Below are 115,343 nucleotides of genomic sequence, written 5' to 3'. Positions count from 1 at the left end.
TCGACAATGGTCCGGGCGGGTTCGCGGCTCGTTGAGCCTCTACCAATCCCAAGACGGCGACGCGATCGCTTACGCCATCCGTCAGGCAAGCCAGAATCCCGTCTCGAGGCCGGTCGACCCCAAGCAACTCGAGCGATCGGCAAATCTCTATAAGATCAAGCCGAAAGGGGAAGGCGATGAGACCGAGAGAGTCGTCAGAATCCCTCCCAAGGAGGAGGAGTCGGAGGAACTTGAAGCGAGCGAGACACTCATCAAAGAGGAATCGACCCACACCGAGATTCAATGGCGACTGCTGGATCTTGGCTCACAGATGGGACTGAGCGTCTGGGCCCCCCGCGCCGACCGAGGGCGAGTCTGGCGGTCGAATGTGATCGGCACTTCGAAGAAAATATTGGAGAAACTCCCCACCCAATTTAACGAGGCCACGACCAAGACCATCGAAAACATCGACGTCCTATGGCTGAGCGGACAAACCATCGTGGCGGCCTTCGAGGTCGAGCACACGACGACGGTCTACTCCGGCCTGCTGCGTATGTCGGACCTGCTGACGATGCAGCCGAACTTGGATCTCAAGCTCTTTCTGGTCGGACCGGACGACCGCTATGCAAAGTTCACCCGCGAAATCGCCCGTCCCACCTTCGCCTCTCGACCCAAGCCATTACACGCGGTCTGCGGCTTCCTGCCCTACTCGAAACTGTGCGCGCGATTGAACGAGGCGAAGAACGTGATTCGCTTTCTCAAGCCCGAATTCATCGATGAGATCGCCGAATTCTACGATCCGGCCGAAGACATCGTCTGAAATCCACCGCACCGATCAACGGAACCGTCACCAAACCGTAGCGATCCAGACTACCGCGGCCATGCGGCCTTGGGGTCGAAGTTGATGACTCCCGTCTCGGGCCTGGCAGGGATTTGCGGCCGGAGATACGGTTTGTCGGACGCCTTGTGGCACGAGTAGCACACCGTGAGGCTGTCTCGATAGATCGTCTCGAAGGCCGCCTTGTCCTTGCGGTCCACGGCCTGCTTCAATTGCGTCAACTGGCTGTTCTCGAACGCTTCGAGGATGCCCGACAGGTTGACGTCGCGGCCCGCGTCGTCTTTGCGGACGGGCTTGGACCGGACCGCCCAGCGGAGGTGGGATTTCGTCTCGCCGAGGTAAAAGTCGGCGAGCGGCCAGTTCTCGGCCTCGCCCGCGAACCAGAGGTTCGTGAAGTGACCGCCGACGTCGGCCATGATGTGCGCCTGGTCGGGAATCAGTTCCTTCAGCGCCTTGATCTCGGCCGCCAGATCGTCCCCCTCCTTCGCGGCTCCAGCCAAGGCGGCCGGCGCCGCGCCGTCGCAGCCGGCGGCGGCGAATGCGGCGGCGACCGCGAAGAGGCTCGCGAACACAAGGGCGTGTTGATTCATCGATCGACGCTCCTCACTGGTCGGGACCGATCGGACGTGAGACGATTCCGAGGTCGATTCTACGTCCCAGGGAAGACGCTGTCTGCCCAGCCGGCGATTGGCCGAAGGATGTCGCAATGACCGACCTCGCCGCTTCGTCCGCCGAGATTGACATCGAGGCGACGCAAACCGCCACGGCCGACGCGCGCCGACGACGGCGGATGCTGGTCTTGTTGATGGCGATGATCGCGCTTTGCCACTTCAACCGGATCAGCATCTCGGTGGCGGGCGCCGAGCATCTCATGGAGGAGTATGGGATCGGCGAGGCGCGGATGGGGATGGTCTACTCGTCCTACCTGCTCGTCTACACGCTTTGCATGCTGCCGGGCGGCTGGCTGATCGACCGCTTCGGGCCGTGGCGGGCGTTCCTGACGTTGGGGATCGGGTCGTCGATCCTGGTCCCGATGACCGGGCTGGCGAGCTTCGCGACGACGTCGAGCGTCGTCCTCGTCCTCTGCCTGATCCGGGGCCTGCTGGGAGTCGTGAGCGCCCCGCTGCACCCGGCGGCGGCGCGGGCGGTGTCGTTCTGGTATCCCCCGAGCGGCCGGGGAGCGGCCAACGGCCTGGTGACGGGCGCGGCGCTCCTCGGCATCGCGGTCACGTACACCGTCTTCGGCTTCCTCATGGACCTTGTGGGATGGCCGTCGGCCTTCGTCGCGGCGGGCGTGGCGACGCTGCTGCTGACGCTCGCCTGGTGGGCGTGGGCCGGCGACCGATCCTTGATCGACGACGAAGAACCCACCCCGATCCCGGCCGGCGGGTCCGAGGGACGCGCCGCGTTCGTCGCGTTGCTGCGGAATCGCAGCCTGGTCTTTCTGACGATCAGCTACGCGACGGTCAGCTACTTCCAGTACCTGTTCTTCTACTGGATGCAGTACTATTTCGACGTGATCTTGAAGCTGGGCAAGGCCGACGGCCGGCTCTTCACGATGATCCCAACGCTGGCGATGGCGTTCGGCATGATGGCGGGCGGCTGGCTCGCCGACCGCGTCCAGGCGCGGTTCCCCGGCCGAATCGGCCGGATCGCCGCCCCGGCCTTCGCGATGCTCGCCAGCGCGATCTTGCTGGCCATGGGCGTCCTCGGCGACCGACCGGTCTGGGTCGTCGCCTGCTTCACTCTGGCCATGGGCGCGCTGGGCGCGAGTGAATCGCCGTTCTGGGTGACGAGCGTCGAACTCGGCGGGAGACGCGGCGGCCTTTCCGCCGCCATCCTGAACACCGGCGGCAACCTCGGCGGCATGCTCGCGCCCGTCGTCACACCGCTGTTCAGCGGCTACTTCGGCTGGAAAGCCGGCCTCGGCCTGGCGAGCGCCCTGTGCGTCGTCGGCGCCGGCCTTTGGCTCTGGATCGATCCGGAGGAAGAGACGATAGTAAAGTCGGTTGCGCTCGCTATGCCGGATTTGCCATGACGACCGGTCCCAACCTCTTCGGGGCGGCCCATGTCGAAGGTCAGCATGTCGGACTTCTCACCATCCGGTGAAAAAGTAGAAAAGGAATCGACTCGCGACGGCTTCCTGCTTCACGTCCTGGGATGCGCACTTCTGCTCTCCCTCCTGGGCTTCGTGGGGCCGAGGCTCTATGCGATCTACCGCGACTTCGGAGTTCCTCTGCCCCGCGCGACGGTCAATGTGTTTCGAGCGTCGCACCTGGGAGCCTACGTCGTACCGATTTTCGTGGCGCTGCTCGCTGCGGATCGGCTTGTGCTGAAAAGCCTGAAGCGAAGGGGCGACGCCGATTGGCTTCGCTTCTACTCGAAGTCCGTATGGATGGGCCTGGCGATGCTCATCCTATGGACGCTCTTCGCGTTGTGCGTTCCTCTCACCACGACCATGACGCGTCTCAGCGGCTGAGATTTCCAACCTCCGATGCCGCCACGCAGGGGCCGAAGGGGTGGTCATCGCATCCGGGACACCTTACGATCGGGGCGTTGGGCCGAGCAGCTACGAGGCCGCTCGCCAGATCAAGTTCACAGCAAGACCGAGACCGAAATGACGCACAACCGACGCCACATGCTTCTGTCCGCGATCTCCCCAACCACATCGTTATCACTAATATATATCAAAAACCAGTACTATATCCTATTCGTATTATCGTTAAATACTTTTCTCCTCACCATGTTCGTATCAATAATGTGGTCCATATGCTTTGACCCGACAAAGCCACCGAAGCTACGGTTTGGGCTGCGGACGATCATGGTCGCTATCGCGCTGATAGCGCTGCAGATGGCGGCATTGATGAAATGGCAAGAACGCTTCTCGCGAGACTCCTATTCGAAAACAGCATCCTATCATAAGTCCATGGCCCAACTGAGTCGAGATCATAGCTTGTCTCTCGCCTCCTCGGAATACCTCGTTGACGATCCGAGTGACACCGCACCACAAAGGGAATCCAGGAAGTATGCACGAGCCTTGGCGAAAGCGGCCTCGGAAGAGGCCGCATACCACGATTCTCTCCGTCAGAAATACGAACAAGCAGCCCGATTCCCGTTGCACCCTGTCGAGCCGGACCCACCTCCGCCAAAAAGCCCCAAGCCTCGACCCAGTTTGAAGAAGACAGAGCCAGATCGGCCGATCGAGTGAGCGCGTCAGATGCGTCGTTGGCGCCGCCCGCTGGTTGTGGATCCCCCCCCAGGAAGGGGCCGAAGCCAAGCCGGCGATCGAAGCCCTGTCGTGAGACGGGAAATCCTGGCCGAACCGCCCCCGAGGCCTACCAGAACACCTGGACCCGCTTCGACGACTTGCCGACGCCCGCTCAGCACGAGGAATGCGGCCTGAAATACGCGTACGATTTCAAAGCCGGCACGCTCCGGCTCGGCGGAGGGTAATTTTCGGTTGCCATACATTGCGGTGCAATGTATAGTACCGCAAGGCATCGGCAAGGAGTCCATCGCATGATCGACAAAGACCTCGTCGCCGCGTCTTCGCGGCCGTTGATACTGTCCATCCTGGCTCAGGGTGAGAGTTATGGGTATGCGCTGATCCAACGCGTGCGGGAGTTGTCCGGGGGACAGCTCCAATGGTCGGACGGGATGCTCTATCCGGTATTGCACCGACTGGAGAAGGAGGGGCTGATCAAGGCGTCGTGGCGTGTGTCCGAGACGGGTCGTCGCAGGAAGTACTACCGGGTCTGCTCGACGGGGCAGAAGGAACTGGCTCGCCAGCGCCAGCAGTGGATGGCGATCCACCACGCACTCGAACAACTCTGGGAGACAGGGTTATGTCCGACCTGAATATTAAGATCAAGGCGTGGCGCAACGCCCTCGCCTCGGAAATGTCGGCCGCCGATCTTGACGAATTGGAGGATCACCTGCGGCAGACGCTCGCCGCCCTGCCCGAAGATTCTCTAAGCTTTGACGAACGGTTTCTTGTCGCCACACGTCGACTGGGCGAGCCGCAGTCGCTCGTCGCGGAATTCACCATGGCCCGCGAGGCACGTGCCTGGCCGGAACACGCCGTGTGGATGGCGATCCTAGGCATCGTTTGCCTGGGAATTGGATCGTGGGTCGCATTGACCACGCTCTACAATCTCGACGAGCGTTTCGCCGACCACTTGAACGAATGGCTTCCCCAGCCCGTAATGATCCGCCTTTGCTTCGCTCTGCTGATGACGGGCTTGGGGTCGTGGAGCTTATGGCGAGGCAGCCACATGGCCGTGAGCGACGCAGGCTCGGCCGAGACCCAAGGCCAGTAGCTCTGTAGGATTCGCGCAGTGGACTTTCCGGGGGCCATTTCCAGTTCGCACAGCGGCCCCGGATGTCCCACGTCACTCGCAGGTCGAGAGGGGCGATCTCATATCGTGGGGCGGTGCCGCGGGTTCGATCCGCAAAGCCGTGAGACCGGCGACGGCCAGCGCACACGAATTCGGCGGAGCGAATCCGTGGCCCCCATGCTTCTTCTTGCATGGTTCTCATCACGAAGGACCGATCGGCCCAGGCGACGCGGCCGTCTGGCCTTCGCCTTTGGGACGGATTACGATCGGGGGCGTTGGACCGAACAGCTCACCACAGTCATGACGCGCCTCAGCGAAAGACGCTCGTTCCACAAGGGTGCATACAAATGGCTGGCTTACCGCTATATCTTTTTTTTATCATCATCTTTAATACTTTTCATATGACGGTATTGGCGTCGAGATTGTGGTCCAAACGCTCTGATCCGACAAAGCCAACGCCACGAGGGATCGGGTTGCGGACGATGCTGATCGCTATCGCGCTGATAGCGACGGAGATGGCGGCATTGAACAAATGGAACGAATGGAACCAGACCGCCTCACTTCGATCTCAATATCTAAGCAAATCCTCACATCATGGTTTTTGGGCCCACGGAAGTCGGGGCGACGCTCGCATGTATTTGGAAGGCTCCGACGTCTATTCGAGTGACACCGCACGACAAAGGGAATATAAGGACTACTTACGAGCCGAGGCGAAAGTGGCCTTGGAAGAAGCCGAGTACCACGATTCTCTCCGTCAAAAGTACGAACTGGCAGCCCAATCCCCATTGCGTCCTGTCGCGCCAGACCCGCCTCCTCCAAAAAAACCCAGGCGTCCACACGGCTTGGAGAAGTCAGAGCCAGATCGGCCGATCGAGTGAGCGCGTCAGGATGACCGAGAGATAGAGTAGCCCCCGCTTCTGGGACCAATCGGCAAGTTATCCTTGAGACATTGCGACTCACGGTCCAAGCGGGGCGGACCGAGCCCGTGGCACCCATGATTCTGCTTGCCTTATTTTCATCACGAAATACCGATCGGCCCGGGCGACGCGGCCGTCTGGCCTTCGTCCTCGAAGCGGATTACGATCTTGGCGGCCCGCCGAACCGTCCGTCGCGAGGCCGTTCCACGAAAATCCGATCCTGATCCGGGCCGAGGTCGCCATGACGCACATCCGTTTGCACGGGCTTTTAGTCGCCGTCCTACTGTCCGGAGCCGCCTGGGCGAAAGCCGACGAGAAACCGATCGACTGGCGCGACGTCCGCTCGCTGGCCTTCGAGGGGCAGGGGTGGAAGGACGTGAAGGCCCCGTTCGACCGCCTTCCGGGCAAGGCGGAAGGGGTCGTGCGCCCGCCCGTCTGGTCGAACTCGCGGAACTCGGCCGGCCTCTGCGCCCGGTTCGTCACCGACGCGACCGAGATCCACGCGCGATGGACGCTCACCTCGGATCGCCTCGACATGCCCCACATGCCGGCCACCGGAGTCAGCGGCCTCGATCTCTATGCCCGCGATGATCAGGGCCACTGGCGCTGGGTGGCCGTCGGCCAGCCGGAAGCGGCGAAGAACACGAAGGTGCTGGCGCAGGGCCTCAAGGCCGGATCGCGGGAATACCTGGTCTATCTCCCCCTCTACAACGGCGTCTCGACCGTCGAGATCGGCGTCCCGCGCGGGTCCAAGCTCGATCCGGCCGGGCCGCGGGAGGAAGGACGACGCCGGCCGATCGTCTTCTACGGCACCTCGATCACGCACGGCGGATGCGCCTCGCGGCCGGGCATGGTTCACACCGCGATCGTCGGCCGCCGGCTCGACGTCCCGGTGATCAACCTCGGCTTCTCCGGCAGCGGCACGATGGACCCGTCGATGACCGACCTGCTCGCCGAACTCGACGCCGCCGTGTACGTCATCGACTGCCTGCCGAACATGGCCGCCGACGACGTCGCCTCCCGGACCGAACCGCTCGTCAAAACGCTCCGAAAGGCCCGCCCCGACACACCGATCCTGCTCGTCGAAGACCGTTCGTACACCGACTCCACCTTCCTGGACGCACACCGACAGCGCAACGAAACCAGCCGCGCCGCCCTCAAGGCCGCCTACGAGCGGCTTCGCGCCGAGGGGATCGCGAACCTGCACTATCTCGAAGGCGAGTCCCAGGTCGGCGATGACGGCGAGGGGACCGTCGACGGCTCGCACCCGACCGACCTCGGCTTCATGCGCATGGCCGACGTCTTCACTCCGGCGCTCGCCCCGCTCGTGAAGGTCGCCGATGCGGCGGCCCCGGCCGAGAAGGGCGCGTGGCTTATCGGGTTCGCCGACCTGGAGAAACGCCTCGGCGAGCCCGATCTCCGCGTGCTCGACGCGCGTCCCAGGGCGGCTTACGACAAGGGCCACATCCCCGGCGCGGTCTGGGTCGACGCCAAGGCCGTGGCGGCGACGTCCACGAAGCCCGGCGCGCTTTCGGACCGCGCCGCCTGGGAGCGCTGGATCGCGCCGCTGGGGATCGGCCCGAAGACGAAAGTCTTGATCTACGACGCCAATCGGCAACTCGACGCGGCGCGGTTCTGGTGGCTGCTCCGCTACCTGGGCGTCGAGCGCGTCGGGCTGATCGACGGCAATTTCCCGGTCTGGGCCAAGGACGGCCGCCCGGTGACGACCGCGATCCCGAAAGTCGAGCCCGTCCCGTTCCCGGTCGTCCTCCGTCCCGACGTCCTGGCGACCCGCGACCAGGTGCTCGCGGCCCTCGGCTCGAAGTCGTCGACGATCATCGACGCCCGCAGCGAAGGCGAATACAACGGGACGGTCAAGTTTTCCCAGCGGTCAGGCCACGTCCCGACCGCTTGCAGCCTCGAATGGGAGAAGTTCGTCGACGAGAACGGCCGCTTCCTCGATGAACCGTCCCTCCGCGCCAAGCTCGCCACCGCCGGCGTCAAGCCGGACGACCCCGTCATCACCCACTGCCAGGGGGCGGCCGCGCGTCGGTCGACGCCTTCGTCTTCGAGCGCCTCGGCTTCAAAACCCGCAACTACTACCTCGGCTGGTCCGACTGGGGCAACGCCGCCGACACTCCCGTCACAACCGAACCCAAGAAATGACGGCCGACGGATCCGCGTGGTATCCAACCATCATGACGCCGTCGGGACGCCCGGCCTCATGAAAATGAGCTGACGAGAAGTCACGCGGGCTTCCATGAAAATTCCGATCCGTGCTTTGCCGTAGGGGCGCCCCTTGTGGGTGCCCGATCGCCGAGCGTGAGCGGTCGGCCTGAAACGAACCGGGTGCCCCTACCGGCCCCGGTCGACCGCAAGCCCTCATTTTCATGAGGCCGGGCGTCCCGACGGAGACATGATGGTTTGTAGATCGCGGGTCGAGAGCACGGCCGGGGATCGAGTCAGTCCCGCTTCAAGGGCTGGACGGATTACACCGGACAAACTCAGCCTGACGGTCGCAAGGGCCAGATGTCGGCCGTGTCGTAAACTAGCCCATAAGGGAAGGTGCGCCTTCCTCGCTCCTTGCCAATCCGGTGGTCGGTAAGTCGTCGAGCCGGTACAGCCCGGCAGGCGTCGAGGCAAGGTTGAAAAGTGGACGAGCGAACCCAATTCACATGGGGCCGGCGGGCGGTGACAGAGGTGTCGGCGAGGGTGAAAAGTGGACGAGCGAACCCAATCCGCAGAGGGATGGCTCGATGGCCGCTGGGGCGCGGAGAGACGTTATCGGCGCGATCGAAGCCAATCGAACAGCCGCAATCAAAGCCTTGTCGAAATGAGAGTTACGGCGACGGAACAGCCGATTGGGTTCGCGCGAACGAAGCCAATTTCGGGATGAGGTGGAAGGAGCGGGGGGGGTCGCGCCGGTCGTCCCCGGTTGGGTTCGTTCGCGAGGGGAGGTTAGTGAGGGGCGGCCTGGTTTCGGCGCGAACGAAGCCAATTTCCCGGGCCGGCTCGTCGGGCGTCAGAGCAGATCGTCGAACGACTCCTTCTTCTTGGGGACCCAGCCGAACAGGGCGAGTTTGGCGGGACGCTTCAGCTCGGCCCAGTTCCCGGCGTCCTTGATCGCCTGGTCCCAGGTGACGCCCCGCAGCTCCCGGTAGCGCCGGACGGCCTTGCCGATACTTCCGTTCCGGACCAGGGCGTCGATCTCCGCGACCTTCAGGCCGATCTCCTGGCTCAGTTCGGTGCTGGGCAGGTCGCGGTAGGGCCCACGATCGATCTCATCAAGGGGCTGCCGCCCGGGCTCTTTCGTCTGGGTCTTGATGAAGCGTCGCAATTCCGAAGGGTCCAGATACATCCAGACGTGGCCGCACGACAAGCAAGCTCCGTGCTTGAGCTCGACTCCCATGAGGCTGCGGGACAGCCGCGCATGCTCGGGGATGAAGGCGATGACGGCCCCCGGGGTCCCGACATGACCGTTCACGATGGTCGCCACGTTGCAGCGGGGACAGCATTCCGATTCCGTCATGGGCGTATCCTCAACTCAGCTCAAAGTGACTCGCGTGGGCTTCGTCTCCACGGCGTTCGGGAGGGGGACGGCGGCGGGGAGGGTCGAACCGGGTTCGTGAGGCAGGGCCTGCCGGGGTTCGGCGCGGAGGGCGCCGAGGCCGAGGTCGAGGACGCCGCCGACCTTGTCCTCGATCTGGGACAGGTCGCGCTCGATGGCCGAAAGGGCGACGGCGTGAGCCCGAATCGCGGCGCAGGCGTCGGCGGCGTCGCGGCAGAGCGCGTCCAAAATCGGGGCGCGGGAGAGCCGATCGACGACGGCCTTCAACTCGACGTCCAGCCCCCGGTTCAGCCAGTGCAGCAGCAATCCGCCGACGGCGGCGCCCCAGGCCAGGCACCAGAAGGCCGACTGGAAGAAGAAGTCCAGGCCGAGCAGCGGCCGGTCGTTCCAGAGGTGGTCGATGAAGAAGTTGCGGCCCAGGCGGAGCACGAGGAAGGCCGGCAGCAGGCTGAAGAGGATCTCGAAAAACAGGTGGACCGACCTCCCCGCGCGGCGCGCGATCCGCCGCTCGACGACCTCGTTGACCTCGGCGTCGAGCCGCTGATAGACCTCGACGGCCACCTCGGCGAGCTGCTGGTTCGAGAAGTCGCCGCCGGCCTCGGGGGTCGCCGCGGGTTGGATCTCGGCGTCGGCCAGGTAGCCCTGCAACACGGCCCGGGCGGCGGCGAGGTCGCCTTCGGTCAGGCCCAGATCGGCCTCGGCCACCAGAGCCGACGCCGCCCGGCGCTCGCGCCACTTCTCGGCCACGAGCTGGCTGGCGGCCAACCCTCCGGCGAGCACCGCCTGGGTCGGAGTCCGGGCGCGGAGCAAGATCAACGACCGCACGAGGCTGCCGGCGGCCGACCAGAGGCCGATCAAGGCGGCGAGCGGGCCGGCGCCCCACGCCTGGTTCAACTGACGGAGGACCCGGGACCGCCAGAGCCGGTGGTTGGAGTCGATCCGCTCGTTCATCCGGGCGCCGATCTTCGACGCCATCCGGGTCCGCTCGCGGCCCATCGACGCTTCGAGCTTGGCGACGTCCTCCAGCCGCGCGACGATCGGCGTCTTGATCGCCGACAGCAGCCAGCTATACAGCCCCAGCAAGTTCGCCCTTCGGATGCGGTGTCGCGCCCGACTGGCCAGCTCGTGCTCCAGGAGGTCGCGAAACCGCCCGAACTCGTCGTCGACCGGCTCGCCGCTCTCCTGTCGGGCGAGGGCGTCGGCGGCGTCGAACCGGTAGATCTCGGGGACCCGCAGGCCCAGCGAATCGAGGTACTTCCGCAGGTCGGCGCGGTTGTCGTGGTCGATCGCGGCGTGGGTCTGGACGAACAGGATCTGACGCCCCGGCGCGTTCTTCCGAAGCTCCTGGCCGACGACGTGCGACTTGTACTTCTGGGAGGTGACGGTGTGGACCATCACGTCGCAATGAGGAAGCACGGCGCGGAGGATGTCGAGGTGCCGCCGGCCCCCCTCGCCGTCCTCGGGGTCCTGGGTGTCGGGGTCGGGGCAGTCGATCAGGATCATCTGTTCGAGAAAGGGGATATGGATTTGATGAACTTCGATCGAATCGGCGTCGAGGCCGAGGAACGACGGGTCGACGTCGGGGTGGCAGGCGACGACCGCGCGGCGGGTCATCGGCCGGTACTCCTTGCCCGCCCGGCTGACCCGGCGGCCGAGCAGGGCGTTGTACAGCGTGCTCTTGCCCGTCCCCGAGCCCCCCAGGAAGCCGACGACGAGCGCGCGGTCGAGGTCGATCTCGGGCACGCGGAGCCGGGGTTCAAGGCGGGCGACGAGCCCCTTGGCCTCGTCGAACGGGGGCCAGGCGGGCGCCTGCCGCGCCCACTCGACCAGCTTGGCGTGGAGCCGGTCGAAGCCCGCCAGCAGGTGCTCGCGTTCCCAGTCGGCCTTGGTGAATCGCTCGGCCAAGTGCGTCTCCTCCTCGTTCGGCGAGGGCTGAAGTCCGGGTCAGGTTCCGGCGGAGACCGGCGTCCCAGCGGCTGCATCCATATCTGTATTCACGTCATCCCAGGCCGCCAGCTCGCGCGAGAGGTCGCCGGCGATCCGGTAGACGGCCTTGAAATCGTCGCTCTCGCTGATGGCCGCCAGTCGCTCGATGCGGTCGAGGCGACGGCCGATGACGCAGTCGTCGATGACGCCGGCCAGCAGCTTGGCGCGCTCGCGGTAGAACTCGGCGAAGAGGTCGGCGATCAGCTTCTGGGCGGGGCCGCCGAGCTTGGCGAACGCCCCCTCGCCGCCGGCCGTCATGGCCGACCCCGCGGCGACGTCGAAGAAGATCTGGCCGATGGAATGGGTGCCGAGCTGGAGCACGCCGTGGGCCGCGATGTCGGCCGCGCCGAACATCCCGATCGTGATCGCCGGCCGGATCACGGCGGTGGCGACCAGCCCCCACTCGATCGCCCGCATCATGTTGGGGTGCTCGGCCTCGAACCGTTCGAGCCGCTCGGCGATGGCCCGGCTGTAGGCGTCGGTCGCCAGCGGGGTGGCTTCGAGACGCTCGCGAAGTTGGTCGAAAGCCCGACGGCGCTGGTCGCCGGCGATCAGCGGCTGAAGCTCCTGGCGGAGCGCGGGAGTCCCCACCTGATGGACCATCTCCAGCTCGTGGTAGACGTTTTCGAGGGCCCGGGCGAGCTGGGTCTTCTCGGCCTCGATGAACGCGGCCTCCTCCTCGGCCGGCTCGCGACGGCCGGGCAAGATCCGGACGACGGCCTTGCCGAGCTTGCTGTAGACGTTGTGGACCTTGCGGTCGAACCAGGTGCGCCGGGGTTCGAGCCATCGCCAGATGGCGTCGCCGACGATGTGGCCGGGCAGCTCGGGGGCCTCGATCTTGACCTGCACCTTCTGGTGGATGACCGTCCGCGCCTCGCGGTTCTCGTCGGCCCGGGCCTGGAGGAGACGGAGGAAGGCGGGGAGACCGTCGGCCGGGTCGAGCATCCGGCGGAGCGCGCCGCGGAGCGACCGGATCTTGATCTCGGCGAACTGCAAGTCGGCCAGGTCGGGCCGAGGATCGGTCGAGCCCTCGGTCAAGGGATGGAAGACGAGCCGGTTGTCGCGGACCGCGGCGCGGTCGCGGGGGACGGCGTAGACGTGCGACGGAATCGCGCCGACCCCCTTGCGGAAGGTCTCCAGCCAGCGGTCGCAGTGCTCGCGGTCCTCGGGCCATTCAACCATGTTGAAAACGGCCAGAATCGTTTTGTCGGCGGCGGCGGCCTCGCGGAAGAACCGGCGGACGGCCGCGTCGTTGAACTTCTGCTGGGTCAAGACGGCGACCAGAACGTCGGCCGCGTGGGCGATCAGCCGGGCGCGGTCCCAGTTGACCGGCATCGCGCCGTCGACGTCCGGCGTGTCGAGCAAGACCAGGTTCGCCGGCTGGGCGCCGGTCGGGTCCTCGCGGTAGATCAAGAGGTTCGACGGGCCGTCGCCCAGGGCGTCGTCCTCCGACCTCCAGGGCTCGAGCGCGAACCCCGGGAAGACCCGCCGCAAGTCGTGACGCGCGCCGAACCCCTGAGGGACCATGCAGACCGGATGCTTGGTCTGGGTCGCGTCGGGATGGACCCGGCTGGCCGGGAAGCCGACCAGGTGGTTGAACACCGTGCTCTTGCCGATGTTCGTCCCCCCCGCGACGGCCACGATCAGATAAGGAGCGTCGGTCGCCTGCGGCGCCAGCTTCTGGTGCAGGTTCACACGCCACGAGGCCGAGCCGGGAGGCGCCACGCCCGCCGCCTCGGCTTCCGCCTCCAGGCGCGACGACGCCCCGGCCAGCTCGGCGATCCGACGCGACCAGGTCGAGTATTCCATCAAGCGGCCACTCCCCGAAACAGCCGAGATCACGCAGACGTCACCCTCGGACGCCATTATACAAGGACGCCCCCTCCGAGGCATCGAGGCCCGTCCCGCTTTCCCTCACCCGATCGCGCACGGATCGGAGATGATCGCTTTCTCAGGTCTTCCTCAGCCACCTCCAACTAAACATCCCATACGTTACAAAGGCTCCTTTTTCCCTATAGAGACTTCCTTTTTCATTTTACCCATGCTATTCTCTCGCATTCTGGGGGGAATTCGCCCCGGTGGATTTCCTCCGAACCGCTGCGGAATCGAAACAGGGGTCGTCGCGAGCGAGACCCGGTTCCGCAACAGCGCCGCATCGCATCGCATCCACAAGCAAATGGATGCTGGAATTTCACCTTCCGTGGAGCTGCACCCATGAAGAAACATTCGTTCGTTCCCTCGATGGACGGTCGTCTTGAAGAGCGCGTCGTCATGAGCAACGCCCACGCGGCGGGGATCGTGGTGAACCTGCCGGACGGCACGCACAACTTCGTCCCGAACTCGGCCATCCTGACCACTCGGGCGTACAACAGCATCCTGAACAACATCCACAAGTCGATCGTGACCTTCGGCAAGTCGCAGGGCACCGACGCCGACTACGCCCGCGTCAGCCAGTCGGTCGCCAGCCAGCTTTACAAGCTGCCGCACGCGAAGCAGGAAGGGCTGGTCGACTACGTCGCCGGCTCGCTCAACAATTACGCCCCGTCCGAAGCGAAGATCGCCTATTCGGATACGCGCTCGACGGTCGTCAGCTACCTGAGCTACAAAGTGCTGAACGGCGAGGCGGCCATCCGGAAGTCGCCGGGCCACTACTACTCCGACGCCGACATCTTCGGCAAGGACGCCGCGATCTTCAACCAGCAGCCGACCCCGGTCGACTGACGTCCGCCCGCCTCGATTTCTCAGCAAAGGATGAACGCGTAACTTGCGCGTTCATCCCCTTGGTTTTTGCACATCAAGACCTGAAGCCAGCTCAAGGTCATTGGGGCAGGAAGGTCAATTCGACGAGCGAGAGGTCGTCGTCGAAGTCGTCACGGCCCATGAGCTGGCGGTCGTGGGCGATGAGGGCGTCCATCTTGGGGTTCTCGGGGTCGTCGAACGGGCCCTGGCCCACGAACGCGAGGAACTCGCTGAACGGCCACATGGTGCCATCAGCCTTCTCGATCTCGTAGGAGCCGTCGCTCACGATGTAGAGCTTCGAGAACTCCTGGAGCTGGCAACTGGCCGACTTGTATTCCATGTCAGTCATGGCGCCGATCATCGGCCCCTGGGATTCGAGGACATGCAGCGTCGCCTGGTCGACCGAGGGGCCGGCGATCAACAGACCCGGGGGATGGCCGCCGCCGGAGTAGTCGATCCGCCGGCTGGGCTTGTGGAGCACGCCGTACCAGATCGTGAAATACAGGCCGTTCTGCTGGTCCATCTGGAAGGCGTTGTTGAGGGCGAAGAGGACCTGGCTGGGCTTGCGGAAGTCGGTGTTCGGAAGCGCCTGCGAACGCAGGGCGTTCATGGCCGAGACCGAGAGCAAGGCCGCGCCGACGCCATGGCCGCTGACGTCGAGCAGGTAGAAAGCGAAGTGGTCGTCGTCGAGCCAGTGGTAGCCGAACGAGTCGCCGCCCAGTTCGGCCGAGGGGACGAACCGCCAGTCGGTCCGGATCTCCCCCTTCTTGAGCTTTTCGGGCAGCAGCGACTGGACGTACCGCGCGGCCTGCTTGACCTCGGCGGCGAGCCGCTCCTGGCTCTCTTGCAAGGCCTTGTACGCCTCGTTGCGCTGGAGCCGGGCGATGTAGCCCTTGGAGTGGTACCGGATCCGGGCCAGGAGTTCGAGCCGGTCGGGGAGCTTCACCACGTAGTCGTTGGCCCCCAGCGCGAAGGCCTCGGCCTTGACGGCCGGCTCTTCCTTGGTGGAGAGGACGATCATGGGGATCTCCCGGGTCTCGTCGTTGGCCCGGAAGTTCTTGACCAGGGTCAGGCCGTCGATGTCAGGCATGACCAGGTCTTGAAGGATCACGGTCGGCTTGATGCGGACCGCCTCGTCGAGGGCCTTGGTCGCGTCGCGACAGGCGTGGAATTCCACGTCCGCCTCGCCGGCCAGCATCCGCCGCACGGCCTCGCCGATCATCGGCTGATCGTCGATCAAGAGGACGGTGACCTTGTGCTCCGTAAGGTGCGGATCGGTGCTCATGCCGGGGCTCCAGACCAAGACGCGGCGAGGCTCAGGGCTGCCGGTCCTTCAAGGATTGTTGAACGAGACAGTATTGTTCCAGCGCGGGGGGGCCGGCGTCTGCGCCTTAGCGGGGCTGAGATCCGGGAATGCTCTGGACGATCGCCGAGGCGATCCGGTCGAGCGGCGCGACCAGCTCGGCCGCGCCGATTTCGACGGCCGCGCGGGGCATCCCCCAGACCACCGACGACGCCTCGTCCTGGGCGATCGTCCGCCAGCCTCGCCGCCGCAACGCCAGCAACCCCTCGGCCCCGTCGCGGCCCATGCCGGTCAGAAGGACCGCCGCCCCCTCGCCGGGCCAGCACCGCGCGACGCTCTGGAAGAAGACGTCGACCGACGGCCGGTACGAAACCTCCCTCGGCTCCTCGGAATAGACGAGCCTGTGCTCGTCGGTCATCAGCACGTGGTCGCCGGTCGCCGCCAGCAGGAACCGGCCCGGCGACGGCCGCGTGCCGGCGGCGATCAGCTCGACGCGTTTGCCCGTGTTCTCGGTGAGCCAGCTCCCCAGGCCCGGCGCGAAGTCGGCGTCGACGTGCTGGACGATGATCGTGCAGACGCTCCACGACGGCGGCAGACCGGTCAGGATTTCGGCCACCGCGAACGGCCCCCCGGTCGAGGCGCCGAGCAACAGCAAGGGCTCGCGGGTCGAGGCCGAAGTCCGGGCCTGCCAGGCGGTCGTCGCGGCCGGCGGCGCCTGATACTTGCCGATCAGCTTGCCGATGACCTCGATCTTCCGCAGCAGCGGCCCGCCGCCGGCCATGTCGCCGGTCGTCCCGATCACCGGCGTGTCGACCGCGTCGAGCGCCCCGTGCCCCATCGCCCTGTAGACCTTGTCGATGTGGCCGCTGACCGTGGCGGTCACGATCAGGATCGGGCAGGGGGTCTCGGTCATGATCCGCCGGGTCGACTCGACGCCGTCCATCCGGGGCATGAACAGATCCATGAGGACCAGGTCGGGCAAATCGGCGCGGACCTTGGCGACCCCATCGGCCCCGTCGACGGCCATCCAGACCACGTCCAGTCCGGGCGCCGACGCCACGACGCGCCGGAGCGCCTCGCGAGCCATCGCCGAATCGTTGACGATTCCGACTCTCATCCTGTGACCTCGGGAATCGGGAGACGTGTGCCATCGTGGCGAGCGAACGGTATTCTAACGCCAACCCGACCGGCTGGGAACCAAAGCTGGAATCGGGCGTCCCCCGACGAGAGCCGTCACTCCCGCGCCTCGCCGATCAGGTCGACGACGGTGGCGAGGAACGTCTGGTCGTGGAAGCTGCTCTTGGTCAGGTAGAAGTTAGCGCCGGCGTCGAGGCCGCGAATGCGGTCTTCCTCGCGGTCCTTGTAGGAGACGACGACCACCGGGATCGACCGCAGCAGAGGGTCTTTCTTGATGTGGGAGACCAGCTCGATGCCATCCATGCGGGGCATGTCGATGTCGCTGACCACCAGGTCGTAACGGCCGCTCCGCACCGTGTTCCAGCCGTCGACGCCGTCCACGGCGACGTCGACCACGTAGCCCTGGTTTTCGAGCAGTTGCCGCTCCAGCTCGCGGACGGTGATCGAATCGTCGACGACGAGCACCCGTTTGGGAGGGCGGACCGACGCGCCCCCCGCGGCGACGTCGGCGGTCAGCTTGCGGACCCGACGGCCCCCCAGCAGGTTGTCGATCGACCGGATCAGGTCCTCGACGTCGATGATCAGGACCGGCCAGCCGTTCTCCAGGACCGACGAACTGTTGAGGTTGGGGACCCTCCCCAGTCGCGGGTCGAGCGGCGCGACGCGCAGGTCGCGCTCGCCGAGGAACCGGTCGACCACAACGCCGAACCGGTGGCTGCGGTCGCTGGCGACGACCACCGGCCGCCGCCCGCTCTCGCGAACCAACGGCGTCAGCTCGAAAATCTGGGTCGCCTCGACCAGGCCCAGCGGCTGGTCGTCGAGCATCATGTGGGGCTTGCCCTCGATCTCCCGCACCTGGTCCGGCTCGACCATCACGATCCGGTCGATCCGGTTTAATGGGAAAGCGAACGGTTCACCGGAGATCTCGACCAAGAGCGCGCGGATGACCGAGACGGTGAGCGGAAGCTGGAGGACGAACTTCGTCCCCCAGCCCAGCCGGCTGGCGACCCGGACCGATCCCCGGACCGCCTGCACCATGCTCTGAACCACGTCCAGGCCGACCCCGCGCCCGGAAAGTTCGGAGACCTTCTCCTTGGTCGAGAAGCCGGGCAGAAAGAGGAAGTCGAGCATTTCGGCTTCATTAAGCCGAGAGGCCATCGCCTCGGTCGTCAGCCCCTTCTCGACGACCTTCTTGCGGAGCTGCTCGACGTCGATGCCTCGGCCGTCGTCCTTGAGGACGATCTGGAGCATCCCCGCGCGGTGTCGGGCTTCGAGCTGGATCAAACCGGTCGGGTTCTTGCCCCGGGCGCGGCGGTCGGCGGGCGTCTCCAGGCCGTGGTCCAGCGCGTTGCGGATCAGGTGGTTGAGCGGCGCTTCGAGGCCGTCGAGGATGTCGCGGTCGACGCCCGTGGTCTCGCCGACGACCTCGAATTTCGCCTGCTTGCCAAGCTCCTTCGCAACGTCGCGTACCAGCCGTGGAAAGCCGCGGACCCCGTCGGCGAGCGGCCGCATCCGGCTGGCCAGAACCTCGTGATGCAGGCGGCTCGACAGGTCCTCACCGCCTCGCGCGAACTCCTCGATCGTCTCCAGGGTCTCGCTCAACCCTTGCTGGCAACGCGCCGCCTGGTCCCTGGCCTTGGCCAGCATCTCCCGCTCAACCGCGCGGAGGCCGTCGGAAGAGTCGGTGAGCCGGTCCTCCAGTTGCTGGAGCGTCTCCAGGAGCCCCGTCTGCCTTCCCTTGAGCAACAGCAACGAATCCAGGAACGGGCGGAACCGGCGCGTCTGCACCAGCGATTCGCCGGCCAGCCCCATCAACCGCGAAAGGCTCTCGGCCGTCACCCGGACCACCCGATCGGCGGCCTCGCCGCTCGCCGCGACCGGCGGCTTCGCGATCTTCACCGCCGCGACCGGCGCCGACTCGTCGTCGATCGGAACAGGGGCAGGGGCAGGGGATGGAGCCTGAACCGGAACAGGCGGCGCAGCCTCGGTCAGCTTGCCGGCCTCGGCTTCGGCCAGGGCGGCGGTGAGCGCGTCCATCTCGCCGGCGTGCGACGCCTGCCAGCTCTCCATGTCGGCTTCGCTGAGCTGCGCGATCGCCGTCAAGAAGTCGACGCCGCGCAGCAGGACGTCGATCGCCGCCGAACCCAACGCCACTTTCCCTTTCTGCGCCGCGACCAGGCAGTCTTCCATCGCGTGCGCCACGTGGACCGCCGCGTCCAGTCCCACCACCCGAGCCGCTCCCTTCAGCGAGTGCGCCGCGCGCATCAGGGGCTCGATCGCCTGCGACGAGGCTTCCCCTTCGAGACCGACGAGACCTTGCGAAAGCACCGCCAGGCGCTCGTCCGCTTCCATGCGGAACAGGTCCATCATCGAAAATCCGCTCAGGTCGCCGGTCATCGCCCGCGGCTCCGGAGCGCGCGGCGGAGCAAGGGGCGGCGGGGGCGCCGTCTCGGTGAGCTTGCCGGCCTCGGCTTCGGCCAGGGCGGCGGTGAGCGCGTCCATCTCGCCGGCGTGCGACGCCTGCCAGCTCTCCATGTCAGCTTCGCTGAGCTGCGCGATCGCCGTCAAGAAGTCGACGCCGCGCAGCAGGACGTCGATCGCCGTCGAGGACAGCACGATCTTCCCTTTCTGCGCCGCGACCAGGCAGTCTTCCATCGCGTGCGCCACCCGCACCGCACCGTCCAGCCCCACCACCCGAGCCGCGCCCTTCAGCGAGTGCGCCGCGCGCATCAGGGGCTCGATCGCCTGCGACGAGGCTTCCCCTTCGAGACCGACGAGACCTTGCGAAAGCACCGCCAGGCGCTCGTCTGCTTCCATGCGGAACAGGTCCATCATCGAAAATCCGCTCAGGTCTTCACTCATTGACCGATGCTCCGCAACGCGGCGAACACGCGCTGCTCGTCGAGGAAGCCGACGCTGCGGCCGTTCCAGGGAAGGATCGCCTGGCTGAAGCTGACCGCCGGGTTGGCGAGCGTCGAGGGGACGCTTTGCATGTCGCCCCGCGCGACGTGCTCGACGCCGTGGACCTCGTCGGTCGAGAACGCCCACACCTCGGAGCGCTCGCGGTCGCGGAGGACGATCAGCCGCTCGGGAGTCGTCGCGTGGCGAGGGCCGTCGACCAGCTCACCGGAGCCATCGGCGGAAGGGGCGTGAGGTTTCGCGATCGAGTCGTGCACGCCGAGCAGGCTGTGCAGCGAGAAGCAGAGCTGAAGCTGCCCCCGCAAGTTGACCAGGCCGTTGAGAATGGCGTTGGTGCGGTGAGGAATGCGGTGGACGGGCCGAGGCAGCGTGACCTCGACCACGGTCTGGGTCCGAAATGCAAGCCATTCCTGGTCGAGCCGAAAGATCAAAACGCCCGCCCCCTTGTGAACCCCGGGCGCGCCGGCCTCGGCTTCGGCCTGATTGGCCCGCTCGTCGATCCGGGCGAGCCAGGTGGTCCACTCTTCGAGGTAGCCCGAGGGGGCCGAACGATCGAAGAAGGCTTTCGCCGCCGAGGCGAACACGGGACAGTTCCGGCAGTGGACGTGGAGCTTCAGCTCGGGACAGCTCCGGTCGCCGCCGATGCCGATCCGGTTCCAGCAGTCGTAACCCGGCGTCCCGGGCGCGGGCGCGTCGCCGTTCGCGGCCTGGACGAGGACGGGGGGCTCACTCATGAGACGAGGCTCCCTTGTTCTTCAACGCGCGGTCCGCGCGGCGGCGGAAGCCCGAGGCGGCCGACCGATCGCCGCGACGCTCGGCGATCAGCGCCAGCGCCAGAAGCGCCTCGTCGTGGTGGGGATCGAGATAAATCGCCTTGTGGAAACAACTTTCCGCCTGCGCCCGCCGACCCGCCGCCTGATGGATGACCCCCATCAAGGCGAGGGCCGCCGCCGACGGCCCCTTGCGGCGGATCTCGGCCTCGCAACAGGCCAGGGCCTGGCCGTGCCGCCCCTGGTTGGCGTGCTCGGCGGCCTCTTCGAGCATCGGCCGCGCATCGGCCTCGTCCGGGTGATGAACGGGAGCCGCCGCCGGCGCGCTCTCCGGTTCCTCGACCAGATGCACATCTTGATGGCCGAAAGGGGTGAACACGAAAGGCTTCGCCGGCGCGATCGGAATGGGCGAGGGGATCGCGGTTTCCGTTCGACGACGATACGCGAAAGCGCCCGGCTCGGCGGCGAGGACGAACTTCGGCGCGACGGTCGACGGGCCGAGCGGATCGGCGTGGCCGACGATCAGGACGCCGTCGGCGGCGAGCAGCCGATCGAGGGTCGCCGCCGCCTCCGCGCGGGAGCCGGCGTTCAGGTAGATCAGCAGGTTCCGGCAGAAGATCACGTCGTAAGGCGTTTCATCGGCGAGCAGCCTGGAATCGAGGATGTTACCTTGCTGGAAGTGGACGCGGCGGCGGATCGCATCAACGATCTGGAGCCCCTGGGGATGCTCTCGAAACCATCGGGCGACGACGTCGGGGCTCATCCCCCGCAGCGCGTTCCGCGAGAAAACCCCCTGGCGGGCCAACGCGAGACGGTGGGCGCTGACGTCGACCGCGTCGATCCGGCAACGGTCCGGCGGCAGCCCGGCCTCGTCCAGCGCGACGGCGATCGAGTACGGCTCCTCCCCCCCCGCGCAGGGGATGCTCAAAACCCGGATCGCAGCCCGCTTCGGCCGCACGGTCCAGCAGCTCCGGGCGTGCTGGAGGAGGAACCGAAACGGCAGGACGTCGCGAAAGAACCAGCTCTCCGGGACGACGACCTCCTCGATCAGCTCCTGGACCTCGGCCTCCGACCCCCGCACCAGCGCCGCGTACGCCTCCAGATCATGCAGCCCGACCGCCTTCATCCGGCTTCTCACCGCGCGCGGAATCAGCCCCGAACCGATCGCCGAGGGGTCGAGCCCCAGCCGGCCGGTCAAGATCGCATCAATGGCGGCCAATCCACCGGACATCACGCTTCATCCAAGTCTCGTAAATCCCGAATGGCGGGCGACGCCCATTCTACAAATTCCAATATAACGACATCACCCGGCCAGCGACTCTTCCAGCACCTTCTCCACGGTGATCAACTGGGCCATGCCGTGCTCGGTCTCGGCCAGGCGGCCGAGATAGGGGGCGCGGGGGAGCTGGACGGGCGAGGCGATCAGGGTTTCGGGGTCGACGGACGAGAGGTCGCTGACCTGCTCGGCGATCAGGCCCAGGAGCGATCGCCGGCGCGGCTTCGACGCGCGCGAAGACGGCCCTGACGAGGCTTCGGCGTCGCACTCTTCGGCGACGTCCGTGGAGGCGGGGGCCGCTCGATCGACCAGGATGATACGGGTGTTGAGCCGATCGGACGACGGGTCGGCGCCGAGCAGGACGCCAAGATCGACGACCGAGACGACGTCGCCGCGGTACTCGAACACGCCAGCCAGAAACGCCGGCGCGTGGGGCAAGGGACGCAGGTTCACCCGGGGGACGACCTCGACGATCCGCGCCGCGTCGACCGCGTAAAGCTGTCCGGCGGCCTGGAACGTCAAGAGAAGCATGGCCTCGCCCTTCGGTCGGTTCGATTCGCCTCGGATCAAACGTCCATATCCGGCAGGGCGCTCACCACGGCCTCGGCGGCTCCCAGTTGGAACCGGGATACTTCTTCCTTGAGGCCTCCCACGGCCTCGCGGAGGTGGTCCGTGGCGCTGTTGAACTCGCGGATCGAGATCGAGGTCTGGCCGGCGACCTCGCTGAGCCGGAGCATGGCCTCGCGGATCTGGTCGGCCCCCTGGGACTGGACTCGCATCCCCTCGGTGACCTGCTCGAACCGCTCGTCGAGGCCCTGGACGCCGGTGATGATCTGGCCGAGCTGGCCGCCGATCTGCTGGACTTCGACGACGACCTTGCGGACCTGCTCGCTGAACTTGTCCATCTCCATGACGCCGGCCGAGACGCTGTACTGCATCTCCTTGACCATCCGTTCGATGTCGAGGGTGGCGACGGCCGTCTGGTCGGCCAGGCGGCGGATCTCGCGGGCGACGACCAGGAAGCCGAGGCCGTATTCGCCGGCCTTCTCGGCCTCGATGGCCGCGTTGATCGACAGCAGGTTGGTCTGATCGGCGACCTTGGTGATCGTGGTCACGACCATGTTGATGTTCGCCGCCCGCTCGCTGATCACCGACAGTTTGGAGCTGATCGAGCCGGTCGACTCGGCGAGCTGCCGCATGGTTCGGTCCATGCCCGACAGGTTGTTTCTGCCGGTCGCGGCCTGCTGCGCGGTCTGGCGGACCACCGCGTTGACCTCGGTCATGGTCTTGAGCAGCTCCTGGCTGGTGGCCGAGATCTCGTTGACGGCCGCGGCGGCCTCGTTGGTCGAGGTCCCGTACTCGTAGACCGCCTGCTCCTGCTGCCTGGAGGTCGCGGCGATCTCGGTCGCCGTCGACAGAAGCGCGATGCTCGACTTCTGAATCCGGCCGATCAGCCCACGAAGGTCGCCGGTCATCTTGCGAATCGCCGTGAGCAAGAGCCCCATCTCGCCCGGCGCCTGGCCTTCGTACGACGTCGTGAGATCGCCGCCGGCCACCCGCTCGGCGATCAGGGCCGCCTGGCGGATCGGCTGGGTGATCGTCCGGGCCACCCGGTAGGCCGTGATCGCCACCGCCGCCACCGTCGCCGCGAGCAAGAGGCCGATCGCCCAGCGCTGCTGATTGATCATGGCGAACGCCTCGTCGCTGTTCTGCTTGACGTTCAGGGCCCACCGAAGCGACGGCACGTACGACCACGCCGCGGTCACGGGGACGCCTCGGTAGTCGATGCACTCGCCGTAGCCACGCGCGCCCTGGGCCGCGAGCTGCAACGACGTGGAGCGCGGGTCGCCCATCTTCACCCGCCGTTTGAAGGCGGCGTCGGGGTCGTGGCGCAGCGGAGTCAGGAGCGTGATCTCGTCCCCCTTGAGCATGCCGACAAGGGCTTCACCGCTCTCGCCCAGGCCGTTGAAGTCCTGGAAAACCCGGTAAATCTCCTTGTTGCCGACCTGAAGCGCCACCACGGCGACGAGCTTCCCGTCGTTGAACACCGGCTGGGCGATGAACAGGGCCGGCTCGGTCAAGCCGGGATAAACCTGGAAGTCGGAGGTCTCGGCCTGGAGCAGCATCTTCGCGCGCTGAAAAACCTCGGCCAATTCGCTGCCCCTGAGCGGCCCGGTCAGCAGCCCGTCGCCCAGATCGAGGTTCGACTTCAGGCGGTAGAGCAACCGCCCCCGAACATCGAACACGTACACGTTCTCGTAGCCGTACGTCTCGCAGAAGAGAGGAAACCCAGGATACTCGCGACGGACGCCGGCGGGCGGGCCGCCCGCTTCGAGGTCCTTCGTCAGCTCCAGGACGGCGGTCCGGGTCGAGGGGATCTGGCTCAAGATCGCGAGGTTGGCGGCGCGCTCCTTGGCGAAATTGTTCAGCTCCGCCCCCTTGAAGCCCGCGACCGCGACAAGCCGGTCGCGCAGAGTCTTCTCGAGCGACCGCATCGACAGGTTGTTGGTGACGATGGTCAGCAGGATGCAGGGGATCAGCGCGATCGCGAGAAACCACAGCATGAGCCGGGTCGCGACGCCGAGCTTCGAGGACGAAAATCGGTTCGTGTTCATGGCGGCGCCCTAGCGGGTCGTGGGTCGGGCTCGATGGACGCTGGAGGTGGAGCTGGAACTGGGAACTGCGGCTGATCGGGTCGGCTCGGGCGCCGCCGGCCGGACGACGCTCCGAGGCCCCCACACCGGCGAGGCCTGCGAGGTCCTCGGCGGCGAGGAGGGGGGCGAAGGTGAAGGCGCGGGCGGATCGTCGCCGTCGGCCCTGCCCGTCTTGTTCCATTTCTCCACGGCGGCTTCCCAGTACGCCTTGGTCCGGAACATCGGGAAGGGGACCGGGCGGATCGGCTTCTCAAGGCTCCAGACGATGTCGAACAAGCCGTCTCGGCGGATCTTGCCCAGGTAGAACGGCCGCCAGGCGTGCATCGTGTCGTAGTCGATCGACACGATCCCCTCGGGCGCGTTGCGGCTCTGACGTCGCAGGTGCTTGCGGACCTCCGTCGTGTCGGCGGTCCCCGCTTCCTCGACCGCCTGCGCCCAGAGTTTGACGCCGCCGTAAGCCGCCTCGATCGAATCGCTCGTCGGCCTGTCGGCCCCGTGAAGCTTCTGGAACGCCTTGACGAAGTCGAGGTTCTCTTTCCGGTCGATCGTCTGGAAGTACCCCCAGGCCGCGTAGTCGCCGACCATCTCGGCCACGGGAAGCTGGCGCAGGTCGTCCTCGGTGATGGTGACGCTGAGCACCGGCAGCTTGTCGGGCGTCAGGCCCGCCTGCGTCATCTGGTGATAGAACGCCTTGTTGGCGTCGCCGACCACCGAGCTGATCACGACGTCCGCCCCCGACGCCTTGATCGCGGCGATCATACCCGGCACCCCGTCGCCGTTGATCTCCAGGAACCCCTCGCCGACGAACGAAGCCCCGAGCGCCGTGAGCTGGTCTCGGACGATCGTATGGATCGCGTACGACATCACGTCGGACGAGCCGGCCAGGAAGAACTTTCGCGCCTTGAGGGTCTCGAAACACCAGTTGACCGCCGGGATCACCTGCTGGTTGGGGAGCGACCCCGTGCAGACCACGTTTTGCGAGAAATCGAGCCCCTCGTAGTTCGACGGGAAGATGAGCAGGTGGTTGGACAGCCCCACGACCTCGTCGATCGCCTCGCGACACGCCGAGGTCATGCCCCCGAAGATCACGCTCACGTGCTCCTCGTCGATCAACCGCCGCGCCTGCCGGCCGAACGTCTTGGGGTCGGACTCGCCGTTGGCGATCACCCACTCGACGTCGCGTCCCAGCAGCCCGCCGGCCTGCTTGATCTCATTGAGCGCCATCACCTCGGAATCGACCATCGCGGCTTCGCTGATCGCCAGCGGGCCGGTCCTCGAATGGAGGATGCCGACCCGGATCGGCGGCTCCACCCGGCGCAGCAGCCCCGGACCGAACCAGGCCGCCAGCAGGCCCAACACCAAGACGCCGATCAGCCCCAGCAACCCACGTCTCATCAGGGAAGTCCCCGTAGCCGTCGCTCTCAGGAAACCGGTCGACACATGCGCCCAAGAAGTATAGCCCACAAACACCCGACGCCGGGAAGTTCGCCCGAATCGCCGCGCGCATTTCACCGATTCCCCGAAATATACCAGGACGACCAGAAGCCGCCCGCCGCCGCAATCGCTACCAACGCCCTCGGTGCGTGGGCGGCTTCAGACGAGCCAGTTCTGGGGGATCATCTCGTCTCGGGTTTGAAGACGGACGGAGAGACCATCGCCCGTGAGGATGTCGCGGAAACCCAGAAACGCCGACTGGGCGGCGACGACGTCAGGGTAGCTCACCCAGCCGACGAACTGGCCGTCCTCGATCCGCGTCCGGACCGCGAGCGCAGCCCCCCGGTCCAGGTGTTCGAAGGCGTCGATCACCTGACGAAGCGTCTCGCCCGCGCCGGCGAACTCGGCCGTCCGGGCGACGAGCGACTTGATCGGCCACGAGACCACCATGCACACGCTCAACGTCGCGCGGTCCGAGCCGTCCGAAGCGTCGAGGTCGACCTTCTCCGCCATCTCGAACCGGATCCAGATCAGCTCGACGTCGACGGTCTGAAACGCGCTCGGCGGCATGGTCTGGGTCGGGGCGGCCTCGGCCGTGGGCGCGTCGGCCGCCGGTTCCGAGCCGAACGGGAACCACCCCTGGGCGAATGGGTTCCCCATCGGTCCGGGCCAGGTCCACGACGTCGGGGCGGCCGGCGCGACCACGTCGACATCGACGTCAACGCCGCTGCTGTCGAGGCCGTTCGCCGTCGACTTCAGCACCTCATAGGCGCGCACGACCATGCGGAACGCCCATTCGTCGCCCCCCAGGTCGGGGTGGTGCTTCTTGGACTTCTCGCGGAACGCATCGCGAATCTGATCCGCCGAAGCCTCCGGGCCGACGCCCAGGATCGTCCGGGGATTGAGCTGGAAATGATGGTACATGGAGCCTTCGTTGAGAAATGCAGGTCATCGAAACGTCGCCGCTTGAACTTCGTCAGCAAACCCGACGCCAGGCGACCATCGAAATCCAGAGCCGTTCGCCCCCAGGCCTAAACTTGTCGGATCTCGGTATTCTGCTACCATCCGCCTTCGAGCGGCGCTCTGCCGACGAAGGAGGAGCCTCGCGCACGGATGGGTGGTTCGATTCGGTTCGTGGGTTGGTGGATGGGGGTTGTCGGACTGAGTCTGGCACTGATGCCGCGCGCCTCGGCCCAAGGACCGACGGCGCCAAGACCGAGCCCGAGCCCGGCCCTCGCCTCTTCCCAGATTCTACCGACTCCGCAAACCCCGACGCTGCCGGTCCCGCCGGGGCTGCCGCGGTACGACCTCTCGGTCCGGATCGACCCCCAGGCGCGGAAGGTCCGGGCGCGGGAGCGACTGGTTTTCACCAACCGTTCCAAGATCCCCGTCCGCGAGCTGGTCATGCACGTCTATCCGCGCTTCAAGGTGCCGGAGGGCGACAAGATCAAGCTGGCCAAGACGATGGAGGTCTTGCGACTGAGCCCGGAGGAGGCGCTCGACCCCGCCGGCCGACGTCTCGAAGTGACCCAGGTCTCGATCGCCGGCGCGCCGGCCGGTTTTGAATTCGATCCCAAGATCGACACGATCATGGTGGTCCCGTTGAAGCAGGCCGTCGCCCCCGGCGGCCGGGTCGAGGCCGTGATCGACTTCACGGTCGACCTGCCCGAGCAGTGGGGAAGGTGGGGGTCGTACGAGGGGATCACGTATCTTCTGAACTGGTATCCGGTTCTGGCGTTCCACGACGACCAGGGCTGGCGGCGGGAGCCGTTCGTGCCGTGGCATCAGCCCTGGCACCAGGAAGCCGGTCATTACCGGGTGATCGTCGACCTGCCGGCCGATCAGGTGGTCGCCTCGACGGGTCGGATCATCAACCGTAAGGCGACGGCCCAAGGCTGGCAGCGGCTGACGATCGAGACTCCGCCGGTCCGCGATTTCGCCCTGGTCTGCTCGAACCGGTTCCAGACCTGGGAACGCCAGGTCGGCGCGACCCGCGTCAAGGTTCACGGCTGCCCCGAGCACGCCGCCAACGCGCAGCGGGCGCTCGACTACGCCTGCGAGGTGATTCCCCAGTACGAGAAGTGGTTCGGCCCGTACGCCGACACCGAGTTCGAGATCGCGCCGTCGTTCTTCGGCTGGAACGGCAACGAGTGCTCGGGCCTGGTGCTGCTCGACGACCGCGTGATGCGGCTGCCGACGGCCGGCCAGCGGTACATCGAGCACCTGGTGACCCACGAGACCTGCCACCAGTGGTGGTGGAACACGGTCGGGGCCGACGGCTACGCCGAGACGTTCATGGACGAGGGCCTGGTCAACTGCTTCACCGCGCTCCGGCTCGACGCCAAGTACGGCCGCAACGGCCCGCTGATCGTCTGGCCCAAGGGGATCGACTGGCTCCCCACGATCGGCCGCGAAGACATGCGGATGGCCGGCTACTACGGCTGGAGGCGCAAGGGGGGCGGCGGCTCGATCCTCCAGAACCTCGACCAGATGGGCAACCTCGGAACCCTGTTCAGCCTGGCCTACGACCGCGGCGGCAAGGTCGTCGAGATGATCCACAACCGGCTCGGCGAGGAGCGGTTCTTCGCCTTCTTCCGCAAGCTCTATCACGACCACGCCTTCGAAAACCTCTCCTACGCCGAGTTCAAGCACGATCTCGCCGCCTTCGACCCCCAGGGCGACTGGCCGGCGTTCCTCGAAGGCTGGGTCGAAAACCACCACGAAACCGACTGGGCGATCGACGAGGTGAAGGTCGCCGAGGCCACCGGCTCGAAAGTCGACGCCGACGTCCGCCAGGTCACCATCGATCTCGAACAGCGCGGCAAGATGGAAGAGCCCACCGAGCTGCTCGTCAAGGGCCGAACCCAGGACGTCCGGGTGCCGATCGTGCCGGGGAAGGGGAGCTACGACGTCCCCGGCGGCCGGGTCACGCGCGACGGTCGCCGCTGGCGGGTCACGGTCGAGACCGAAGGGCCGCCGAGGCAGGTTGAAGTCGATCCCGGGCACGCCTTGCTCGACGCCCAGCCCGACGACAACCGATGGAAGCCCGAGGTCGCCTGGAAGGTCACTCCGATGGTGACGCCCCTGGACCTCTCGTCCCAGTTCCAGGCCCACGACCGGATCTCGGTCGTCGCCGGGCCGTTCATCGACCAGTACGCCCGGGGCGGCGTCAAGGCGGGCGTCCAGCGGATCAACAAGTGGCAGGTCGTCGGCTGGGCCGGCACCGAGCCGGCGCTCCGCGAGGCGATCTTCGGCGGCGAGGCGACGCTGTTCCACCTGCCCAAACCGAACTGGGCCACCGGCTTCTTCTACGAGCAGGGCCTGTACAACTTCTACAACGACAAGCGCCATTCAGGGGGCCGCGCCTACCTCCGCAAGCGGCTCCTGGAATCGTCGAGCTTCATCGTCGACGATCCGGTCTTCTACGAATTTTACTACGGCCTGGGCAACGAGTTCTGGCAAGGCGACGACGGCCGGCCGGTCGAGCAGTACCTCGGCGCGGTGGGCGCGCGGTACCGCCAGAACACCCAGTTCCCGTACTGGGACCCGGTGCAGGGCCAGCTCATCGACGTGGCCGCCGAGTACGGCAATGCGCTCTGGGGTTCGAGCCTCGATTACGTCCGGGTCGTCGGCCAGTACGGCTTCGTCAAGAAGGTCCCGGAGTCGTGGGGAATCCTGCCGCACAGCCGGTTCGCGTTCCGGGGCTACGGCGGCTGGTCGTCGCCCGGCAACGCCTCGATGTTCCGCCTCGGCGGCGGTCAGCGGCTGCGGGCGCTCGACCTGACCTCGCTCCAGGGATCGTCCGTCTGGATCATCACCGGCGAATGGCGATTCCCGATCTGGCGGAACCTCAACACCGACGTCGTCGACCACATGGTCTCGTTCCGCAACCTCTATGGCGCGGCGTTCGTCGACATCGGCCAGTCGTACCTCAACGGACACTTCGGTCCGATCGTCTACGGCCCCGGCGTCGGCCTGCGGTGGGACGCCGTCCTCTTCTCATTCCTCGAACGCGCCACCCTCCGCGTCGATGTCGCCCAGCCCCTCGGCGTCCCCGGCGGCCCGGTGATCTGGTTCGGCATCAACCAGGTGTTTTAGAGTGTGTTTACGAAGCGTAAGCTTGAATGGCAGGGAGTTTTCGTGGAGCGAGGCCAAGACGATGACTTCGACCGCTGAACTCACCAAGCAACTGGTATTTCGAGTCTGTAGCTCAAAACATGCTCTAGTTGTCTTTCATTTTGTGGAGATTTTTAGCTTCGGGAGATAGAGATGCACGGGATTGTCTTCTCCCGGCTCGCTGTGATCTGAACTCATTATATGCTTAAGGTGTTGGCTCAATTCTCGCTGTGCGGAAGCCAACCGGTCTGTAATAGAATACCTGTCCGTCGTATCGACCATGATTGTTCTGCCTTGAGCAACGTCGAACGGGATTCTATCTTCCTTTCGAATTAACTGCACAGACGGAAGCTTGCATGTATGCCTCACGCCTAGCTCATAAAAAACGTTAGCGTTGGCAAACGACAGGTCGGCAACACACACTCGAGCACAAACGAGATGCTCGAAGATCTGCTGTGTTATGAGTCCTGATCGCTCGATCTTATCTGCCCTGATCACCTGAAGCCCGTACTCCTTGGCCGCAGGCTCGACCACGTGTTTGAGAATCATGTCTGTGTGCTGACGCTGCTCGGTTCCCTCGTCTCCAATGGGAGTAATAAAAAAGCAAACCGTTTCCCAACCTTCGTGTAGATCATCTTGAACGTCGTATGCGTGGCTTGGCTCCCGAAGATCGCTTGCAGAAGAAATAGGAGGCTTCCCCGGAGTTATCGGTATCGCAGACTGCTCCAAACGCACAAGGTATGTCCCAGCACCTTGCTCTTGAAGCACTCCCGCGTAAAGGCCATTGTCGATGATCAGCTTGATTGCTTCGGCTGTACGGTCTCGGGGGATTTGATAACGGTTTTCCAACACATTGGGAAAATGAAGTTGCTCCGGCAGGGAATGCCCATTGAAGTCCGTATAGAATTTACTGAGAACCCTGGGCGTTAACAGAGCTTTGACCTTGCCTTCGGTATCATCTCCAGGATATTCAGGTGCTACAATCTTTCTGCCGGTTTCTGTGATTTCATAAGTATCATTTTCGGTCTTACTGAGCATCCCATAAGCGACCGCAGCCCAAAGCGGATACCGGTTTACGTTTGTGGTCGCCTTGACTTGCAGGAGCCCTGCAATCTCTTCCCAACCGACGGGATTGGTTGCATAGTTGCGATAAATGGCCTCGATTACCTTCTTGGCCTCCTCGATCGACCGACGAGGCAGATCCTCTGCCGCAACTTTGATGATTTCCTTTTTGGCAACCTGAGCTGAAGTCTTTGCTTTCTTGGGATCGGTCTTCTTCGCCATGATCGTTTCCTCAAGACACGCCCGTCTTGCTGCATAGATAGAATCGGAACGACTTCTAACATGCACAAGCTCGCCTTTGCATCCACCCAAGTCCAAAAGCACTGCGCGCTTCATAATCTGATATCCTGCGCCCATGCACAAGACGAACCAAGATCTTTCGCTCGCATAGCCCCAATGCTTGGCGGGGGAAGCAGCGGAATTATGAGTTCACCATTCATCGCCTAATCGACATGCATCGGCATCACTCGAATTGCGCGATCAGTCGCGTCAGGACCTCGTCCAGCCCCGGCGCGTCGGGCAAGGTCAGGCCGATCGCGGCCTGGAGCGTCTCGCGGATCTCGGCGGCGGTTGCGAGCGTGCGCTTGTCGGTGCCGCCGTTCAGGTGATGCACCGCCAGTTGGTTGTTCCGGAGGGCGTAGCGGCGATCGGGCGTCGTCCTCGCCGCGAGCAGGCCGTTGACGAAAATCGAGGCCGGGTGGGTCGAGACGTACCAGTTGGCGACCTCGTAATCGGGCGGGAATTGTTCCTGGAGATCGAACCGGTAGAGCGAAACCCACGCGTCCCGGATCTTCGATTGCATCACAAACTGCTCACCCGCCCTGACCAGGCGGAACGGCTCGTGGGGCGTGATTTGCTCGACGTCCGCTTCGAGGCGCAGGGGCCCCGTCAGGACCTGGCCGCCGAAGCCGACGTCCGCGACGTACGGTTCGCCGTCGATCTCGACGCGTAGCAGCATGTGCGTCCGAGGCGTGACCGCCCCTTCAGGCGCGTTCCAGAGGACCCGGGCCGCAAGGCCCGTCACGGCGAAGCCGAGCGCCTTCAGGACGTCGCGAAACAGCAGGTTGTGCTCAAAGCAATAGCCCCCGCGCCCCTCGCGCACCAGCTTTCGTTCGAGTGACGAGACGTCGAGGAGGACCGGCCGCCCCAGCAACGGATCGAGGTTCTCGAACGGGATCGCCTCCGGGTGCAGTCGATGGAGGGCGCGAAGGGTTTCAAGCGTCGGCGCGCGACCGCCCTCGTAGCCGATCCGATGGAAGTAAGCGTCTACGTCGATCGCCTCAGTCATCGTGGTGCCTCCAGCGGGGATCAACGCGATTCGGGCGCGAGGCCCAGGAGGCGCTCGACGGCCAGGCCGACGTCGGGCTTGCGCAGGAGCGATTCGCCGACGAGGATCGCGGAGACGCCGGCGGCTTCGAGGCGCTCGACCTGCGCGCGGTCGTGGATGCCGCTCTCGCTGACCAGGAGAATCTCGGGCGGGATCTGGTCGCGAAGCCGCAAGGTTCGGTCGATGTCGGTCGTGAAGCTGTGGAGGTCGCGGTTGTTGACGCCCACCAGATCGGCGCCCGCGGCCAGCACCCGGGGCAAATTGGCCGGATCGTGGAACTCGACCAGGGCCGCCATCCCCAGCTCGCGCGCCCGCTCCAGAAGCCGGGCCATCGTCGCGTCGTCGAGGATCTCGGCGATCAGCAGGATCGCGTCGGCGCCGGCCACGCGGGCCTCGACCACCTGGTACTCGTCGATCAGGAAGTCCTTGCGCAGCAAGGGGATCACCACCGCCGCCCGGATTCGAGCGAGGTACGAGAGGTGGCCCTGGAAATAGGGGACGTCGGTCAAGACGCTGATGCAGGCCGCGCCGTGCTGCTGGTAGGCGCGGGCGATCGCGACGGGCTCGAAGTCCTCGCGGATCACCTTGACCGACGGGCTGGCCTTCTTGACCTCGGCGATGAGCTGGATCGCCCCCCGGCCGTCGAGGGCCGCCCGGAAGTCGCGGACCGGCGGCGCCTCGGCCGCCTGGGCCTCCAGCTCCTCGATCGGCATCCGCTTCCGCCCGGCGGCCACTTCGCGCCGCTTCGAGGCGACGATCTCATCGAGAATGCTCGCACTCATTGATCGCTCTTATGGTGTTTTGATTGAAATCGACCCGCCCCGAACTCGCATCATTTAAAAACAACTCGCCCTTAAACCCAATCACGGTCGTGGCGATCGTACGGACGAGGCAAGACAAGCGGGGCAGGTTTTGCCGAACATGCCGAATATCCGTCCTAATTACGCCCATCGACTGCGTTTCCTACTTGCGGAGAGATCGGGCGAGAACATAAAGTCGCCTTGATTCCACGTTGCGAAAAAGCATCACCGCGGCCGGACGGCATTCGTTCCGGGTCGTCGACAGCCAGCTTATCGCATCTCGAGATTTCCGGCAAACGGCCGACGGAGCGTCGAGGACGTCGCCCGTTCGCAACCCGCCTTCAGGAGCGAAGGCGGGGCTTGAGAAGAGTGGAGAGGAGGTCGCGATGACAATCGCCGTGCAATGTCCGAACCCTTCGTGCGGCCGAATCTCCCAGCTCGGAGAAGATCCACTCGGGAGGATATTCCGATGCCCCCGATGCCTGACGAAGCTGCCAGCCGGCGGGGCTTCGAACACGGATTCCGGGTGGGCGCACGTTCTGGGCCCGCTGCCGAGGCAGGCACCGCGGCTCGGGCCTGAGACGGCCGGGCGGGAGTTCGCGTTCTCGACGATCCGCGACGGCCACGCCCACGCTCACGCCCACTCTTTCGACAGCGGCGAGTTCCTGGCGGCGCCGTTCGACGACGACCCCGACGATGTCGATGTCGACGTCGACGACAGCCGGTTCCTGCTGGCCGCCGCCTCCGCGCCGATGCCCGGCGGCGTGCTCGCGAGCCTTCCGGCGCCCGGCCTGACGGCCGTCGCGACGGCGGCGCCGCCCCGATCGGCCCCGACGCGGCGGGAGACCCGAGAGCTTCAGCGAGCGACCGCGGCCGACACGCGCGGCCTGGGGCGGTTCCGGATCGTGGGACTGCTCGGCGAGGGCCGGCACGCCACGGTCTATCGGGCCTTCGACCCGACTCTGGAACGCGAGGTGGCCCTCAAGTTGCTGCGAGCGGGCGCTCCCCGGTCGGCCCGCGCCTTCGAGCGGTTCCTCGGCGAGGCGCGCGCTTTGGCCCGGCTGCGGCATCCCCGGGTGGTCTCGGTGTACGAGGCGGGCCGCGACGGCGATCAGCTTTACATCGCCCTGGCCCTGATCGAGGGAAAGAGCCTGGCCGAGGTGCTCGCCGAGACGCGGCTCTCATACCGTCGCGGCGCGGAGATCGCCGCCGAACTGGCCGAAGCCCTGGCGTGCGCGCACGGGTTCGGCATCGTCCACCGCGACGTCAAGCCGGCCAACGTCCGCCTCGACGCCCAGGGCGAGATCTACCTGATGGATTTCGGGATCGCCTACCGGCCCGATTCCGGTGACGCCCCCACGCCGCCGGGGACCATCCTCGGCACCCCCGCCTACATCGCCCCCGAGCAGGCCGTCGGCGCGTGCAGCGCGGTCGTGCCGGCCAGCGATCAGTACAGCCTGGGTGCGGTCTTCTACGAGCTGCTCTGCGGTCGCCCCCCGTTCTGCGGACCGCCGTCGTACGTCCTGTTCCACGCGATCCATCACGATCCCCCCGACCCCCGCGACATCGACCGACACATCCCGCGCCCGCTGGCGGACATCTGTCGCAAGGCGATGGCGAAGCGTCCCGAGCGCCGCTACGCCTCGTGCCAGGCGTTCGCCGCCGACCTCCGGCGCTGGCTCCAGGGCGCGAAACCTCAGGCCTGCCGCCGCCGCTGGTTCGGCTGACCTGAAAATCGATGGTTCCGCGACGAATCCTCCGCGCCGGCTTGCTTTCACCTGATTGATTGCACCATATTTAGGAAGTTCCAATGGACTGATCCGAAGATGTAGGGAGGAGGACGGCATGTCAGCCGGGTGCAAGGACGACGTTCGAACTCCTGGGTCGTCCCAGACGACGGGTCGGCTGATGAAGCTGCTCGTCGTCGACGACTCCGAATTCGAGCACCAGGTCATCGCCAGGCTCTTGCAAGGCATGGAAGGCGTGCGCGTCGCCTTCGCCTCGGGAGGCGTCGCCGGCCTGGAAGCGGTCGAGAGCGAGACGCCCGACGTCATCCTGACCGACTTGTTCATGCCCGACATGGACGGTCTGGAGCTGGTGCAACGGGTCCGCAAGCGGCGGCCGGGCGTCCCGCTGATCCTGATGACGGCCTTCGGCAGCGAAGACGTGGCCATCCAGGCGCTTCGAGCCGGCGCGGCGAACTACCTCCCCAAGAAAGACCTGGCGCGCGACCTGGTCGGCATGGTGCGCCAGGTCCTGGACGTCTTCAACGCCGACCGCCGCCGCCAGCAGCTCTTCCAGTGCGTCGAGCGCCGCGAGTCGACCTTCGACATCGGCAACGACCCCAACCTCGTCGGGTCGCTGGTCCAGTTGCTCCAGGAAGAGCTTGACGGCCTGGGCGTCCTCGACCGCCCGGCGCAGATCCGCATCCGCGTCGCCTTGCAAGAGGCGCTCGTCAACGCGCTCTACCACGGCAACCTGGAGGTCAGCTCCGAACTCCGCCAGGAAGACGAGCGGATCTTCTTCGATCTGGCGGAAGCCCGGCGCGACCGCGAGCCCTACAAATCGCGCCGGATTCGCGTTTTGACCCGCCTCGACCGCCGGTCGGCGACGTTCGTGGTCAGCGATCAAGGCCCCGGGTTCGACACCTCGCGAATCGACCAGCCGATCGACCCCGAAGACCTCCTCCGCATCGGCGGCCGGGGGCTGCTTTTGATCCGCACCTTCATGGACGAGGTGACGTTCAACTCGACCGGCAACACCATCACGATGGTCAAACGGCTCTCACCTGACGCCGACGCTTGACGGCGCCGAGAACCGACCGTCTCACGCACCGACGCCGACTTCCGCGGGGATCTCGCTGACGATGACCTTGTCGACGGGCTCGTCGATCGACTCGTGGAGCGTCCGGCGGGTCGGGTCGCCCATCGCCTCGGGCCAGATGTAGAAGCCGCCCCGCCAGCTCGGGGGAATGTCCCAGTTCCCCCAGATCCCCTTGCCTTCGTTGTAACCCTGATAGGTGACGTCGTGCTTGCCGATGAACCGCTTGGTCCACCAGCATTTGCCGTCCTCGACCTGGTAGCGGCCTCGGATCAGGAATTCGCCGACGAAGTCGCGGCCCTCGCCGGTGACGACGCCGTGGCGAAAAGTCAGGTGCAGTTCCATCGGGTGCCGGCCCGGCGGGATCTCGGACTGGAGGAAGTAGCCGACCCACGGTCCGGACGGAAAGCGTGAATCGGTTTCGAGATCGGGCAGGGGGTCGGACTCGTTCGGAATCGGGAGGTCGGGTTCAGTCGTCATCACGGCCCTCGGCGCGGCTCATCGGCCGTCGATCGGTGGAATCTCAGGAAGCGAAATCTAAAGAACGACGAATCACGTTTCGATGCGAATACGCAAAGACGTCCAACTTCATGTATCACGCCGGCAAGGTCTTTTGCGGCGGGCGTCTCCGGCCGACGGTTGCCTTGTCGGCCTCCGTCCTCCTATCATTCCATTCTAGACGCGAGACCGCCGACCAAAAGGCGAAAAATCCGGTTTCACCGGGACGGAATTTCTTCGGGAAGGAAGCCGACGACGACGGCTTTCTCAAGGCACCGATGAGCGACCAGCGCAGCACCAAGCCGGCCGGCGTCCTTCGGATCGCCTCGGCGGCCGTACCCTCCGAAGTCGCGCGGGTCGAGGTCCTGGCCGAGGGGCCCGAGGGGCGTCGCGCGCGGACCGACTGGGTCGTCGTCGAGGAGCCGCTGGAGATCCGCGCCGGCGGGCTCGGCCAGAAGCCGGAGAGCGTGGCCGTGACGATGCGGACGCCCGGCCACGACTTCGAGCTGGCCGTCGGCTTTCTGCGCACCGAGGGCCTGATCGGCGTCGGCGACGAGGTCGTCGCGCCGGTCGAGCGAGCGTCGCAAACGGACCTGCTGGGCGATCGGGCCTGCAACATCGTCCACGTCGTCCTCTCGCGGCCGTTCGACGGCTCGGCGCTGAAGCGCAACTTCTTCGCGACGTCGAGTTGCGGCCTCTGCGGCAAAGCCGCGCTCGATCAGGTGGCCGTCCGCTGTGAAGCCGTCGCCCCGGGCCCCGTCGTCGGCCGTTCGATCCTGATTGGTCTGCCCGAGAGCCTGCGAGGGGCTCAAAAAGCGTTCGACCGCACCGGCGGCCTGCACGCCGCCGGCCTGTTCGACGCCGAGGGCCGCCTGATCGCCGTCCGCGAGGACGTGGGACGGCACAACGCCGTCGACAAGCTGGTCGGCCGCGCCTTCCTCGACGGCGAGCTGCCGCTGAGCGGCCGGATCTTGCTCGTCTCGGGCCGGACCAGCTTCGAGATTCTCCAGAAAGCGGCCGTCGCGGGGGTGCCGATCGTCGCCGCCGTCTCGGCCCCGTCGAGCCTGGCCGTCTCAGTCGCCGACCGCCTGGGGATCACCCTGATCGGCTTCCTCCGCGGGCCGAGCTTCAACGTCTACACCCACCCGGAACGCATCGATCCCCTGGTGTGAGGGCTTCGGGTCGCCAGCCGCCCCCTGGTTCAAATCCATCGTCGTCCGCGTCGTGGTGGGACTCGTCTTCCAGCGGTTTCCCCCGCGGACGCGAGGTCCACGACTTCATGGGGTTTCGATGCCCTGCGGGCCTTGTAGGCCTCGACTTCCTTCTTGTTCGCCTCTTGCGCTTGCTTGAAGCCGTAGACGAGGAACCATAAAGCCACAAAGGGCACCGGAAGGAAGAGGACCTCTTGCAGGGTCGAGGCCAGCTCGGCGACCCTCGGGATTCTTCCCAGCCGATTCTTGGCCGCCTCGAAGGGCGAACCACTCGTCAGCAAGACGAGGACCAAGAGCCTTTCTCAAAGGCTCTCGGCGTGAATGGTTTTCCAGATGCAGACGACCCAGAAGGCGACGGCGGCGATCGTGAGGACCAGCGTCAGGACGAAGAGGCCTCGATCGAGTGGCTGCGCCCACGGATGGGATGCGACATAGTCTTCAGGGTGGTATCCAACCGCAGCGACGTAGATCGAGTGTACGACCATGCCCACCATGAGGATGGCGAAGTAGAACATCCACCATCGACGACGCTCGTCCTCGAAGGCGGATTTCACGGCGGCGATGAACGGCGACTTCGATCCCATGCGCGAACCCCCTCGGGGCGCAACGTGCCCTTGATGAAAGGACGGGCGAACGGCCACTGTATTGTAACGACGACGCGACTCGGATCCGACGCTTGAGTGGATGGGGTTCATGGATCGGTTTCAGGGCGGATTGTTGCGGCGGAGTCTGCGGGTCGAGCTGGGGCCGATGCTGCGCCTGGCCGGGCCGGTGATCTCGGCGGAGCTGGGATGGATGGCGATGGGGGTGGTCGACACGATCTTCGTCGGCCGGCTCGGGGCCGAGGCGATCGGCGCGGTCAGTCTGGGCAATGCGCTCTATTTCGCGGTCGCCATCTTCGGCATGGGGTTGCTGCTGGGCCTCGACACCCTGGTCTCGCAGGCATACGGGGCGGGGCGGACTGAGGAATGCCACGACTGGCTGGTCCAGGGGCTTTACCTCGTCGCGGTCATCGCCCCGCTGGCGATGCTTGGACTCTGGGCGGCCATTCCACTGTCGGACCAACTCGGATTGCACCCCGTCGTGCTCGCGCAGGCCAAGCCGTTCTTGAAGGCGCTCACATGGGGCACGCCGGCGCTCTTCCTGTACGCGGCCCTACGGCGCTATCTCCAGGGGATGGGGGTCGTCCAGCCGATCATGTTCGCCCTCGTCAGCGCCAACCTCGTCAACGCGGCGGCCGACTGGGTGTTGATCTACGGTCGACTCGGCTTTCCCGCGATGGGCGTGACGGGCTCGGGCTGGGCGACGGCGTTCTCCCGCTGCTACATGGCCGGCTTCCTGCTGGTTTACGTGATCTATCGCGACGTCTGGAATCAGTCGGGCTTCCTCCGCGCGCGGTTCGCGCCCCGGTTCGGGTCGATCGTCCGGCTGCTGGTGATCGGCCTGCCGGCGGCGGTGCATGTGACGCTCGAAGTCGGCGTGTTCGCGGCGGCGACGACCCTGGCGGGGAGGCTCGATCCGGTCTCACTGGCCGCCCATCACGTCGTTCTCGACGTCGCCAGCGTGACGTTCATGATCCCCCTGGGCCTGTCGTCGGCGGGGGCGGTGCGCGTGGGCCAGGCGCTCGGCCGGGGCGAGCCGGCGGCGGCGGGGCGGGCGGGCTGGATCGCCGTGATCCTCGGCGCGGCGTTCATGACCGCCGCGGGCCTGGTCATGGCGGCGTTCCCCCGGGCGCTGGCATCGCTGTTCACGACCGACGCCGAGGTGATCGCCCAGGCGGCGACGTTGATGATCGTCGCATCGGCCTTCCAGCTTTTCGACGGCCTTCAAGGGGTCTCGACCGGGACGATGCGTGGGGCCGGCGACACCCGCACGCCGGTCGTCTGCAATCTGGCGGCCTACTGGGGCGTCGGCCTGCCGCTCGGCTACCTGCTGACGTTCACCGCCGGACATGGCGTCATCGGCCTCTGGATCGGCCTGGCGACGGGCCTGGGCGCATCCGGGATCGCCCTCCTGTTCGCCTGGAACCGCAAGGCCGACGCGCTGGCTCGCGGCGAGTTCGCCCTGGCAGGGGCCGGGGCTGGGGCTGGGCATTGACGTCGAAACCCGGTTGAATTCCCGCGCCGGGCTTCGGACAATGAAGGACCTCTGTCAACCGACCCTCGACGCAAACTCACCGGGCGCCTCCACAAACGTCCCAAGGGAAGCATCATCATGGAATTACACCGTCAAAGCGAGACGCGACGGCGCGCGGGAACGGCTCGGTTCGCGTCGAGACGCGCGGTCTCGATGGTCTTGTGCGGGCTCCTGGCGGTCTCGGCGCCGACGTTGTTCGCCAAGGACGGAAAAGTTCCCGACCCCAGGTTGACCGTCCCCAAGGGGGCCCATATCAGCGTGGTCGGCAACACTCTGGCCGACCGCATGCAGCACGACGGCTGGCTCGAAACCTACATCCACAGCCGCTTGCCCGAACACCGGCTGACGATCCGCGACCTCGGATTCTCGGGCGACGAGCTGACCACCCGCCTGCGATCGAAAGACTTCGGCTCGCCCGACGAATGGCTCCGCCGCAATCGGACCGACGTCGTCTGCGCGTTCTTCGGGTACAACGAGTCGTTCGGCGGCCTCGCCCAGTTCCGCACCGACCTCGACGCCTTCATCAAGCACACGCTCTCCCAGAAATACAACGGCGAATCGCCGCCGCGCCTGGTCCTGTTCTCGCCGATCGCGCACGAAGACCTGCACGATCCGTCGCTCCCCGACGGCAAGGAGAACAACGTCCGGCTCGAACGGCTGACGGCCGTCATGGCCGACGCGGCCGAGGCCCACAAGGTCCGGTTCATCGACCTGTTCCACCCGACCCAGAAGCTCTACGCCGCGGCCAAAACGCCGCTGACCATCAACGGCATCCACCTCACGCCCGAGGGGAACCGCCAGCTCGCCGAGGTCGTCGACCGCGCGTTGTTCCCCAACGACGAGCCCCTGCGCGACGCCGCCCAGCTTGAGCGACTCCGGCAGGCGGTCGTCGACAAGAGCTTCATCTGGTTCAACCGCTACCGGACGGTCGACGGCTACTCGATCTTCGGCGGCCGGGCCGACCTGGCGTTCACCGACGGCCAGACCAACCGCGTGGTCGCCCAGCGCGAGATGGAAGTCCTCGACGTCATGACCGCCAACCGCGATCAGCGGATCTGGGCGATCGCCCAGGGAGGCGACCTGAAGGTCGACGACTCCAACACGCCCCCGTTCATCCCGGTGATCACCAACAAGCCGGGCCAAGGCCCCAACGGCGAGCACATCTTCCTGAGCGGCGAAGAAGCCATCGCCAAGATGACGCTCGGCAAGGGGCTCAAGGTCAACCTGTTCGCTTCAGAGAAAGAGTTCCCCGACCTCGCTAAGCCGATGCAGATGACGTTCGACGCCAAGGGGCGGCTTTGGGTGGCCTGCTGGCCTACTTATCCGCACTGGAAGCCCAAGGAGGCGATGAACGACAAGATCCTGATCCTTGAGGACACCGACGGCGACGGCAAGGCCGACAAGCAGACCACCTTCGCCGACGGCCTGCACTGCCCGACAGGCTTCGAGATCGTCCCGCAGGGCGTCCTTGTGGCCCAGGCGCCCGACGTCGTGCTGTTGAAAGACACCGACGGCGACGGCAAGGCCGACGTCAAGACGCGCGTCCTCAGCGGCATCGACTCGGCCGACACCCACCACGCCTCGAACAGCTTCCGGGTCGATCCGGGCGGCGCCGTCTACTTCCAGGAAGGGACGTTCCACCACTCGCAGATCGAGACCCCCTTCGGCCCGCCGGTGCGGCTGGCCAACGCGGGCGTCTTCCGGTACGAGCCCCGGTCGCAGAAGATCGAGGTCTACGTGACCTACGGCTTCGCCAACCCCCACGGTCACGTCTTCGACCGCTGGGGCCAGGACTTCGTCACTGACGGCACGGGCAACGACAACTACTTCGGCACCGCGTTCTCGGGGCATCTTGAATACCCGCACAAGCACGGCGCGATGAATCGGTACTTCAAGCAGCACACCCGGCCGTGCGGCGGGACCGAGATCCTCTCCAGCCCGCACTTCCCCGACGACTGGCAGGGCGACCTGCTGTCGGCCAACGTGATCGGCTTCCAGGGGATTCAACGCTACCGGTATCAGGACGCCGGGTCGGGCTTCACGGCCGTCGAGCAAGAGCCGGTCGTCTCCTCGTCCGATCCCAGCTTCCGGCCCGTCGACATCGAGGTCGGCCCCGACGGCGCGATCTACTTCCTCGACTGGATCAACCCGATCATCGGCCACATGCAGCACAACCTCCGCGACCCCAGCCGCGACCGCGCCCACGGCCGCGTCTACCGCGTGACCCACGAAGGTCGGGCGCTGGCGACCCCCGCGAAGATCGCCGGCCAGCCGATCGAGGCGCTGCTCGACCTCCTCAAGTCGTCCGAAGACCGCGTCCGCTACCGGGCCAAGGCCGAACTCGGCGGCCGTGACACCGCGGCGGTGCTCGCGGCGGCCAAGACATGGGTCGCCGGGCTCGACAAGAACGACCCGAATTTCGACCACCACCTCCTGGAAGCCCTCTGGGTCCACCAGTTCCACGACAAGACGAACCTTGAGCTGCTCAAGCAAAACCTGACGTCCGCCGACCCCCGGGCGCGGGCCGCGGCCGTCCGGGTCCTCTGCTACTGGCACGACCGCGTCCCCGACGCGCTCGACCTGCTCAAGAAGCTGGCGGCCGACGAGCATCCCCGGGTCCGCCTTGAAGCCGTTCGCGCGGCGAGCTTCTTCACGGTCCCCGAGGCCGTCGACGTGGCCCTGATCTCCACCGAGAGCGCCTCCGACTACTACCTCGACTACACCCGAGCCGAGACGCTCCGGGCGCTCGAACCGTACGTCAAGAAGGCGCTCGCCGAGGGCCGTTCGATCGAGTTTTCGAGCGACGCCGGGGCGCGGTACTTCCTCCACAACGTGAGCGTCGACGACCTGCTCAAGATGAAGCGAAGCCGGGGCGTGCTCCAGGAAGTCCTCTTCCGCAAGGGAGTTCGCGAGGAGGACCGCCGGCAGGCGCTCGGCGACCTGGCCAAGCTCGCCAAGACGTCGGAAGCGAAGGTCCTGGCCGACGCCCTCGCCGGCCGCGACGGCCGAGGGGACGACCTCGACGAAGGCGTCGTGATCGAGCTGCTCCGGCTGCTCGGCGACCGCGACCCGGCCGCGCTCGCGGCGTCGCGGGCCGACTTCGAGAAGCTGGCGGCCACCGCCAAGCTGCCGATCGTCCGCCAGTTCGGCTACTCCGCCCTGATCGCGTCCGAGGGCTCGATCGACCACGCCTGGAGCCTCGCCGTCCGGTCGGTCGGCTCGCTCCGCGACCTCCTGGCGACGGCCCCGCTGATCCGCGACCCGATCGTCCGGGCCAGCCTCTACCCCAAGGTCGAGCCGTTGCTCCACGCCTTGCCCGCCGGCCTGGCGACGTCGAAATCGGGCCGGGGGGTGTTCGGCCGGTTCGTCCGCATCGCGCTGCCCCGCAAGGGAACGCTCACGCTGGCGGAGGTGGAAGTCCGCAGCGAGGGCCGCAACGTCTCTCGCCAGGGGAAAGCCTCGCAGAAGAACACGTCCAACGGCGGCGACGCCTCACGCGCCACCGACGGCAACCCGGACGGCGAATACGGCCACGGCAGCCAGACCCACACCGAGGAGGACACCGACGAACCGTGGTGGGAGATCGACATGGGGACCGAGATCCCCATCGAGGCCGTCGTCGTCCACAACCGGACCGAAGGCGAGCTGGGCAAGCGACTCCGGGGCTTCGACCTGACGGTCCTGGACGCCAACCACAAGGTGGTCTATCAGAAGCGCGAGAACCCCGCGCCCACGCCCAAATCGGCCTTCGACCTCGCCGCCGAAGACCCTCAGGGGACAGTCCGGCGCGCCGCGATGGACGCCCTGACCACCATCCGGGGCCAGGAAGTCCCGACCTTCAAGGCGCTCGCGAAGTTCGTCCGTGAGGGGATCGACCGGCATGCGGCGATCCTGGCCCTCAAGAAGATCCCCTCGGCCTACTGGCCCGACGACGAGCTGAAGCCGCTGGTCGAGAACGTCATCGCCTCGGTCCGCGCCCTCCCGCCCGCCGACCGCGGCTCGACCTCGGCCGTCGACGCGCTTCAACTGGGCGACCTGCTCGCCTCGCGACTGCCGGCCGACCAGGCGAAGGCCGTCCGCAAGGAGCTGCGGAGCCTGGGCGTCCGCGTGATCCGGATCGCCTCCGTGCTCGAACAGATGCGGTACGACGTCGACCGGATCGTCGTCCAGGCCGGCAAGCCGGTCGAGATCGTGTTCGAGAACGTCGACATGATGCCTCACAACCTCGTTGTGACCCAGCCCGGCGCGCTCGAAGAGATCGGCCTCCTGGCCGAGAGCACGGCCCTGCAACCTGACGCCGTCAAGCGGCAGTACGTGCCGGCCTCGAACAAGATCCTCCTGGCCAGCCGCCTGCTGCCGTCGCGCGAGGTCGAGAAGCTGACCTTCAACGCCCCGTCGCAGGCCGGCGTCTATCCCTACGTCTGCACCTATCCGGGCCACTGGCGGCGGATGTACGGCGCGCTCTACGTCGTCGACGATCTCGACGAGTACCTCGCCGCCCCCGAATCGTACCTGGCCGCCCACCCCGTGCCGATCGCCGACGAACTCCTGAAGTCGACCCGTCCCCGCACGGAATGGAAGTTCGACGACCTGGCGGCCTCGGTCGCCCAGCTTGAGAACGGCCGATCGTTCAGCAACGGCAAGCAGCTCTTCCAGCTCGCCACCTGCGTCACCTGCCACCGCGTCGACGGCGTCGGCGCCGAGTTCGGCCCCGACCTCGCCAAGCTCGAACCGAAACAGAACCCGGCCGACCTGCTCCGCAACATCCTCGACCCGTCGGCGAAGATCAACGAGAAGTTTTACGGTTACGCCCTGGAGCTGGACTCGGGCCAGGTCGTCAATGGCCTGATCGTCGAGGAGACGCCCGACGTCGTGAAGGTCGTCGAGAACCCGCTCTTGAGCACCGTGCCGAAGGTGATCAAGAAGTCGGAGATCACCGCCCGCGCCAAGTCGCCGGTCTCGACCATGCCCAAGGGCCTGCTCGACAAGCTGACCCGCGAGGAGATCCTCGACCTCGTCGCCTACATCGCCGCCGGCGGCGACTCCAAGCACGCCGTCTTCCAGGGCGGCCACGCCTCGGCCCACGGCCACGGCGGAGGAACCGGCCACGGGCCAGGCTCCGGCGGCGGCCACTAAGCCCGCCCGCAACCGACTCGCAAACCCCAATCCCCTCGGCGGACGCCTTCCATCCGTCGAGGGGATTTTGCATGGATTCACCCCAAGGGCTTCCAGCATTCGCCAGCGGGGATTCGGAATTCGGCGTCGCGAGTTCGTCACGGACGGCGTCTCCGCGACAAGGTTCTCGCGAGGCCAAGCAAGAAATCGCGTACACGCAGGGATCGCTTATGTCTCGAGCCCTACCCGCCGCCCCGTCGCGGGGTAGACCATCCACGATGCAACCGCCGGGAAACGAGACCTACAAGATCGAGGCGTTCCGCGGCGCCGAGCCGCGGATGGATCGTCTGTCCGCGGCGAAGACGCAGATGAATGAAGCGACGACGGCCGACGGGCGGGCGGGCGTTCTGGAAAAGCTGGTTCGGGACCAGCAGGCCGGAATCCGGGCCTTCATCCGCATGCTGGGGGTGCAAGAAGCCTCAGTGGACGACCTCGCCCAGGAGACCTTCCTCGTCGCCTACCAGAAGCTCGGCCTGTGGGACTCCACCCGTGACGCGGGAAGCTGGCTGCGCGGCATCGCGCGGAATCTCGCCGCCAACGAACGGCGGAAGTCGGGACGCAGAACTCGGCTGCTCCAAGGGGGGTTGGGCGACTTCCTCGTCGATCAGGCGGACGGTGAACAGCTTCCCGCCGCGACCGAATGGATTGAAGCGCTGCGATCGTGCCTGCAAGACCTGCCGCCGCCGGGCAGAGAGCTGCTCGTGCGGCGGTACGCCGACGGCGAACTCGCCGAGGCGATGGCCGCGCGCATGCGGGTGAGGGGAGACGCGCTTCGTCAGAAACTCCTTCGGCTTCGGCAGATCGTGAAGGCGTGCATCGAACGCAAGACGGGAGAAGCGGGGCGATGACCGAGACGCGTTATCATGAATTGCTCGGTCGATTGCTCGACGACTCGCTTTCCGATCCGGACGCCGAGGCCCTCCGCGACGAACTCGCGTGCAATCCGGACCGCCTGCGCGACGTGCGCGAGCACTTGATGCTCTCGGAATTCTTGTCCCAGGAACAGGCTCCTCATCGCACCGCCGACGCGTTCTGGGAGGGAGTCCGCGCCCGCCTCGGCGACGACTCCGACGCCCCCGCAAGGACGTCGAGCCATCGCAGCCTCGTCCTCCGCGCCGCGGCGGTCGCCGCGATGCTTCTGGCCGCGGTCGGAATCGCCTGGCGTGTGTCGAGTACGCCTTGGGGTCGAACAACCGCCCCGGCGACGGGATACGTCGCCTTCGGTTCGGGCTCTGGAAAAGCGATGCGGATCTCGCTGCGCGGAGAGGTCGTGTGCGAACACTGCATCCTCCACGAATCCGACGAGTGCCGTCCCGCCGTCCGAGCCCATGAGGTGGGTCTCGATGGAACGATACACCTGACCGACAACGCGGTCTGCCGCGACTTCTACCGCAGGGAAGGATGCGGCCGCACCCCCTTGCCGGTCCTCGCCGAAGGGATCGTCCACTCCGAGAACGGTCGCCCGCTGCTCGCGGTCACCCGCCTGGAAATTCGCCATTAGAGCACCCCGTCGGGGCCTCGCCCCGCCTGTTCGTCGTCCCTTTTCGTCTCGATGTTCTCAACCCAAGGAGAGACCTGATGCGACACGCCATCGCGCTGACCATCGCCCTGTTCGCCGGAGCCGGAATCGTCCGGGCCGAAGACGCGACCTACCCCAACATCACCCATGACGAGCTGGTGAAGGCCATCGAGGCCAAGAAGGTCACGCTGCTCGACGCCAATGGCACCGAGACCTACAAGGACGGGCACATCCCCAAGGCGATCGACTTCGAGAAGCAGGAGAAGGATCTCGCCTCGAAGCTGCCGGCCGACAAGTCCGCCCTGATCGTCGCCTACTGCGCGAACGAGCGCTGCACCGCCTACCGCTCCGCCGCCAAGGCCGCCAAGGAGCTGGGGTACACCAACATCAAGCATTACCCCAAGGGCATCCTCGGATGGAAGTCCGCGGGAGGTGAGATCGAGAAGGCCGAGTGACGGCTGCCTCCCACTAGCCGTCGCGACAGGGGCGATCGACCTCGGTCGGTCGCCCCCGACCTTCGAGACGTAATGGAAACGGAAAGGAAGAGGGAGAGGCATGCCCAGTCTGAAGACCGCCCACGTTCGATGGATACGATCCTCCGTGCTCGCCTGCGGTCTAATCGGGTTGCCAGCTCCCACCACCCCCGCAGTCGCCGGGGAGCCGACCGGCGTCCACGACCCAATCCATCGATACAACGATCAACCGACGCTCGACCCGTTCGCTCGATTCAAGGCGGATCTTGAGGCGGGCCGTGCGACCCTCGACGTCGACGACGAGCTCTCGCTGCTGACGAGCCTGCTCCGCGCCCTGGACGTCCCCGTCTCCTCGCAGATGATCGTCACGTCCGCGTCCAGTTTTCAGAAGACGATCATCTCGCCCCGACGGCCGCGGGCGCTCTATTTCAACGACGACACGTACGTCGGGTTCGTGCCGGGGGGGCAGATCGAGGTGATCTCGATCGACCCCGAGCGGGGAGGCGTCTTCTACATCTTCAATCGGCTCGACCCCGGAAAGACGCCGCGCATCCGGAGGAGCGAGAACTGCCTGAGCTGCCACGCGACGCCGGAGATGAACGAGATCCCACAACTGGTCATCGAATCGATCGTTCCGGGAATGTCGGGCGGGGGCGAGAAGGCGTTCCGACGCGGCCTGAGCGGGCACGGCGTCCCGCTCGACCAACGCTTCGGTGGCTGGCTGGTCACCAACGCCTCCGACTTCTCGCGTCATTGGGGCAACATCCTCATCGAATACACCAAGGACGGCGTCCAGGAAAAAACGATGAAGGCCGGCGAGCTGTTCGACCTCCGCCGCTACCCGGCGTCGACCAGCGATCTTCTCCCCCAGCTCCTCCACGAGCATCAGGTGGGATTCGTCAATCGCGCGGTCGACGCGACCTATCGCACCCGATCGCTCCTCCATCAGAATCCGGAGGGGGGCGAGGTCGTTGATCGGGAACTGGAAACGACGGCCCGCGGACTCGTCCGCTACCTGCTCTTCGCCGACGAGGCGCCGCTCCCGCCGGGCGGAGTGAAGGGGTCGGAGACGTTCAAAGCCGACTTCCTGGCGCGCCGCAAGGTCGCATCCGGCGGCCGCTCCCTGCGCGATCTGGAGTTGAATGGTCGGCTGATGCGTTATCGATGTTCCTACATGATCGAATCGAACGCATTCACCGGCCTCCCGCCGCAACTCAGGCGAGCCGTCGACCGTGAGCTGGAGAAAGCCCTCGACCCAACGTCGCCCTCGCCGGACTACGCCTACCTGCCGATCGACGAGAAGCAGGCCGTCCGGACGATCCTCCGCGAAACGTTCCCTCCGTTGAACGACGCCGCCCACTGAAGGCGGCGGTGGTCGTCCCTTGCGACGCGCCGGCCGATCGATTCGAATACGACGGTCGGACGAGCGCCGACGAGGCCGTCCCGCGTGTTGGGCGGACCCCGTCCGGGCCGTGCCGGCCGGAGAACACGCGATGACGAGCATTCCGAGACGAACCTTCCTGGGCGCGGCCGCCGGCGCCATCACCTCGGCGCCCCTGCTGGCGGCCGGGTCGCGCGGCGCGAACGATACGCTGAACGTCGGCCTCATCGGCGTGGGGAGCCGGGGCTCGGCCCTGCTCCAGAACCTCTTGCAGATCCCCGGCGTGGCCGTCCGCGCCATCTGCGACGTCGACGCCGAGCACCTGGAACGCGGGCTCAAGACCGTCGAGAACGCCGGCCAGAAGCGGCCCGAAGGAACCACCGACGGGACGTGGAAGGAAATCCTCGCAAAGCCCGGCCTCGACGCGATCGTCAGCGCCATCCCGGTCGACCTGCACGCGCGCTGCTATCTCGACGTGATCGCGGCCGGAAAGGACCTCTACGGCGAGAAGCCGATGTGCCTGACCCGGGCCGACCTCGACGCCGTGGTGAAGGCGACGCATGAGAGCAAGCAGATCGTCCAGATCGGCCACCAGCGCCGGGCCGATCCTCACTTCATCGAGCCGATCGCCGCCGTGCACCACGGCGAGATCGGCGACCTCGTCGAGGGCCGCATCCTCTGGTCCAATTCCTGGGGGCCGTTGTTCGGCTGGTTCGGCCAGCGGAAGCGGTCGGGCGACTGGATCGTCGAGCAGGCCGTGCACAACTGGGACGTGCTCAACTGGGCCGTCAACGCCCAGCCCGTGCGCGCCATGGCGATGGGCCGCGACGACCTGTTCCGCGACCGCCAGCCGGATCGCGACGTCCACGACTACTACTCGGGCGTCGTCGAGTATCCCGGCAACGTGTTCGTGAACATCATTCATAGCTGGGTCGCGCCGAACAAGTTCAACGAAGAGTACACCCGGCTGATCGGCCTCAAGGGGGGCGTCGACTTCAACTCGGGCACCTTCTCCTACCGGCCCGACTCGAAGAAGCCCGACCAGAAGCTGGGGGGCCCCGAAACGAACAACACGCTGCTCTCGCTCCGGTCCTTCGTCAACTCGGTGCGCACCCGCAGCGAGCCGGTCTGCACGGTCGAGCACGGCCGTGCGGCGGTGCTCGCCTGCCTCCTGGTCCGCGCGTCGGTCGACGCCAAGGCGGCCGTGACCATGGACCAGGTCTCCTAGCCGTAGTCCCTGGGTGGCACGGGTTCGTACGCGACCCCGTGGACGATTACCGCGGCCTATCCCCCGGGTTCGGACGAGCCGAACCCGGGCCACCCATCAGCCAGCCCTTTGGGATCGGACTTCCGGAGGCGTTCGGGATGGGACCGGCGAAGTGACGCTGCTCCTCGACCCCCACGCCTTCCTCTGGTGGCTCGACGACCCGAGTCTGCTCTCGAAGCCCGCGAGGAAAGCCATCGGCGACGGCAAGAACACCGTCTACGTCAGCGCCGCCGTCGTCTGGGAAATCTCCATCAAGAAGGCGTTGGGCAAGCTCGACGCCCCCGACGACATCGAAGCGGCGATGACGGCCAACCGCTTCCTGCCGCTCGCCGTGACGATTCCCCACGCCCTGGCCGTGCAATCCCTGCCCGACGTCCACCGCGACCCGTTCGACCGCCTCATCATCGCCCAGGCGAGGCACGAGGGATTCAAGCTCGTCAGCCGCGACCCGAACGTGCCCCTCTACGGCGTGCCCCACATCGTCGCCTGACCGGGCGTTCGGCCCGCCCACTTTATGACCCCGAAACAAAGGCTGAGGGACGACCGATCGAACGCCCTCCGACGGCCGAAACGCCGGGGGTTTGGGGCCATAAGACACATTATGTCGCCAAACATCGTGGTGCCCGACATTCAGTGCCGCGACTCTGTATCATGCATGGCATTGCCTTGCTGTTCAAAGAAATCGCTGAGCTGAAACGCAACCGTCCGATGAAGGTTGCGGTGGTGAAGCTCATCGAGCGGTATGTGAGCGGCCTGGGCCTCGATCCCAACATGCTCAGGGTCACGGCTCTGGACACCGCTCGTGAGCGAGGATCGGATATCATTGACCTGAAGGACTTTGCCGGCCGCTCGCGTGATTGGCTCAGCAAGAGCCCAGCCTACTTGCTTAAATATTGACGCCTCGATTCCGGGGTAGGGCCGCATGTCTCGCCATCCGTACTACATCCTCGAAGATATCTTGAAGCATGCCCGTCACTTCCTTGGAAGCGAAACGATGCTCGTTGAACGCCTGCCAGGACCCTACCCCTTCTTTCAACCGCTCTGCCAAATCGAGGGGGGGCTGGCTTCGAATGGTCATTGGCTCAATCATTTCTATCTCGAATACAAAGACCGACTCTCTCAACTTCCAGCCCATCCTTTCTCTATAGGCCTTCGCCGAGAGATCGACCGGCTGCCCGATATGGTTGGGAGGCGATTTCAAAACTGGGGTTGGACCTACGCTCTGACCACCGATGGTCTGCAAGAGATTCGCGACCGCCTGAAGGCCCACAGAGAAGCCACCTATTTTCCGCTACTCGATGCGGCCTTTTCTTGGCGACTGGGAATAAACGTGGCAAAGCACGACGGGGCCGACAAGCTGGCGGACGAGGCAGAAATGCTCGGCATCAAGCCAACGATGACTGCCGAGGAAGGCGAGAAAGTGATCTGGGATCGGCACCGGATTTGGTTCGTGACTCCGGCCTTGGCGGAGAAGGCCCCAATTCTGTCTCTCGAAGAGCATGCTCAACTCGTCGAGGTGGTCGATGAGTTGGTGAGACAATTTCGTCTTTTGGAATCGCCGGAGAGTCACGGCAACGGCGACGCTCAGCCGGTCGCGACGGCACAAGTCGTTCCTCACTACCAGCGACCGGAGGGCCCGGCCGATGAAACCTACGCCCCCGACACAATCCCGTCCTCGTCCGGCGTGGACGGAAATCATGTAGTTCTTTTGATTCACGGGATTAGGACTCAGGCCGACTGGGGACCGATGGTGCGGTCGAAGCTCGAAATTGCCGGCCGTATTGAGGTCATCCCTATCAAGTACGGCTACTTTGACGTCCTACGATTCTGGTTCCCCATTTGGACACGCCGCAGACCAGTTGAACATGTTAAAACGCAGATGCGAGTGGCCCTCCAGAGGTCTCGAAAGACCCACCCCGAGGCCAAACTGTCGATCATTGCCCACAGCTTTGGGACGTACGTCATCGGCGAGATCCTCCAGCAAGGCTTCGACCTCAAGGTCCACCGACTAATCCTTTGCGGATGCGTCCTGCCGGAGGTTTATCCCTGGCACCAGCTACAGGGGCGTGTCAACGGCGAGGTGGTCAACGAATGCGGGAAGGCTGACATCTGGCCTGTGCTGGCGAAGTCCTTGAGTTGGGGCTACGGAGCCTCGGGGACGCACGGTTTCGGGGCAGTCCTGGTCAACGACCGCTTCCATGCGGGGGGGCACGGACAGTATTTCGAGCCTGAGTTCGTGGAGAAGTATTGGGAACCGCTCATCAAGAGAGGTGAATATCAGGGGACCGACTTTGAGAAGAAGATGCCGCCAACGCCGTGGTGGGTGTCGGTGTTGGGAAACTTGCCACTAAGATGGGTCATGATTGGACTTCTGTTCTTGGCTATTGCCCTGACGGTATTTGTTGCTGCCAAGGCATTCTTGATCAATTAGTTCGATTCTTCAGTTGCAGTAGTCGGGGTTCCTAAGGTTGTCCAACCTTCGTTTGAGACGATGGATCAGGACTTATGCGACGGCCTCTTGGGCAGGCATGCGCAACACGCAGATTCGTTCAATTTCCACACCTGCGCACATAAATCGCATTATCAGTCGCGTCCACCGTCGGCCGTGGTGTTCTTCCGCCGGAGGCGGCGGCGGGATCTTCTGATTCGGATTGCGAAGTGAGGCGCGCAAGGCTCCTCGCCCGGCCGTCTTTTCCCGAGGCTGATTCCTTCGCGTCTCGCCTCAGACCAATTCGGCGATCGGCTCGGATTCGGGGGTGAGGATGGTGACGGGGCGGTTGGCCTTGTCGCGGAGGAAGGCGCGGGGGTCGATGCCGAGGTTGTGGTAGACGGTGGCGAGGACGTCGCGGAAGTGGATGGGGCGGGTCACGGCCGAGCCGCCGAGTTTGTCGGTCGAGCCGATCACCTGGCCGACCTTCATGCCGCCGCCGGAGAGGATCGCCGAATTGACGCGCGCCCAGTGGTCGCGGCCGGCGTCCTTGTTGATCTTCGGGGTCCGGCCGAACTCGCCCCAGACGACGACGGTGACGTCCTGGTCCAGGCCCTTCGCGTAGATGTCCTCGACGAGCGCCGAGACCCCTTGATCGAAAAGGGGCATCACTTGGCGGAGGTGGCCGAAATTGTTGCCGTGGGTGTCCCAGAAGCCGTAGCCGAGCGTCACGCACCGCGCGCCGGCTTCGACCAGGCGGCGGGCGATCAGGAGCTGGTCGTTCCACATCGGGGCGCCGTCGCCCAGGTGCTTCGACGAGCCGATCCCGTAGCGGTCGCGGAGCCGGGGGTCCTCGCGCTCGATGTCCAGGGCCCGGGCCAGCTTGTCGGAGGTCAACAGGTCGAAGGCCTGCTGGTAGAAGCCGTTCATTCCCTCGACCGAAGCGTTGTCGACGGACCGGCGAAAGCCGTCGAACTGGCCGAGCAGGTCGTGACGTCCCGAGAACCGCTCGGGGGCCACGCCCGACGGGGGCCGCAAGAGCGCCAGGTCGTCGCCTTCCATCCGCGCGCCTTTGAACGTCTGGCCCAGGATGCCCGGCCCCGGCGTGTTGTACGGCCGGTGCTGCATGACCGGCGAGAGGTCGATGAACGGCGGGACCACCGGGTCGACGGGGCCTTGCACCCGCGAGACGACCGAGCCGAAATGCGGCTTGCCCTCGCGCTGGGAAATCCCCATCGGGAAGCCGGTCATGCTCTGGAAGCTCGAATGCTCGTCGATCTGGCCGATCAGCGACCGAATGATCGCCAGCTTGTCCATGACGGCGGCCGTCCGGGGGAGCAGCTCGCCGACGTGGACGCCCGGCAGCTTGGTCGCGATCGGCTTGAACTCGCCGCGAATCCCGTCGGGCGCGTCGGGCTTCAGGTCCACCGTGTCCTGGTGGGCCAGGCCTCCGGTGAGATAGACCATGATGACCGACTTGTGCCGCTTCGTCGTCGCGCCGGCGCCGCCGCTCCGGCTGTTCGACCCGGCGAACGCCTGAGCTTCCAGCAGGCCGGGCAGATTCAGGCCCCCCATGGCCAGGCCGCCGACCCGGATGAACGACCGGCGCGACATGCCGTCGCAATACCGCTTCGCGCCGCCCGGTCCCCAGAGAGTCAACATCGTCCGCGCACTCCATCCACGGTCTTTTGGATTCTATTCAACAATAATCTAACACCCGACGCCGGGCCTGGCAAGGTTGGGTGTTCGTTCACGGCTTTTCGGCGGCCAGGTCGGCGAGGATCTTCTGGAAGTCGTCGCGCGAGCGGAGCGGGTCGAGGGCGGGGTCGGTCCGGTAGACGTCGAGTTGGTTGAAGCCCTTGGCGACGGCCTGGCGGAGCGCGACGACGGCCCGGTCGGCGTACAGCCGACGGCGGAGCTTGTCGGCCGCGCTTAGCTTCTCGTCGTCGTCGGGGGGCGGCGAGCCGTCCTTGGCCCCGACCAGCGAGAGGGCCAGCGACAGCGTGGAAGCGAGGTTGTACTGGCTCGTCGCATCCAGGTCGGGCCGGCCTTCCAGCAGGTCCACGGCGCGCTGGAACGACTGGATCGCGTCGGCGTACTTGCCCGACTGGGCCAGCACGCGGCCGATCAACTGATGGACCGTGGACAGCTCGATCGGGTAGGAGGGGTTTTTAGGCTGTTCGATCAGCAGACGGTCGAGCGCGCCCCGGGCCTTCCGCGCGGCCTCCAGGGCCGGGGTGAATGCGCCCTGGTTGCGGAGCAGTTCGCCGACGACGTTGTAGGCCGCCGCCAGCTCTTCCTGATACACGAGGTCGGTCGGGTGGCGCGCGGTCAGGGATTCGAGAATCGCGGTCGCCCGGGTGGCGTGGCCGGCCGCCTCCCGCGTTGCGTCGACCGACCGCTCCACGTTGGCCAGATCGATGAGCCGCTGGGCCGTCTCGAACGCGAGCCGCGGCGGCGCATCGGCGGCGCCCGCCTCGGGCGCTTCGTTCAGAACCTCGATCGCGCGCTCGAGAGCCGCCCGAGCGCCGCTCCGGCCGGATTCTCGCCGGGCGTCGACGCGGGCCATGAACCCATAAGCCGACGCAAGCGCCAGGCGGGCGTCGAGATCGTGGGGGTTCTCCCAGACCAGCTCCTCTTGCAGGCGGATCGACCGGCGCAGGAGGTCGTTCGCGGGCCCCGGGCGATCGCGGCGGTCGTGGATGTCGGCTTCGTCGCGGAGCAGCCGCGCCAGCTCGCGGCGCAGCGGCCGGGCGTCGGGGTGGGCGTCGACGACCGGGGTCAACAGGCTCCGGGCCGACTCGAAGGCCGCCAGCGCCTCGTCGGGCTGGGAGTCGGTTTTGCCTCCCGCGTCGAGCGACCGCCCCAGCTCGGCTTGAACCTTCGCCAGCCGCTCGCGATAGGCGTCCTCGGCGGGACTCGCGGCGATCAGGCGACGCCACAGGTCGCTCGCCTCGCGCAACCGCGCCTCGGCCTCCTTCTTCAGACCCATCGCGCGGGCGATCATCGCCGATCGGGTGCGCGCCTCGGCGACGTCGGCGGCCGCGTCGGGCTCGGCGCTGTTCGCCGTGTTGAAATCCTCGTAGTAGCGCGCGACGCCGTCGAGCAAGTCGCGGCGCAGGCCCGCGACGTCCTCCGAATCCCTCGGACGATCCTCGGCGAGTCGCATGTAAACGTCGTGCACCGACGCGCGCGCCGACAGATACAGCCGCTCGGCCCGATCGCGCTCGCGCCGAGCCGTCGAGACCGCCCGAACGCCCAGCGCGCCGGCGACGACGATGGCCGCGATCAGCGACGCCCCCACGACTCCCACCCATCGGCGCCGCTGGAGAAACTTGCCGACGCGGTAAAGCTCGGAAGGGGCGTGCGCCCGCGCCGGCAGCCCCTGAAAGTAGCAATCGAGGTCGTCGGCCAGCGCGTCGGCCGACGCGTACCGCCGCTCGGGCTCTTTGTGCAGGGCCTTGAGCGCGATCAGGTCGAGGTCGCCCGCCAGCGCGGCGCGGAGCTTCTGACGCGTCGTCGAGCGCGCCCCTGCGGCGGCGTCGCCGGTCTCGTCGGGTCGCCCGCTCGTCCGCGCGACGGCCGCGCTCGGCCGCTCGGCCGACTCTTCGCTGATCGCCTTGGCCAGCGCGTCGGGATCGCCGACGTCGACCTGATACGGATAGCGCCCTGTCAGTAACTCGTAGAACACGACCCCCAGCGCGTAGACGTCGGAGGCGGTCGTCGCCGGCTCGCCGAGCACCTGCTCGGGGCTCGTGCACGGCTCGATCGAAACGGCTTCGCCCGGATCATCGGCCGACGAAGCGACGATGACGCCCGTCCCCTCGGCCGTCGCCCGCAGCCGCGACGGGCTCAGGTCGCCAAAGATCGTCCCCCGCTGATGCGCGCCGTGAACCGCGCGGCATAGCGACTGGAAGACCCGAAGCCGGGCGTGAAGGTCGAGGGCCGATCGGTCGCAGTAAGCCACGACCGGTTCGTACTCCGTTTCGTCGGCCGCGTCGAGGTCCGGTGGCGACGACTGGGAAATCGCGTCAAGGGCGACGGCCTCCAGCTCGCCGGGCGGAACGTTCACGGGATCGCTGTCGGCCTCGGCCTCGATCATAAAACCACCACGCTCCAGACGGTTCGAAACAGACGCACCGGCACGCCCCTTCATGCTACGGCCGCGACTGAACCGGCCGAAAGACGTCTCTGCGATTCTCGTCGCCGCCTCCACGGCGGCGGTCGGGTCGAGCCTCATTCAAGGCCGGAAGCCCTTGATCTATCGAAGATGCCATGTATTATCACTATCGTTGTAATTTCTGTGTGCGCCGATTCGGCTGATGGTCGACGTCACCGAGCCGACATGAGCATCCGATCCCCCCAACGCACGATGCGGTTGGCTCCCGGTGCGATCTTCGCACTGCTGGGGATTTGCGCATTTGCGCCGTCGTCGGCCCGGGCGGGTTGCAACAATCACGTCCGCATCGCCGGGCAATCCCGATTGCTGGGGATGGACTCGTTCACCGACATGGTCGTCGGGACATTGGACGAGGGGCATCGCCCGTCGGGGCCTGGCGACGCCCCGCCTTGCTCGGGTCCGTTGTGCTCCGACGGATCGCGCGTCCCCCTTTCCCCCCTCTCGGTCTCCTCCGTGCGGCATCACGAACTCTGGTGCAACACGGCGGCCCCGCCGCCTGGAAACAGCCCGGAGCCATCCGCGGCCCAGGTGGAACGCACATCTCTCTATCGCCTCCGACGTCAGACCGACGTCGACCGCCCTCCGCGCCCACTCCCCGCCTGACCTCACAGCCTGTGCGCCTGCGCCGCGCTCGATCGCGACCGGCCCGACTGCGCCCGACGTCGTCCACCGCCCCTGCGCGGTCGTCGTCGAGCCGTCGACGTCGTCGCGAGCGTTCGCCCGCGACCTCCCGGGCCGCGTGATCCGTCGACCGTCGCCTTGACCCGACCGCCGTCGATGGAACGCGCGCCGCTCCGGCTCAAGCCGCCTCGCGCACCGGCCCGCCACCCCCAAGGCTGGACGTTCGACCGCCGCGCCGTCCTCTTCGCCAGAGGCGCGCGAGCGCAAAGGATCGCTCCACGCCCCTATCTTTTCATATCATCAATCTCTGACATCGATTTACGAGGATTATCTTATGGTGGAACCGAAACGCTCGCGACGCCGCTTGGGAAGCGTCGCGATTCTCGTCTTCGGCCTGGTCGCCGCCTCCGCGGCGGGGATCGGGACGAGCTTGATCAAAAAGTGGACGGCGCCGACGCCTTCGCGTCTGCGTCCGCTCACCTACGCGAAGCGGCAGCCGATGGACGCCAGCGGCTTCGCCGTCCTCGCCGGCGCGGTCCAACCCTGGTCGCCGACCGCCACGCTGGACGAGGTCCGCACCGCCTGGACCGACGCCGCCAAGCGGTTCGACCGGTCCCTCGTCCTCAAGGAGGCCGCGGGGCTGATCCCTCAACAGGCCAAGATCCCCTTGCTTCTCACCCGGGCGTCGCTCGTCCTTTCCGACGGCGAGGCGGTCGCGGGTTACGACATCCTGAAACGGGCTCGCGCGATCGCCGAAGCCGAAGACCACCTGGCCGCGACGTTCCTTCCGAGCATCGTCTACTTCCAGGCGGTCGCGGCGTTGCGGCGGGGCGAGAACGACAACTGCATCATGTGCCGCGGCGAAAGCTCGTGCATCCTCCCCATCTCCAAAGCCGCGCAGCATCTCTACCCTCAGGGGTCGACCACAGCCATCCGACACTTCACCGAGTACCTCGAAAGGTTCCCCGACGACCTCGAAGCCCGATGGCTCCTCAACGTCGCCCACATGACCCTCGGCGAATATCCCGACAAGGTCGATCCTCGGTTCCTGGTGACGATGGACGCGTACGCCCATTCCGAGTTCGACATCGGCCGGTTCCGCGACGTCGGCCACAAGGTCGGCGTCAACCGATTGAACCAGGCCGGCGGCGCGATCATGGAGGACTTCGACGGCGACGGCCTGCTCGACCTCGTCGTCACCGCGTTCGACCCGCTCGAATCCATGGCCTTTTATCACAACGACGGCCAGGGGGGATTCGACGACCGCACCGCCGAGGCCGGCGTGAAAGGCCAGCTCGGCGGCCTCTTTTGCGTCCAGGCCGATTACGACAACGACGGCCTGATGGACCTCTACGTCCCCCGCGGCGCCTGGATCAGCCGACCGATCCGGCCGTCGCTGCTGCGGAACCAGGGGGGCGGCGTCTTCGCCGACGTCACCGAGAAGGCCGGCCTGCTCGACCCGATTAATTCCAACTCCGCATGCTGGGCCGACTACGACAACGACGGCCACGTCGACCTGTTCGTCTGCGGCGAACGCCAGTACAACCGCCTCTACCACAACAAAGGGAATGGGACCTTCGAAGAGGTGGGATTAACCGCGGGACTCCAAAGCGCATGGCGGCCCATGTGCAAGGGGGCCACGTGGGTCGACTACGACAACGACGGCGACCCCGACCTGTTCCTCAACTACCTTAGCGGCATGGCCGTGCTCTACCGCAACGACGGCAAGGGGGGCTTCACCGACGCCAGCATGGAGATGGGCATCGACGGACCGCTGACCGGCTTCTCGTGCTGGGCGTTCGATTACGACAACGACGGCTGGATCGATATCTTCGCCACCAGCTACGACCGCACGCTCCGCGACGTCGTCAAGGGACTCATGGGCAAGCCCCACGAACGGACGTCGAACAAGCTGTACCACAACATCGGCGGCGAGCGGTTCGTCGACGAAACCAAGAGCGCCGGGCTCGACCTGTGCTTCGCCGCGATGGGGAGCAACTTCGCCGACTTCGACAACGACGGCTACCTCGACTTCTACCTCGGAACCGGAGAGCCGAGTTACGGAACGCTGATCCCCAACCGGATGTTCAAGAACGTCGAGGGCCGACGGTTCGCCGAGATCACCGCCTCCTCGGGCACCGGACTCCTCCAGAAAGGCCACGCCGTGGCCTGCGGCGACTTCGACCGCGACGGCGACGTCGACATCTTCGCCCAGACCGGCGGCGCCGTGAACGGCGACAAATACCACAACGTCCTGTTCGAGAACCCCGGCCAGGGGCGGAAGTCGCTGACGCTCCGGCTCGTCGGCTCCAAAACCAACCGCGCGGCGATCGGCGCCAGGATCAAGGTGACGATCGCCGGCCCCAAGCCGCTGACCGTGCATCGGGACGTCACCTCGGGCAGCAGCTTCGGGGCCAACACCCTGGAGCAGACCATCGGCCTGGCCGACGCTTCCACCGCCGCCGTGATCGAGGTCTACTGGCCCACCAGCAAGACCACCCAGGTCTTCAAGGACGTTGCCGCCGGCCAGGTGATCGAAATCACCGAGTTCGCGTCCGACTATCGGAAGATCGGCGTCAACCGAACCGCCGCCGGCAAGGCGGACGTCGCACTCAAGAAGTAAGCCACGCGAGGCCGTGCGCTCGCCCCTTCCGCCGGGCGCACGGCATTGTGTCGACGGTCGCGACGTTTTATCCTCGAACCGGGGGAATCCCCGCCAGGGAGTCACGTCCGCGCTTGCTTGATTCGAAGGAAGGCACCTCGATGAACAGACCGCCGGTTCTCCTCCATGCGCTTCTCGCCGCCGCGCTGGCGACAGCCGCCGCGACGGCCCAGGCGTGCACCAGCATCGTCGTCACCCGGGGCGCGTCGCGCGACGGCTCGGTCATGGTCACGTACTCGGCCGACGCCCCGTTCATGCCCCGCCTGCTGCGGATCGCCGGAGGGACCCACGCGCCCGGGACGATGGTCGACGTCCGCGGCTGGGAAGACAACGAGGACCGGGGCAAGATCCCCCAGGCCGAGCGGACCTACACCGTCGTCGGGCTTGTGAACGAGCATCAGCTCTCGCTCGGCGAGACGACCACCGGCGGCCGTCCCGAACTCAAGAACCGCAAGGGCCAGCTCGACTACGACGCCCTGATGGTCCTGGTCCTCCAGCGCGCCAAGACGGCCCGCGAGGCGATCACCCTGGTCGACTCGCTCTGCCGCGAGTACGGCTTCGGCAGCTCGGGCGAGACGTTCTCGATCGCCGACAAGAACGAAGCCTGGATCATGGAGCTGATCGGCAAGGGGCCGGACGTCAAGGGGATCGTCTGGGTCGCCGCGAAGGTCCCCGACGGCTGCATCACGGCCCACGCCAACCTGAGCCGGATCACCACGTTCCCGCTCAACGACCCCGACAACTGGCTCTATTCGCCCGACGTCGTCACGTTCGCGATCGAGAAGGGCTACTACAAGACCGACTCCGGCAAGCCGTTCAACTACCGCGACGCCTACCACCCGAGCCAGTCGGCCTCCGTCCGCCGCGCCTGCGCCGGCCGCGTCTGGAGCATCTACCGCCGCTCGGCCCCGAGCCAGAACTTCTCCGACGCCTATTACCGGGGCGCCGAGAACGTCGAGGACTACCCGCTGTTCATCAAGCCCGACCAGCAGCTCGGCCTCCACGACGTGATGGGCCTGATGCGCGACCACTTCGAGGGCACGCCCTACGACATGACCAAGGGACCCGACGCCGGCCCCTATTGCAGCCCGATGCGACTCCGCGACTTGGCCTTCAAGGTCGACGGCAAGAACTACATGTGGGAGCGGCCGATCTCGACCCAGCAGTCGGGCTTCGTCATCGTCAACCAGAGCCGCCAGAACCTCCCCGACGCCGTCGGCGGCCTGACCTGGTTCACCCCCGACGAGGCCTCGACCTCCTGCTTCACGCCGTTCTACTGCGCCATCGACGCCCTGCCGGCCCCGTACACGACGGGAACCTATGACAAGTTCTCATGGGAATCGGCGTGGTGGGTGACGAACCTGGTCTCGAACCTGACCTACGACCGCTGGTCGCGCGTCTATCCCGACGTCCAGAAGGCCCAGGCCGACCAGGAAGCCGCGCTGCTCAAGATGCAGCCGGTGATCGAGGAAACCGCCGCCAAGCTCGCCGCCGCCGACCCGGCCCTCGCGCAGTCGTTCCTCACCAACTACTCGGTCTCGACCGCCGAGGCCGTCTTCCGCCGCTGGCAAGACCTCGCCCATTCGATCTTGACCCGGAACGTCGACGGCTACACCAAAGACGCCAACGGCCACCCCAAAGCCGCCGGCTACTCCGAAGAATGGCTCCGCCACGTCGTCGAGTCGCGTCCCGACCAATTCAAACTCCCCGAGACCAAGAAGCCCGTCGAGACCGACCATTGAGCATTTTGCGGCCGGGTTGCAGACCGGCCGGAGCCGAATCCCCTTGCGGGTGAAGCTGCCGCGCAGCGGCGGATGAGGGGTGTTCGATCGCCTTGGCCTTCGACGAATCCCTATGAGGGTCAACCCCTCATCCGGCCTTCGGCCACCTTCTCCCGCAAGGGGAGAAGGCATGCTCACGACAGCCTATCAACACAGACGCAAGCCGTGCTATGGCGATGGGGCCGGACGCTCCAGCATCGGCCCGACGTCTTCCATCAGGCGGCGAAGGCTGTCGAGGGTCTGTTCGTGCGACAGGCCCGCCCAGCGGACCTCGACGTTGGCGACGTCGTAGGGGGACTGGGCGTGCAGTTCGAGGAGGCGGCGGGCGACCGTCTCGGGGCCGCCGACGAGGAAGTTGATCGGGTGGCCGCAGAGTTCCGACGGGTCGGTCGGCTCGGGGGTGCCGGCGGGGATCTTCCCTTCCTGCCGGAATCGTCGCCAGATGGTCCGGAGCGCCGGCTCCGCGAGGTCGAACGCCGTGCGGTCGTCAGGGCCGACGAACACCGGCCGGTTGGCGGCGATCAGGCCCGCGCCGCCGGCCTCGCGGTAGGCGGCGGAATACTGTCGGTATTGCTCGGGGGTTCGCAGGTGGGAGAACATCATATTGAATCGTAAGCGACCGGCGATCCGGGCCGACCCCTCGCTGTTGACGGCGACCCAGCAGCGATCCGGCAGGTCCACTGCGGGAACCGGCAGGGCGCGGTGCGGCGGCACGTCGAAGAAGCGCGGAGAAACCTCGGACCAATCGCCGCTCCAGGCCGCGCGGATGACCTGCAACGCCTCGGTGAACCGAGCCTGACGCGTCGGGTCGTCGGTCAGGTCGGCGCCGAACAGGCGGGATTCCTCGGGCGTGCTGCCGCTCCCGAAGCCGAAGGCCGTCCGGCCGCCCGTCAGCACGTCCGCCACCGCCACCTGCTCGGCGACGTCCAGCGGATGGTGCAGGTTGAGGCAGATGATCGCGGTCCCCAGGCGGATCGACCGGGTCTGGCCGGCCAGGTGCAAGGCGAAGAGCAGGGGCGTGGGCAAGTGTCCGGCGTGCGCGTGGGCGTGGTGCTCGGTGAACCAGGCGAAGCGCGCGCCGAGTCGGTCGGCCAGGCGAGCCAGCTCGGCCACCTCGTCGAAGATCGCCGCCGACGGCCGGTCCGTCGGTCCTTCGAGATGGTCGGTGATCCCGATCGTGATCATTCCGCGGCCTTTTCGGGAGGATGGAAGAAGACGGCCAGAAGGATCGCGGCCACCAGCGAGATGCCGAACGGCACGAGGAACAGGTGGTGGTAGTCGACGACCTTGACGACCTTGCCGCCGACGGTCGTGGTCGTCGCGAAGACCTCGCCCAGCCAGCCCCAGAGGAAGCCGGAGGCGAACTGCGAGATCCCCAGGATCTGCAAGTTGAACAGGCTCTGGGCGCTCGACCGGATGTCGCTGGGGAAATGCTCGTCGACGTAGATGTAGACCGTCGCGAAGAAGCAGGCGTAGGCGAACCCGTGCACGACGTTGACGGCGATCACCGGCCAGAGCAGGTCGCGGTCGCCGATCGCGTAGACGCCGAACCGGACCGCCTGGCTGAGCACTCCGAACATCAGGGTCTTCCGCCAGCCGAGCTTCTTGATCAGGAAGCCGAGCATGGCCATCGCCACGACCTCCATCGTCTGCCCGATGCTCATCGCCGGCGCGATCCAGTTCTCGGGCACGCCGATCGACTGGAGGTAGCGGCTGGTCCAGAAGTAGTAGCCGTAGTGGACCAGCGAGTCGAAGAACGTGACGATGAACAAAACGAGAATGCTCGGGACCGCCAGCAGCTTGATCGCCTTGAACGGGGCGAACGACTCGCCCTTGTGGGTCGACGGCGGAGTATGCGGCAAGAACAAGCTGAAGGCCGCCAGAACGAGCGAGGCGCTCCCCGAGACGAGGAACGTGCCGGTCAACGCCCCTTCCATGGCCGGGCCCGACTTGAGGGTCGAGAGCGCCGTTCCCAGCCAGGGGAGGAACCCTCCGGCCTGTTCCATCGCGGGGACTCGCGCCCAGTCGATCGGGATGAAGATCAACGGCCAGGCCGCCGCGACCCAACCGACGCTCCCCCAGAGCCGCACGAAGCCGAACTCTTTCCGGCGGTCGTCGACATGGGCGAAGGCGATGGCGTTGGCGACCGACAGCGTCGGGACGTAGAAGAAGCAGTGGACGAGCATCAGCCCGAAGAACGGCCAGAACGTCTTCACGTAGGCCAGGCCCAGCATCGCCAGGCCGCCGATCAGGTGGCTGAGAGCCAGGAACTTCTCCTGCGAGACGTGGCGATCGGCGAGCTGACCGCCGAAGAACATCCCCGTGACCGAGGCGACGGCGAAGGCGTTGAACACCCACGCCTGCTCGAAGCCGCTGAAGTTCAGGTAGCGGCTCCCCATGTACAGGCCCAGCAGCGGCAGCCAGGCCCCTTTGATGAAGTACTCAAGGAAGAACATCACACAGAGCTTGCGGCGGTCCGTCACGATCATCTCCAGGCCACGGGGCGTGCGTCGCTTCCTCGAAGCATTCTCCCCGGGCGAGCGATCCAACGCAACCACGACTAAATCCGAGCCCGAATCGCCAACCGCGCCACTCGCTAATCCTTCCCGATCACGAATCGGCCCATCGGGGCCATGGGGACGACGGCGTACGCGGGGCGGGTGTGGAGGGCTCGCGAGTAGGCCATGACGACGGCGCGGTAGCGGCCGTCGGGCAGGGGGCGGTGGGTCGTGACAGTCCAGGTCCCGTCGTCGCCGGCCGTGGCGGTTCCCAGGAGGCCGACCTTGGTCAGGTCGCCGGTCGGGCCGACGTAGAGCCGCAACGTCGAGCCCGGCGCGGCCGTGCCGGAGAACGTGGGCTGGTCGCCGTCGATGGTCTGAACGGCTCCCCAGTTCGCCTGGCGAAGCTCCTGGACGCGGCTCGTCGGAACTTCCGGCGAGGGCGAGGCATTGACGATCCCACCTTCCAGCCGGAGCGCCTCGACCAGCGGCGCCTGGTTGTGGAGGGTCGTCGCGACGAAGTTGCGATACCAGAGCTGCACGCCGTACAGCCCCGAATGCGACGCCCCGGTCGCCGTCAAGTTGTAGTAGTGGATCGGATGGGCGCTGAGGTTGGGGACCGGCACCTGGCCCCAGAGGTTGTAGTCGCCCCCGTGGGTGTTCTTCGCCAGCGTGTGCTGGTAGAAGACCTCGGTCTCATCGACGTTGGCCGGCACGAACACGGCCGGATCGTCGGCGTCGGCCTGGAAGCTGGTGGTGACGACCCTGGCGATCGCGCCCATGATCGTGTTCGACGCGCTGAGCTGACCCGGCGAATTGTTGTTGGCGGCGTGCGGGTCGAGCATCGTGTCCTGGACGAAGCCCCTCTGCAACTGAGGCGCGGCCGACTTCGCCAGCGTCGACAGAGCCAGGCTGTTGACCATCGCCCCTTCGCTGTGGCCGATCACGTGCAGGTCGACGACCGCCGACGCGGGGAACTGCTCGGCGATGGCGTTGATCTGCCGGGCCAGCTTCGGCCCCTGCCGCGCGGCTCGCCCCGCCGTGCGGCTGTCGCTCGCCCAGTTGAACGGGAACGCCGCGTCGTAGCCCTGCCACTGCATCAGCTTCGCCGTCTGGAGGGCCCAAGGGGGAGCGTACTTCCAGCTCGTGTGGACGAGTCCGCCGTGCGACACGACCCCGATCACGTACGTGCGGAACGAGGCGGTCCGGCCCGGGTCGGTCGTCGCCCCGGCGTCGTTCGGGTTCGCGACGACCAGCACGTACGGCCTCGCCGTGTCGATCGGCAGGCCGCCGGCCACGGGGATCGTCACCTGGTGCGAGCCCGCCGCCGCGTCCGACAAGCCGGCGTCGGCCGTCCACGAGCCGAGCAAGACGTCGGAGGCGTCGAACTGCGCGTCCGCTGAACGGTAGACGCCGAACTCAAGTGGCTGCGAGGCTCCGGCCGTCGCCCCGATCTGGTACTCGACCGTCACCCCTTGCGAATCGGTCGTCGTGGCCGACAGCATCGCGACGTCCGACGCCCCGGTCAGCCCGCTCAGGACCACGCGCGGCTCCAGCACGTCGCGGACGAGCGGGCGCAGCGAAGCTCGCTCTCGTCTCGCCCGGGCCCGGCGGCGCTCTCGCAACGATCGGAAGACGCGATCAAGCATTCGGCACCTGCGCAGGGGATCGCGACGGGTCGACGGCGGGCTCGACCACACGACCCAACCAAGAACGCAACAGCGGCGCATTCCTCGCGAACCGCGGTTCCGATCCAATTACTCGGCGAGCCTCCCACGTCGATGCGTTTCGACGCCCGCCCACCGACCACAAAATGGGGCTATCGACGTGTCCGCCGCCCCGCGCTGAGCGGTTCTCAACCACGACGAAGCCGCCCCGGCAAGACGATCCGCTCGTTCGCTACATCCGCGCCGATCCGTCGGCGCGATCGTCGCGCGGCCCCCTCGTTGCAAGGGAGACTTCGTGCTCGCCGCGATCGACGGCGTGGAAATGCGGAGCGGGCGGACCAAACGCCCCCCTGGCGCGACCGGCCCGCTTCCGCCTCTTCTCCTCCAGCATCAGGTTCCGCGCGTAGACGAACAGCCCCATCGACTGGCCCACGATGATGACCGGATCGCGTCGGTGAACGGCGTAGGAGAGCAGGGCGGCCCCCCCCACAATGCTGAGCCACCAGAAGGCCGAAGGCACCACCACGGCGCGTTCCTTCTCGGAAGCCAGCCACTGCACGAGGAACCGCGCCGTGAAAAAGCCCTGACCTACAAAGCCGACCGTCAGCCAGAACGAAAAACTCGACATGAAGGGAGTACTCAAACACGAGTCGCGCGAAAGGAAGTGAGACGCTTCAACTCAACCAGGACCGCTTCGTCCTCAGGCGCGGTCTTCGGCGTATCGCCTGACGGACGTCTCCGCGCGGTGATGGTCGACGGCGGGCGACTCGGCCGAGACTACCTCATACCGCAACGGGCGACGCATCAACCACGAGACGCCCAGCAGGTCGACGACCACCCGGAACGACCGGTTCCGGAAATTGTAGTGCGAGCTTCCATGCGGCCGCGCGCGATGATTGACGGCCGACTGGACGACTCTCGCCCCTTCGCGAATCAACAACGGCCCAAGAAACCGGTGCGAGCCGTGGAACAGCGGCAGCCGTAACGCCAGCTGGCGCGGAAAGATCCGCACCGAGCACCCGGTGTCGCGGATCGACTGGCCGAGCACCGCGTTCCGAACCCGGTTCGCCCACCGGCTCACCACCCGCCGGAACCACGTATCCCGCCGCTTCACCCGCCAGCCGAGCGCGACGTCGTGCCCGGGCAGCTTCCGCCACAAGGCTTCCAGATCGGCGGGATCGTTCTGCAAGTCAGCGTCGAGTGTGGCGATCCACGCCCCTTGCGCAGCCCGAAAACCCGCCGCCGTCGCCCCCGACTGCCCGACGTTCGTCCGCAGCCTGACCTCGCGCAGCTCGGGATACGCCGCGCGCAGCCCCTCAAGGACCTCCGGCGTCCGGTCGGTCGAGCCGTCGTTGACGATCAGGATCTCGAACCCTCCCAGGCGGAACCGCCGATCCTCGCAGTCGGCGCACAGCGGCCGCAGGGCCGATGCTATCTCGCCGACGAGCTGCGGCAGGCTTTCGGCCTCGTTCCTGGCCGGAACGACCACCGACATGACCGGAAAGCCAGCGCCCGACGGGTCGACCACGGAAGGGTCGTCGCGCCGCCACGTCCGGGGACCGTCCTGTCCCCAGCCTTCAGTGAAGTGGGGTCTCCCCCCTGGAATCGGCGTCACGGCGAACCTCCCTGCTCGTCGGAAAAGCCAACCCGGATTCTCGAACCACCCTCAAACGCCCGATCGGCGGCCGGCTCCCAGCACAAACCGCCCGATCGCATCGCTTGCTTTAAGGGTCTGTTCCAAGACCCGTCATTCTGCAATGTTTCCCCAAACCGTCCATCGCAATCGCTACATGCGAACGGGTCGGCTCCGGCCGAACCGACTCTCCACCCCCGCCCCGTCGCTGTCACTCCTCATGGACAGGTGACGCCGGCTCTGCTAGATTCCCTGCCGACGCCGGCCCGCGAGGACCCGCGTCGTCACGCCCGTCTCGTCAGACACGATCTGCACCCGGGCTCTCTCTGGATACTGGACAAGGACGTCCAACCATGCTCTCCTCCACACGCTCAACCTCCGTCCTTCCCATCCGTTCCGCTTCCCCCGACGAATCCTCCTGGGACCTCATCGACGTCCAGGATATCGACCGAAACCAATTTAGTTTATCGATTTACGGCGACCCAGACGCGCAGACCGACAGCCTGATCGACGGCATCCGCGAGCACGGAATCCTAGATCCCCTGGTCGTCGCGCCGGGCCGCGTCCGGGGCAGGTGGGAGGTCGTTTCGGGGCATCGTCGGCTGGCCTGCGCGTGCGAGCTGGGCTTCGCGAGCGTCCCCTGCGTGATCCGCGAGTTCGCGACCGAGGCCGAGCGCCGGTCGGCCGTCCTCGAATTCAACCGCTATCGCCGCAAGTCGTTCAGCCAGTTGATGCGCGAGGCCGACGCGATCGAAGAGATCTGGTCGACCGACGCCCGTGATCGCAGCCTGAGCAACCTCAAGAGCCGACCCGCCAAGCCGTCCCGGTCGACCGACTGGGATTTCCAGTTCGACGACCACCCCTCATGGAGCGACAAGGTCGAAAGCCTCGCCCTCGACGACGCCGACGCCGACCGTCGGAATTCCGACGATCGAGAACCCCAGCCGGAGCCGGCCGCCGCCTCGAAGTCGCGTGGTCGCGGTCGCGGACGCACCGACTCCGCGATCGCCGCCCGGATCGGGCTGGGGGGCAAGGACCTGTACCGCCAGGCCCGCGCGGTCTGGAAGAAGGCCCAGGAGGGAGACGCCCGGGCGATCGCCGGGGTCGCCCAGCTCGACGCCGAGACCAAGACCATCCACGCGGCCTACAAGGATCTGCGGCGTCGCGATCAGTTCGGCCGCGACTTCCGCCCGACCCCCTACGACGTCTGGGCCTTCCGCCACGACCGAGCCTTCGGCATCCCCTACCCAGGGTCGATCCCCCCCGCCGTCGTCGCCCACGCCCTCTTCTACTTCACCACCCCCGGCGCCCTGGTCGTCGACCCGATGGCCGGCGGCGGGACCGTGGTCGACGTCGCCCAGGCCATGGGAAGACGCTGCGTGGCCTCCGATCTCGACCCCAGCCGCCCCGAAATCCGGGCCCACGACGTCCGCCAGGGATTCCTCCCCGAAGCCCAAGGTTGCGACCTCGTCTTCTGCGATCCGCCGTACTACTCGATGCTCGCCCGGAAGTACCACAAGGACGGCGTCGGCTCGGCCCCCCTCGACGACTGGACCCGGTTCCTCGAACAGCTCGCCCGCGACGCCTTCGCCGCCCTCCGCCCCGGCGGCTACTTCACGCTTTTATTGGCGTCCCAGACCGAGAAGGACCTGCCCCGAGGCTTTGGCTATATTGATCACACTTTCCTCGGCTACCGCGCCGGGACCGACGCCGGCTTCCTCCCCGAGCGGCGGATCAGTTGCCCGATGAACGGCAACTACCTCCCGCAGCAGGTCCGCCGCGCCCGGGTCGAAGGGCGGCTGCTCGGCCAGGTCCGGGATCTCCTCGTGATGCGCAAGCCCCACGATCACCATGAACCGGCCAGCGACATCCCGCAACCGCAATCGGCAGTCACCGGACTAGCCGAACGATCGCTCCTGAAGCACCAAGATGCGGCCGCCTGCCATCCCTCATACACAATCACGACATGCCAAATCGGCATCTGCCACATTGGCACTCGCCAATAATAGAGTACGAGCGACACGCATTCGTCGCGCCCGGCCGGGACGATCCGGAAGGGGCGCAAAGAGAAAGGGGAGGCAAGCCACGGCCTGCTCTCCCCTTGTTTTCGATCGATCGTCCTAAACACTGGAGCGGAACCGACTTACTCAACCGGATCGCCGCACGCCAGCTCGTAGACCTTGCCCCGGACGAAGGGGTTGGAGAGGGTCGGGTTCCGCTTCACGATGGGTTCGGGGAGGGCGGACAGGGCGGCGGCGGTAAGCCGTTGCAGCTCATCGGGATGCAGCCGTTCGAGCACATACGCGACGGCCGCTTCCTGCGACTCGCGGGCGTCGACCTCGCGCGACTGACGCGTCTGATTCTCGATGTCGCGAAGCCGGGCTTGAAGCTCCCGACGACGTCCTTCTAGACGGGTGGCGACCTGGGGAAGCAGATCGTAGCCGTCCTCGATCCCCGCGCGGATGTAGCCGGGGCCGTTTTGCAGCTTACCCTGGCTTTGAAGGTAGAAGGCGTTGAGCAAAACCTTCGCCACGGCCTCGGGATCTTTCTGCGTAACTAAGCGGTGCGCGAGGTTTTCGGGGATTCCCTGATTCGTCAACAACTCGTGTAAATCAACAGCAACAAGGAGCCGTCCCTCGGCGCTCAAACGGAACGGCGTTCCCGGAATCGGGACCGATGCTGTGTCTTCTTTCGTTCCTGTCTCTAGTTTGGGCCCAGCCTCACGGCCGGCCCGGTCCAGAAACTGGACCGCGCCAACTAAAGATTTTGGGCCGGTTTCGAGGGGGTCAACTAAAGATCCTGGACCAGTTTCCGGGCTCCCATCTAAGGAATCTGGTCTGGTTGGTCCGGTCGCGGCGGTCTTTCGGGTTTTGGTCGTCTTGCGAGGGCCCGTCGGCCGGTGCTCGGGCGCGGGCTGGCGAAGGACCCGGTACGCCGTGGACCGCCCCTTCGACTTGCTGGCGACCAGGAGCCCCGCCTCGATCAACTCCTTGACGGCGTCGATGACCGTCTGCCGACTCAGGCCCGACTGGCGGGCGATCGTCCGCGTGCTCGGGTATCCCCAGTCGGTGCCGAAGTCGGAGAACAGCCCGATCACCAGATAGACCTTGATCGCCGAACCGCCGAGCGACCGAAAGGCGTCGGACCGGAGCAGATCGTGCTCGACCCTGAAGAAATACGATGCCATGGCCGGATGCTACCTTGCCTTCGGGTGTCGCTCTATTTGAACGCTCGTTCCGTCCGACCCTGCCCACCCGCGACGATGCCGCCGACGCATCGCGCGCCGGCCGCGCCGCGGCGGCCCTCCTCAACCCGCCGTCAGGGCAGGGGGGTCGGCGATGTAATAGGTCTTCACCTTGCCCCGCTGGCGGGTGGTCGAGACCACCAGCCCCAACTCCTCGAGCTGGCCGAGGCTGTCGATGACCGTCGGCGTCGAGAGCCGGGTGCGGGTCGTCAACTGATTCAGGCTGATCGTCACGCTGCGGTCGGGCTCGCCCCCACCCGCCTCGATGACCACGAGGTACACCTTGATCGCCTCGCCGCGGATCTTGGATAGATAGCCGCGATCGAAGAGCACGCTCTGGACCCAGTCCGTTCGCGTCGGCTCGTACGTGACAACCGCCATCGCGGGATACTCCTTATGTGCACGAACCCCCGACGCGCTACGCCCATTGGGATCGATCCGTCCATCCTGGAACGATCGACTACGCTTCCTGATCGTCGATCCGGTGCTCATGGCTGCTAGAACCCCCCGGCCTTTCCATGCTTCGCTGGTTCGCACACATGGGCTTATCGGATCTATATCGCCCAATCTGAACCCCTCATGAGGGTCTCTTCCGGTCCTACATCGGGAATTGCGGCGTCTTTGGTTGATCCCCTACGACCGGAGCCCTCTCAACGAGTGAGTTAGTTGAGAAAATCAAGATCCATAACTAATTTTCAGTAAACGACTTGCGGCGCATCCTTGGCAGGCATTTGGATCATATTCCCGGTGGGTTGTTGACCTTCGGCGGGAATCCTGTAGTATGTCCCTTGTCGCCAGTAAACGTCGCCTTGAACGACACGGCCGGCTGAGACGCTCGCAAGAGACGGCTCGACCGGCCGAAAACGTCGAGTGGACGGGGGCCGGAGACGCTCTTTGACAATCCGATTGATTGCAAGAATTCGTCAGCCAGACGAAAGCAAGAAGCAAGCCAGTCAGCCAGTGAACCTTTGAGGGGAGCCGGCGTGCGGACGGCACCGAAGGCGTCGTCGACCTCCAGGTCCTGGGGGTCGCCAAAGACGACGTCGGGACGGCCGCAAGGACCGGCGGCAAGAAGCTTCTTCAACGATCCGCCGCTCCTTCGGGGGCGGCGGCGAGCGGGGGAGGCGGGCTTGCCGCGACAGTAGAAATTTCCTCAATCCATTCGGATGGGGACCGGACTTCGGCGAAGCCCGCGAGGGCGAGTCGAGGGACGACCTAATCATGAAGGGTTTGATCCTGGCTCAGAATGAACGTTGGCGGCGTGGATTAGGCATGCAAGTCGAACGGGTCCGGCTTCGGCCGGGCCAGTGGCGGAAGGGTGAGTAAGGCGACGGCAACCAACCCCGAGGTTGGGTATAGCCGCGGGAAACTGCGGGTAATCCCCAGCGACGTGACGACGCCGGCATCGGCGTTTCACCAAAGGCTTCGGCCGCCTTGGGACGGGCCGTCGTGGTATTAGGTAGTTGGCGGGGTTACGGCCCACCAAGCCGATGATGCCTACCGGGCGTGCGAGCGTGGCCCGGCACACTGGGACTGAGACACTGCCCAGACTCTTACGGGAGGCTGCAGTCGAGAATCTTCGGCAATGGGCGCAAGCCTGACCGAGCGACGCCGCGTGGAGGATGAAGGCCTTCGGGTTGTAAACTCCTGTCGAGGGGGAGGAAGGGGCAACCTTGACCGATCCCTGGAGGAAGCACGGGCTAAGTTCGTGCCAGCAGCCGCGGTAAGACGAACCGTGCGAACGTTATTCGGAATCACTGGGCTTAAAGCGCGTGTAGGCGGATGGGTGCGTCGGCTTCTGAAAGCCCCCGGCTCAACCGGGGAAGTGGGGCCGAAACGACCCGTCTGGAGGGACGTAGGGGGATCTGGAACTTCCGGTGGAGCGGTGAAATGCGTTGAGATCGGAAGGAACGCCCGTGGCGAAAGCGAGATCCTGGACGTTTTCTGACGCTGAGACGCGAAAGCTAGGGGAGCAAACGGGATTAGATACCCCGGTAGTCCTAGCCGTAAACGATGAGCACTAGGTAGGGGGCTCGCCGATGGGCTCTCTGCCGTAGGGAAACCGTGAAGTGCTCCGCCTGGGGAGTATGGTCGCAAGGCTGAAACTCAAAGGAATTGACGGGGGCTCACACAAGCGGTGGAGCATGTGGCTTAATTCGAGGCTACGCGAAAAACCTTATCCTGGGCTTGACATGCAGGGATTAGCCGGCGGAAACGTCGGTGACGCCGCAAGGTGGAACCTGTGCAGGTGCTGCATGGCTGTCGTCAGCTCGTGCCGTGAGGTGTTGGGTTAAGTCCCCTAACGAGCGCAACCCCTGTGACTAGTTGCCAGCACGTAAAGGTGGGGACTCTAGTCAGACCGCCGGCGTCAAGCCGGAGGAAGGCGGGGACGACGTCAAGTCATCATGGCCCTTATGCCCAGGGCTGCACACGTGCTACAATGGGGCGGACAAAGCGTCGCCAGGCCGCAAGGCCGCGCTAATCGCAAAAACCGCTCCTCAGTTCGGATTGCGGGCTGCAACTCGCCCGCATGAAGCTGGAATCGCTAGTAATCGCGGATCAGCATTGCCGCGGTGAATGTGTTCCTGAGCCTTGTACACACCGCCCGTCAAGCCACCAAAGCGGGGGGCATCCGAAGTCGTCGGAGCCGAAAGGCAGGCGCCGAAGATGAAACCCGTGATGGGGACTAAGTCGTAACAAGGTAACCGTAGGGGAACCTGCGGTTGGATCACCTCCTTTCTAAGGATACTTAGAAAACCGACCTGGGACGTTCAATCCGGAAGTTGCCGCCAGGCCTCGTCCGCGACCGTCCCAAGGTCTCGTCGGCGCCGTTCCTCCCCGGAGGACCGCCGTGCGTACGCCTGCTCCCCCTGAAGGTTCACACCGAAAGAAACGCTTCTTGCTACAACGACGTCCGGGGCCGGGCTTTTCCAAGAGCCCGCCCCGGACGCCGTCTTCCCTCTTGCAATCGATCTCCGCGTCCGCCGGCCGCGGGGCGGGGCCGTCTCGTTCGGGACGACCTCGCCCCCTGGCCGGCACAAACGCCAGGAAAGGGACCGGCTCGGGCCGCGAGGCTTGATCCGTTCCCGTTGCTTTTTGACAATTCGGTGGTTGGTCATACACGAATCCAAGTTCGTGTCGCGAAAGCTCGTCTTCGGACGGGGGTTCGCGGCGACGGACGAGGGATTCACACTACATCCCCGCGGAAGTCTCATGACGCGAGTTGTGACGCTTTCGCGATCAGGGGTAGTGGCATACTCCACAACACAGTTTCACGCCGCATCGACGAGACGTCGACGCGGCGACAGAATGATACGAACCCTTTAGGAATTGGAAAGTCAGGGCCCGAGAGCGGTCGCCGCGTCGCGAGACGCCGGGATCGCACGCCTCGGGGCCCGCAAGCAGCCCGCAGGTCGGCACCGCGGTCTTCCCAGACGGCGGAGGCCCGATCGGCGTGGTCAAGCTCCTAAGGGCGCGGGGGGAATGCCTAGGCGTCATCAGCAATTCGAGCGTGGAAGGCTGCGATATGTCCGGGGGAGCTGCCCAACGAGCGTCGATCCCGGAATCCTCGAGGAAAACCCAGGGAACTGAAACATCTCAGTACCTGGAGGAGAAGAAATCAACCGAGACTCCCTCAGTAGCGGCGAGCGAACGGGGACCAGCCCAAACCGAGTGGGTCACCACTCGGGGTCGTGGGACCGGAGCCATGGAACGAGTCGAAGCGAGCCGAAGCCGTTTGGAAAATCGCACCAGAGCGGGTGACAGTCCCGTAGGCGAAGCGACGACTCTCCTATCCGGCACCCAAGTAGGGTCGGGCACGGGAAACCCGGCCTGAATTCGCGGGGACCATCCCGCAAGGCTAAGTACTCGATGACGACCGATAGCGAACCCAGTAGGGCGACCGAACGGTGGGAAGAACCCCGATCAGGGGAGGAGACTGAACCTGAAACCCCGCGCCTACAAGCGGTGGGAGGGCGTTGGCGCAAGCCAGCCTGACCGCGTGCCTTTTGCATAATGATCCGGCGAGTTACCGTGTCCGGCCAGGTTAACCCCTTCAGGGGGGGAGCCGTAGGGAAACCGAGTCTGAACAGGGCGTCAGAGTCGGGCGTGGTAGACGCGAAACCAGGTGAACTACCCATGGGCAGGTTGAAGCGGCCCTAACCGGCCGTGGAGGACCGAACCCACCAGTGTTGAAAAACTGGGGGAGGACCCGTGGGGAGGAGTGAAAGTCTAATCAAACCTGGAGATAGCTCGTTCTCTCCGAAATGGCTTTAGGGCCAGCCTCGGGACGTAGCGTGCGGGGGTAGAGCGACGGAATCCGACTGGGGGCCTTCCCGGCTACCCATCGGAACCCAACTCCGAATACCGCACGCCGGACCCCGGGAGTCAGAGTGTGGGGGATAAGCTTCATGCTCGAGAGGGAAACAACCCAGACCGCCGACCAAGGCCCCTAAAGCGACGCTCAGTGGTAAAGGAAGTGGGATCGCGGTGACAGCCGGGATGTTGGCTTAGAAGCAGCCACCATTTCAAAAGTGCGTAACAGCTTACCGGTCGAGCCATCCCGCGCCGAAAATGACGGGGACTAAGCGTCGTGCCGCAGTCGCGGATTCGCAAGAATGGTAGGAGAGCGTCGACGTCAGCAGTGAAGCGGCACGGGTAACGAGCCGTGGAGCGGCGTCGAGTGCGCATGCCGGAACGAGTAACGATAAGACGGGTGGGAAGCCCGTCCGCCGAAAGCACAAGGTTTCCTGGGGAAGGTCAATCCGCCCAGGGTCAGCCGGGACCTAAGACGAGGCCCAAGGGCGTAGTCGATGGACAGACGGTTAATATTCCGTCGCCCGAGCGGGAAGGTTGAACGAGGGAGGACGCCGGGAACAGAGAGGTCGGGGCGCTAGAAACCCCCGTGCCGCAAGGCCGACAGCTTGATCTGGAAGCCTCTGGAAGTCTCGGCCGCGAAAAGCCCCCTCGGGACGACCCGCCGGCCCGTACCGCAATCCGACACAGGTGTGCTAGGTGAGCATCCGAAGGCGTTCGGGAGAACCCTCGTGAAGGAACTCGGCAAAATGACCCCGTACCTTCGGTACAAGGGGTGCTCCCTCGCAAGGGGGAGCCGCAGAGAATCGGCTCTAGCGACTGTTTATCAAAAACACAGGACTCTGCTAATTCGCAAGAAGACGTATAGAGTCTGACGCCTGCTCGGTGTCGGTAGGTTGAGGAAGCCAGTCAGCGCAAGCGAAGCCGGCGACCGAAGCCCCGATAAACGGCGGCCGTAACTATGACGGTCCTAAGGTAGCGAAGTTCCTTGTCGGGTAAGTTCCGACCTGCATGAATGGCGTAACGACTGGAGCACTGTCTCCACGAGGGACCCGGTGAAACTGTAGTCGTGGTGAAGATGCCACGTACCCGCGGTTAGACGGAAAGACCCCGTGAACCTTTACTGCAGGTTGGCACTGGTCCAATGCTCGTTCTGTGTAGGATAGGTGGGAGGCTTCGACCCGGCGGCGCCAGCCGTCGGCGAGCCACTGGTGAAATACCACCCTGAATGATCGTTGGCCCTCACCGACGCGTAGCCCGCGTCGGGACCGTGCTCATCGGGCAGTTTGACTGGGGCGGTCTCCTCCCAAAGAGTAACGGAGGAGCGCCATGGTACCCTCGGCCCGGTCGGCAATCGGGCAACACGAGCGCAAACGTACAAGGGTGCCTGACTGCGAGACGTATGCGTCGAGCAGAGACGAAAGTCGGCGTTAGTGATCCGGCGGTGCTGGATGGAAAGGCCGTCGCTCAACAGATAAAAGGTACTCCGGGGATAACAGGCTGATCTCCCCCGAGCGTCCCTAGCGGCGGGGAGGTTTGGCACCTCGATGTCGGCTCATCGCATCCTGGGGCTGGAGAAGGTCCCAAGGGTTTGGCTGTTCGCCAATGAAAGCGGTACGCGAGCTGGGTTCAGACCGTCGTGAGACAGGTCGGTCCCTATCTGCCGTGGGCGTAGGAAACTTGAGGAGAGTCTCCCCTAGTACGAGAGGATTGGGGAGGACCGACCTCTGGTGTACCGGCTGTCCTGCTAAGGGCACCGCCGGGTAGCTAGGTCGGGACAGGATAAGCGCTGAAGGCATCTAAGCGCGAAGCCCCCTCCGAGATGAGGTTTCCAGCAGGATTTCCTGCGTAGGCTCCTGGAAGACGACCAGGTCGATAGGCCGGACGTGCACGACGAGCGATCGTCTCAGCCGACCGGTCCTAACAGCCAAGCGGCTTGACCACCCCGATCGGCCCTCTTCTCCGAAGAGCGGACCCGAACCGGTGTGGCTGCAAGACAGTGACTCGCCGATCCCGAAAAGGGTCGTGCTGTGGAGTCGCCCCTCCCCTGAACACGCGTAGTGCGTACGACCGACCGACCGAACCACGACCGGCGGACCTCACCGTCCGCCGGCCGTTTTTCCGGCGACCATACCGACGGGGCCACACCCGTTCCCATTCCGAACACGGCCGTTAAGCCCGTCGGGCCTATGATAGTGCTTTCAGCGCGAAAGTCGGTCATCGCCGGAATCCTCCACCCCAGCCGCCCCCGATCGTCCTGATCGCGGGCGGCTGTTTTCATGCGCGCCGCTCGACGCCGGGGCCGCGCGTCGGGATGGATGGCGATTTGTCATTTTTCTCATTCGAGATTTCACGACCCCCGGTTTTCCATGGCCGGGCGGGCGAGTGGGCGTCCGTCTCGGGCTCGGGGCCGACGCGTCCGTCGGTCGTCGACCGCGCGGATTGCGCCCAACCATCGCGACGATCGGTCGTCTCCGGACTCCTCCGCCCCGCCTCCCCGTACCCGTTTCCAGGTCCGGGGCGGCTTTGGTGCGCGCAGCGCCGCACTTGTTCTCCGTCGCCGACTCTTTACGCGACCATTTGAGTAGATATTTTGCGAAGAATGCGGTGGTTGGGCATTTGGGCGACCGGCGCGGGGACGGAGCTTGGTGAGCCGTTGCGACTCTGTATCCTAGAGTGTGTGAAATTGGCGAGAAGATTGTATGGAATCGCCTCGGGCCGGGATGGTAGAGAGGGAAAACCACCGGGCTGTGACGGGGAACGGCTATGGCGAACGCGAGATCGTCGCATCTTCTGCACCAGGTTGGCCGGCTTTTCGGGGCGGGAGTCTCGGGAGGGCTGACCGATGCGCAATTGCTGGAGCGGTTCGCGGCTCGTTGCGTCGCTTCGGTCGATGCGCGGAGCAACGCCGAGGCGGCGTTCGAGGTTCTGGTGGCGCGCCATGGGCCGATGGTTCTCGGGGTCTGCCGCCGTGCGTTGACCGATCCGAACGAGCTGGAGGACGCATTTCAGGCCACGTTTCTGGTGCTGGTTCGCCGGGCCAACTCGGTTCGGGTGGACGATTCGCTGGGTCGATGGCTGCACGGCGTCGCGTTTCGGATCGCGGCGAAGGCGCGATCGCGCTCGCAGCGGATTCGTGTCTGCAACATCGATCTTGCGGTCGAGCCGACGGCTTCAGCTTTCGCGGCCGACCAGTCGGACCTGTTCGCCGCGCTCGATAAAGAGGTCCGCCGGCTTCCCGAGAAGTATCGTGCGCCCGTCGTCCTTTGTCATCTCGAAGGGTTGTCTCACGCCGAGGCCGCCGATCGGCTGCGATGGCCGGTCGGCACGGTCAGCGGGCGACTCTCTCGGGCCCGGGCGCTCTTGAAGGATCGGCTTGTCCGGAGCGGTCATTCGCCGACCGCCGGGGCGATGGGGATTCTTCTCACTCCCGCAGCAGCTCGGATTGCCGTTCCGGAATGCTTGGCCGCGGCGACGGTGCGGGCCGCGATCGGCCTCACGACGACCGGGAAGGGGGGGGCCGGGGTCGCATCGACCGCGGCCGTTTCGCTGATGAACGAAGTCTTGCGCGCGGCGGTCGCGTTCAAGTTGAAGGTCGGGGCCGCGGTCCTGCTCGCGATCGCCTCCACCGCCGTGGTGATCCCCGGCGTCGTGGCCGGGGCCGGGTCGCGCGGCGGAGAGGAAGATCCGGCGTCGCCACCCGCCGCCGTATCGCGGGTCGAGGCCGTCAAGCCCGCCCATCACCGACCGGCCGACGAGATCGTGAAGGAGCTGGAAGCGCGGTTGGCGACGGCTCGACGGCCGCTGATGCATGATGTGTTCCTCCAAGTCCACGGGGTGATCGCCGGACTCGTCCTGGAGTTGAGGACGGCGTATCCCGACGACATACGTGGTTATCGTCATATGCTCGATCGGTGGCTCTCGCTGAGCTACGCCCAAAGGAAGCCCGAGGCGATCGACGAGGTCCGGTTCGTGCTCGGCACGACGAAAGACCCTGAGTTGAAGAAAGACGCACTTTACTATCAAAGCATCATTCGTCTTCAAGAGCACATCGATGGGCCGGCGGCGGCGTCTCTCGCCCGGTACTACGCTCGGGAGATGGAGGGGGACAAGCGAGCGGCGGGCTCGCTCTACCAGGCCGCCACGCGACTGCAAACCACGGGATACATTCGCCTTGGCTTGGCGGCGGCTTTGGTCGTGGTCTGTGGACTGCTGCTGATCAAGCGGCGGGGCTGGAAATCTCTCTTGAGATTCCTCTTCCGGCTGGGCCTGGCGGCGCTCGCAATCCTTGCGGTCGCGGCCTGCGGCGTCCGGCTCGCGTCCGACGACGGCTTGAGTCGGATCATCCTCGAAACCATCCAGAAAACCAACGGTATAACCAACGACAACGAACTGCGGAATCGAGCGATGATGATCGGTTCCTGGCTCGCGTACTTCCTCCTCCCCGATATCCAGAGCGTCGTCTTGAGCCGGCGAGCGGCCCTGGCCGCAGCTCTTGCCTTGGCCTCAGCGTGGGTGCTGATCGCCGTCCGCCGTCGTCGCGCGGAGACGACCGAACCCGTGGCGTCAACTCTACGGACAGGCGTTCTTGGATTCGTCGGGTGCCTGGCGCTGCTCTGCGCCGCCGACGCCGCGTTTCTCTTCATCCAGCGCAGCTCGCTGTTGAATCAGGCCGTGCGGGACTATCCCGACTCGTTCTACGGGCGGATGGTCCAGGGGGAGAATCGGCGGCGCGACCGCATCGGCGAGCCGTTCGAGCTGGAATTCAACGACGCGATCTCGGGACGTCGGGTTGCGATGAAAGATCTGCGGGGCAAGGTCGTCGTGGTCGATTTCTGGGCGACCTGGTGCGGCCCCTGCGTGGGAGAGATCCCCGAGATGCTGCGGCTCTACAACGAGTACCACGATCGCGGCGTCGAGTTCATCGGGGTGAGCCACGACGCTCCGGTGGAAGACGGCGGATTGGACGCCCTGAAGACGTTCGTGGCGGAGCGCAAGATCCCCTGGCCTCAGTATTACCAGGGGCACGATAATCACCGAATCGTGGCGGGCGAGCCGACGGACGATTTCTCGGAATCCTGGGGGATCTCGGGCATTCCCACCGTCTTCGTCGTCGACGCGGAAGGGAAGCTGCACTCGACCGAGGCCCGAGGTCGGCTCGAGACGCTCCTTCCCAGGCTGTTGAAGGAACGCTGATCCCGCACCGGAGAAGAAGAGTCTTTACGAATGATGCAAAATGCGTATCATGTGTATCATGACTATCGACTCCACTTCAGATCGGATCGTCCAGGCTGCATTGCGGGTCTTCGCGCTCTCGGGGGTGCAGAAGTCGAGCCTGGACGACGTGGCCGCCGCCGCGGGCGTCACGCGGGTCACGATTTACCGTCGGTTCGACGGCAAGCCGGGCCTGATCCAGGCGGTGTGCGACCTCGTGCTCGGCCCGTTCGAGCGGTCGGCGCGGGCCGGCCAGGACCTCGTCATGACCGGATTCGAAGCGTGGATCGCCGGATTCATCGGCGACCTCCGCGCCCTCCCGGTCGACAATTTCCTTCCCTGTCTGGACGAGATCCACCGGGCCTTCCCCACGATCTACGAGGGCTTCCGTCTTCGACGCGAGGCCGCGATCGACGGGATGTTCGAGTCCGCCCTGCGGGTGGCCCGGGACGCGGGCCGACTTCGGCCGGGGCTCCATCCGGTGGTCGTCCGGGCGGTTTTCCGATCGTCGGTGATCGGGCTCGGCGAGAATCCTCAACTGGTCGCCGCCGACCTCCCCGGGGCCGACGTCGCCGCCACGGTGATCGGCGTTTTCCTGAACGGGGTCCTGGTCCCGGCCACGTCCGGAGGAGTCAAGCCGATGTCCGAGCCGAGGAGGGCGATTCCCCAGCCCACGATCTACCCTGTCGTTCGCAATCTGCCGGCGATCGATCAGGACGCGCCGATCCAGTCGATGATGCGGCTGGCCGACGAGTTCGGGCCGTTCTACCGCTTGTCCTTCCCGGGCCAGGAGTTGCTGGTCGCCAGCTCTCATGCGCTTGTGGACGAGCTGTGCGACCCGTCGCGGTTCGACAAGAAGGTTCACGAGCCGCTGCGGCAGCTTCGCGACCTGGTCGACGACGGCTTGTTCACCGCCGAGACGAGCGATCCCAACTGGGGCGCCGCGCATCGGATCTTGATGCCCGCCTTTGCGCCGGGCGCTCTCCACGACCAGTTCGACGGCATGGCCGACGTCGCCGACCAGATGCTTTTGAAGTGGGAGCGGTACGGCCCCGCGCAGCGGATCGACGTCGCCGACGAGATGACCCGGCTGACGCTCGACACGATCGCCCTGTGCGGGTTCGGCTATCGGTTCAACAGCTTTTATCGCGATGGGATGCACCCGTTCGTGGGGGCGATGGTCCGCGGCCTGGCGGAGGCTGGCGGTCGGTCCAGGCGGGTTCCGCTGCAAACCCGACTGATGCTCCGCACGCGAAGGCAGTACGCCGAGGATCTGCGGCTGATGCGGCAGGTCGCCGACGAGCTGATCGCCGAGCGGAAGAAGCAGCCTCGGCCGGAGGCCCGCGACCTCCTGAACCGGATGCTCCTGGCCGCCGACCCGGCGACGGGCGAACGGCTGAGCGAAGAGAACATCCGCAACCAGATGGTGACGTTCTTGATCGCCGGTCATGAGACGACGAGTGGGCTGCTGACGTTCGCCCTGTACGAACTTTTGAGGAATCCCGAGTTCCTGGAACGCGCCCGGTCCGAGGTCGACGCGGTGCTGGGCGGCGACGCGCCGAGGGTCGAGCATCTGGCCCGCCTCGGGTATCTCGACCAGGTGTTGAAGGAGACGCTCCGACTGTGGCCGACGGCGCCCGCGTTCGCGGTCCAGCCCGAACAGGGGGACGCCGCCGTCGGCGGGTATCCGGTCCGGAGCGGCGAGACCGTGCTCGTCCTGCTGCCGACCCTCCACCGCGACCCGGCCGTCTGGGGGGCCGATGCTGATCGATTCGACCCGGATCGGATGGCCCCGGAGGCGTTCGACAAGCTTCCTCCCAACGCCTGGAAGCCGTTCGGGACCGGGCAGCGGGCGTGCATCGGCCGGGGGTTCGCGATGCAGGAGGCGACCCTGGTCCTGGCCTCGGTCCTTCAACGGTTCGACCTCGCGCCCGCTGATCCCGACTATCAGTTGCGGATCAAGGAAACGCTGACGCTCAAGCCCGACGGATTTTTCATCCGCGCCCGGCGGCGGGACCGGGCGGTCGCGCGTCGGACGTCCTCGACTCCGGGCGGCCGTTCCGTCGCCGTTGAACCGTCGCCGAGCGGGCCGGCGGGGGGCCGGCCTCTGCGCGTGCTGTTCGGTTCGAACAGCGGGTCGTCGGAAGCGTTCGCCCAGCGGATCGCGACCGACGCCCGCGCTCGCGGCTACGCGGCCTCCCTCGGGCCCCTGGACTCGGCGGCCGGCGGCCTCGGAACCGACGGGCCGGTCGTGATCGTCACCGCCTCATACGAAGGGCAGCCGCCCGAGAATGCGAGGCGGTTCGTCCAATGGTTGGAGGGAGCGCCGGCGGGCGCGTGCACGGGGGTGCGGTACGCGGTGTTCGGGTGCGGGAACCGGGACTGGGCGAGAACCTACCAGGCCGTGCCGAAGAAGATCGACGAGCTGATCGAGCGGGCCGGTGGAACTCGGCTGGTGCCCCGGGGGGAGGCGGACGGTCGCGGCGACTTCTTCGGCGACTTCGACCGCTGGTACGCGTCGTTCTGGGGCCGGCTCGACGGTCGGCCCGGTCCGGCGGTCGACCGGGTCGATCCGAGCCCGGCGCTGGAGTTGGAATTCGTCCCCGGCGTCCGCGACTCGCTGCTCCGGCAGAACCATCTCCAGCTCGGCGTGGTGGTGGAGAATCGGGAGCTGGTCGACCCGTCGACGTCGGCCGGGCGATCGAAGCGGCACGTCGAGATCGCCCTGCCGGAGGGGGCGAGCTACCGGGCGGGGGATTATCTGGCCGTCCTGCCCCGGAACCCGACCGAGAACGTGGACCGGGCCTTGCGGCGGTTCGGCTTGCCGTACGACGCCCAGGTGGTGATCCATCCCGGCGACGGCGTGCAGACGTTCCTGCCCACCGACGCGCCGGTCATGGCCGGCGAGGTTCTTGCGAGCTACGTGGAGCTGGGCCATCCGGCGACCCGCCTCCAGATCGAGCGGCTGGCCGCCGCGACCCCGTGCCCGCCGGAGAAGCGGCAGTTGGAGTCGTGGGCGGCGGACGAGGGGGCTTACGCGGCCGAAGTCCGCGACAAGCGGGTGAGCGTCCTCGATCTCATGGAACGGTTCGCCTCCTGCGACCTGTCCTTCGCCGGGTTTTTGCAAATGTTGCCGCCGCTCAAGCCCCGGCAGTATTCGATCTCGTCCTCCCCGCTCTGGAGCCCCGACCACTGTTCGCTCACGTTCGGAGTGGTGAGCGGACCGGCCTGGTCGGGCCGAGGGGTGCATCACGGAGTGGCATCGACCTACCTGGCCGACGCCCGACCGGGAGCGAAGATCGCCGTCGCCGTCCGCCCGTCGCACCCCGGGTTCCACCTTCCCGATTCTCCGGCCGTCCCGATCCTCATGATCGCCGCCGGAACCGGCGTGGCCCCGTTTCGAGGGTTCGTCCAGGAACTCGCGCTTCGCTCGGCCAGCTCGACGGCCGCGACGCCGGCGGTGCTTTACTTCGGATGCTCGCATCCGGACGTTGATTACCTGTACCGAGACGAGTTCGCCGCGTGGGAGCAAGACGGGGTCGTCCGCTTGCGTCCCGCGTTCTCTCGAGCCCCGGTCGGAGGGGTGAAATACGTGCAGGATCGGCTGTGGGAGGAGCGGCGGGAGGTTATGGACCTGATCGAGAAGGGGGGGAAGGTCTACGTCTGCGGCGACGGCCGGCGGATGGCTCCGGAAGTCCGCGCGACCCTCGGCCGAATCTACCGGGAGCTTGCCGGGGCCGAGGCGGATCGGGCGGAGGAATGGTTGGCCGACCTGGAAGCGACCATCCGCTACGTCGTCGACGTGTTCGCCTGACGGCCGCCGCCGCCGCCGCGCCGGAAAAGATCGGGGGGCCGATCACGGCGGTAGACAGGTAGTACATTGTAAATGGAGGGTTCTCGCAATCATCCAGACTCTTTGGCAATCCGCCTGTTCGATGTGACGCGGGAGAGCCTCGCGACGATCGGCTGGGGCTCGTAAAAACCGCGCGAAGGAACGGTCATGAGCCTTTGGCTCAACCCGTCCCATGAAAATGGGGTCGGGTTGGGTTATGCTGCGGATGTCCGGCCCTGGGCGAGAGGCCGTCATTGGCTTTGGTGTCGCGAACCCGCGAAGGAACTTGGTCCCGGCCTCGGCTCGACTTCACGTCGAACCCCGTCCTGTCGCCCCCCGGAAGCGGGGGAGCACGTAGAAGAAACTGCTTTACGCCCCGAGGTCGTCCCACCGGCTCGGACTGCTTCGTTTCCGACCACTCGAGTTGGAGGGGACGTCATGGACATCGTTCACGATCGCTGCGCCGGGCTCGACGTCCACAAGAAGACCGTCGTCGCCTGCGTCCGCCACATCAACCCCGACGGCTCGGTCGCCTCGGTGGTCCACACCTTCGGCACGATGACCGCCGACCTGCTGGCCCTGGCCGACTGGCTCGACGCCCACGGCGTCCGCGAGGTCGCCATGGAGAGCACGGGCGTCTACTGGAAGCCGATCTTCCACATCCTGGAAGGGCGATTCGACGTGATGCTGGTCAACGCCGGGCGGCTCAAGCAGGTCCCCGGCCGCAAGACCGACGTCAAGGACGCCGAGTGGATCGCCCAGTTGCTCCAGCACGGCCTGCTGTCGCCCAGCTTCATCCCCAAGCCGGAGATCCGCGAGCTTCGCGACCTGACCCGGCAGCGCACCGAGTTGGTCCGCGACCGCGCCGCGGTGGCCAATCGCCTCCAGAAGACGCTGGAGGACGCCAACGTCAAGCTGGGGTCGGTGGCCAGCGACGTCCTGGGGGCCTCGGGGCGCGCCATGATCCGGGCGATCATCGACGGCCAGGACGACCCGGAGAAGCTGGCCGATCTGGCCAAGCAGCGGCTCCGGGGCAAGATCCCCGAGCTGAGGCGGGCGCTGTTGGGCCGGGTCACCGACCACCACCGCTTCGTGCTCCGGCTGCTGACGGATCAGATCGACGCGTTGGAACGCCTGATCGAGCGGCTGGACGAGCGGATCGACGAGGCCATGAGGCCGTTCGACGAGGCGGCGGGCCGGCTCCAGGGGATCCCCGGAGTGGGGGATCGGGCGGCGGAGGTGATCGTGGGGGAGATCGGGCCGGACGTGGAGTCGTTCCCGACCGCGGGCCACCTCTGCTCCTGGGCGGGGCTGTGCCCGGGCAACGACCAAAGCGCCGGCAAACGCCGCAGCGGCAAGACGACCAAGGGGAGTCCGTGGCTGCGTTCGCTCCTGGTGCAGTCGGCGTGGTCGGCCAGCCACGCCAAGAACACCGCCTTCAGCATCTGCTACCGTCGATGGGTCCCACGACTCGGGAAAAAGAAGGCTCTGATCGCCGTGGCGCACAAGATCCTGGTGGTGATCTGGCACCTGCTCAAGAACGGGGCCGACTACCGCGAACGCCAACTACCAGCCCCTGCAGCCTGACACATGGCCCGGAAGATTTTCAGAAGAACCCAATCCGCCGAGCCGATCCGGGGGGAGACGACGGACCGCGATCGAGCGATTTCGGCGCGAACGAAGCCAAATCCCAATCGGGATGAAGGGGGCGAAGGTCGTCGGGTGGCCCTCTTCGAGAGCTGTGTTACCTGGAGGTCGGGAGGACTCACCACGGAGGACGCGGAGGACGCGGAGAGGAAAAATCGCAGAGGGGAATTCCACTCTTTCGCTCTACGTGTCCTCCGTGGTGAATCGCTTCGAGCGTTGGACGTTGCGTCCCTTACTTGCCGGCTTCGGCGGCCTTCTGGTACTGCTCAAGGCGTTCTTTCATGCCTTTGTCGTCTTCGAGGTCGGTCCCCTTGGCGTTTTCGACGGCTCGTTTCTGGACTTCCAGGGCCTTGGCGGCCTTGCCGGAATCGAAGTAGGCCTTGGCGAGGGTGTCGGCGATGTAGGGGCTCTTGCCTTTCTCCAATTCGTCGCCGCGCTCAGCGGCCTCGACGGCGAAGGTCAAGAGTTTGGCGCTCGGCTTGTGCTTGGCGGCGGGGTCGACGATCGCCCAGGCGATGTTGTTCAGGTCGCCGGAGCTCTTGCCGGCGTCGCCTTCGAGCAGTTTCTTGCCGGTTTCGAGCGCCTTGTCCTCGTCGCCCTTCTGGACCAGGCTGGTGAATTTCAGGCCGTCGAGGGCCGCGACCTTGGCGGGGAACTCCTTGGCGATCTCGTCGATCGCGGCGAGGACCTTGTCGGGATCTTCCGACTGGATCGCGGCGGCGAGTTTCTTCTGGACTTCCTGGCCCTTGGCTTGCTCTTCCGCGGCCTTCTTGCTCTCGGCGATGGCCGTTTTGAGGTCCCACGAGCCGGTCACGATCTTCTCGAGCGGTTCGTCCATGCCGGCGGGATGGCCGATCCAGGCGATCTTGTTGTCCTTGTTGATGATGAAGGCCGTGGGGATTCCGCCCTGGCCGGCGGCTTTCATCCAGTTCTTGGACATCGCGCCGTCGCCCGCGTCTCCCTTGTCGGGGACGGCGTCGAGGGCCACGCGGTAGTTCATCTTATCGGCCATCTCGTCGACGAATGGCTTGACCTTGTCCTGGTCCTGCTCCGCGATGCTGACGCCGATGAAAATCGCGTCGGCATGCTTCTTTTGCAGCTCGGTCAAGTGTGGGATGGTCGACCGGCAGGGGCCGCACCAGGTCGCCCAGAATTCGACGACGTAGATCTTGCCGGGTTCAAGCGCCTTGACGGGCTCGCCCTTGACGAACGACTTGACTTCGAGCTTCGGCGCGGGGTCGCCGATCCCGAGGTTCTCGGCCCGGGCGGCGGCCGTACCCAGCCACCCGATTCCCACCAGCATCGCGAACGCCATTGGTTTTGCGATCTTGATCATCACGGTCGTCCCTTCACGTTGTCGTCATGCCCTTGGATGCGTCGGCCGGATCACATGAAGTCCATCGGACTGATCGTAGCGGCCCTCAGTAGCAGCGTCACGCGAAAACCGCGCGGTTCGATACGGTTCAGAGGGAGGTGATCGACGCGCCCTGGTTGCGGGCCCGGGTCCAGAGGATTTCCGAACGATCCAGGCCCCGGCGGTCGACGAGCCAGTCGGCGACGGCCTGGCGCTCCTCGGCAGAGAGGTCGCCGAAGGCGTAGAGCGACGGCCCCCACGAGCTTTGGCCGCCGCCGACCAGGCCGAGGCGGGCGAAGTCGTCGACCAGGGTTTCCGATTCGGGGGTCGCGTAGACCCCCCCCTGGGCCGGGGCGAAGGCCGTGCCGACGCGATGCTGAAGCTCGCTGACCGCCGCGCCGAAGGCGGCCAGATCGTGCTCGGCCACGGCGCTGAGGAGGTCGAGCAGCACCAGCCGGCAGAGCCGCTCGGTGACGCGTTCGGGGCAGGGGGGAAGCTCGGCGAAGGCGAGGGCTTCCTCCGCGCCGTGCCGCCCTTCCGGGCCGGGGGGGCGGACGATCAGGATCGACCATTCCGGGGGGAAGTCCATGCGGGAGACGAGCGGCGGGATGTCGTCGGCGACCTTGTGGCCGCCGTCGACGACGAGCCCGCCGTGCAAGAAGCCGTGGAGCCCGACGCCCGACCGGCGGCCTCGCTCCGACAGTCGGGCGAGCGCCTCGACCGACGGTTCGCCGACGCCCGAGAGCGTCAGCAACAGCCCGGCGACGGCGAGGCTGAGCTGGGTCCCGACGCCCAATCCCATGTGCTCGTCGGGGGCGGCGACGACCTCGATCCGAGCCGGCCGGAGCCCGGAACCCGAGACTTCCTTCTCGCGCATCCGGTCGAGCAGCGAGGCGACGCGGTCGGACAGCCGGCCGACGGCCTGGAACTCGTCGGCGTGGGTCGCGGTCAGCTCCAGGCCGGGGTGCTCGACCATCAGGCCGACGCCGCCGAACTGCCGGGGGGCGTGGGGCCCCCAGCCGAGGAGTCCGAAATGGAGCCGGCTCGCGGTCCGGATGCGGAGGGGCGTCATGAGGGGCTGGCTTTCCGATCGGGCGGGGGCGGCGGCGGGGTGCTTTCGGCGGCGCGGCGGACGTGTTCCCGGAGCAGGTCGAACGCCCGGTGCTCGACCGGGCCGCCGGTCTTGTCGACCAGGACGGCCAGCTTCTGGAACTCGCCGAGGATCTCCGCCGGGGGGATCAGCGCGATCCGGGTGGCCAGGATCGCGGCCTCGACGACGGCGTGGCGGGCGCGGTTGAACCCCAGGAAATCGCGCTGGCGACCCTCGGCGACGGTCTCGACCAGCACGGTCGTCCGCTCGTCGAGGTCGTCGAGAACGATGGTCTGGAACTCGTAATAGCGGCAGGCGCCGACGAGAATCCGGCCCTCGACGGAATCGGCCGGCCGGGTGGCGGGCTCGGGGTCGAAGGGGACGCCGATGGCCGCCTGAGCCAGCAGTAGGACGTCGTCGGTGACGTGGAAGACCCCCTCGCCGTGGGCCTTGAGGTTCTGGTAGGTCGTCGAGGTCTTGAACGGACGGAGGACGAACGTACCCATGTTCATGTCGGGCGCGATCTTGGGACCCATCGGAGCGATGTTGAGCAGGCCGGAGGGGCTCTGGGTCGTGACGATGCCTTCGAGGATCACGCGGGGTCGCCCTCTTCGTTGGGACGCGCGGCGGGCGTCGGCGGGTCTTGGGCCTCGCGGGCCGAGGCGGTCCGGCGACGGCCGCGATGGCTGACCTCCGCCTCGGTGAGGAAGCCCCATTCCAGCGCTTGATCCTGGCGATACGCCTTGCTCAGCGTCAAGGCGGTTCCGGCCTTCATCATCTCATAACCCAGGTAGAACGCATGCGACGGATCGACGACCCCCATGCGGTCGAACAGCACGAACGGGTCGGCGTCGCTCAGGAAGCAGGCGTTGTTCAGAGCATGAATCTTCCCATCCTCGGCGAAGATCCGCCAGTTGGGATCGCGAATCCGCCGCTGCAGCTCGGCGAGGTTCTCGGCGCCGAACCGCGGAACCTTGGGGTCGCGGAGCATGACCAGCCGGCGCTCGACGTGCTTGGGCAGGACCCGCTTCGTCACGGCGTGGTGGACCAGCCGCCGCGCCAGGTCGAGTTCGCGGACCGACGACTTCGCCCAGTTGATGACGGCGGTCGTCAGCACGCTCCGGATTTGCAGCTCCTGGCAGAAGCCCAGGAGCATCGTGTTGACCCCCGCCGAATCGACGTCGGTCAGCTCGGTGAGGTTGCCGACGCCCATCATCAAGGGGGCCTCGGGATAGCGGCGGCGGACCTCCAGGTAGCGGCCAAGCGACGCCGCGAAGCCGAAGCCGATCGGCTCCAGGATCGGGTCGACGCGGAACGGGACCCCCGAAGCGCCGAGGGCTTCGATCGTCGCGTCGAGCCCGTCGAGCGTGCCCGGCCGGTCGGGGAGCACGACGACCTCGACCCCCCAGTCGCGGGCCGCGTCCCGGTTCCCCGCGTTCACGCTCAGCACCAGCTCGGCCCCCGCCGCGACGGCCCGGGCGACCTCGTCGGGGTCGAAGCTGTCGATCGAGACCCGCAGGCCGAGATCCCGCATGGCGCGGACGGCGTCGCCGACCTCGGCCCAGGGCTCGCCCGGCTCGCAGCCCAGGTCGATCACGTCGGCCCCCTGCGCGGCGAAGTCGCCCGCCTGGTCGAGCAGCTCGGCCCGCGACAGCCGGGGGGCCAGGTTGATCTCGGCGAGGATCTCGATGTCGTAACCGCCGTAATCGGCCATCCGGGCGTCGGCCTTTCCGAAGTACCGGGGGAGGTCGCGGAGGTCTTGCGGGCCGACCTCGATCGGCACGCCCGGGGCCTTCTCCTGGATCGGCGCCAGGTCGCCCCGGCAGTGGCCCGGGAGAATAATCCGGTCGATCCCCGGCGGGGGATCGAGATGCCTGGCGGCCCACTTCGGGGTCATCAAGGCGGCCACCGTGATCGGCATGACGGCGACCTCGGCGACGAACCCGGCGCGCGGAGCCAGCTCGTCGAGCACCTGCCGGAGCGCGAACTCGGCGAGGCGGCCGGTGACGAACAGGATGCGGGCCGGGGATGGTTCGGGGTTCGGGCTCACTCGACCCTCGGGGTGGGAGGCTGCCTAGCGGACGGCCCCGCCGTTGACGCGGTAGATCTGGCCGGTCAGGAATTCCGAGGCTGGACCGACCAGGAACGCGGCCACGCGGGCGACGTCTTCGGGCGTCCCCCAGCGCTTCAGGGGGGTCTCCCGGATCACGCGGTCGTGCCAGGTCTGCGACGCCTGGTCGCCCCAGGCGGTCTTGATCCAGCCCGGGGCCACGGCGTTGACCCGGACGGCCGGCGCGAGGCTGAGCGCGAGGCTCCGGGTGAAGGCCGTCACGGCGCCCTTGGTCGCGGAGAAAAGCTCGCCCGAGTCCCCCTCCATGCCGGTCTCGGCCTGGTCCCAGCCCATGGTGACGATCGCGCCCCGGCCACGCGTGAGCATTCGCCGGCCGACGTCGCGGCAGAGCCGCATCGTGGCCACGACGTCGACCTCCCAGAGCAGGTCGAGCTTGGCGTCGAACGGGAGTTCCGCCCCCGCGCCGGTGAGGGTGTCGGCCCCGGCGATGTGCAGCCAGGCGTCGAGCCCTCCCCAGAGGTTCCAGGCCGATTCGACGAGGCGGTCCCCCTCGGTTCGCGAGCCCAGGTCGGCCAGGATCGCCTCGGCTTTCACGCCCAGCCGGCGGATTTCGCCGACGACCCGAGCGGCGGCCTCGGCGTCGCGACCGTGGACGATCACGTCGGCCCCGTTGCGGGCCAGTTCCAGGGCTACGGCCCGGCCGATGCCGGACGTCGCGCCCAGGACCGCGCATCGCGTTCCGCTGAGGGGGGGATCGGGTTGTGCGTCGGACATCGGGCGTTCGCTGGGGAGGGAGGACCGGCTCGGGCTGGCCGGGGACGGGCCGACTGTCGTACATTCGACGTCTCTCAAGGTATCCCGCCCAGGTTTCCTCACACAAGCCGAGTCCGCCCATGAGCCGGCCCCTGATCCAGACGATCCGCCGAGCCGCCGCCGCGCTCCGGACGACCTGGCTCCTGCTGGGCCTGACGTTGCTGCTGCTGCTGGCCCTCGAACTCGGCCTGCGCGGCGTCTTCCAGCTCAAGGATCGCGTGGCCAAGCCGACGGTCCCCGACGCCCGGGTGATCCGTGACGGTTACGCCGGAGCGGCCTGGCCGATCGACCACGCGCGCGAGCTGGAAGCCCTGGCCGCCCGCTGGGAGCCCTACGTCTACTTCCGCCAGCAGCCGTTCGCGGGCAAGACGATCACGATCGACGACCTCGGCCGCCGCGCGGTCTGGCGTCCGCCGGTCTCTGATTCCGGTCGTCCGCCGGTCAAGATCCTCATGCTCGGCGGTTCGTCGCTCTGGGGGTACGGCGCCCGCGACGACCAGACGATCCCGTCGCTGCTGGCCCGGTCGCTCGACGAGCGCGGCGTCGCGGCCGAGATTCGTAACTTATCGGAGATTGGTTATGTCAACACGCAGGAGCTGGTCGCCCTCGTCCGCGAGCTTCAGGAGGGCTATCGGCCCGACGTCGTCCTGTTCTACGACGGCGTCAACGACACGACCTCGGCCTTGCTTGCCGGAAAGCCGACCCTGACGACCAACGAGGTCAACCGGGTCCGCGAATTCAACCTGCTCCAGTCCCCCGGCCGGCTGACCGCCGCGCTGATCGGTCGGCTGGTCGCCGATTCGGCCCTGGAACGCCTCGCCGAATCGATCGGCCGCCGGTTCCTCGGCGCGCCGGCGACCGCCCACCCCGCTCTCGCGACCGCAGATCCCGCCGTGCTCGCCCGGGGCGTCGTCGACGGCTACCGCGCCAATATCGCGATCGTCGACGCTCTCGCCAAGGAGTACGGCTTTCGCCCGCTGTTCGTCTGGCAGCCGGTCGTGTTCTCGAAGGCGAAGCCGGTCCCGTTCGAGCAGGAGGAAGCCGCCAAGTACGCCTGGACCGCGCCGATCTTCGCCGAGGTCGCCCGCGTGATCCAGAACGCGGCCGACCTAAGAGCCCGGCGCGATTTCGTGGACCTGAGCGACGTTTTCCGCGAGGCCGACGACCTGGTCTTCATCGACTATTGCCACACCACCGAGGCCGGCAACGCCCAGATCGCCGAGGCGGTCCTTCCGCACATTCTGGAGCTTCCGCGGTGAATTTGACAGGACGCCCCCCCTCTGGCACAATCGGCGCGGAACAGGACGCGCGGGCTCCGGATTTCAGGCGTCCATCAAAACAGGCCGGAGCGAGCATGCCTTCTCCCGCTGCGGGAGAAGGTGGCCGAAGGCCGGATGAGGGGTGGGCGTCATAGGCTTGGACTTCGAAAAGTACCGCGGCGATCGAATCCCCCTCATCCGCCCCTGCGGGGCACCTTCTCCCGCAAGGGGAGAAGGGAATCAGCCTTCGACCTATGTGTAATATGAATATGAGTCGCGTCGACCCCTTCACCTGCACGTTCTGCGGCTGCCTGTGCGACGACCTCGCCCTGACGATCGACGGCGGGACGATCGTCGAGGCCCGCAACGCCTGCGACCTGGTGCGGCCGCGGCTGGTGGGGCTCTCGACGGCGCGGGGGAACGAGGTCGGCGACGACGAGCCGGCGCTCGCCAGGGCGGCGGCCTTGTTGCGAGCGGCCCGGGCGCCGGTGATCGTCGGGCTGGGGAAGTCGTCCAACGAGACCGTCGGTAAGGCGGTCGCGCTGGCCGATCGGATCGGCGCGGTCGTTCAGGTCGGCGGACCGGCGTCGGGGCCTCGGATCACGGCCTTCCAGCGCGGCGGCCTGGTCTCGGCGACGCTCGGCGAGGTCAAGAACCGCGCCGACGTGGTCGTGTTCTGGGCGACTGACCCGGTCGTGACCCACCCCCGGCACTGGGAGCGATACTCGGTCGAGCCCGTCGGCCGGTTCACTCCGGAAGGTCGCGCGGGCCGGACGGTCGTGGTGATCGATCGCGAGCGGACGGCGACCGCCGAGAAGGCCGACGTCTTCTTGCAGGTCGATCCCCAAAACGAGCTGGAACTGCTCTGGGTCTTGCGAGGTCTCGCCCGGGGAATTCCGATGAAGGAGAGCCGGATCGAGCACGCGACGGGCTGCGGGGTTTCGGACCTCAAGAACGTGGTCGAGCTGCTGAAGCTCGCTCGCTACGGCGCCTGGTTCGGCGGCCCGTTCGCGGGTCGGGGGCCGGTCGCCCAGGCCGAGGCCCGGCATCAGGCGGTCGCCGGCCTGGTCCGCGACCTCAACAGCCCGACCTCGCGGTTCGTGGCGATCGGGATGGGGGAGGCGGGTAATGCTCACGGGGCCGAAGCGGTGCTCGCCTGGCAGACCGGCCTGACGCCGAGCGTCGACCTGGGCGCCGGGGTCCCCGAGGCGCTCCCCGGCGCGACCTCGGGCGTCGAGCGGCTGGCCCGGGGCGAAGCCGACTGCGTGCTCGTCGTCGGCGACGTGACGCTCGACGACTGGCCGGACGCGGCCCGGGCGCGGCTTACGAGCACCCCCTGGATTTTCGTCGGGCCGCCGGAGAGTCCGCTCGCGGCGTCGGCGACCGTCGCGCTGGCGGCGGCGACGGCGGGGCTCGACGAGGACGGCACGGTCACGAGGGTCGACGGCGTCAGCCTGCCGATCCGCGCGGTTCGCGATCGCGGCTTGCCGACCGAGGGCGACCGACTCGTCGCGCTGCTGTCGAGGATCGAGGCTTCCTTATGAGTACGCTGCGAATCGCCGGCGGGCGGATCATCGACCCGGCCAACGGGGTGAACGACGAGGTCGGCGACCTCTGGATCAAGGACGGGCGGGTCGCCGCCGCGCCGACGGACCCCGGCGCCCGCGCCGATCGGACGATCGACGCGCGTGGATACGTCGTGATGCCCGGCGGCGTCGACGTCCACTCGCACATCGCCGGCTCGAAGGTCAACGCCGCCCGGATCATGCGGCCCGAGGAGCGGCGGTCGGAAGACCAGGTCATGCGACGCTGGGGGGCGTTCCGATCCGGGACGATCGGCAGCGTGCCGAGTTCGTTCGCCACCGGCTACCAATACGCGGGGCTCGGCTACACGACGGCCGTCGACGCGGCGATCCCGCCGCTGGGCGCGCGGCACGCCCACGCCGAGTTCGGCGACACGCCGCTGGTCGACAAGGCCATGCTCGTGCTGATGGGCAACAACCACGCGATCCTCGACGCCGTCCGCGCCGGCGACCCCGCCCGGATCGAGCAGGCCGTGGCCTGGCTGCTCGACGCCGCCAAGGGGTTCGGCGTCAAGGCGGTGAACCCGGGGGGCGTCGAGCAGTGGTTGCAGGGCAAGGACCGGATCTCGGGCTGGGACGACCGCGTCGACCATTTCGACGTCACCCCGCGCGAGATCGTCACGGCCCTGGCCCGCGCCGTCGACGCGCTCGGCCTGCCGCACCCGCTGCATTTCCACGGCCTGAACCTGGGGATTCCCGGCAACTGGGTCCAGACGCTCGAAGGGATGAAGGCGCTCGACGGCAGTCGGGCGCACCTGGCGCACATCCAGTTCCACAGCTACGGCGGCACGCCCGACCAGGCGGGCGACTTCGATTCGCAGGTCGCACCGCTGGCCGAGTACGTCGATTCGCACCCGAACCTCACCGTCGACGTCGGCCAGGTCCTGTTCGGCGAGACGACCAGCATGACGGCCGACGGGCCGGTCGGGCACTTCCTGGCGAACCTGCTGGGCCGGAAGTGGTACAGCCTGAACGTCGAGCAGGAGGACGGCTGCGGCGTCGTGCCGATCACCTACAGCGACCGCAACTACGTCCACGCGCTCCAGTGGGCGATCGGCCTCGAATGGTTCCTCCGCGTCGGCGACCCCTGGCGCATCGCCCTCTCGACCGACCATCCCAACGGCGCGACGTTCCGGTCGTATCCCGACGTGATTGCGCTTTTGATGGATAGCGGATTGCGTGCCGAAGCGCTCGCGAAGCTTCCCGAGCGGGTCCGCGCCCGCAGCGGCCTGGCCGACCTCTCGCGCGAGTACACGCTCGCCGAGATCGCGATCGTCACCCGGGCGGCGCCGGCGCGCATCCTGGGGCTTTCGCACAAGGGGCACCTCGGCCCCGGGGCCGACGCCGACGTGACGATCTACGCGCCCGACGACGACAAGCGGCGGATGTTCGCCCTGCCGCGATGGGTGGTCAAGGCCGGCGAGGTCGTCGTCGACGACGGCGAGCTGAGGTCCGCGCCCGGCGGCCGGACGCTCTACACGGGCCTTGACGTCGACCCCGAAGCCCGCGCCGAACTGGAAGGCCGGCTTGCGCGCGAGGCGTCGTTCCACCCGGCGAACTTCGGACTGAAGGTCGACGACCTGGCCGACCCGCTGGAAGTCGGCCCCAAAGAAAGAGAGGCCGTCCAAGAATAGCCTCCAACTCTCTCGCATAACTTGGAGGTCGGGAGGACTCACCACGGAGGACGCGGAGGACACGGAGAGGAAGAATCTCAGATGAAATCTTCTCTTTCGCCTTATGTCCCCTCCGTGTTCTCCGTGTTCTCCGTGTCTTTCGTGGTGAATCTCTTCGAAATAGTTGGACGTTGTTCGTGGACGGTCCCAATAGTGGTTTCTGATTTCGTGAGAATGCACTGATGAAACTCAACGGCGTGGCGATCGAAGATACATTCGCGGAGGCGTTCCCGATGACGGCCGCCCGCGCGATCGTCACGGCCGACTCTCCGGCGTGGGCCGAGATCGCCGGGAAGGAGATGTCGGGCTACGCGACCAGCGTGATCGGCTGCGACGCCGAGGCCGCGATCGAGCGCGTGCTCGCGCCTGGCGAGACGCCCGACGGCCGCCCCGGCGTGAGCGTGTTGTTGTTCGCGTTCAGCCGCGACGCGCTTGAGAAGGCGCTGGCGAACCGGGTCGGCCAGTGCGTGATGACCTGCCCGACGACGGCCTGCTACAATGGCCTGCCGATCGGCGAGAAGACGGTGAACGTCGGCGGCCGGCTCCGCTACTTCGGCGACGGCTGGCAGATCGCCAAGCGGCTGGAAGGCCGGCGGTTCTGGCGCGTGCCGGTGATGGACGGCGAGTTCACCTGCGAGGAGACCTTCGGCACGGTCAAGGGGGTGGCCGGCGGCAACATCATCCTGCTGGGGACCGACCCCGCCGGCGCGCTCGTGGCCGCCGAGGACGCCGCCGCCGCCATGCGGAAGATCGAGGGGGTGATCCTGCCGTTCCCTGGGGGGATCGCGCGGTCGGGGTCGAAGGTCGGCAGCAAGTACAAGGCCCTCCGCGCCAGCACCAACACCGCCTATGCGCCGACGCTGCGCGGGCTGGTCGCCAGCGAGTTGCCGGACGAGGTTCGGTGCGCCTATGAGATCGTCATCGACGGCCTGACGCTGGAAGCCGTCGAGCGGGCGACGGCCGTCGGTCTGGTCGCGGCGGCCCGGCCTGATCGGGGGGTCGTCGCCGTCACCGCCGGCAACTACGGCGGCAAGCTCGGGCCGTTCCACATCCGGCTCCGCGACGTCGCGGGGCGGTCGTGAAACCTCAAAACACGCCAATATGTTGGAGGGTCGTGCGAATGTATCCGAAAGAAAAGTGTTCGTCGCTCTCTCAATAATGCAGAGGAGTCTCGCCGTGTCGTCTTTCATCGTCGGCTTTCTGTTCCTGGGCTTCGTCCTGCTCATCCTGTTCCTGGCTTTTGGGCCGTTCTTCACGGTCCAGCAGCAATCGGCGGCGATCGTGCAGCGGTTCGGGAAGTTCATGCGGGTGGCCCAGCCGGGGCTGAACTTCAAGATGCCGATCATCGAGAACGTGGCCGGGCGGATCAACCTCCGCGTCCAGCAGATCGACGTCCGCGTGGAGACGAAGACCGAAGACAACGTATTCGTGTTCGTCGTCGTTTCGGTGCAGTACACGGTGCTGCACGACAAGGTCTACGAGGCGTTTTACAAGCTCACGGACCCGCACACGCAGATGTCGGCGTTCATCTTCGACGTCATCCGCGCCCGGGTCCCCCGGCAGAAGCTCGACGACGTGTTCGAGAAGAAGGACGAGATCGCCGACGCCGTCAAAAATGAGCTGTCGCACGTCATGTACGACTTCGGCTACGGCATCGTCAAGGCGCTCGTCACCGACATCGAGCCCGACCGCAAGGTCAAGGAAGCGATGAACGAGATCAACGCCGCGCAGCGAATGCGGATCGCGGCCACCGAGAAGGGCGAGGCCGACCGCATCCTCAAGGTCAAGTCGGCCGAGGCCGAGGCGCAGAGCAAGGCCCTGCAAGGCAAGGGCATCGCCGACCAGCGCCGGGCGATCGTCGAGGGGCTCCGCGAGTCGGTCGACGAGTTCCAGAAGAGCGTCCCCGGCACCAGCCCCCAGGACGTCATGAACCTGGTGCTCATGACCCAGTATTTCGATACGTTGAAGGAGATCGGCGCTTCGTCGCGGAGCAACACGATTTTGATCCCGCACACGCCCGGCAACCTGAACGACCTGACCACCCAGATGCGCGACGCCATGATCAGCGCCGATCTCGTGACCCACGAGGCGCGCACGGGCCCGGTGAATCCGCCTCGCGATTCGCATCCGCATGAAGCCGGCAACAACCGGGGCGAAGGGAAGGGTTGATCCATGGCCTTGACGCTCCGATGGCGGTCGTCGACCACGCTTCCGGTCGACGGCTCGCCGCTCAAGCCCGAGACCTTCCGCGAGCGGACGTCGGCCGACGCCGCTCGCGTGGCTTTGCGCGTCGGCAACGCGACGGCCGACGTCGGCGACCTGTTCGAGATCGAGGGGGACGCGGCCGACGGCGCGCTCGTCGTCGAGGGGGACCTGACGCACGTCGACAAGCTCGGCCGGGGCATGGCGACGGGCTCGCTGAAGGTCCGGGGCGACGTGGGGCCGCGGCTCGGTGCCGAGATGGCCGGCGGCCTGCTCGACCTCGACGGCTCGTGCGGCGACTGGGCGGGGGCCGAGATGGCCGGCGGCGTGCTCCGGATTCGGGGCGACGCCGGGAATTCATTGGGCGCCGCCTACCCCGGAAGCCGCCGGGGGATGCGCGAGGGGCTGATCCTGGTCGGCGGCTCGGCCGGCGACGACGTCGGCCTGCTGATGCGCCGCGGCGCGATCGGCGTGAAAGGCGCGGTGGGCGCGGGCCTCGGCCGCAACATGATCGCCGGCACGATCTACGCCTGCGGTGCCGTCGGAGCCATGCCGGGCGCCGGGATGAAGCGCGGGTCGCTCGTGCTGTCGGGCCTCGGCGAAGACGCCGAACGGAGCCTCTCGCCGACCTTCCACTTCGCCGTCCGGCTGCCGGTCCCGATCCTGGGCGTTTACGCGTCGTTGTTCCACGGCCACGGGTTCGTCGTGCCGCCTTCGGTTTCCTCGGCGGAGGTCGACCGATACAATGGGGACCTGGCGGTCGGCGGTCAGGGAGAGATCCTGGTCGCCGTTCCGCCTTCGACCTTGCGTTTGATATCGCCGCACTGAGGTTCCCTCCGCCATGACGTCGCTCAACGCCAACGCCCTCGAAATCGTCGAGTCCCTCCTGGCACGCGCCGAGGAGCGTAAAGTCGCGATCCACGCGATCGAAGGGGGCGGCCGGTTCATCGATTGCGGGATCAAGGTCCGCGGCGGTCTGCTCGCGGGCCTCGACCTGGCGCGGGTCTGCCTCGGCGGCCTGGCGGACGTCTCGATCCTGGCCGGCGAGGTCGCGGGCCGTCCGGTTCCGTTGATCCAGGTGGTGACCGACCACCCCGTTCAAGCTTGCCTGGCCAGCCAGTACGCCGGCTGGGCGATCAGCGAGGGCAAGTACTTCGCGATGGGCTCCGGCCCGATGCGCGCGATCCGCCGCAAGGAGCCGATCTTCGACGCGGTCGGCTTTCACGAGGAGGCCGGTGAAGTCGTCGGCGTGCTCGAAACCCGCAAGGCCCCGACGGCGGAGGTCGTCGCCAAGATCGCCGCCGAGTGCGGCGTCGCCCCTTCGGCCGTCACGCTCCTGGCCGCGCCGACGGCCAGCCTGGCGGGGGGCTTGCAGATCGTGGCGCGGTCGGTCGAGACGGCCCTCCACAAGCTGGCCGAGCTGAAGTTCGATCTCGGCCGGATCGTCTCGGCCCATGGGACGGCCCCGCTCCCACCGGTCGCCCGCGACGACCTCGCCGCCATCGGCCGGACCAATGACGCGATCCTCTACGGTGCCCGTGTGATCCTGCACGTCACCGGCGACGACGACGCCATCGCAGACGTCGGCCCGCGCGTCCCCTCGTCGGCCTCGCACGACTTCGGCGAGCCGTTCGCCGCCATCTTCGCCCGCTACAACAACGACTTCTACGCCGTCGACCCCCACCTCTTCAGCCCCGCCGAAGTCGTCTTCCAGAACCTCGAAACCGGCCGCACCCACGCCTTCGGCTCGCCGAAGCCCGAGATCGTCGCCCGGTCGTTCTGGGACTGAGCCGACTCGACGATCTGCAATCGACTTCTGGACGCCTTCCTCCCATGACCACCTTCGCCGCGCTCGTTTCCGGAACCGGCTGGCACGTCGCCGATTTGCTGCGGGCGGCGGATGACCTGGACGTGAAGTTGCACGCCTTGCCGTTCGCCGAGGTGTCGGCGGCGGTGGGGGGCGCGGCGTCGGGCAGGGTCTCGGCGGGCGGGGTCGAGCTGGACGGCGTGGACGGCGTGGTCGTGCGGATGATGCCGCCGGGGAGTCTCGAACAGGTCGTGTTCCGGATGGATGCGCTGCTTCGGCTGTCGGCCGTCGGGGTGCCGGTCTGGAACCCGCCTCGCGCGGTGGAGGCGGCGGTCGACAAGTACCTGACGCTGAGCTTGATCGAACGCCGGGGGCTGCCGATCCCCGCGACCTGGGCCGGGCAGTCGGCTGAGCAGGGGCTTGCGGCCTTCGAAGAACTGGGCGGCGACGTGGTGGTCAAGCCGCTGTTCGGGTCGGAGGGGCGGGGGATAGTGCGGATCAGCGACCGCGAGCTGGCCTGGCGGTGCTTCCACATGCTCGAACACACGGCGTCGGTCCTTTACCTCCAGCGCTGGATCAGGCACCCCGGGCACGACCTGCGGCTGTTCGTTTTGAGAGGGCGGGTATTGGGCGCGATGCGGAGGTCGGCCCAGGGGGGCGAGTGGCGGACGAACGTCGCGATCGGCGGCAGGGCCGAGGCGTGGCGGCCCGATCCGCAGGCCGAGCGCCTGGCCGTCGCGGCGGCCGCTGCCCTCGGGGCCGAGTTCGCGGGCGTCGACCTGATCGAGGACCTCGATCGCGGGGGGCTCGTCGTCCTTGAAGTCAACGCCGTGCCCGGCTGGCGGGCCCTTGCCCGCGTGACCGGCATCGACGTGGCCGCCGCCCTGCTCGACGCCCTCCGGGACGCGGCACGATGAAATCCACACTCTCGCCCGGCAAGCTGGCGCAGATCGCCTGCATCCTGGAAGCGACGGCCCGCAAGCCGGGCAACGTCCATCGATTCCTCGATTTCGACGACCTCGACTACCTCGACTTCGTCCTCAGCGCCGCGGCCGTGGCCGACCCGCTCGACCGGGCGCGAACCGAAGGCGTCGGCGCGTCGGTCCTGGCCGCCGTCGAAGCCACGAAACGCGTCGTCGCCACCAACTCGAACCTCGGCATGATCCTCCTCCTCGCCCCGCTGACCGCCGTCCCGCCGGAACAGGGCCTCGGCGAAGGCGTCGGCCGGGTGCTCGACGCCACGACGGTCGACGACGCCCGATTGGTCTACCGGGCGATCCGGCTGGCGAACCCGGGGGGGCTCGGCGAGGCCGTCGAACAGGACGTCGCCGACGAACCGACGATCACGCTCCGCGAAGCGATGACCCTCGCCGCCGATCGCGACCTGATCGCTCGACAGTATGCCGACGACTTCGCGGAGGTCCTTGACGAAGGGCTGCCGGCGCTCCGCCGGCGAATCGAAGACGGCCAGCCGCTCGAAACCGCGATCATCGGCGCGTTTCTTGATATGTTGTCCCGCCATCCGGATTCGTTGATCGCTCGGAAGGCGGGGCGGGAGCGAGCCGCCGAAGCGTCGCGCCGCGCCGGCGAAGTGCTCGCCGCCGGCTGGCCGGATGAGGCCGTCGGCCGCTCGCTGCTCCGCGTTCTCGACGCGACGCTGCGGAGTGACGGCCACCGCCTCAACCCCGGCGCGACCGCCGACCTCACGGCGGCCGTCTTGTTCGCCGCCCTTCGCGATGGCACAATCGAGCTGCCGCGACCGACCGGACCGACCGGCTGGTCGGGAGATCGTGATCGCCGCCTCACTTGAGAAATCGGGAGTCCGTCAGCCGTGTCGAGTTCGCGCTACAAGGTTCGGGTCACCAAGGACTTCCTGGTCTTTTCGTCCGGTCACTTCATCACGTTTGAAGGCAACCAGTGCGAGCGGGTCCACGGCCATAACTATCGGACGGCCGTTGAGGTCGACGGCGACCTAGACGGCAACCATTACGTCGTCGATTTCATCGCCCTTCGCGACATGACGCGGACGATCTGCGACGAACTCGACCATCGCATGCTCCTGCCCGCGGGCAGTCCATACATCCGGCTCGAAGACGACGGCCCGAACATCGTCGCCCGCTATCGCGATCGGTACTGGAGCTTCCCGCGCGACGAGTGCGTCGTCTTGCCGATCGCCAACACCACGGCCGAGCTGCTGGCGAAGTACATCGCCGACCGCCTGCTCGTCGCGATGCGGGCGCGCGGCTGGGCCGATCCCCGGGCCGTCCGCGTCGAGGTCGAAGAGTGCTTCGGCCAATCGGCCGAGGTCGAGTTGACGCTCTGAACCGCGAACCGATCCGAATACAAGCCCGAAGCGCAAGCGAGTGCATTGATTTGCGTTTGCTTATCTGATGCGTGGGCAGGGAGATCGTGGCCGGCCAGCTCGGGGCTATTTCCAGAGCAGAGCCGCCAGTTGATCCCGCCCTATGCGGCCGTCATGCAGCGCCGAGCCGATCAGCACCGCCGCCGCGCCCTGGCTTCGATACCGCTCGACGCCCTCGATCGCGGTGATCCCGCCGCCGAGCGCAACGTCGATGTGAGGGCTCGCCGCGCGGATCGCCGCGAGCAGGCGATCGACGCCCGGCCCGTTCCCTTTGCCCACGCGGGTCAGGTCGAGGAGCAGCAGGCGGCGGACGCCGAGGGCGACGAATCGTGCAGCGAGAGCCTCGGCGTCGTCGCCGTTCCAGGCTTCTGGAGACGCCGTGATCGGCCGGCCCGCCCAGAGGTCGAGGCTGACGACCAGGCGGTCGGGGCCGATACGATCGAGGACTGCCGCCAGCGTCTCGGGCCCTCGGAGGCTTTCGAGGCCGGCGACGACCGAGACGCGGTCGGGATCGAGGTCGAGCAGGGGGGGCAGGTCGCGTTCGTCCCTCAGGCCGGAGTCGACCCAGAGGTCGAGCCCGAGGCCGGTGAGCGAGCGATACCGCGACGCATTCGGCGCTCCGCCGGTAATCGCGTCGAGGTCGGCGAGGTACAGCGACGACAGGCCGAGCGTGTCGCGATAGGCCCGGGCCAGTTCCAGTGGATCGCTGGTCGGGTGTAAGATGCTCCGCAGCGGCTGGTATCGCGCACGCTGCCCGCCGACCGCATGAACCGCCTCGCCTCGCAAGACGTCGAGGACCGGAACGACCTGGAAAATCGAACCAACCATGACCCTGCCCAGCCCCTTGACCATTCTTATCCATGAATACGTGACCGGCGGCGGCATGGCCGGCGAGCCCTTGCCTGAGTCGTGGGCCGCCGAAGGCCGCGCCATGCGCCGGACGCTCGCGGCCGATATCGCGAAGGTCGACGCCGCGACCCGCGTGGTCGTTTCCCTCGACCAGCGATTCGCCCCCGACGACGGCCCCTGGACCACCGTCTCCATCGAACCGGGCTCATACCTGGATCGGCTCCGAGACCTCGCGCGTCGGGCCGATTATACCGTGCTCGTCGCTCCCGAGACGACGGGCGTTCTCGAACGGCTGACCGTTGAGATCGAGGAGGCCGGCGGCCGCGTGCTGGGCTCGACGTCCGAAGCCGTGGCCCTCACGGCCGACAAGTCGGCCCTGGCCCGGTGGTTCGAGCGGAATGAGATCCCGACGCCCCGTTCTCGGATCATTGACCCGCGCGACGGCCTGCCCGCCGACTGGCCGTATTATCCGGCCGTGCTCAAGCCGGTCGACGGCGCCGGATCGGTCGACACGTTCCGCATCGCCGGGCCGTCGAGCCTGCCGGACGCCGCTCGCTCGCTGGCGTCGGCGCTGCTGCAGCCGCTCGCGCCGGGCGTGGCGATGAGCGCGGTGTTTCTCGTCTCGTCACAAGGCGAGGCCCGGCTGATCGCGACCGGGAGGCAGCGGATGACGGTCGAGGACGGCCGTTTCGTCTACGAAGGGGGGACGATCCCCGTGGAGTGTCCGGACGCCTGGCCCGTGCTGCGTAATGCCGTGGCGTCGGTCGCGGGGCTGCGGGGGTTCGTCGGCGTCGATTTCCTCTGGGACGCGGATCGTCGCGAGGCGACCGTGCTGGAGATCAACCCGCGCGCCACGACGTCGTGCGTCGGGCTTTGCCGGCTCTTGCCGCCGGGCTTGCTCGCCCGCGTCTGGCTGGCGGGCTTCGCCGACGCGACGGGATGGGACGACGCGATCGACCGGATCACGCGCGCGATCGCGTCCGGTCCGCGCGTCCGGTTCGACGCCGCTGGAACGGTCTCGGAGGAGGACTCGGAATGAACGACTCGAAGAATGCAACCTGGCTGGGGATCGACGTCGGCGGGGCCAATCTGAAAGCCGCGCACAGCGACGGTCAGGCGCGCACGTCGCCGTTCGCCGTCTGGAAGGAGCCGAAGCGACTGGCCGAGGCGATCGCCGAGTTGACGGCCCTTTTCCCGCCGTTCGACCGCGTCGCGGCGACGATGACCGCCGAGCTTTGCGACTGCTACGCCACCAAGCGCGAGGGCGTTCTCGCCATCGTCGACGCGGTGTCGCGGGCGGTTCCTGGTCGTGAGCCGATCTACTGGGGGACCGACGGTCGGTTCCACGACGTCGACGCCGTGCGAAGCCGGCCGCTGATCGCCGCGGCGTCGAACTGGGTCGCCCTGGCAGCCGTCTCGGCCCGGCTGGTCGACGGGCGGAGCGCGATCCTGATTGACGTCGGCAGCACGACGACCGACCTGATCCCCGTCGCCGACGGCCTGGTCGCGGCGCGTGGCCGGACGGACACGGAACGGCTCCAGACCGGCGAGCTGGTTTACGCCGGGGTCGGTCGAACGCCTGTCTGCGCCCTGGCGGCCGAGCTGCCGTTTCAGGGGAAGCCGACGGGGCTGGCGGCCGAGCTGTTCGCGACGACCCGCGACGTCTACCTGATGCTCGGCGACCACGCGCCCGTTCCCGACGACCGGGGGACGGCCGACGGTCGGCCTGCCGTCCCCGAATTCGCCCGCGACCGGCTCGCCCGGATGGTCGGCGCCGATCGCGACGGCTGCTCCGAGGCCGACGCCCGGGGGCTCGCAACGGCCGCCGACCGGGTCTTGCTCGACCGGCTGGTTCAGTCCGCCCGGCGCGCCTGCGAGGCGACGATCGGCGGGCCGAAGGTCGCCCTGGTCAGCGGCTCGGGCGAGTTCCTGGCCCGCCGCGTCGCGTCCGAGCTGGTCGGGCCGTCCGGCGAAGTCGTCGCGATGGGCGACCTCTGGGGCGCCGCCGCCTCCGACGCCGCGTGCGCCCATGCGCTGGTGGTCCTGGCCCGCGAGCTTTTGGAGAACCAGGATGCGAGCGCCGGATGACGACGCGCCGCTGATCGTGGTCAAGGTCGGCGGCAGCCTGCTCACATGGCCGGAACTGCCGGAACGCCTGGCGCGATGGCTCGACGAGGAGCGGCCTGCTCGCCTGGTCCTGATCGCCGGCGGCGGTCCGGCGGCCGACTTCGTCCGCACGCTCGACGCGATGCACCGCCTGGGCGACGAGGCCGCGCACCGCCTGGCGCTGCATGCGATGGACTTCACGGCCGAGACGCTCGCGGGGTTGCTCCCCGGCTCGCGGGTCGTCCGTCGGCTGGTCGAATTGCCGTCGGTCTGGCACGCCGGCTGGCGGCCGATCCTGGCGCCTCGGCTTTACCTTGAGGAAGTCGACGAACGGAGGGCCGATCGGCTGGCGTTCTCGTGGGAGGTCACGTCCGACGCGATCGCCGCGCGCGTGGCCATCGACCTGCGCGCGACCCGTCTGGTTCTTCTGAAGAGTACGGCGACCGGAGCGGTCACGCGGAGCGAGGCCGCGCGGGCGGGGCTGGTCGATCCGTATTTTCCGGATGCGTCCGAGGCGCTCGATCGGGTTGAGATCGTCGATCTTCGCGCCCCTCAATCAAGCCGACGTGTGCTCATGAAATGAGAGGAGTTGAGATCGCCTTGGAATCGCTTGACGCCGCTTGGGCCCTCGCGGACAATCACTCGGGAGCGGGGCGGGCGCGAGTCGACGAAGTGGGTCGAAAAGCTCTAGACGCGTCTTCGACCTCGCTCGCCGTTTCCGCACGTTCACGCTTCAAGACGACTGGGCGAACGATCATGGCTCAACCGATGCTAGTGCCTCTCGATCATCCGGAAATCGCCCCCTTCCGGCTGTCGCCTCGCCTGCGGTCGCAGCTCGTTTATTTCATGGCCGGGCCGGACGCGCCGGGAATCCCGGAACTGGGCGAGTACGAATACTGGTTCGACCGCGATGAGGTCACGCGGTGGGTGATGGAAGGAGTCTTCTACCTCGTCTCCCCCCTCGACACCCAGAATATGACCGAGGTCGAGCTGACCGAGGAGCAAGACTTGCTGCTCAACTGGCTGGAGACCAACAAGATTCAGCACGTTCGCGTGGTCGAGTGACGCCGTTCACCGCGCGACGATCGATCGCTACGGCTTGGCTCTCGGCTGGACGTCGCCGGGGACCATGCCGAGCGACCACTTGACCGACTCGACCCACATCTCCTGAAGGTCGGGGCGGTTCCAGGCTTCCTCGCGATGGCCGAGGCCGTTGTAAAGCACGCGGCCCTTGCCGTAGTTCCGCGCCCAGACGACGGCGAAATCATTGTCCTTGGCGTGGACGCCCTTCTTCGAGAGGTCGAGCTTGTCGCGGTCGAGGCGCATCAAGACGCGGACGTCGTTCCTCGCGAAGTTCTTGATCTGGTAGATCTCGTCCTTGAGGGTGAAGCTCCGGGGCAGGCGGCCGAGGCCGGGGAAATCCGGTGCCTCGACGATCAGGGGAGCGTCGAACTGGCCCCAGGGGTGGCCGTCGAACACGCCGCCGAGCATCGCGCCGTATTCCGGCCACGACGTGAACGTGATCGCCGCGCTGTGGACGCCGATGAACCCCTTGCCGTCGTCGCGGACGAACGACAGCAAGGCGGCCTTCTGCTCGTCGTCCATGTCAAGGTTGCCGTCGGTGAAGAAGACCAGAGCGTCGTAGTGGTCGAGGTTCTTGGCCTCGTACTTCAGCGGCTTCTTGGTGATCGCGCCGCAGTCGGTGCGGAACGTCGTGTCCCACAGGCCGTTCCCGCGTCCGAGGTTGTAGAGCGCGACCATCGCCGTCGAGATCGCCTCGTGCTGATACCCCTTGCTCTGGCCGACGACCAGGAGCCGCTTCTTGGGCTCCTGGGCCGAGGCCGTACCGGCTAGAGCGGAGGACAGGACGACGGCCAGGATCGCTCGCGTCGCGTTCATTCTCATGTCAGGCCTCCTTGGTGGTCTCGCTCGACGGCGGGCTTCGACGATCAACGGCCGCTGAGCGCGGCAGCCGGCGTCACGGAGGCGATCCGTTCGCGCATGAACTCGGCGGCGAGGCGGGCTTGCTCGTCGGCGTACTCGACGCCGACCGTGCGGCCGTCGACGACGGGGAGCTGGTGACAGAGTTCGTAACCGGTGTAGCCGATGTAGCCGATCTCGTCCATGGCGCGGGCGAAGTCGCCGTAGTAGCGGTTGGTCTCCTCGCCGACGACGCCGTCGTTGCGCTCGAAGCCGCGGATCGAGCCATCCGCCAGCCGCTCGAACTCGCCGCCGAAGTGGGTCAAAACCTGGAGCGGCCCGACGGCTTTCGCCCCTTCGAAGATGCCTTCCGTGCTGCGGTCGGGCATGAGGGGGGCGTCGAGGCAGAGCTTGAGGCTCGGCGAGTCGACCTCGCGGACCATCCGCAGGAGGTCGTTGTGATCGTTGATCAGCGGCTTGTGGTTCTGGAGGGCGAGCGTCACGCCGGCGTCGGCGGCGTAGCGGGCGCACTCGACGAGGGCTTCGCGGCACCATCCCCAGATCTCGTCGGTCGAGAACTTTTCGTGGACGATCGGCCAGTAGCCCTCGGCGATGTCGTAGGTCGCGAGCTGCGGGTGGCGGGTGATGCCCCACCAGGCGAGGAAGACCCGGAGCGTGGGCGCGCCGAAGTCGGCCGTCATGCGGATCAGGTCGCGGAGGTAGCAGATCTGCGCCTCGCGGACCTCGGGCACGGGGTTGCTGAAGTCGTTGTTGGCGGCGACCGCGTAGATGTCGATCCCCTCGCCGTCGGCCCGGGCGCGGAGGTCGCGGCAGCGGCTCGTCGACCAGTCGAGCGGGTTGCCGTGCGGGCGCTTGCCGTCGATCTCGATCCCGTCGTAGCCGTATTCCTTGGCCCTGGCGATCAACTGAGGCAGCGTGAGCGCCTCGCCGCGATACCAGAGGCCCATGTACGTGATGCTGTAAAGTCCCAGTTTCATCGTGATTTCCTCGATGGCGGTTGAATGTTCGGAATCAGGGCGGGGCGGGCGATGTCACCTGGTCTTGCCGGCCGCCCATCGGACGGCGTTGTGGACGAGGGTTCGATACGAGGGGTGACGGAAGGCCGTCCGGCCGTGACCGAGCTGGATCGCCACCACCCGGGCGGTCTCGCAGGGCCCGACCCAGGCGAGGTTGACGTCGCTCGTGGGGTTGTCGGTCGTCAGCAGCGGCTTGATCCGGTCCGACATCCACAGATTCTTGTACGCCTCGTCCTGGATGTGGAACGGGCCGACCCCTTCGAGGACCGGATGCGGGCCGGCGGCCTTGACGTGGATCTGCTGGTCGTCCTTGACGCTTGACGACGGGCTCTGGCCCTCGCGCTGCAAGCGATACCGCCCGCCCGCCACGTTCTCGGACCACCAGGTCCAGGTCTGAAAGTCGAGCAGCGCGTGGTGGAGGATCACGACGCCCCCGCCGCTCTCGACGTAGTCGCGGAGGTTCTTCCTCGAGGCGTCGTCGAGGTCGCGGGTGAAGTCGTACATGACGATCACGTCGTACTTGCCGCGCAGGTCTTTCTTGTAGACGTCGCTGGTCTCGACCGGAGTTTCGCCGAGCCCTTCGCAGTCGGTGAACAGCCCGTAGAAGGCCGCGTCGTGGAAATGGCCGCCGGTGACGATCAGCGCGCGGATCGGGCGGGGCTCCTCGGCCGCCGAAGCCGTCGTGGCCGACAGCGCCAGGAATAGGATGCCGACGGCCAGGGCGAGACGCTTCGTGCACGGATCTTGCCGCGAGATCATGGGCGTTCTCCTCTGTGACGACGGTTGAGAAGTTGAGCCGTCACTTCAGCTCTCTGATCGCGATGTTCTTGAACTGGACGAGGCTCGGCGGCCCGGCCCACTCGCCGGCCGCGTTCTTGCCGCCGTGGTGCTGGAGCGCGAGCCGACCCTTGTCGGGCATGTCGGGGATGGTCGCGCCGGCGAGGACCGTCTTGCCGTTGAGGTCGACCTTGACCGTCTTCCCCTTCACGGTGATCTCGAAGTGGTTCCACTCGCCGACCGGCTTGTCGGCCTGGTGGCTGGGCGTGACCGCGGCGCGGACTTCGGGGGAGGTCTTGGGGTCCATCCGAACGCTGTAAATCTCGCCCGACCCGATCGGCCAGCACCACATGTTGATCTGGTAATGGCCGTCGCCCCGGAGGAAGACGCCGGAGTCGGCGTCGGGCAGCGCCAGTTTCAATTCCTTGCCGTGGACGTCCTTCGCGTGGGTGCCGTCGGGGAGGATGTAGGGGACGTTCTTGTTGATGAAAGGCGCTTCCTTGAGCCGCCAGTCGAGCTTGAGCACGAAGTCGCCGTACTCGCGGTCGGTCCAGAGGTTCTTATCCCCCTTGGACTCGCTCTGGGCGTCGTAATCGATCATCCCGTCGACGACCTTCCAGTGGCCGCCGTCGCCCTGGGGGACCGTCCAGCCGGTGAAGTCCTTGCCGTTGAACAGCGGCGTGAATCCGTCGGCGTCGGACCGGCCGGCGGCCCAGGCGAGTGAGGTCGCGACCAGCAGGGCGGCGGGACCGGAGATCAGCACGAGACGCGATTTCGACATGACGATGCTCCTTGACGTCTACAGGGTGACGATCCCGTCGCTCGTCTCGCCCGGACTGAACGATAACGGCGACGGCCGGGTTGCTTCTTGTGCGTCCGCGGCGGTTTTTGGAACAGGACCGGCGGAGTCCGCTCGATCGCCTCGGGCGTAATGCTCGCGGTAGGCGCGCGGGGTGCGGCCGAAATGACGGCGGAATTCGCGCGTGAAATGGCTCTGATCCGAGAACCCGCAGCCCGCCGCGACCTCGGCGAGCGTCTGGCCGGTCGAGACGAGCGCCCGGCTGGCCATCCGCATTCTCAGCTTGCGGAGGTACTTCTGCGGCGTCAGGTGGAAGACGGCCTGGAACTTGCGCTCGAACGCCCGCACCGACATGTGCGCCAGCCGCGCCAGGCGGCCGTTGGTGATCGTCGTGTGGTAATGATCGCGCAGATGAGCGAGGACCGGCCCGAACTCCGACCCCGGCGCGATCGCCTGGTCGGGCGAGACGAGCTTCCGCGTGATCCCCGCGGTGCCGACGACGTCGCCCCGATCGTCGACGAGCGGAATCTTGTTCGTGACGCTCCAGACCGCCTGGCCGTCGGGCTGGACGACTTGCTCGATCCGATCGACGATCCGCTTCCCGCCCAGAACCGACTCGTCGTCGAGGCGGAACTGATCGGCGAGGAAGTCGGGCGATAAGTCGTAGTCGGTCTTGCCGATCACGTCGTCGCTCGTCCGGTCGTCATGCTCGTCGAGCGAATAGTTGATCAGAAACGCCCGGTTGACCCAACAGTACCGCCCGTCGCGATCCTTGACCCAGACCACCACGTCCTCAACGCAGTCGAACAGCTCGGCCAGTTGCAAGAACTGCTGGTGTCGTCTCATGGTTCTGGGATCTCGATCGCCGCGACGGACCCGGACACGAGGAGAGCCGATTTCCCTCATCGTCGCGCATGCGAGAGCGTCCCGCCAGTGCCCGTCCCTTACAAGCTCGAAGCGCCAGCGAGTGAATTCCCTCGCGCGACTTCGTCGGGAGCCGCGACGTCTGGCCGAACCACGCACTCGCTGGCGCTTCGGGCTTGTATCGGGCGGCGCGCACCGGCCTTGCCGCACGGGCGTGGATCGGATCTCGCCTTGTGGGGAGGCTTCTGGCACAATGGGGGCGCGTCGGTTGCGCCGAAGGTCCGAAGGCTCGTGATCGGGGAATCAGTCACTTGGCTGCTGCGATTCTGGATGGAAAAGGCCTGGCGGAGCGGATTCGCGAACAGTTGGCCATGGAGACGCTGGAGTTCCGGGTCAAGACGGGGATCGTCCCGGGGCTGTCGGTCGTGCTGGTCGGCGACGACCCGGCGAGCCGGGTCTACGTTCGCAACAAGCAGAACGCCGTCGGCGCGGCCGGAATGCATGGCGACGTCATCCGGCGCCCGGTCGAGACCACCCAGGCCGAACTGCTTTCGCTGATCGACGAGCTGAACGCCGACTCCTCCGTTCACGGAATCCTGGTTCAGCTTCCGCTCCCCAAGCACATCGATTCCCGGCTCGTGATCGAGCGGATCGACCCCCTCAAGGACGTCGACGGCTTCCATTCATCCAATTTCGGGCTGCTCGCGCAGGGGAACCCTCGGTTCGTCCCTTGCACGCCGCTGGGGATCGTTGAGCTGCTCAAGGACGCGGAAGTCGAGACCCGAGGCGCGCACGCCGTCGTGCTTGGGCGGTCGCAGGTTGTGGGCAAGCCGATCGCGCTCTTGCTGCTCCAGAAGGGGAAGGGGGCCGACGCGACGGTCACGGTCTGCCACACCGGCACCAAGGACCCCGCAGCCTTCGCCCGCGAGGCCGACATCCTGATCGCCGCAATGGGCCAGCCCGAGCGGGTCACGGCCGACTGGATCAAGCCGGGGGCGGTCGTGATCGACGTCGGCATCCACCGCAAGGCCGACGGCAAGCTCTGCGGCGACGTCGATTTCGCCAGCGTCTCCCAGGTCGCCTCGCGGATCACGCCGGTCCCCGGCGGCGTCGGGCCGATGACGGTCGCCATGCTGTTGAGCAACACCCTGCACGCGGCGCGGCTCGCCGCCGGGGTCGTCGGCTCCCAAGAACAAGGATGAAACCGTGATCCGCCTCGGTATCTGCAACGAGCTGTTTGAAGGCTGGGCGCTCGAAGACGTCTGCAAGACCGTGCGCGGACTCGGCTACGACGGCCTGGAGATCGCCCCGTTCACGTTGGCGTCGCGGGTCACCGACCTGAACGCCTCGCGGCGTCGCGAGATCCGGACGATCGTCGAGGATTCCGGGCTGGCGACGATCGGCCTTCACTGGCTGCTCGCCAAGACCGAGGGCTTCTACCTGACCTCGCCCGACGCCGAGACCCGACGCCGGACCGGCGACTACCTGATCGCCCTGGCCGAGGCCACGCGCGATCTCGGCGGCTCGCTCATGGTCCTGGGCTCGCCCAAGCAGCGCGACCTGCTCCCCGGCGTAAGCTACGAGCAAGCCGAAGGTTATGCTTTAGAAGTCTTCTCGCGGATCATGCCGGCGATCGGATCGATCGGGGTCGACCTCTGCCTGGAACCGCTCGCGCCGAGCGAGACCAACTTCCTCAACACCTGCGCCCAGGCCCAGGCGGTGATCGAGAAGGTCGGCGACCCGCATTTCAAGCTGCACATGGACGTGAAGGCCCAGAGCGGCGAGACCGACACGACCGTCCCCGAGCTGATCCGCCGGTTCTCCCGCGACGCCGGCCACTTCCACGCCCAGGACGTCAACCTCCAGGGCCCCGGGATGGGCGCGGTCGACTTCGGACCGATCCTCAAGGCCCTCGTCCAATCCGGTTACGACCGCTGGGTTTCCGTCGAAGTCTTCGACTTCTCGCCCGGTGCCGAGGAAACCGCCCGCCAGAGCATCGCCTGCCTCCGCCGCGAACTCGAAGCCGCCCAGGCCGGCGAAGCACGCTAAAGCCGAAGGCCGTCGAACGGTGGGCGATGACCACCCTACAGTATTGCCGTCAAAGGTTTTACGTAGGGTGGGCATCGCCCACCGTTCCCAAGGCCTGGTGGCGATCCCGCGGCTGCGCGCGCCGAAAGTTCATTTCGCATGAAATGGAATTTTGTACAGTGTCGGTTGCGGTAGAGCCGACAGTATTGGTATTGTGGCGAACGCGAGACTTGGTTTGATCTGTAGGGATTGTCGCGAGATTGTCGGCCTTTAGAACGGAGTCGAGAACCCAGCGATGGCGAAACGGAACCGCCGCGGGAATCAGGATCGGGAAACACGGGCGCGTCGAAGCTCGCTGACCGAGGACGTGCCGCTGGCCGAGGCGACTCGTTCGCGTTACCTCAATTACGCGCTCAGCGTGATCACCTCGCGGGCCTTGCCCGACGTGCGCGACGGCCTTAAGCCGGTGCAGCGACGGATCTTGTACGCCATGTGGGCGGATCTGCACATCTCCTCCGACGGCCGCTTCATGAAGTGCGCGGCGGTGGTCGGCGAGGTGATGAAGACGTATCACCCGCACGGCGACCAGTCGATTTACGACGCCCTCGTGCGGATGGCGCAGCCGTTCTCGCTCCGACAGCCGTTGATCGAGGGCTACGGCAACTTCGGCTCGATCGACGGCGACCCGCCGGCCGCCTTCCGGTACACCGAGTGCCGCCTGACGCCGATCTCGGAGACGCTCCTCAGCGAGCTTCGCGAGCAGACGGTCACGCTTCGGCCGAACTATTCGGCCCAGGCGTTCGAGCCCGAGGTCTTGCCCGCGCAGTTTCCGAACCTGTTGGTCAACGGGGCGTCGGGAATCGCCGTCGGCATGGCGACGAACATCCCGCCACACAACCTCAAAGAGGTTTGCAATGCCCTGCTCGTCTTGCTGGACAACCGCGAGGCGCCGCTCGAAAAACTGACGAAACACGTTATCGGACCGGACTTTCCGACGGGCGGCGTGATCCTCAACACCGCCGCCGAGCTGCACAAGATTTACGCGACGGGCCAGGGGAGCATCAAGCTTCGGGGGACCTACGAGCCGCACCCGGACCGGCCGAATTCGATCGTGGTCTCGTCGATTCCCTACGGGATCGAGAAAGACGCGCTCGTGGGCCGGATCGGCGAGCTGATCGGCAAGGGGACGGTCCCCCAGTTGATCAACGTCAAGGACCTGAGCACCGACGACGTCCGGATCGTGCTCGACCTGAAGCCGGGCTCGAACGCTGAGGCGGCGCTGGCCTATTTATTCAAGAACACGCCGCTTCAGGTCAATTACGGCGTTAATCTGACCTGCCTGCTGCCGGCCGAAGGGACCGAGGTGGCGGTTCCCGCCCGGCTCGACCTGAAGTCGATCCTTCAGCACTTCCTCGATTTCCGGATGGAAGTCGTCACGCGGCGGCTGCAATACGAGCTGCGGAACCTGCTCGACAGGATCCACATCCTCGAAGGCTTCGCGATCGTCTTCAACAACCTCGACGAGGCGATCCGGATCATCCGCGACAGCGACGGCAAGGCCGACGCGGCCCCCAAGTTGATCGCCCGGTTCGATCTCAGCCCGATCCAGGCCGACGCGGTCCTCGAAACCAAGCTCTACCGCCTGGGCAAACTCGAGATCAACGACATCCTCGCTGAGCTGGCCGCGAAGCGGACGCGGGCCGCCGAGTTGCAGAAGCTGCTCGACGATGAACCCGCGCGGTGGGCGATCATCCGCGACGAGCTGAAGCAGATCTCGAAGACGTACGGCGACCCCCGGCGGACCCGGATCGAGGCGCCGTCGGCCCCGATGGAGTTCCGCGAGGAAGACTACATCGTCGACGAGGATTCCTGGGTCATCGTCACGCGGGAAGGCTGGACGAAGCGGCAGCGGTCGTTCACCGACGTCGCCAGCATCCGGGTCCGCGACGACGATCAGGTGGGCTGGATTTACCGCGCCCGGGCGCGCCAGACGATCACGTTCTTCACCGATCGCGGGGTCGCGTACACCCTCCGGGTCAACGACATCCCGCTGACGACCGGCCACGGCGACCCGATCCAGAAGCAGTTCGCATTCGAGGACCAGGAGCACATCGTCGGCGTGGTCTGCCACGACCCCCGATGCTTGCCCGATTACACCAAGCACGTTCAGACGCCCGCCCGCCTGGTGCAGCGGACGCTCGACGCCGACGGCGACGACGCGCCCGCCGATCGCAACGGCCACGCGGCGGTCAACGGCGACGCCCTCGCCAACGGCCCGGCGCTGCCGCCTCCGCCGTACGTGGTGGTGCTGACGGCCGGCGGCAAGGTGCTCCGGTTCGCCCTGGGCTCGCTGGCGGCGATCTCGACGCGGAAGGGAAGGCTGGTCGCCCGGCTCGACCCGTCGTTCGAGGACGATCTGGTGGTTCGCGTCGAGGCCACCGACGGCTCCGAGAACGTCTGCCTGGCCACCAAGGCGGCGCGGGTGCTGATCTTCCCGATCACCGAGGCCAACGTCGTCGCCGGCCCGGCGCGGGGCGTGGCGGCCATCAAGCTCGACTCGAAAGACCGCGTCATCGGCTTCGTCCTGGCGAACAAGAAGCGCGAGGGGCTCGCGGTGCGAACCAATCGCGGCGCCACGCAGATCGTCCGGGCCACCAAGTACCCGGTGACCGGTCGCGGCGGTCGCGGTTATGCGATCCTCCAGCGCGGGTCGCTGGAATGCGTCCTGCCCGAAGAGGCCGAGCCGATCCCGCCCGTCGATCAGGTGGGCGAGGGCGCCGAGGGACGCGGCAAATCCGAAGACCCGTCGGGCTCGCAGGATTGACGAATCCCCGCGCCCGCGAAGAATGAGCCGGACGACAGACCGCCGCCCGTCTGTCTAGAGATAGAGAGGGACCCGACCGCGATGTCCAATGGATCCACGACCTACAACGCCAAATCGATCACCGTGCTCGAGGGACTCGAGGCGGTGCGTCGTCGGCCGGGCATGTACATTGGCGGCGTCGACAAGACGGGCCTGCACCACCTGATCTGGGAAATCGTCGACAACGCCGTCGACGAGGTGATGAACGGCCACGCCAGCCGGATCGTCGTCACCCTACACGCCGACGGCAAGACGATGTCGGTCGCTGACAACGGCCGCGGCATCCCCGTCGACAAGCACCCGCAGACCGGCAAGAGCGCCCTTGAGGTGATCTTCACCACCCTGCACGCCGGCGGCAAGTTCGACAACGACGCCTACAAGGTGGCCGGCGGTTTGCACGGCGTCGGCGCCAGCGTGGTGAACGCGCTCAGCAAGAGCCTGACCGCCGAGGTCCGCCGCGATGGCAAGACGTACGTCCAGCACTACAAGCGCGGCAAGCCGCAAGGACCCGTCGAGGAAGGCG

Annotated in this window: 84 protein-coding genes and 3 rRNA genes (2 of these 87 running past the window's edge); 49 read left to right on the top strand and 38 right to left on the bottom strand. The window is 66.6% G+C overall.

Annotated elements, in window-relative coordinates; all coding sequences use genetic code 11:
• Positions 1–799, top strand: partial view of an EVE domain-containing protein gene (locus tag BSF38_RS01200; RefSeq protein WP_145951919.1) — the 3' portion only. Its footprint begins 335 nt before the window's first position; only the last 799 of its 1,134 coding nucleotides appear in the window; its start codon lies off the left edge, out of view; the stop codon is at positions 797–799.
• A 50-nt stretch (positions 800–849) separates the two neighbouring features.
• Here the strand turns inward: BSF38_RS01200 and BSF38_RS01195 are convergent, their stop codons facing one another.
• Positions 850–1,407 carry a hypothetical protein gene (locus tag BSF38_RS01195; RefSeq protein ID WP_145951918.1) on the bottom strand — a complete coding sequence of 186 codons (558 nt, stop codon included), beginning with the start codon at positions 1,405–1,407 and terminating at the stop codon, positions 850–852.
• 116 nt (positions 1,408–1,523) lie between these two features.
• Here BSF38_RS01195 and BSF38_RS01190 point away from each other — a divergent pair, with 116 nt between their 5' ends.
• The 6 genes from BSF38_RS01190 to BSF38_RS31840 all read left to right on the top strand — a co-directional run bounded on the left by BSF38_RS01190 (position 1,524) and on the right by BSF38_RS31840 (position 8,310).
• On the top strand, positions 1,524–2,855 hold the full coding sequence (locus BSF38_RS01190; protein WP_168189284.1) for an MFS transporter: 1,332 nt from the start codon (positions 1,524–1,526) through the stop codon (positions 2,853–2,855).
• 30 nt (positions 2,856–2,885) lie between these two features.
• Positions 2,886–3,296: a hypothetical protein gene (locus tag BSF38_RS01185; RefSeq protein ID WP_145951917.1), complete on the top strand. Its 411-nt coding sequence runs from the start codon at positions 2,886–2,888 to the stop codon at positions 3,294–3,296.
• Positions 3,297–4,336: 1,040 nt separating this feature from the next.
• Entirely contained in the window at positions 4,337–4,675 is a 339-nt protein-coding gene (locus BSF38_RS01180) for a PadR family transcriptional regulator (RefSeq protein ID WP_076343087.1), read from the top strand.
• A complete protein-coding gene (locus BSF38_RS01175) occupies positions 4,663–5,136 on the top strand; it encodes a hypothetical protein (RefSeq protein ID WP_076343086.1) in 474 nt (157 codons plus the stop codon). The genes BSF38_RS01180 and BSF38_RS01175 overlap by 13 nt, the downstream gene beginning before the upstream one ends.
• A gap of 365 nt (positions 5,137–5,501) precedes the next feature.
• The gene (locus BSF38_RS30505) at positions 5,502–6,032 is read left to right on the top strand and encodes a hypothetical protein (RefSeq protein WP_145951916.1); all 531 of its coding nucleotides are present in this window, start codon (positions 5,502–5,504) and stop codon (positions 6,030–6,032) included.
• A gap of 280 nt (positions 6,033–6,312) precedes the next feature.
• The gene (locus tag BSF38_RS31840) at positions 6,313–8,310 is read left to right on the top strand and encodes an SGNH/GDSL hydrolase family protein (protein ID WP_237170690.1); all 1,998 of its coding nucleotides are present in this window, start codon (positions 6,313–6,315) and stop codon (positions 8,308–8,310) included.
• 783 nt (positions 8,311–9,093) lie between these two features.
• Here BSF38_RS31840 and BSF38_RS01160 read toward each other — a convergent pair.
• From BSF38_RS01160 to BSF38_RS01150, 3 genes are read right to left on the bottom strand one after another with little or no spacing between them, the layout of a single operon-like run.
• Entirely contained in the window at positions 9,094–9,600 is a 507-nt protein-coding gene (locus BSF38_RS01160) for a hypothetical protein (protein ID WP_083712601.1), read from the bottom strand.
• A gap of 15 nt (positions 9,601–9,615) precedes the next feature.
• The gene (locus BSF38_RS01155) at positions 9,616–11,544 is read right to left on the bottom strand and encodes a GTPase family protein (RefSeq protein WP_076343085.1); all 1,929 of its coding nucleotides are present in this window, start codon (positions 11,542–11,544) and stop codon (positions 9,616–9,618) included.
• Positions 11,545–11,583: 39 nt separating this feature from the next.
• Positions 11,584–13,434 carry a GTPase gene (locus tag BSF38_RS01150; RefSeq protein ID WP_145951915.1) on the bottom strand — a complete coding sequence of 617 codons (1,851 nt, stop codon included), beginning with the start codon at positions 13,432–13,434 and terminating at the stop codon, positions 11,584–11,586.
• A 405-nt stretch (positions 13,435–13,839) separates the two neighbouring features.
• Here BSF38_RS01150 and BSF38_RS01145 point away from each other — a divergent pair, with 405 nt between their 5' ends.
• The gene (locus BSF38_RS01145) at positions 13,840–14,346 is read left to right on the top strand and encodes a hypothetical protein (protein ID WP_076343083.1); all 507 of its coding nucleotides are present in this window, start codon (positions 13,840–13,842) and stop codon (positions 14,344–14,346) included.
• A 97-nt stretch (positions 14,347–14,443) separates the two neighbouring features.
• On the opposite strand, the gene BSF38_RS32490 is transcribed toward BSF38_RS01145, so the two are convergent.
• The 9 genes from BSF38_RS32490 to BSF38_RS01100 form a co-directional block, all read right to left on the bottom strand.
• Positions 14,444–15,649 carry a SpoIIE family protein phosphatase gene (locus BSF38_RS32490; RefSeq protein ID WP_076343082.1) on the bottom strand — a complete coding sequence of 402 codons (1,206 nt, stop codon included), beginning with the start codon at positions 15,647–15,649 and terminating at the stop codon, positions 14,444–14,446.
• Positions 15,650–15,755: 106 nt separating this feature from the next.
• Positions 15,756–16,784, bottom strand: a complete 1,029-nt coding sequence (gene cheB, locus BSF38_RS01135; RefSeq protein ID WP_076343081.1) for a chemotaxis response regulator protein-glutamate methylesterase — start codon at positions 16,782–16,784, stop codon at positions 15,756–15,758.
• A gap of 116 nt (positions 16,785–16,900) precedes the next feature.
• Positions 16,901–19,666, bottom strand: coding sequence for a hybrid sensor histidine kinase/response regulator (locus BSF38_RS01130; RefSeq protein WP_076343080.1), 2,766 nt, complete (start codon positions 19,664–19,666; stop codon positions 16,901–16,903).
• A complete protein-coding gene (locus BSF38_RS01125) occupies positions 19,663–20,457 on the bottom strand; it encodes a chemotaxis protein CheW (protein WP_083712599.1) in 795 nt (264 codons plus the stop codon). The genes BSF38_RS01130 and BSF38_RS01125 overlap by 4 nt, the downstream gene beginning before the upstream one ends.
• On the bottom strand, positions 20,450–21,724 hold the full coding sequence (locus tag BSF38_RS01120; RefSeq protein ID WP_076343079.1) for a CheR family methyltransferase: 1,275 nt from the start codon (positions 21,722–21,724) through the stop codon (positions 20,450–20,452). The genes BSF38_RS01125 and BSF38_RS01120 overlap by 8 nt, the downstream gene beginning before the upstream one ends.
• Before the next feature lie 72 nt (positions 21,725–21,796).
• On the bottom strand, positions 21,797–22,300 hold the full coding sequence (locus tag BSF38_RS01115) for a chemotaxis protein CheW (RefSeq protein WP_076350511.1): 504 nt from the start codon (positions 22,298–22,300) through the stop codon (positions 21,797–21,799).
• A 35-nt stretch (positions 22,301–22,335) separates the two neighbouring features.
• Entirely contained in the window at positions 22,336–24,384 is a 2,049-nt protein-coding gene (locus BSF38_RS01110; protein WP_076343078.1) for a methyl-accepting chemotaxis protein, read from the bottom strand.
• Positions 24,385–24,393: 9 nt separating this feature from the next.
• Complete coding sequence (locus tag BSF38_RS01105) at positions 24,394–25,818, bottom strand: urea ABC transporter substrate-binding protein (protein ID WP_083712598.1); 1,425 nt, start codon at positions 25,816–25,818, stop codon at positions 24,394–24,396.
• Between the two features lie 198 nt (positions 25,819–26,016).
• Positions 26,017–26,781 carry a J domain-containing protein gene (locus BSF38_RS01100; RefSeq protein ID WP_076343076.1) on the bottom strand — a complete coding sequence of 255 codons (765 nt, stop codon included), beginning with the start codon at positions 26,779–26,781 and terminating at the stop codon, positions 26,017–26,019.
• A gap of 189 nt (positions 26,782–26,970) precedes the next feature.
• On the opposite strand from BSF38_RS01100, the gene BSF38_RS01095 reads away from it, so the two are divergent.
• Positions 26,971–29,955 (top strand): M1 family aminopeptidase, encoded by a 2,985-nt coding sequence (locus BSF38_RS01095; RefSeq protein ID WP_237170689.1) that lies wholly within the window; start codon positions 26,971–26,973, stop codon positions 29,953–29,955.
• Positions 29,956–30,090: 135 nt separating this feature from the next.
• Here BSF38_RS01095 and BSF38_RS01090 read toward each other — a convergent pair whose 3' ends face one another.
• The 3 genes from BSF38_RS01090 to trpC form a co-directional block, all read right to left on the bottom strand.
• A complete protein-coding gene (locus tag BSF38_RS01090) occupies positions 30,091–31,257 on the bottom strand; it encodes a hypothetical protein (protein ID WP_076343074.1) in 1,167 nt (388 codons plus the stop codon).
• Between the two features lie 241 nt (positions 31,258–31,498).
• The gene (locus tag BSF38_RS01085; protein ID WP_076343073.1) at positions 31,499–32,323 is read right to left on the bottom strand and encodes an arylamine N-acetyltransferase family protein; all 825 of its coding nucleotides are present in this window, start codon (positions 32,321–32,323) and stop codon (positions 31,499–31,501) included.
• Positions 32,324–32,343: 20 nt separating this feature from the next.
• A complete protein-coding gene (gene trpC, locus BSF38_RS01080; RefSeq protein WP_076343072.1) occupies positions 32,344–33,144 on the bottom strand; it encodes an indole-3-glycerol phosphate synthase TrpC in 801 nt (266 codons plus the stop codon).
• A gap of 404 nt (positions 33,145–33,548) precedes the next feature.
• Between trpC and BSF38_RS30285 the strand changes: the two genes are divergently transcribed.
• Together BSF38_RS30285 and BSF38_RS01070 are read left to right on the top strand one after the other, a co-directional pair.
• Positions 33,549–34,889: a protein kinase domain-containing protein gene (locus BSF38_RS30285; RefSeq protein ID WP_145951914.1), complete on the top strand. Its 1,341-nt coding sequence runs from the start codon at positions 33,549–33,551 to the stop codon at positions 34,887–34,889.
• A gap of 118 nt (positions 34,890–35,007) precedes the next feature.
• On the top strand, positions 35,008–35,967 hold the full coding sequence (locus tag BSF38_RS01070) for a response regulator (RefSeq protein ID WP_083712596.1): 960 nt from the start codon (positions 35,008–35,010) through the stop codon (positions 35,965–35,967).
• 21 nt (positions 35,968–35,988) lie between these two features.
• Here the strand turns inward: BSF38_RS01070 and BSF38_RS01065 are convergent, their stop codons facing one another.
• Positions 35,989–36,462, bottom strand: a complete 474-nt coding sequence (locus tag BSF38_RS01065; protein WP_076343069.1) for a hypothetical protein — start codon at positions 36,460–36,462, stop codon at positions 35,989–35,991.
• 296 nt (positions 36,463–36,758) lie between these two features.
• On the opposite strand from BSF38_RS01065, the gene fdhD reads away from it, so the two are divergent.
• On the top strand, positions 36,759–37,652 hold the full coding sequence (gene fdhD, locus BSF38_RS01060; RefSeq protein WP_083713703.1) for a formate dehydrogenase accessory sulfurtransferase FdhD: 894 nt from the start codon (positions 36,759–36,761) through the stop codon (positions 37,650–37,652).
• Between the two features lie 341 nt (positions 37,653–37,993).
• Here the strand turns inward: fdhD and BSF38_RS01050 are convergent, their stop codons facing one another.
• Positions 37,994–38,275, bottom strand: a complete 282-nt coding sequence (locus BSF38_RS01050; RefSeq protein WP_076343067.1) for a hypothetical protein — start codon at positions 38,273–38,275, stop codon at positions 37,994–37,996.
• Positions 38,276–38,384: 109 nt separating this feature from the next.
• Here BSF38_RS01050 and BSF38_RS01045 point away from each other — a divergent pair, with 109 nt between their 5' ends.
• From BSF38_RS01045 to BSF38_RS00995, 10 genes are all read left to right on the top strand, one after another.
• Entirely contained in the window at positions 38,385–39,788 is a 1,404-nt protein-coding gene (locus BSF38_RS01045; RefSeq protein ID WP_076343066.1) for an MATE family efflux transporter, read from the top strand.
• A gap of 117 nt (positions 39,789–39,905) precedes the next feature.
• Positions 39,906–44,963 (top strand): PVC-type heme-binding CxxCH protein, encoded by a 5,058-nt coding sequence (locus tag BSF38_RS01040; protein ID WP_237170688.1) that lies wholly within the window; start codon positions 39,906–39,908, stop codon positions 44,961–44,963.
• 257 nt (positions 44,964–45,220) lie between these two features.
• The gene (locus BSF38_RS01035) at positions 45,221–45,850 is read left to right on the top strand and encodes a sigma-70 family RNA polymerase sigma factor (RefSeq protein ID WP_237170687.1); all 630 of its coding nucleotides are present in this window, start codon (positions 45,221–45,223) and stop codon (positions 45,848–45,850) included.
• Positions 45,847–46,503, top strand: coding sequence for an anti-sigma factor (locus BSF38_RS01030; RefSeq protein ID WP_076343064.1), 657 nt, complete (start codon positions 45,847–45,849; stop codon positions 46,501–46,503). The genes BSF38_RS01035 and BSF38_RS01030 overlap by 4 nt, the downstream gene beginning before the upstream one ends.
• A gap of 77 nt (positions 46,504–46,580) precedes the next feature.
• Complete coding sequence (locus BSF38_RS01025) at positions 46,581–46,976, top strand: rhodanese-like domain-containing protein (RefSeq protein WP_076343063.1); 396 nt, start codon at positions 46,581–46,583, stop codon at positions 46,974–46,976.
• 100 nt (positions 46,977–47,076) lie between these two features.
• Positions 47,077–48,357, top strand: coding sequence for a hypothetical protein (locus tag BSF38_RS01020; RefSeq protein ID WP_237170686.1), 1,281 nt, complete (start codon positions 47,077–47,079; stop codon positions 48,355–48,357).
• Positions 48,358–48,487: 130 nt separating this feature from the next.
• The gene (locus BSF38_RS01015) at positions 48,488–49,603 is read left to right on the top strand and encodes a Gfo/Idh/MocA family protein (protein WP_076343061.1); all 1,116 of its coding nucleotides are present in this window, start codon (positions 48,488–48,490) and stop codon (positions 49,601–49,603) included.
• 151 nt (positions 49,604–49,754) lie between these two features.
• Positions 49,755–50,132, top strand: coding sequence for a type II toxin-antitoxin system VapC family toxin (locus BSF38_RS01010; protein ID WP_076343060.1), 378 nt, complete (start codon positions 49,755–49,757; stop codon positions 50,130–50,132).
• A 161-nt stretch (positions 50,133–50,293) separates the two neighbouring features.
• Positions 50,294–50,539 (top strand): hypothetical protein, encoded by a 246-nt coding sequence (locus tag BSF38_RS01005; RefSeq protein WP_076343059.1) that lies wholly within the window; start codon positions 50,294–50,296, stop codon positions 50,537–50,539.
• 25 nt (positions 50,540–50,564) lie between these two features.
• Positions 50,565–52,073, top strand: coding sequence for a lipase family protein (locus tag BSF38_RS00995; RefSeq protein ID WP_145951913.1), 1,509 nt, complete (start codon positions 50,565–50,567; stop codon positions 52,071–52,073).
• A gap of 291 nt (positions 52,074–52,364) precedes the next feature.
• Here BSF38_RS00995 and BSF38_RS00990 read toward each other — a convergent pair whose 3' ends face one another.
• Both BSF38_RS00990 and BSF38_RS00985 read right to left on the bottom strand, forming a co-directional pair.
• Entirely contained in the window at positions 52,365–53,732 is a 1,368-nt protein-coding gene (locus BSF38_RS00990; RefSeq protein WP_076343056.1) for a DUF1501 domain-containing protein, read from the bottom strand.
• 88 nt (positions 53,733–53,820) lie between these two features.
• Positions 53,821–56,172 (bottom strand): hypothetical protein, encoded by a 2,352-nt coding sequence (locus BSF38_RS00985; RefSeq protein ID WP_076343055.1) that lies wholly within the window; start codon positions 56,170–56,172, stop codon positions 53,821–53,823.
• A gap of 1,033 nt (positions 56,173–57,205) precedes the next feature.
• Here BSF38_RS00985 and BSF38_RS00980 point away from each other — a divergent pair.
• Positions 57,206–59,494, top strand: coding sequence for a CRTAC1 family protein (locus BSF38_RS00980; protein WP_076343054.1), 2,289 nt, complete (start codon positions 57,206–57,208; stop codon positions 59,492–59,494).
• A 140-nt stretch (positions 59,495–59,634) separates the two neighbouring features.
• Entirely contained in the window at positions 59,635–61,275 is a 1,641-nt protein-coding gene (locus BSF38_RS00975; protein WP_076343053.1) for a dipeptidase, read from the top strand.
• 207 nt (positions 61,276–61,482) lie between these two features.
• Here the strand turns inward: BSF38_RS00975 and BSF38_RS00970 are convergent, their stop codons facing one another.
• The 5 genes from BSF38_RS00970 to BSF38_RS00950 all read right to left on the bottom strand — a co-directional run bounded on the left by BSF38_RS00970 (position 61,483) and on the right by BSF38_RS00950 (position 67,094).
• Positions 61,483–62,499: an LLM class flavin-dependent oxidoreductase gene (locus tag BSF38_RS00970; RefSeq protein ID WP_076343052.1), complete on the bottom strand. Its 1,017-nt coding sequence runs from the start codon at positions 62,497–62,499 to the stop codon at positions 61,483–61,485.
• Positions 62,496–63,803, bottom strand: coding sequence for an MFS transporter (locus BSF38_RS00965; RefSeq protein WP_076343051.1), 1,308 nt, complete (start codon positions 63,801–63,803; stop codon positions 62,496–62,498). Before BSF38_RS00965 ends, BSF38_RS00970 begins: the two co-directional genes overlap by 4 nt.
• Positions 63,804–63,910: 107 nt before the next feature.
• The gene (locus tag BSF38_RS00960; protein WP_076343050.1) at positions 63,911–65,461 is read right to left on the bottom strand and encodes an Ig-like domain-containing protein; all 1,551 of its coding nucleotides are present in this window, start codon (positions 65,459–65,461) and stop codon (positions 63,911–63,913) included.
• Positions 65,462–65,711: 250 nt separating this feature from the next.
• The gene (locus BSF38_RS00955) at positions 65,712–66,107 is read right to left on the bottom strand and encodes a lipid-A-disaccharide synthase N-terminal domain-containing protein (protein ID WP_076343049.1); all 396 of its coding nucleotides are present in this window, start codon (positions 66,105–66,107) and stop codon (positions 65,712–65,714) included.
• Between the two features lie 72 nt (positions 66,108–66,179).
• Positions 66,180–67,094, bottom strand: a complete 915-nt coding sequence (locus BSF38_RS00950; RefSeq protein ID WP_237170685.1) for a glycosyltransferase family 2 protein — start codon at positions 67,092–67,094, stop codon at positions 66,180–66,182.
• 371 nt (positions 67,095–67,465) lie between these two features.
• Between BSF38_RS00950 and BSF38_RS00945 the strand changes: the two genes are divergently transcribed.
• Complete coding sequence (locus BSF38_RS00945) at positions 67,466–69,118, top strand: ParB N-terminal domain-containing protein (RefSeq protein ID WP_076343047.1); 1,653 nt, start codon at positions 67,466–67,468, stop codon at positions 69,116–69,118.
• 137 nt (positions 69,119–69,255) lie between these two features.
• Here the strand turns inward: BSF38_RS00945 and BSF38_RS00940 are convergent, their stop codons facing one another.
• Complete coding sequence (locus tag BSF38_RS00940) at positions 69,256–70,299, bottom strand: helix-turn-helix domain-containing protein (protein WP_076343046.1); 1,044 nt, start codon at positions 70,297–70,299, stop codon at positions 69,256–69,258.
• A 120-nt stretch (positions 70,300–70,419) separates the two neighbouring features.
• Positions 70,420–70,737, bottom strand: a complete 318-nt coding sequence (locus BSF38_RS00935; RefSeq protein WP_076343045.1) for a helix-turn-helix domain-containing protein — start codon at positions 70,735–70,737, stop codon at positions 70,420–70,422.
• Positions 70,738–71,574: 837 nt separating this feature from the next.
• Between BSF38_RS00935 and BSF38_RS00930 the strand changes: the two genes are divergently transcribed.
• From BSF38_RS00930 to BSF38_RS00900, 6 genes are all read left to right on the top strand, one after another.
• Positions 71,575–73,095 (top strand): 16S ribosomal RNA (locus BSF38_RS00930).
• Between the two features lie 717 nt (positions 73,096–73,812).
• Positions 73,813–76,614: ribosomal RNA gene (locus BSF38_RS00925) — 23S ribosomal RNA — on the top strand.
• Positions 76,615–76,790: 176 nt separating this feature from the next.
• A 5S ribosomal RNA gene (gene rrf, locus BSF38_RS00920) occupies positions 76,791–76,899 on the top strand.
• Together the 16S, 23S and 5S rRNA genes form the textbook arrangement of a ribosomal RNA operon.
• A 537-nt stretch (positions 76,900–77,436) precedes the next feature.
• On the top strand, positions 77,437–79,866 hold the full coding sequence (locus tag BSF38_RS00915) for a sigma-70 family RNA polymerase sigma factor (protein WP_076343044.1): 2,430 nt from the start codon (positions 77,437–77,439) through the stop codon (positions 79,864–79,866).
• 40 nt (positions 79,867–79,906) lie between these two features.
• Positions 79,907–83,698: a cytochrome P450 gene (locus BSF38_RS00905; RefSeq protein WP_083712595.1), complete on the top strand. Its 3,792-nt coding sequence runs from the start codon at positions 79,907–79,909 to the stop codon at positions 83,696–83,698.
• 456 nt (positions 83,699–84,154) lie between these two features.
• Positions 84,155–85,303, top strand: a complete 1,149-nt coding sequence (locus tag BSF38_RS00900; RefSeq protein WP_076343043.1) for an IS110 family RNA-guided transposase — start codon at positions 84,155–84,157, stop codon at positions 85,301–85,303.
• 292 nt (positions 85,304–85,595) lie between these two features.
• Here BSF38_RS00900 and BSF38_RS00895 read toward each other — a convergent pair whose 3' ends face one another.
• The 5 genes from BSF38_RS00895 to BSF38_RS00875 all read right to left on the bottom strand — a co-directional run bounded on the left by BSF38_RS00895 (position 85,596) and on the right by BSF38_RS00875 (position 90,652).
• On the bottom strand, positions 85,596–86,699 hold the full coding sequence (locus tag BSF38_RS00895) for a TlpA family protein disulfide reductase (protein ID WP_076343042.1): 1,104 nt from the start codon (positions 86,697–86,699) through the stop codon (positions 85,596–85,598).
• 127 nt (positions 86,700–86,826) lie between these two features.
• Positions 86,827–87,789 carry a beta-ribofuranosylaminobenzene 5'-phosphate synthase family protein gene (locus BSF38_RS00890; RefSeq protein ID WP_076343041.1) on the bottom strand — a complete coding sequence of 321 codons (963 nt, stop codon included), beginning with the start codon at positions 87,787–87,789 and terminating at the stop codon, positions 86,827–86,829.
• Positions 87,786–88,403: a DUF447 domain-containing protein gene (locus tag BSF38_RS00885; RefSeq protein WP_076343040.1), complete on the bottom strand. Its 618-nt coding sequence runs from the start codon at positions 88,401–88,403 to the stop codon at positions 87,786–87,788. Before BSF38_RS00885 ends, BSF38_RS00890 begins: the two co-directional genes overlap by 4 nt.
• Positions 88,400–89,857: a DUF6513 domain-containing protein gene (locus tag BSF38_RS00880; protein ID WP_076343039.1), complete on the bottom strand. Its 1,458-nt coding sequence runs from the start codon at positions 89,855–89,857 to the stop codon at positions 88,400–88,402. Before BSF38_RS00880 ends, BSF38_RS00885 begins: the two co-directional genes overlap by 4 nt.
• Before the next feature lie 24 nt (positions 89,858–89,881).
• Complete coding sequence (locus tag BSF38_RS00875) at positions 89,882–90,652, bottom strand: SDR family NAD(P)-dependent oxidoreductase (RefSeq protein ID WP_076343038.1); 771 nt, start codon at positions 90,650–90,652, stop codon at positions 89,882–89,884.
• A 119-nt stretch (positions 90,653–90,771) separates the two neighbouring features.
• On the opposite strand from BSF38_RS00875, the gene BSF38_RS00870 reads away from it, so the two are divergent.
• The 10 genes from BSF38_RS00870 to BSF38_RS00825 all read left to right on the top strand — a co-directional run bounded on the left by BSF38_RS00870 (position 90,772) and on the right by BSF38_RS00825 (position 101,538).
• Positions 90,772–91,950, top strand: a complete 1,179-nt coding sequence (locus BSF38_RS00870; protein ID WP_076343037.1) for an SGNH/GDSL hydrolase family protein — start codon at positions 90,772–90,774, stop codon at positions 91,948–91,950.
• Positions 91,951–92,213: 263 nt separating this feature from the next.
• Positions 92,214–93,494, top strand: coding sequence for a hypothetical protein (locus BSF38_RS00865; protein WP_076343036.1), 1,281 nt, complete (start codon positions 92,214–92,216; stop codon positions 93,492–93,494).
• Positions 93,491–95,167: a formylmethanofuran dehydrogenase subunit A gene (locus BSF38_RS00860; RefSeq protein WP_076343035.1), complete on the top strand. Its 1,677-nt coding sequence runs from the start codon at positions 93,491–93,493 to the stop codon at positions 95,165–95,167. Before BSF38_RS00865 ends, BSF38_RS00860 begins: the two co-directional genes overlap by 4 nt.
• Before the next feature lie 221 nt (positions 95,168–95,388).
• Positions 95,389–96,288, top strand: a complete 900-nt coding sequence (gene fhcD / locus BSF38_RS00855) for a formylmethanofuran--tetrahydromethanopterin N-formyltransferase (protein WP_076343034.1) — start codon at positions 95,389–95,391, stop codon at positions 96,286–96,288.
• Positions 96,289–96,382: 94 nt separating this feature from the next.
• Positions 96,383–97,375: an SPFH domain-containing protein gene (locus tag BSF38_RS00850; protein ID WP_237170684.1), complete on the top strand. Its 993-nt coding sequence runs from the start codon at positions 96,383–96,385 to the stop codon at positions 97,373–97,375.
• Between the two features lie 3 nt (positions 97,376–97,378).
• Positions 97,379–98,236, top strand: a complete 858-nt coding sequence (locus BSF38_RS00845) for a formylmethanofuran dehydrogenase subunit C (protein ID WP_076343033.1) — start codon at positions 97,379–97,381, stop codon at positions 98,234–98,236.
• A 13-nt stretch (positions 98,237–98,249) separates the two neighbouring features.
• Positions 98,250–99,197 carry a methenyltetrahydromethanopterin cyclohydrolase gene (gene mch / locus BSF38_RS00840; protein ID WP_076343032.1) on the top strand — a complete coding sequence of 316 codons (948 nt, stop codon included), beginning with the start codon at positions 98,250–98,252 and terminating at the stop codon, positions 99,195–99,197.
• 44 nt (positions 99,198–99,241) lie between these two features.
• A complete protein-coding gene (locus BSF38_RS00835; RefSeq protein ID WP_076343031.1) occupies positions 99,242–100,132 on the top strand; it encodes an ATP-grasp domain-containing protein in 891 nt (296 codons plus the stop codon).
• The gene (locus tag BSF38_RS00830) at positions 100,129–101,025 is read left to right on the top strand and encodes a triphosphoribosyl-dephospho-CoA synthase (protein WP_076343030.1); all 897 of its coding nucleotides are present in this window, start codon (positions 100,129–100,131) and stop codon (positions 101,023–101,025) included. The genes BSF38_RS00835 and BSF38_RS00830 overlap by 4 nt, the downstream gene beginning before the upstream one ends.
• Before the next feature lie 21 nt (positions 101,026–101,046).
• Positions 101,047–101,538, top strand: coding sequence for a 6-pyruvoyl trahydropterin synthase family protein (locus BSF38_RS00825; protein ID WP_076343029.1), 492 nt, complete (start codon positions 101,047–101,049; stop codon positions 101,536–101,538).
• 105 nt (positions 101,539–101,643) lie between these two features.
• Here the strand turns inward: BSF38_RS00825 and BSF38_RS00820 are convergent, their stop codons facing one another.
• Positions 101,644–102,405, bottom strand: a complete 762-nt coding sequence (locus BSF38_RS00820; protein WP_076343028.1) for a HisA/HisF-related TIM barrel protein — start codon at positions 102,403–102,405, stop codon at positions 101,644–101,646.
• On the opposite strand from BSF38_RS00820, the gene BSF38_RS00815 reads away from it, so the two are divergent.
• The 4 genes from BSF38_RS00815 (at position 102,404) to BSF38_RS00800 (ending at position 105,597) form a co-directional block, all read left to right on the top strand.
• Positions 102,404–103,465, top strand: coding sequence for an ATP-grasp domain-containing protein (locus tag BSF38_RS00815; protein ID WP_076343027.1), 1,062 nt, complete (start codon positions 102,404–102,406; stop codon positions 103,463–103,465). The genes BSF38_RS00820 and BSF38_RS00815 overlap by 2 nt on opposite strands.
• The gene (locus BSF38_RS00810) at positions 103,462–104,514 is read left to right on the top strand and encodes a hydantoinase/oxoprolinase family protein (RefSeq protein ID WP_076343026.1); all 1,053 of its coding nucleotides are present in this window, start codon (positions 103,462–103,464) and stop codon (positions 104,512–104,514) included. Before BSF38_RS00815 ends, BSF38_RS00810 begins: the two co-directional genes overlap by 4 nt.
• A complete protein-coding gene (locus tag BSF38_RS00805) occupies positions 104,498–105,115 on the top strand; it encodes an amino acid kinase family protein (protein ID WP_076343025.1) in 618 nt (205 codons plus the stop codon). Before BSF38_RS00810 ends, BSF38_RS00805 begins: the two co-directional genes overlap by 17 nt.
• 185 nt (positions 105,116–105,300) lie before the next feature.
• The gene (locus tag BSF38_RS00800; RefSeq protein ID WP_237170683.1) at positions 105,301–105,597 is read left to right on the top strand and encodes a hypothetical protein; all 297 of its coding nucleotides are present in this window, start codon (positions 105,301–105,303) and stop codon (positions 105,595–105,597) included.
• Positions 105,598–105,624: 27 nt separating this feature from the next.
• On the opposite strand, the gene BSF38_RS00795 is transcribed toward BSF38_RS00800, so the two are convergent.
• From BSF38_RS00795 to BSF38_RS00775, 5 genes are read right to left on the bottom strand one after another with little or no spacing between them, the layout of a single operon-like run.
• Complete coding sequence (locus BSF38_RS00795) at positions 105,625–106,437, bottom strand: ThuA domain-containing protein (protein ID WP_237170682.1); 813 nt, start codon at positions 106,435–106,437, stop codon at positions 105,625–105,627.
• 44 nt (positions 106,438–106,481) lie between these two features.
• On the bottom strand, positions 106,482–107,450 hold the full coding sequence (locus BSF38_RS00790) for a sugar phosphate isomerase/epimerase family protein (RefSeq protein ID WP_076343022.1): 969 nt from the start codon (positions 107,448–107,450) through the stop codon (positions 106,482–106,484).
• Between the two features lie 54 nt (positions 107,451–107,504).
• A complete protein-coding gene (locus BSF38_RS00785; protein WP_076343021.1) occupies positions 107,505–108,248 on the bottom strand; it encodes a ThuA domain-containing protein in 744 nt (247 codons plus the stop codon).
• A gap of 40 nt (positions 108,249–108,288) precedes the next feature.
• Complete coding sequence (locus BSF38_RS00780) at positions 108,289–109,047, bottom strand: 3-keto-disaccharide hydrolase (RefSeq protein WP_076343020.1); 759 nt, start codon at positions 109,045–109,047, stop codon at positions 108,289–108,291.
• An 18-nt stretch (positions 109,048–109,065) separates the two neighbouring features.
• Positions 109,066–109,911, bottom strand: a complete 846-nt coding sequence (locus BSF38_RS00775) for an AraC family transcriptional regulator (RefSeq protein WP_083712591.1) — start codon at positions 109,909–109,911, stop codon at positions 109,066–109,068.
• 329 nt (positions 109,912–110,240) lie between these two features.
• On the opposite strand from BSF38_RS00775, the gene BSF38_RS00770 reads away from it, so the two are divergent.
• The 4 genes from BSF38_RS00770 to BSF38_RS00755 form a co-directional block, all read left to right on the top strand.
• The gene (locus tag BSF38_RS00770) at positions 110,241–111,131 is read left to right on the top strand and encodes a bifunctional 5,10-methylenetetrahydrofolate dehydrogenase/5,10-methenyltetrahydrofolate cyclohydrolase (RefSeq protein WP_076343019.1); all 891 of its coding nucleotides are present in this window, start codon (positions 110,241–110,243) and stop codon (positions 111,129–111,131) included.
• 4 nt (positions 111,132–111,135) lie between these two features.
• A complete protein-coding gene (locus tag BSF38_RS00765) occupies positions 111,136–111,978 on the top strand; it encodes a sugar phosphate isomerase/epimerase family protein (RefSeq protein WP_076343018.1) in 843 nt (280 codons plus the stop codon).
• A 274-nt stretch (positions 111,979–112,252) separates the two neighbouring features.
• Positions 112,253–114,781: a DNA gyrase/topoisomerase IV subunit A gene (locus BSF38_RS00760; protein WP_076343017.1), complete on the top strand. Its 2,529-nt coding sequence runs from the start codon at positions 112,253–112,255 to the stop codon at positions 114,779–114,781.
• An 81-nt stretch (positions 114,782–114,862) separates the two neighbouring features.
• Positions 114,863–115,343, top strand: partial view of a DNA gyrase/topoisomerase IV subunit B gene (locus BSF38_RS00755; RefSeq protein ID WP_076343016.1) — the 5' portion only. Its footprint extends 1,442 nt past the window's final position; 481 of the gene's 1,923 nt are visible here — the first part of the coding sequence; its start codon is at positions 114,863–114,865; its stop codon lies beyond the right edge, outside the window.

The sequence above is a fragment of the Paludisphaera borealis genome (genome assembly GCF_001956985.1).
Lineage (GTDB): Bacteria > Planctomycetota > Planctomycetia > Isosphaerales > Isosphaeraceae > Paludisphaera > Paludisphaera borealis.
The sequence above is the reverse complement of the archived record's forward strand: the minus strand, read 5'-3'. Positions and strand labels throughout refer to the sequence as shown.

Bases quoted from the DNA above. Each gene is read 5' to 3' on its own strand.
- BSF38_RS01195 (WP_145951918.1), bottom strand. From the start codon at position 1,407: ATGAATCAACACGCCCTTGTGTTCGCGAGCCTCTTCGCGGTCGCCGCC.
- BSF38_RS01190 (WP_168189284.1), top strand. From the start codon at position 1,524: ATGACCGACCTCGCCGCTTCGTCCGCCGAGATTGACATCGAGGCGACG.
- BSF38_RS01185 (WP_145951917.1), top strand. From the start codon at position 2,886: ATGTCGAAGGTCAGCATGTCGGACTTCTCACCATCCGGTGAAAAAGTA.
- BSF38_RS01180 (WP_076343087.1), top strand. From the start codon at position 4,337: ATGATCGACAAAGACCTCGTCGCCGCGTCTTCGCGGCCGTTGATACTG.
- BSF38_RS01175 (WP_076343086.1), top strand. From the start codon at position 4,663: ATGTCCGACCTGAATATTAAGATCAAGGCGTGGCGCAACGCCCTCGCC.
- BSF38_RS30505 (WP_145951916.1), top strand. From the start codon at position 5,502: ATGGCTGGCTTACCGCTATATCTTTTTTTTATCATCATCTTTAATACT.
- BSF38_RS31840 (WP_237170690.1), top strand. From the start codon at position 6,313: ATGACGCACATCCGTTTGCACGGGCTTTTAGTCGCCGTCCTACTGTCC.
- BSF38_RS01160 (WP_083712601.1), bottom strand. From the start codon at position 9,600: ATGACGGAATCGGAATGCTGTCCCCGCTGCAACGTGGCGACCATCGTG.
- BSF38_RS01150 (WP_145951915.1), bottom strand. From the start codon at position 13,434: ATGGAATACTCGACCTGGTCGCGTCGGATCGCCGAGCTGGCCGGGGCG.
- BSF38_RS01145 (WP_076343083.1), top strand. From the start codon at position 13,840: ATGAAGAAACATTCGTTCGTTCCCTCGATGGACGGTCGTCTTGAAGAG.
- BSF38_RS32490 (WP_076343082.1), bottom strand. From the start codon at position 15,649: ATGAGCACCGATCCGCACCTTACGGAGCACAAGGTCACCGTCCTCTTG.
- cheB (WP_076343081.1), bottom strand. From the start codon at position 16,784: ATGAGAGTCGGAATCGTCAACGATTCGGCGATGGCTCGCGAGGCGCTC.
- BSF38_RS01130 (WP_076343080.1), bottom strand. From the start codon at position 19,666: ATGAGTGAAGACCTGAGCGGATTTTCGATGATGGACCTGTTCCGCATG.
- BSF38_RS01125 (WP_083712599.1), bottom strand. From the start codon at position 20,457: ATGAGTGAGCCCCCCGTCCTCGTCCAGGCCGCGAACGGCGACGCGCCC.
- BSF38_RS01120 (WP_076343079.1), bottom strand. From the start codon at position 21,724: ATGTCCGGTGGATTGGCCGCCATTGATGCGATCTTGACCGGCCGGCTG.
- BSF38_RS01115 (WP_076350511.1), bottom strand. From the start codon at position 22,300: ATGCTTCTCTTGACGTTCCAGGCCGCCGGACAGCTTTACGCGGTCGAC.
- BSF38_RS01110 (WP_076343078.1), bottom strand. From the start codon at position 24,384: ATGAACACGAACCGATTTTCGTCCTCGAAGCTCGGCGTCGCGACCCGG.
- BSF38_RS01105 (WP_083712598.1), bottom strand. From the start codon at position 25,818: ATGAGACGTGGGTTGCTGGGGCTGATCGGCGTCTTGGTGTTGGGCCTG.
- BSF38_RS01100 (WP_076343076.1), bottom strand. From the start codon at position 26,781: ATGTACCATCATTTCCAGCTCAATCCCCGGACGATCCTGGGCGTCGGC.
- BSF38_RS01095 (WP_237170689.1), top strand. From the start codon at position 26,971: ATGGGTGGTTCGATTCGGTTCGTGGGTTGGTGGATGGGGGTTGTCGGA.
- BSF38_RS01090 (WP_076343074.1), bottom strand. From the start codon at position 31,257: ATGGCGAAGAAGACCGATCCCAAGAAAGCAAAGACTTCAGCTCAGGTT.
- BSF38_RS01085 (WP_076343073.1), bottom strand. From the start codon at position 32,323: ATGACTGAGGCGATCGACGTAGACGCTTACTTCCATCGGATCGGCTAC.
- trpC (WP_076343072.1), bottom strand. From the start codon at position 33,144: ATGAGTGCGAGCATTCTCGATGAGATCGTCGCCTCGAAGCGGCGCGAA.
- BSF38_RS30285 (WP_145951914.1), top strand. From the start codon at position 33,549: ATGACAATCGCCGTGCAATGTCCGAACCCTTCGTGCGGCCGAATCTCC.
- BSF38_RS01070 (WP_083712596.1), top strand. From the start codon at position 35,008: ATGTCAGCCGGGTGCAAGGACGACGTTCGAACTCCTGGGTCGTCCCAG.
- BSF38_RS01065 (WP_076343069.1), bottom strand. From the start codon at position 36,462: ATGACGACTGAACCCGACCTCCCGATTCCGAACGAGTCCGACCCCCTG.
- fdhD (WP_083713703.1), top strand. From the start codon at position 36,759: ATGAGCGACCAGCGCAGCACCAAGCCGGCCGGCGTCCTTCGGATCGCC.
- BSF38_RS01050 (WP_076343067.1), bottom strand. From the start codon at position 38,275: ATGGGATCGAAGTCGCCGTTCATCGCCGCCGTGAAATCCGCCTTCGAG.
- BSF38_RS01045 (WP_076343066.1), top strand. From the start codon at position 38,385: ATGGATCGGTTTCAGGGCGGATTGTTGCGGCGGAGTCTGCGGGTCGAG.
- BSF38_RS01040 (WP_237170688.1), top strand. From the start codon at position 39,906: ATGGAATTACACCGTCAAAGCGAGACGCGACGGCGCGCGGGAACGGCT.
- BSF38_RS01035 (WP_237170687.1), top strand. From the start codon at position 45,221: ATGCAACCGCCGGGAAACGAGACCTACAAGATCGAGGCGTTCCGCGGC.
- BSF38_RS01030 (WP_076343064.1), top strand. From the start codon at position 45,847: ATGACCGAGACGCGTTATCATGAATTGCTCGGTCGATTGCTCGACGAC.
- BSF38_RS01025 (WP_076343063.1), top strand. From the start codon at position 46,581: ATGCGACACGCCATCGCGCTGACCATCGCCCTGTTCGCCGGAGCCGGA.
- BSF38_RS01020 (WP_237170686.1), top strand. From the start codon at position 47,077: ATGCCCAGTCTGAAGACCGCCCACGTTCGATGGATACGATCCTCCGTG.
- BSF38_RS01015 (WP_076343061.1), top strand. From the start codon at position 48,488: ATGACGAGCATTCCGAGACGAACCTTCCTGGGCGCGGCCGCCGGCGCC.
- BSF38_RS01005 (WP_076343059.1), top strand. From the start codon at position 50,294: ATGCATGGCATTGCCTTGCTGTTCAAAGAAATCGCTGAGCTGAAACGC.
- BSF38_RS00995 (WP_145951913.1), top strand. From the start codon at position 50,565: ATGTCTCGCCATCCGTACTACATCCTCGAAGATATCTTGAAGCATGCC.
- BSF38_RS00990 (WP_076343056.1), bottom strand. From the start codon at position 53,732: ATGTTGACTCTCTGGGGACCGGGCGGCGCGAAGCGGTATTGCGACGGC.
- BSF38_RS00985 (WP_076343055.1), bottom strand. From the start codon at position 56,172: ATGATCGAGGCCGAGGCCGACAGCGATCCCGTGAACGTTCCGCCCGGC.
- BSF38_RS00980 (WP_076343054.1), top strand. From the start codon at position 57,206: ATGGTGGAACCGAAACGCTCGCGACGCCGCTTGGGAAGCGTCGCGATT.
- BSF38_RS00975 (WP_076343053.1), top strand. From the start codon at position 59,635: ATGAACAGACCGCCGGTTCTCCTCCATGCGCTTCTCGCCGCCGCGCTG.
- BSF38_RS00970 (WP_076343052.1), bottom strand. From the start codon at position 62,499: ATGATCACGATCGGGATCACCGACCATCTCGAAGGACCGACGGACCGG.
- BSF38_RS00965 (WP_076343051.1), bottom strand. From the start codon at position 63,803: ATGATCGTGACGGACCGCCGCAAGCTCTGTGTGATGTTCTTCCTTGAG.
- BSF38_RS00960 (WP_076343050.1), bottom strand. From the start codon at position 65,461: ATGCTTGATCGCGTCTTCCGATCGTTGCGAGAGCGCCGCCGGGCCCGG.
- BSF38_RS00955 (WP_076343049.1), bottom strand. From the start codon at position 66,107: ATGTCGAGTTTTTCGTTCTGGCTGACGGTCGGCTTTGTAGGTCAGGGC.
- BSF38_RS00945 (WP_076343047.1), top strand. From the start codon at position 67,466: ATGCTCTCCTCCACACGCTCAACCTCCGTCCTTCCCATCCGTTCCGCT.
- BSF38_RS00940 (WP_076343046.1), bottom strand. From the start codon at position 70,299: ATGGCATCGTATTTCTTCAGGGTCGAGCACGATCTGCTCCGGTCCGAC.
- BSF38_RS00935 (WP_076343045.1), bottom strand. From the start codon at position 70,737: ATGGCGGTTGTCACGTACGAGCCGACGCGAACGGACTGGGTCCAGAGC.
- BSF38_RS00915 (WP_076343044.1), top strand. From the start codon at position 77,437: ATGGCGAACGCGAGATCGTCGCATCTTCTGCACCAGGTTGGCCGGCTT.
- BSF38_RS00905 (WP_083712595.1), top strand. From the start codon at position 79,907: ATGCGTATCATGTGTATCATGACTATCGACTCCACTTCAGATCGGATC.
- BSF38_RS00900 (WP_076343043.1), top strand. From the start codon at position 84,155: ATGGACATCGTTCACGATCGCTGCGCCGGGCTCGACGTCCACAAGAAG.
- BSF38_RS00895 (WP_076343042.1), bottom strand. From the start codon at position 86,699: ATGATCAAGATCGCAAAACCAATGGCGTTCGCGATGCTGGTGGGAATC.
- BSF38_RS00890 (WP_076343041.1), bottom strand. From the start codon at position 87,789: ATGACGCCCCTCCGCATCCGGACCGCGAGCCGGCTCCATTTCGGACTC.
- BSF38_RS00875 (WP_076343038.1), bottom strand. From the start codon at position 90,652: ATGTCCGACGCACAACCCGATCCCCCCCTCAGCGGAACGCGATGCGCG.
- BSF38_RS00870 (WP_076343037.1), top strand. From the start codon at position 90,772: ATGAGCCGGCCCCTGATCCAGACGATCCGCCGAGCCGCCGCCGCGCTC.
- BSF38_RS00865 (WP_076343036.1), top strand. From the start codon at position 92,214: ATGAATATGAGTCGCGTCGACCCCTTCACCTGCACGTTCTGCGGCTGC.
- BSF38_RS00860 (WP_076343035.1), top strand. From the start codon at position 93,491: ATGAGTACGCTGCGAATCGCCGGCGGGCGGATCATCGACCCGGCCAAC.
- fhcD (WP_076343034.1), top strand. From the start codon at position 95,389: ATGAAACTCAACGGCGTGGCGATCGAAGATACATTCGCGGAGGCGTTC.
- BSF38_RS00845 (WP_076343033.1), top strand. From the start codon at position 97,379: ATGGCCTTGACGCTCCGATGGCGGTCGTCGACCACGCTTCCGGTCGAC.
- mch (WP_076343032.1), top strand. From the start codon at position 98,250: ATGACGTCGCTCAACGCCAACGCCCTCGAAATCGTCGAGTCCCTCCTG.
- BSF38_RS00835 (WP_076343031.1), top strand. From the start codon at position 99,242: ATGACCACCTTCGCCGCGCTCGTTTCCGGAACCGGCTGGCACGTCGCC.
- BSF38_RS00830 (WP_076343030.1), top strand. From the start codon at position 100,129: ATGAAATCCACACTCTCGCCCGGCAAGCTGGCGCAGATCGCCTGCATC.
- BSF38_RS00815 (WP_076343027.1), top strand. From the start codon at position 102,404: ATGACCCTGCCCAGCCCCTTGACCATTCTTATCCATGAATACGTGACC.
- BSF38_RS00820 (WP_076343028.1), bottom strand. From the start codon at position 102,405: ATGGTTGGTTCGATTTTCCAGGTCGTTCCGGTCCTCGACGTCTTGCGA.
- BSF38_RS00810 (WP_076343026.1), top strand. From the start codon at position 103,462: ATGAACGACTCGAAGAATGCAACCTGGCTGGGGATCGACGTCGGCGGG.
- BSF38_RS00805 (WP_076343025.1), top strand. From the start codon at position 104,498: ATGCGAGCGCCGGATGACGACGCGCCGCTGATCGTGGTCAAGGTCGGC.
- BSF38_RS00800 (WP_237170683.1), top strand. From the start codon at position 105,301: ATGCTAGTGCCTCTCGATCATCCGGAAATCGCCCCCTTCCGGCTGTCG.
- BSF38_RS00795 (WP_237170682.1), bottom strand. From the start codon at position 106,437: ATGAGAATGAACGCGACGCGAGCGATCCTGGCCGTCGTCCTGTCCTCC.
- BSF38_RS00790 (WP_076343022.1), bottom strand. From the start codon at position 107,450: ATGAAACTGGGACTTTACAGCATCACGTACATGGGCCTCTGGTATCGC.
- BSF38_RS00785 (WP_076343021.1), bottom strand. From the start codon at position 108,248: ATGATCTCGCGGCAAGATCCGTGCACGAAGCGTCTCGCCCTGGCCGTC.
- BSF38_RS00780 (WP_076343020.1), bottom strand. From the start codon at position 109,047: ATGTCGAAATCGCGTCTCGTGCTGATCTCCGGTCCCGCCGCCCTGCTG.
- BSF38_RS00775 (WP_083712591.1), bottom strand. From the start codon at position 109,911: ATGAGACGACACCAGCAGTTCTTGCAACTGGCCGAGCTGTTCGACTGC.
- BSF38_RS00760 (WP_076343017.1), top strand. From the start codon at position 112,253: ATGGCGAAACGGAACCGCCGCGGGAATCAGGATCGGGAAACACGGGCG.